Raw genomic sequence first — 115343 nt, forward strand, 5'->3', positions numbered from 1 at the left:
ATAAAAGAAAGAACTGAAAATAAAAAGCCCTTGCTGATAAACCAAGGCGGAACCCCCAGCTGGCGCGAGCGTCTCGCTCGTGAACTCAAAGCTTTTAAATTAAATAAGATAAAGGCTAAATATATACTGAGGAGTTGCACGAGCGAGACTCTCAGCTTGCAGAGAGATAACAAATATAAACCCTCGATTTTAAAATAAAATCGAGGGTTTATATTTGTTATATACTGAAAAGTATTTATTCAAAAGCTTATTTCTACTTTTTCATATACTTTAAGGCTATGTTTTTATTTTGTAAATAAAATATTACTTTATAAAAGATTAAAATAATTGTTTATTTAATATATTTGTACTTCCTAAATTACAGAAATTATGACATCTAAAAAACTTTTTCCCGTGTGGTATGGTGGCGGTATTGGAAACAACCGTAACACTTCTGTAAGTGTAGGACACCTGTAGCTTCACGGGTTTATATTTTCCTAAATTACAGAGTTATGATTACAAACACCCTTTCAAAAGAAGTTGAAACAAGGTTAGTAACCTTTTTTAACGACAGAATTGACGCCGAATATATGGCTAAAGCGTTAAGGCAAATAAATTTCACAATTGCTTTGGGAGTTATGACTAAAAATGAAATCCTTCAAGCTGAAACAACTCAATTGGGTGACAGTTTTTACTGGCTCAATGAATTAGCCGAAATTTTAGATCCTTATCTGGATGTAAAGTAGGTTTCTAACTTATTTTGAAAAACTAAAACCCTCAATCTTTGGAAGAAGATTGAGGGTTTTGTTTTACAATTCTGCTGTGCAAAAACCGTATAAATACGTGTTGTGTTGTTTTTGTAAATCGTTTACACTTGTTGAGAATATTTTTTATTGGATTATGGATTTCCGTAAAGTAGTTGATTTTCAAAGACTAATCTTTGCCAAGTAGAAAGTTTATATTAAAGTTATTTCTCAATCACTAATTAAATACCAAAATTATGTTTGATCCTACAGATGGTCGTTATCGTTTTAATAATATGAAAAGTAGTAACACGTATCGAAGATACAAGCAAGTAGATAAAAGCATTAATTTAGATACGTTAAAACCTGTTACAAAAGAAATACCTGCGCATGGAAGCTATGGTGCCTTATTGTTTACTGTTGAATGGAAAACCAAAAGAAACCAGATTCTAACACGAGATGGAAAATGCATAATTTGCTCCTCTACTGAAAATCTTCAAATTCATCATCGTCAATATCACTTTATAGTTCGTGAAAATAAATTTAAGTTACCTTGGGATTATGAAGATTACTTATTAATAACGCTTTGCGAAGTATGTCATCGCCGCGGTCATTCAAAATATAAAGTACCAACAATAAACATTTAATTTTTTAATATATGGGGCTATTTAATTTTTTTAATGGAAAACAAAATTCAAACGGTAATCGAGTAGATAACAGGCAAGATAATTTTGCAATTCCTCCTGTTGACATTCCAGAAAATATTTTTCTTGAAAAAGAAAAATCGACAACCGATGTAACTCAAATCGAACGACCAGTATCACAATCTGAAAATGGAATATCCGTTTTATTTGCTTTTATCGAAAAAAATTATGAAGGAAAGGGATATGATGATGCTTTAATAAATCCAGACAATATACATTTACAACAGAATGTTGAGGCATTAAAAAATGATTTAGAAAGAACAATTCGAAAAATTAAGACCTTTTACGAAGACTTTATCCGCGAAATAAACTTTCATATTGAAACCAGAAGCCGAAGCGGAATGGTTGATACAGTTGAAGAACTAACTGTAAAAAAAGATACAGCAGAAGAACACATAAACCAAATACTGACAATTGAAAACGAAGCAAAAGAAAATAAAGGCATCGGTTATGGAATTATTTTAAGCTATAAAAGAGGATTCAATAATGGATTAGCTGCTATTTCTCATCATTCAATAATGAAAAAGAACTTTTAATTATGAAAAATCCATGGATAAGAGTTGGTTGTTTTCTCACAGGATATAACTACTCAATAGTAAAAAATTGCAGTGAAATTTCGGTAAAAGCTGTCAAAAGATATTCATCAGCATTAGTAATAATATGTTTATTGTGGGCTTTTATTGGTTTTTCTTTTACCAATAGATATCTAACGGGTGGAATAATTGAATCAATCGTGGGTGCAATAATTTTCATAATCATAATTATCCAAATTGAAAGACAGATTATACTAACAGTCAATCCTAATAAATTTCTTTATGGCACTAGGGCAATTATTGCAATAGCAATGGCATTAATAGGATCTGTTATTATCGATCAAATTATTTTTCAACAAGATATCGAGCTTGAAAAAATTACATTTATCGAAGCACGTGTTAATAAAGCTCTTGATTCTAAAACTAAAGAACTTAGAACCCAAATTCAAGATTTGCAAGATGCTATTGTTAAAAAAGAAGATGAAAGACAAAAGTACATAAATGAAATAGCAAAAAATCCAACATCAAAAATATACTCTACATTTTCAACTATTAAAACTGAAAAAATTGTTACGACCGATCCAACTGGAAACAATATAATAAATGAAAAATCAGTACCGGTTAAAGTTATTAATAGTTCGAATGTTCCAAATCCGAAAATTTCCATGATTGCTCCATTACAGCAATCAATTAATGATTTAAATATCCAAAAATCTAAAAAAGAATCAGCATTGCTAAATATTCGACCTCAATTAGAAAAAGATATTTCAAGCAAAGTTGGATTTTTAGATGAGCTTGAGGTAATGTTTAGTTTAATTAGTAAATCTGGCGTTGCATTAACAATATGGTCAATATGGTTTATATTACTTTTTGGCATTGAAATACTAATTTTGGTCAGTAAGTCTTCAGAAAGTGAAAATGATTATGACAGAATTGTTAAACATCATATGACATTACAAATGAAAAAACTTGATTTGTTTGAACAAATGGCTAAAAATCAATAAAAATCCTGAAATTCATGTTTTCAAAAAACATTTAATCTATTACTTTACATTTGTTCGCATTAAATTACTTTTAAATACTTTTGCAATTAAGTCACAACAATAAATTTCGACTTAATTACAAAATTTCATTCCAATGCAAAGAAACCAAAAAGAAGAAGTCCAGGCCTTACAAGATACAATCTATGTTTTAGGCGGAAAATGGAAACTGCCTATTATCAATTCGATTTGTAATGGTAACCATCGGTTTAAGGAAATTCAGCAGAGTATTCCGGGGATTACTTCACGTATGCTTTCGAAGGAATTAAAAGATATGGAAATGAATAATCTCGTAAAAAGAACCGAAGACCGTGATGCGGAAATCGTTATTATTTATGAGTCAACCGATTATTGCCGTTCTTTCGGACCTATTATAAGTGAAATGATCAATTGGGGAAAATCACATCGGGAACACATCAAAAAACAGAAGGAAAAGGCATAATTGGTCTTCAAAAATTACGCTTTTCATAGCATTTTCCTAACCGTCAAAATACCTAAATTTAGTATCTTTACGATATGATCGAAATAGGAATAGACAGTTTTGCGTCGGCAATGTACGGCGATAACAACACGCTTAGCAGCGTAGAGGCCATGGAGCAACTGCTTCAGAGAATTGAGTTTGCCGATCAGGTCGGACTCGATGTTTTTGGAATTGGCGAACACCACAAAAAAGAATTTTTAGATTCGGCTACAGCAGTAATCCTGAGTGCAGCCGCAGCGCGTACCAATAAAATCAGGCTTACGAGCGCCGTAAGTGTGTTAAGCGCCGCAGATCCTGTGCGTGTCTATCAGAGTTTTGCCACTTTGGATTTGATTTCAAAAGGAAGGGCAGAAATTGTAGTAGGCCGCGGATCTTCGATTGAGGCTTACCCCCTTTTTGGATTTGACCTGAACGATTACGACAAACTTTTTAAGGAAAAACTGGAACTTTTATTACAGGTTCGCGATAACGAATTTGTAACCTGGTCGGGAAAATTCCGTGCTCCTTTGAATAACCTTCCGGTTTACCCGAGAGCTTCACAGGAAAAATTACCCGTATGGCTTGGCGTTGGCGGAAGCCCGGAATCTTTTGTGAGAGCCGGAACCTTGGGTTTACCCTTAATGGTGGCCGTGATTGGCGGACAAACACACCGTTTTCGTCCTTTGATAGATTTATACAGAGAGGCCGGACAGGCAAACGGTTTTAAACCGGAAGAACTGAAAGTCGGTTTACATTCGCCGGGTTATGTATCTGCAACCAACGAAAGTGCCGTTGCCGAGTACTATCCGGGTTATGCCGAACTTTGGACCAAATTAGGTCTGGAACGTGGCTGGCCACCGGTAACAAAAGATAAATTTGATTATCTGATAGATGAAAAAGGCGTTTTGGTTCTTGGAAATCCGGAACAGGTGGCAGAGAAAATTTTACGTCACAGCGATGCCCTGGGCGGAGTTTCAAGATTTACTTTCCAAATGGATAATGCAGGACTTACGCACAGTCAGTTGATGAACGCCATAGAACTTATAGGAACAAAAGTAAAACCTCTGATTCAGTAAATCAGAGGTTTTGTTTTATTGTTAGTTCTCATAAATCTCCATCCACAGACGGCTTTCTTCAAGATCGAGTTCTTTCTCTATTTTTCGGAAGATTTCTTCGTTTACAGAACCCTTTTTGTGCATCAATTCCAGTTTGGAGCGTTCTACATTCAATAAGTCGATTTGTAGTTTGGTAAAATCATTGAAAATTTCACCTCCGAGCATATTCCCTTTTCCGAAAAAATTGGCCGGTAATTCGGTTTTCTGCAAACGGTTGAATTTGACTTCGTATTTACTTTTTATATTATGAAGAAGATCGTCATTCAATAAAGAAAAATTATCTTCGATATGCGCAATAGTTTCAGAAACAATTACATTTCGGATATTATATTCCTCTGCCAGAATAGAATAAGGCTGCAGTTTTAATCTGCGAATTACCCAAGGAAGGGTCAATCCCTGAATCACCAAAGTCGAAAGGATGACACAAAAAACGAGATAGATAATCAGGTTACGTAACGGAAAAGCTTCCGTATCATTATTAATAGTTAAAGGCAAAGCCAGAGCCGCCGCCATAGACACCACACCACGCATTCCGGACCATCCGAAAACAATCATATTGCGGTAATCAAATTCTTCTTTCTGGCGAATCTTTTTACTCAAAAATCTTGGAACCAGTGTCGCCGGAATAACCCATAAAAAACGCACCACAATAACCACAATACTCACAGTGGCACCCCAGATAAACAAGGACATTCCCGAATAATCTCCAATTCCCTCCATAATCTGACGAAGCTGAAGCCCGATCAAAATAAAGATTAAACCGTTTAATATATTGGTAAGGACGCTCCATATTGTTCCGGTCATCATACGGCTTTCGTGCGTAAAAATCGTTCCCGATCTTGCCGATAGAAATAAACCGGTTGTTACCACGGCCAGAACTCCCGAACATTCGTAATGCTCTGCAATCAGGTAAGAGGCAAAAGGCGTTAACAAAGTAAGCGTGGCTTCGATTACTTCATCACAAACAAATTTTTTGTGTACAAAATTCATCACAAATCCTACTCCCAAACCAATTGCAATGCCAAGTGTCGACATGATAAAGAAGTTTAGTCCCGCCTGCCAGAGTACAAAATTACCCGCCGTAATGGCTGTTAACGCATATTTATACGCTACAAGACCACTGGCATCGTTAAGCAGACTTTCTCCTTCCAGAATAGCAATAAGCCTCGGATGCAGTCCCAAACCTTTTGTAATAGAAGTAGCCGAAACGGCATCGGGAGGAGACACAATAGCACCCAGCAAAAATGCTAACGGCCAGGAAATATCATCAATCAGCATGTGGGCTGCAATGGCAACGGCCACTGTTGTAAAAAGTACCAGACCAACAGCCGCAAGCGTGATCGGACGAACGGTTTGTTTAAAATCGGCCCAACTGGTGTACCAGGCTGCATGATACAAAAGCGGTGGCAAAAAGATAATAAAAACTACCTCAGGATTTAGTGCTATTACAGGAAGTCCCGGAACTATACTGATGACCACCCCGCAAAGTACGAGTACAATCGGAATGGGAAAATTATATTTTTTACTTAGGATACTGAGGAAAGCGACCCCGAACAGCAGCATAATAATTACGGTAATATTCTCCATTTCAGCTTGTTTTTGGCAGGTTTAAAGTTTGGTATTTATTGTCGGTTGACAGGTGCTAATATACTATTTTATGCTAATATCCTTCAAACATAAAAATAGCTGTTGTATCTATTTTATTGTAAATTTGGACTATCAGTATATGTTACTTTTTCAATATTAAAACAGTCCAGATGTTACGACCTTGGCAATTCGAAATTCAATTAGACAAAAAATCAGGCAAGGCACTTTACCTGCAAATTGCCGATGCGATTATAAATGCCGTAAAATCAGGGAAACTAATCAAAGGAAACGCATTGCCCGGAAGCCGACAGCTGGCTGGTTTGTTGCATGTAAACCGAAATACCGTAATTGAGGCTCTGGATGTTTTAATTGCAGAAGGCTGGCTGATTTCTATAGACCGAAAAGGAACGTTTGTCGCTGATATTTTGCCCGAAATTATTAAAAGCAAAAAGAACGAAGAAAAAACCCCTGAAATTACAACAGAAGTAAAACCTTATCTTGTTTTTGACGACGGACTTCCAGACAGCCGCCTCGCTCCTGCCAATGATCTGGCGCGCGCATACCGGGAAATCTTCAACAGAAAATCACGCTGGCAGATTATGGGCTACAGCAATGAACTGGGAGATATCGAATTCAGAAAAGCGATTGTGCAAATGCTGAATTTTAAGAGAGGAATGAATATAACTCCCGACCAGATCTGCATAACCCGCGGAAGCCAAATGGCGATGTATCTTGCTGCACATTGTTTACTTTCAAAAGAGGATTATATCATGATCGAAAATCCCGGTTACAAACCTGCCTGGGAAGCTTTTGAAAATGCAAATGCAAAACTTCTTCCCGTCAGTGTTCATTCAGACGGGCTCGATATTGATCAGGTTGAAGCTTATTTAAAAAAATACAATACCATAAAAGCGATTTATGTTACGCCTCATCATCAGTTTCCGACTACGGTAACGCTGAGCCTAAAGAAACGTTTACGGCTGATTGAGTTATCTAATCAATACAATTTTACGATAATTGAAGACGATTATGATAATGAATTTCATTTTGGCCAGCGTCCTGTTTTGCCTATTTCGAGTTACGGAAATACACAGAACTTTATCTACATTGGCACTTTGAGTAAAATTGTAGCACCTGCCCTTCGCATTGGTTATCTCGTAAGTTCTGCTGAAAATATCCTGAAAGTGGGCAATCACCGCAAAATAATTGATGTACAAGGAGATAATATAATGGAAGAAGCGGTTTTGCAACTTATTAATGATGGAAAAATAAAACGGCATCTCAAGAAAACCAGTCTTATTTATAAAGCAAAAAGGGATTATTTTGAAAATCTCTGCAATCTTCACCTGAAGGATAAAGTTACTTTCAGCAAACCCGAAGGCGGACTGGCTTTTTGGATTGTCCCTAATTCAGATGCTGATCCAATCGCTATTTCTGAAAAACTGCTTAGCAAAGGAATCAAAATTATGAGCCCGGAAAGGTTTAGTTTTGGCAGTCCTGTCTGTGGTTTCAGATTAGGTTATGCCTCACTTACCGAACAACAAATGGAAGAAGGGATTGTTGCACTTTCAAAACTGTTGTAATGGCTAAGACTGAAAGCCCCCAAACCTTCAGTCTTATATTGAAAAAATAATTAATAACAATTTTCCATTTCGATAATAGAAAAGCCATTTGCCCGGATCTGATTTTCAATTTCCTCAGGCGCTTTGTCGATATGGCAAAAATTACATTCTTTTGATGTTAACGGCTGTCCTTCCTGAGCCACTGATTTCAGGTATTGTCTCCCAAATTCAAAAACCTTGTTGGCATCATCGGTATCTTCATCAACCAAAATATCAAAATGCATAATTTTTCCGTCTTTTCGGGTTACGTAAGTATCCCATACTGCTACTTTCATGAGTTTAATTTTTAAGTTAAAAGGCTTTAGTGATTCGTTTTTCGATAAAAACAACTTCCTTTTTGTTAGGACAAATTTACTTTGGATATCCATTTTGTATATAATCCAGTTTTTGGTTTTCTGATAACTTACTGGTCCAGTCCTTTTTTAAAAAACCTTTGATTATCAGGGATTATATTTAAAACTGGATCCTTTTAAAAAGCAAAAACTGGATTAGTCGTACATGCCAGATATCACATAATTTTGTTCTTATGAAAGAGGATATTATTTTTAATTTGAAACAGGTTCATCAGCGTATCGAAAATGCCTGCGCCCTTTCGGGCAGAAATGTTTCTGATGTACAATTATTACTGGCTACGAAAACAGTTCCGGCCGATAGAATCCGCATGGCAATTGAAGCCGGGGAAACTTTATTGGGCGAAAATAAAATGCAGGAACTCCGCGATAAAGATTCGGGGTTGAAAGATTTAAATATCGAACGTCATTTTATTGGGCATTTACAAACCAATAAAATTAAAGATGTCCTGAAATATGTCAGTTGTATCCAATCTTTGGACCGATTGGAAGTTGCACAACAGCTGGACAAACAATTACAAAAAGAAGGCAGGAACCTGGATGTTTTCGTGCAGGTGAATACTTCCTTTGAAGAAAGCAATTTGGATTACCACCGGATGAAGTATTGTCTTTTTTTCAAAATATAAAAAAATACGATACCCTGAATATTAAAGGTTTAATGACAATTGGTTTACTGGATGTTGATAAGGAAAAAATGCAGCCATCGCTTCGTCTATTAAGAGAAACAAGGGATTTGATTTATGCCGAAGGAATAGACGGAATTACCGATCTAAAACTTTCTATGGGAATGTCACAGGATTTAGAACTCGCAATTGCCGAAGGTTCAAATATGGTACGGGTTGGAACTTCTGTTTTTGGAAACCGCTTTTTGGGAAAAGAGATCTGGAACGAAAATATGGATAGTATGGGTTGAGAATTCAATTTAGAAATCATAGCATAAAAAAAACGCCTCAAAAATTTGAGGCGTTTTTAACCAAATTAATTAACGGTGATTATCATGACCATGATTACCATCTTTATCTGAATGTCCATTTGATTTTTTAGGACCATTCTTTTGAGGTTTGTGCTTGCCCGGTTTGTCTTTTTTTTCCGGTTTATTCCCTCTGTTTTTTTGTGGCTGTCCTTTGTATCCTTTTGGATAAGAAGCCCTGTGTCTGCTGTGATAAGAATACGGTGTGTTTCCTTTATAATCCCTGATCACTACTTTGTATCCGTCGTAAAGATCATAGTTTCTGTATCGTGACGGTAATCTGTTTACACGAACCCAGGCGCCATTATTATCATAGATAAACTGACTCTGATTGACATCGTAATAGGTGTCAATATCCGGCAGGTAATAATATCTGCTGTCGTCATTTCCTTGAGGACCCCAGCTTGGAGGGCTACCAATATTTACGTTTATTGAAACTTGTGCGTGAGATAACATCCCCATTAAAAGCACTAAAGCCAGTCCTAATTTTTTCATCTTTTTTGTTGTTAAGTATTAAATACGATTTGGATATATCGAATTTAATACCAAATTAAGCATTTGAACTATACTTTAGACAGAATCCCGAAACTAATCGACCAAAAGTAGATTTTATCCGGTCTAACTTTTCTTTACTTTATTTCCAGCCGCCTCCTAAAGCTCTGTATAAATCAACTAAAGCCTGTAATTTTTGCAAATTATCATTAATACCACTCAATTGTGCTGACAACAAATTTTGCTCAGAAGTTAATACATCGGTATAATTGGTTGCAGAACTGTATTCTAACAATTGCTGTGTATAATCAACAGCTTTCTCCAGAGATTCTATTTGTTTTGCTCTCGAATCCTGTTTTGCCACAGCCATCTGATACGCATACAAAGAATTTGAAACTTCCTGTCCTGCCACTAAAAGGCTTTGCTGAAAATTATTATAAGCCTGTAATTGTTGTGATTGTGCGGTGGTCAGTCTTGCTTTATTCTGTCCGTGATTGAAAAGCGGCTGCGTTAATCCTCCGATGATCGAATAAAAAATCGAACGGTCGAAAAAATCTTTTAATTCCAGGTTCGAAAATCCGCCACTGGCTGTAAGCGTCAGGCTCGGGTAAAAATAGGTACGGGCCAGATTGGTACTTTCAAATGCAACCCTGAAATTAAATTCCGCCTGACGGACATCAGGACGGTTATGTAATAATTGGGAAGGTAAACCGATTGCAATACTCTCAGGAATTGGCTGATCGTCTAAAAGTCCTCTGTCAATTGGTCCCGGCGCCTGCCCCAATAGAATGTTCAGGGTGTTTTCGGTTTCGCGGATCCTTTGCTTTAAATCCGGAATCAGAACTTCTGCTGCATAACGGTTCGCCTCACTTTGTACCACCGCTGCTCCGGTTACGATTGCGCCTTCTTTTAACGCTTTTATGATTTCAACATTTTCGATACGGCTTTCTAATGTTTTCTGCGTAATTTCTAATTGTTTGTCATAAGACATCAACAAAAAGTAATTATTGGCAATATCCGAAATCAATTGTGTCTGAACAGCTTGCTTTGCCGCATCTGTTGCCAGATAAGAGGCAAAGGCAGATCTTTTGGAACTGCTTAGTTTTCCCCAGATATCCGCTTCCCAAGACGTACTTAAACCTAATTTGTAAGTTGTCGTTAAAGTATTGATATTAATTCCGGCCGGAAAGTTAAGTCCGGCTTCTGATTGTTTGGTACGTGTTACGCTCGCATCCAGGTTTAAGGTTGGATAATACGCTAGTTTGCTTTGACGCAAAGTAGCACGCGCCTGAACGATATTTTGAATCGCATTTTTAAGGTTCAGGTTCTGGTCAAGTCCTTTCTGGATTAATGCAGTAAGTTTCGGATCTTTAAAAACACTCTGCCACGGCATATCAGCTATAGTCGTAGAATCTGCCGAAACTTCATCACGAAACAGTTTATCTGTCGAGACCGTTGCGGGGCGTTCGTATTTTTTAACTGCACACGCACTCAAAAGTGCAGCGGCAATTACCAAAAGGATATATTTATTTGAACTGTGAGTCATCTTTTTTTAATTATAATTATTACTCTTTATGAGCTTCTAATAGTGGCGTTTCTTCTTCATCTTCTTCATCATAACCTTCTTTGGCTGGGCCACTTACTTTTTCCTGTAAAGTCTGGAAAACGATAAACAATACCGGAATAACAAATACTCCCAAAATAGTACCGATCAACATTCCTCCAACAGCTCCAGTACCGATTGACTTGTTACCAACCGCACCGGCTCCCGAAGCAAACATCAAAGGAACAAGTCCTAAAATAAAAGCGAAAGAAGTCATTAAAATTGGTCGCAAACGGGCTACCGCTCCTTCAATTGCTGCCTGAACGATTGGCAATCCTTTACGCCTTCTTTCAAGGGCAAATTCCACAATCAAAATACCATTCTTCGCCAGCAATCCGATCAGCATGATTAAGGAAATCTGCAGGTAAATATTACTGTTTAGTTTGAATATAATCGAGAACAGATAAGCTCCTGCCAGTCCAAACGGAATCGAGAATAATACGGCAAATGGTAATATATAACTTTCGTACTGGGCACTTAACAGGAAGTAAACAAACACCAGACATAATATGAAAATGAAAATAGTTTCACTTCCGGAAGCCAGTTCCTCACGCGTTAATCCTGAGAATTCATATCCATAACCAGCAGGAAGATGTTCTGAGGCAACTTCCTGAATGGCTTTAATGGCGTCTCCCGAACTATAACCCGGATTTGGAGCTCCGGTAATAGAAATAGAAGAGAAAAGGTTAAATCTCGAAATAGATTCCGGTCCAAAAACTCTGGTCATTTTTACAAACTCTGTAATCGGAGCCATTGTTCCTGAACTGTTTCTGACAAAGATTTTATTTAGTCCTTCCGGATTTGCACGAAATTCAGGAGCTGCCTGAATCATGACACGATATTGTTTTCCGAATTTATTGAAATTTGATGCGTACAATCCACCATAATACCCTTGCATGGTAGACAAAATTGAATTGATCGAAACGCCTGCATCTTTGGCTTTTGCCAGATTAACATCCATCATATATTGAGGGAAACCCGGATTAAAAGGAGTTGTCGCGTATTGTATTTCAGGGCGTTTAGCCAGCTGATCCAAAAATTCTGTATTGACTTTAAAAAATTCTGCTGTGGTGTGACCTCCTTTATCCTGTAACTGAAATTCAAATCCCCCACTTTGTCCAAATCCCTGAATGGTTGGAGGCGAAATGAAGAAAATATTTGCTTCACGAATACCGCTTGTTTTGGCAAAAAGCTGTCCGATTACATCATTTACACTCAACTCACGTTTATCCCATGTTTCCAGTTTTACGATAACCATACTGTAGGCACTACCCGCTCCGGCGGTAAAATTCTGCCCCACAATACGAAGCGTATTTTTAACTCCCGGAATAGTATTGGCAATACTGTCGACCTGTTTGGCTACTTTATCAGAACGTTCCATAGAAGCCGAAGGCGGCAAACTGATGTTGGCAAAAACAGTTCCCTGATCTTCCGCAGGAACAAAAGCTGACGGTGTAGTTTTCATCATGTAAAATAACCCTGCGCTGGCAATAAGAATAGCCGCCAGTACAATCCATTTTTTTACGGAAAGAAACTGAACCGAACGTTTGTATCGGCCTGTAACATTATCAAAAGCTACGTTGAACGCGGTATAAAATCGCTGAAGGTAACTTTGGTGTTTATGATCGTCTGCGTGAGGTTTTAATAACAAAGCACATAAAGCAGGACTCAAAGTCAATGCATTTACTGCCGAAAGAATAATCGCTACCGCTAATGTAATACCAAATTGTTTGTAGAAAACCCCTGTAGATCCTGTAATAAAGGTTACCGGAATAAATACGGCTGCCATTACCAATGTGATTGAAATAATCGCACCTGAAATTTCATCCATGGCATCAATCGTAGCTTTCTTAGCCGATTTGTACCCATGATCCAGTTTGGCATGGACGGCCTCGACGACGACAATAGCATCATCGACCACAATACCAATGGCCAGAACCATTGCAAAAAGCGTTAATAAGTTGATTGTAAACCCGAATAAATTCAGGAAGAAAAAGGTTCCTACAATCGCAACCGGAACCGCAATGGCCGGAATTAATGTAGACCTGAAATCCTGAAGGAAAATAAATACCACGATAAAAACCAAAATAAAAGCTTCAATCAGGGTATGGATTACTTTCTCGATAGAAGCATCCAGATTTTCGTTAACGTCTACCAAAAGTGTATATTTTACTCCTTTCGGGAAACTTTTTGCTGCTTCTTCAATCAGTTTTTTAGAATTGATAATTACATCTCGGGCGTTTGATCCGGGAGTCTGGCTGATCGCCATAGCCGCAGATTCAACACCATTTGTTCTAATAGTTGCCGAATAACTTAATGATCCTAACTCTACTTTAGCGACATCTTTTAGTCGCAGCATTTGTCCGTTTCCGACAGATTTTATGATGATATCACCAAATTCTGTGTCGCTTGTTAAACGTCCTTTGTATTTAATTACATATTGAAAAGCCTGATTTCCATTTTCACCAAATTTACCCGGTGCAGCTTCTATATTTTGTTCTGCCAGAGCAGCCGAAATATCACTTGGAATCAGTTTGTATTGTTGCATGACATCCGGCTTTAGCCAGATTCTCATAGAGTAATCTTTTGCACCAAAAACGGTTACGTCTCCTACTCCGACTACACGCTGAATTTGCGGCACAAGATTGATCTTGGCATAATTCTGAAGGAAAGTCTGATCGTAGGTTTTGTCATCACTGTATAAGGAGAAAATCAACAAGTTACTACTCTGGCTTTTGGTTACGGTTACACCCGCCTGAGTTACCTCTACCGGCAATAAACTTGTCGCTCTTGAAACCCTGTTCTGAACGTTTACCGCTGCTAAGTCAGGATTTGTTCCTACTTTAAAGAAAATTTTAATAGATGCGTTTCCGTCATTGGTTGCCGTAGAAGTCATGTACGTCATGTTTTCTACACCATTGATTTGCTCTTCTAACGGAATTACGATACTTTTTAAAACTACGTCAGCATTGGCTCCTGTGTAACTTGCTGAAACGTTTACTGTTGGCGGAGCGATATCGGGGTATTGGGAAATAGGAAGCTCAACCAAACCTAAAACTCCTAAGATCACAATAATAACAGATATTACTGTTGAAAGTACAGGTCGTTGTATAAATATTTTAAACATTTTTTTTTCTTATTTTAATTCTGCGTATACCGCTTCTGCACTCTGATTCTTAACTTTGATTTCAGAACCATCTTTTAATGTCGCTACTCCTTCCAAAACAATCTGGTCACCGGCATTTAAACCGCTTGTAACCACATAATAGTTTCCTGGCGTATTTTCCATGATGGTGATGCTTACGTTTTTGGTTTTACCGTCTTTTCCAACTGTAACAGCAAAAACTTTATCCTGAAGTTCGAATGTGGCACTTTGCGGAATAAGTAACCCGTCTTTGATTTCGTTTGGAATTCTTACTGTTGTGCTGCTTCCGCTTCTGATAATTCCTCTTGGATTTGGAAAACGGGCTCTGATATTTACAGTACCGGTTTCGGTATTAATCAGTCCGTTTACGGTTTCGATGCGTCCTTTTTCTGTATATTCAGATCCGTCAGAAAGTAATAAGGAAACGGCCGGTAATTGTTTGATTTTTTGCGCTAATGATCCTGAAGCCGTTTTGGTGAAGTTCAAAAGTACTTTTTCATTCATCGCAAAATAGGCATACACATTTCCAATACTTGAAACCGTAGTTAGCGGTTCAGCAGTATTAGATCCTACCAAACTTCCTAAACGAAACGGGATTGAACCTACAACTCCGTTTACCGGACTGGTAACCGTTGTATAACCCAGATTTACTTTTGCATTGACCAAAGCAGCATTGGCCTGCGCCAGTGTTGCCATTGCCGATTCGTAATTATACTGCGCAGATTCTAATTCGTATTTGCTTATAATTCCTTTCTCAACAAGAGGTTTTACTTTATTAACCGCCAGTTTTGCCGTACTTACCGATGCCTGTGCGCTTTTTATACTGGCACTAGCCGTACGTACCTGCTGCTCGTATTCCGGCGCATTGATTTTAAATAAAGGCTGTCCGGTTTTTACAACGGCACCTTCATCTACATATATTTTTTCGATATAACCCTCAACTCTTGGACGGATTTCTATATTTTCCTGACCTTGTATGCTTGCCGGATAATCTGTGTTTAATGTAGCAGACTGAGACTGTAAGACCAGTGTTTTATATTCTTTAACTTGAGGTGCGCCTCCGGCCTGAGCCGATTTATCCTCTTTTTTACCACATGATGCGATAATGACTGATGCTGCGAGAATGCTTAAAAATGATTGCTTATTCATTGTGAAAAAGGTATAATTATCGATTATATAGAACAAAAGAAATAAAATATAAGTTACGAAAAATTTCTAATAGACGAAGAGCAATATACAATCGATAGAGATTAGCTGACAGCCGACGGTTTTTACTAAAAATTTAAACAGCTGTTTAATTTTAAGCTCGTCGGCTCTAAAATGGTTTATAAAGAGTGTGGTTCTGTGTTGGGCGATTGGTTTAAAATAGTATTCAAATAAAATGTAATATTGCTTTTAAAATTCATAAATTACAATGGCACCAAATTTTTTCAGGCCTTATTTATTTGCCGGACTGCATATCCTGGGCTGGTTATTACTGGGGTTTATCATGTTGTTTTACATCCCGTTAACCTGGAATGTCGTACTTCCCCAAGTCTTTTGGCTTTGGCAGATGATTGTATTGGTTTTGCTGATTATGTTATTTTATTCTAATGCCAAAATTATTGTCCCGAAAACTATTATTAAAGACAATACTTCCCCGTTTTTGGTTTGGGCTTTCCTGACCATATTTACCATGCAGCTTATTGCCTATTTTTTTACATCACAGACGGACCTCCATACTAAAATAAGCATCGTTTTAGGTTTCAAAAAATACAGAAACCCTTATTTTGATAATTATGTTTTCATGCTTACTCTGCTGGTTTTAGGGATTAGCACCAGCTGGTCAATGCTGCAGTACTGGCAAAAAGCAGCACAGCACAAACAAAAACTGGAACAGGACAAAACGATGGCGGAACTTGCGATGCTGAAGGCACAGATCAACCCGCATTTTTTCTTTAATTCCTTAAATAGTATTTACTCGCTTACCTATTCAAATATAGAAGATTCCAGAAATGCACTGCATACTTTAAGCCGTATGATGCGTTATTTACTTTACAGTACGGAAGGCGAAAGAACTACATTGCTGAAGGAAGTTGAATTCCTAAAAGATTTCATCGCCTTAATGAAACTTCGTGCCAACAGCAAACTGAATATTATTACGGAAATACCCGAAAAACTCCACGATTATCCCATCGTACCGATGTTATTACTACCTTTAGTAGAAAATGCTTTTAAACATGGTGTGAATGCCACTGAAAAAAGCGAAATCATAATTGCCTTAAAACAAAATGATACCAGTCTTACATTCGAAGTTCTCAATACTTTTTTCGAAAAAACATCGAATACGGAACCGGGCGGGATTGGTTTAACGAATACAAAACGCAGGCTACAGCTTATTTATCCGCATAAACATTCGCTGATTTGCGGTGTTAACAAAGAAGGAAAATATGAAGTGGAACTGCAAATAACTTTAGAACAATGACCGTATTAAAATGCATAGCAGTAGATGATGAACCATTGGCGTTAAAGCTGGTCGAAACTTTTATAGAACAGACTCCTTTTTTACAATTGAGCTGCAGCTGCGATAATGCGGTGGAAGCCCTGAGTCTAATTCGCGAAAAGCAGCCTGATGTTGTTTTTCTGGACATCAACATGCCCAATCTGACAGGAATGGAACTGGCAAGACTTTTACAGGATCAGCCGGGACCGATTCCGAAAATCATTTTCACAACGGCGTATAATCATTATGCAATTGAAGGTTACAGGGTAAATGCAGTAGATTATCTTTTGAAACCCTTTAGTTACGAAGAATTTTTGCGTGCTGCAAACAAGGTCTTACAACTGACTGAAGAAGCTTCAAATCATATCCAGGCGGTTACGGCAGATGATGAATTTATCTTTTTAAAAGTAGAATACCAATGGGTCAGGATTTCGCTTAAAGAAATTTTATACATCGAAAGTTTAAAGGATTATGTAAAAGTACATCTGGATGATTCTCAAAAATCAATGCTGTCGCTGATTTCACTGAAAGCACTGGAAGAAAAACTTCCGCCGTCAAAATTTATGAGAGTACATCGTTCTTTTATTGTTTCGCTTGACAAAATAAATGCGATCACTAAAAATTCAATTATAATCGGAAAAACTGAAATCACGGTTGGAGAACAGTATAAAGAAACATTTAAAACCATAGTTGACAAATGGTTAAAGTAAAACAGATAAATTGCCATGGAAAAAAGATCAAACAAATATTATCTTACTCTTAGTCTGAAGGAATATGCAAACGGCGAAACGCAGCCTGCAAGAGAACTTGGAATTGAGTTTGATAATCACGACGAAATCTTTGGAATCATCCAAAAAATAAAAGATAAAAACCTATTTGATAATCCCGGTGAAGCCACTCAGTTTGCAATAGGTTTAAAATTATTTAGTGAAATAAAATTAAAATACCGCAAAAATCCTCTTTTTGATGAACTGAACGAAGTGTTTCCGGTTTTCATGAAAAAACTTAAAGATTTATAAAAAAATTTAAAATTCAATAAAAATGAAAATAAAAATGTCCGACACTCTGAAGGTATTGGAACATTTAGTATTTAAATTAGTAACTAAAAGTAATCTGATTTCGTTATCAGAAGCTTTTTAATTTTAGAATGAAGGGTATTTCCCGGAATATTTAAAACTTCGGCAGCACCGCCGGCTCCTGATATTTTTCCGTTGCACCTTTTTAACGCACTGATAATAAAAGTACGTTCCATTTCTTCAAGCGTTTTGCTGAAGATATTTTCTTCGGCATCGTTTCGGTCTGTTTTTTTAGGAAGATATACTTCGCGCAGGACATTGTCCGTTGCCATAATTACGCTTCTTTCTATAAGATGCTCCAGCTCCCTTACATTTCCCGGCCACAAATAACTTTGTAATTGCTGTATCGCTTTTGGAGCAATCCGGGTTATATTTTTACCGTTGTTTTTATTGTATTTCGTTACAAAAAAATTGGCCAGTGCTTCTACATCTTCCATTCTTTCGCGCAGTGAAGGCAGAAAAATAGGAAAAACATTCAATCGGTAAAAAAGATCCGAGCGAAAACGGTTCGCTTCGACTTCATCTTCTAAATTCCGGTTGGTAGCAGCAATAATCCTCACATCTACTTTGATGGTATCTTTTCCTCCCACCCGTTCCAGTTCACGCTCCTGTATAACACGCAGTAATTTAACCTGTGCTTCGAGCGGCATTTCTCCTATTTCATCCAGAAACAAGGTGCTGTTATTGGCCAGTTCAAACTTTCCGATTCGTCTTTCTGTTGCTCCGGTAAAAGCTCCTTTTTCGTGGCCAAATAATTCACTTTCAATAAGACTCGCAGGCATAGCGGCACAGTTAACTTTAATCATCAGTTTGTCTTTTCTGTTGGAAGCGTTATGAATGGCACGCGCGATAAGTTCTTTCCCTGTTCCGGTTTCTCCCAGAATCAAAACAGTCGAATTCGAGTCGGCCACCAGTGACATTAAATGGTAGACTTTCTGCATTTGCACGCCGCTTCCTATAATCTCAGAAAAATTATAAATGTTTTTTATCTGCTCTTTCAGGTATACATTTTCATGTTCCAGTTGCTGTTTGTAAAGCAGCAGTTTTTCATTTGCCTGATTATTGGCAATGGCAACCGATATCTGGGAACAAATTCCTTTCAATACCGAAGGGTCTAACTTATCTGCCAGCAGCCACATGGTGCCAATGTTTGTATTTCCTACTTTTAATAAAGCGCCGTAGGCATTCTCAAAACCCACTTTTTTCCAAAGCTGGGCAAAACCTGAATTCGTGAGTTTTAGCTCTTCTTCTACATTAAAAACAACTGCAGATTCGCTTTTTATGATCTGAGCGGTATAAGGTTCGTAGATATCCAGTTTAACCGCTTCCATTTTATCAAAATCAATTTCAGCCGTTTTAAACAAAGTCCTGTCAAACATATAGGAGCTTAAACCAATCCCGTCGTCATCAAAAATATTCAGCATGGCCAGTTTCGTATCCAGAAGATCCCGCAGTACATTAATAATGGCTGTTTCTAAATCTTCTTTGGTTCTGACACCTGCTATTTCATTACTAAACTGCAGTAAAACAGATTGCTCGTTGTTTTTGCTTAACAGTAATTCGTTTGCCATAATATTGGACAAAGCAATTGAGATTTGAGAACAAATTCCCTGCAATAACGAAATGTTTATTTCTTCAATAGCAAGCCATAAAATACCTAAAGAAACGTCACCATTGCGAAGGGCAATTCCGACCATTCTTTTAAAACCAAGTTTCTTCCAGAAGAACAGGTATTTTGAGGTTATCCCCCGTTCTATTTCTAAATCTACATTAAAGAGTAAAGGAATATAACTGTCCAGAACCCTGTTTTGTAAACCGTCATTTAAAGGGAATTTTAACTGGGCAACTTCGTGCAAAACTGGATCGTCGGGAGTCGTAGCGGTGGTGTCGTGTATGTACGAACTCATCGTTGTTCCGTCGATGTTTATTTTACGGATAACATAACCTCTGAGCGGATTTATTCCTTTTAATGCCTTGCTGACTGCAACAGCCAGATCGGCTTTGTTTCTGACTTCTGAAATATCATTACTAAAATCAAGCAAAAAGGACTTCTCCGCTTCTTTTTTTACTATTTCCTCGTTTTTAATAATATTGGAAACCGCTATCGAAAGCTGGGGTGCAATACCGTTTACAACCGTCCGAAATTCCTGCGTAAAGCTGTCTGTACGATCCGAATAAATATGCATGAAACCAAACGGCTTGTCTTCATTCCATAGTGTATTCATCAGGATTTCCCTCACACCACCATCGTAGTTTACATTTAAAAAATGAGGGCTTTTGGGCTGGTCTTTAACTTCTTCAACCAAAAAAGAAATACAGCCTTCTGATTCCAAAACCGATTGTATAAATGGTTCGTTTAAAGTAAAATGGGCTTTTTGCAGTTTGGAGTACGCTATTTTCTCTAAAATGGCATCTGCATTTGCATCTAATAAAAAACCTGCATAAGTTTTATCTTTCTGATCAATCAGCGTAATGGTGATGTGGGTAAAGTAGTAAAGACTCTTTAACCGTTTGGAGAAAAGAAAAATTAAGTCTTTTTTTTCTCTTACCCTGGTAATATCCTTTCCCAAATCCAATAAGATCGTATTTTCCTTTTCGCGGAAATCTTTTTCAGTATTACCTGAGCTCTCAGATGTTTTGGCTTTTTTCATTTAAGGAAGTTCTTTTCTTCAGGCTATAAGGGCTGATTTTAATGGTATAAATATAATCAATATCGGGCAGGCTATAAATTTATGTGCGTACAAACTATTCTTTTCCGTTTATTCTGTAAGTAAAAAGCGATGATGTAATACTTCATGAAATATTTTTTGTAGTCATGTTTTTTTGACTAATTGACTTGTGAATAAATACAAACGAACTTTGCCCGGTAAAGAAACAGTTTATGAAAACACTATCGCTATTATTAATACTGATCAGTTGTACAAACTGTTTGTCACAAAATAATCTAAAGATGAGCAAAAATAAAACCAATCCGTTATTGTGTGATCCTGTGAGTGGAACCTGCGAAATGCCAACTGGCGAAAAGTCAAATGAAACCGCAGTGATACCAACAGAAAATAAACCTGTAAAAATCATTTATTACACCGATCCGATATGTTCTTCCTGCTGGGGAATTGAACCTCAGTTGCGAAAATTAAAACTCGAATACGGCGCTTATATTGATATTGATTACCGAATGGGCGGTTTATTGCCAGACTGGAGCTATAACAGCGGCGGCATCAGCAAACCATCGGATGTAGCGCATCACTGGGATGAAGCCAGTTTACACTATGAAATGCCTATTGACGGAAATGTATGGATTGAAGATCCTCTTGATTCCTCTTATCCGTCCTGTATTGCTGTGAAGGCGGCACAAATTCAAAGCAAAGAAAAAGCAGTTGTGTTTATGAGGATCCTTCGTGAAAAATTATATTTAGACAAAAAGAATATTGCGAAATGGGAGAATTTAGCCGAAGCTGCCAAACTTGCCAATCTGGATGTTGAAAAACTAAAAAAGGATTTTGAAGGCGATGCCCGAAAACTTTTTCAGGAGGATTTAAATTATGCCAAAACATTGGGCGTAAGAGGTTTTCCAACTTTATTTTTCTCTGACGGAAATAATAACCAATTGACGGTTTACGGTTCTAAATCTTTCGCTTCTTACGAAAATGCTTTACTTGCCTTATATCCCGATGCCAAAAAGAAAAAAACAGTTAATGAAAATCCGTTATCTCTTTTTGAAATTTATCCGACACTTACTCCCAAAGAATACGCGGTTATTCTGGACAAATCTTATTTTGAAGCTAAAGATATTTTAGAACAATTATACTCTGAAGGAAAATTAGAAAAGAAGACTATCAAAAATGGTTCTCTTTATACAAAAAAGTGATTTCCCCAATATTTTGCCCCAAATAGGTCACTAAAAAAAGCGCATCAAAACTGATTTGATGCGCTCATTTTTTAAGTATAAAAGCTGTTTATTTCTGGAATAAAGTAAAACTTTTACTTTCTGCTTTTATTTTATTTCCGTCAAAACTGATATCAATAATTCCGGCTTTTCTTGGAGAAACTGCCGAATTGTTAAAATGCGTATGGAGAACATAATGCATTTTATTGTCTTTGTCCCAAAAAACATCACCATGGCCAATTCCGTTTTGGTTTGTTGTTTTTCTACTGATTATCGGACCATCAGCAGATTTTTCCCAGGGACCAAGCGGACTTTTGCTGGTTGCATAACCTACTGCATAATCCGGATTTCTGAAATCATTTGCAGAATATATCAGATAATACAAGCCATTGTGTTTTAAAACAGTCGGACCTTCTGTGACCGGCCAATTTGTATTTTCGGTATTTTCCCAGGGTAAAGTTCCTGAGATACATTCGGTCAGTGTTTCCGGTTTTATACTTTGAAGATCATCGTTGATTTCGGCAACAAAAATTCGGTTTCCATTTGTTAATCGTACGTGATACAAATATTTCTTTCCATCTTCATCAATAAAAATAAAAGGATCAATCTGATTTCCGGTTTCTATAATTACTTTTTTTGATTCATTTTTAAAAGGCCCAAGCGGACTATCGCTCACAGCAGTTGCAATATTTTCATTTGCCGTGTAAATCATATAGAATTTCTTATTGTATTCTAAAATCTGCGGTGCCCAAAAACCTTTATCGCCAAAAGCATCTCCTTTTTTTAAGGCCAGTCCGTTTTGTGCACCTGCAGGCCCGCTCCATTTTTTTAAATCAGAAGAAGTATATACCTGAAATCCTTCGCCGTTTGGAATATTTCCTGTTGTAGTTCCGTATAAATAATATGTTCCTTTGTTATAAAAAATCGTAGGATCGGCCAGTAAAATACTTTCCGATTTATTTTCCTGAGGTTTGTCTGTGCTTTTTTCCTGCGAACAGGCTGTAAAGACACAGAGTAAAGTTATTAAGGATAGGAATTTTTTCATTTTTATTGGGTTTATATTTTTTACTGCTCATTCTTGTCATCCTGACGAAGGAAGGGTCACACACTAGATTGTTATATACTTTATGGAGTTTCTTGCGAAGATCCTTCCTTCGTCAGGATGACAAACCAGGCGTTTAAAAAATTAGCATTCTTTGCGTAATTCTTTGCGCTCTTTGCGGTTAAATTAATTACTTAATTAGAAAACTGATAAACAGAAACTGTCTTATATTTTTGTCCCGGTTTCAAAACAATCGTAGCAAATTTCGGCTGGTTTGGAGCATCCGGAAAATGCTGCGTTTCTAAGGCAAAAGCGGTTCTGAAATCGTCTTTGGCTCCTGACTTGAACACATTTTTACTTTGCATAAAATTACCGCTGTAAAACTGTAATCCAGGCTCTTGCGTATAAATATCTAAAGTGATACCTGACTTATCTCCGGAGATTGTCGCAGCGTGATTTAATCCGTTCTTTTTAGTTCCGTTTAAGACATAATTGTGATCATATCCTTTTCCGAATTTCAACTGCTCATCTTTTGTTTCGATACGTTCTCCGATGGTATGTTTGGAAGTAAAATCAAAAACAGTATTTTTTACCGGTTTTAATTCTCCTGAAGGAATTAATCCTTCATCAACCGGAGTAAATTCGTTTGCATAAATCTGTAATTCGTGATTTAAAATACTGCCGCTTCCTTCTCCGTTCAGGTTAAAAAAAGCATGATTGGTTAAATTGACTACTGTTGTTTTATCAGTCGTTGCTTCATATTCCATTTTAACGGATTGATCTTCCGTAAGCGTATAGGTTACTTTTACAGTCAGATTTCCGGGGAAACCTTGTTCTCCGTCTGGTGAAACATAACTGAAAACCAACGTATTTTCGTTTGTTTTTGCCACATCCCAAACTACATCCTGAAAACCTTTTATACCGCCATGCAAAGCATTTTTCCCATTATTTAACGGAACCTGATATTGTTTTCCTTCCAAAGTAAATTTTCCTTTTGCAATACGGTTTCCAACTCGTCCGATGGTCGCACCAAAATAAGGTTCTGTTGAAGTTTTAAATCCTTTTGCAGAATTCATTCCGACTACAACATCGGTTTGTTTTCCGTTTTTATCAGCAACCCAAAGTCCGATTAGTCGTCCTCCGTAATTGGTAAAAGCGGCTTTTATCCCTTTGTTTTCAATCCAGTACAGATTAACTTTTTTACCGTCGATTATGGTGTCAAAGTTTTTAGCTTCCAAAACCGGTTTTACAGAATCTGTTGCGATTTCCTGTGCTGTTTCTTTAGAAACTGCATCTTCTTTTTTTGTGTCTTTACAATTAAACTGAAAAAGCGCCAGCAATACGACTCCGGCTATTTGTAGGTTTTTCATTTTTTATATTTTTAAGATGTTTTACTTTTTATTAGACGGAATGGCAAGTATAGTCTGCTCGCTTACAGGTTCTCCCAAAACCGGAAATCCGTTTGCATCCCAGTTGATTTTCTGCATTCTTGGTGATCTTTTGTTTCCGCAGCCTTCCCCGGGATTCGAATTGGCGTGGTATAAAATCCAGTCTTCTTTTCCGTCAGGAGATTTAAAAAACGAATTGTGTCCCGGCGCATAAACGCCATTTTTTGCTGTTTGCTGAAAAATAGGTTCTCCTGATTTTTTCCAGGCTGAAGGATCCAATAAATTATTTCCTCCATCAAAAGTCAGTAAACCTAATGCGTAAAAGTCTGTCCAGCATCCGCTTGCCGAAAAAACGATGAATATTTTATCTCCGTTTGATAAAAACTGCGGTCCTTCATTTACATTTACCTGAGCCGGGTTTACATCATCATGGAGCGCGCCGTGTGTTTCCCAGGCATGAGTTGGCGACGAAATCAAAACACGGTCACCTTCAATTTCAAGCGGGTTTTTCATTTTGGCAATATAAATATTCTGTTGTCCGTTGATATCGCCTTCCCAGCCTGCCCAAATCATATACAGCTGTTTTTTATATTCAAAAACATTTCCGTCAATTGCCCATTTATCAGTTTTGGCTGCGATTTTTCCTTTAAAATCCCATTTTCCTTTAAACGGATCACCGGATTTATTTTCAAGGACATACATTCTGTGATTCTTGTTATCACCATTATCTGCTGCAAAATAACAGTACCATTTTCCTTTAATGATATGAAACTCCGGTGCCCATATTCCGGCAGAATAGTCTGTTCCTTTTGGAGCTTCCCAAATCAATTTGCTTTCTGCATTTTTCAGGTCAGACAAATCTTTGGTTTTCCATAAGACGAGTCTGTTGCCAAGTGTATTGGTATAGTAATAATATCCTTTGTAATACGTAGAATAGGGATCTGCTCCCGAAGGTAAAATCGGGTTTGAAAATGTTTTCTGCTGTGAATATGCAGCTGAAACAATCATCAAAAGAAAGAGAATTAAGTATTTTTTCATTTTATTTTTTGTTATTGGTGTGTGTTTTTAGACACATAGAACAAAGTTCTGCTTTATATAAATTGCCATTCTTTTTAACATAGCCCAAAGTTTCAACTTTGGGTTCAGGGTTTAGAGTTAAAAGCAGCTGTATTTTTTCTGATCTTCATAAATTCCAAAGCTGAAACTTTGGGCTATGTCGCTTGGCTATGTGTCTCTGACCTGCATAAAACCCAAAGTTGAAACTTTGGGCTATGTTCATACAGCTAAAAAATCTATTATTTATGATTTAAAACATCAATAACCTCTCTATTGATTTTATTTATTTTTTTGAAATCCATTTTATCCACTTTTCTGTCATAGGTCATGAAACCATTTACTTCGCCTTCAACGTCTGTTGTTTGTGTGTAAACCGCTGCAGAAAATCCTGATTTTACTAAGGTTTTTAAAGTTTGGGCATATTTTATATACTCGTTGGTCACTTCACTTTCATTTTTGAATTTAACATACCCCCAGTTGTCATTTGTTTTCCATAAATGTCCTTCAAGAGGTAAACCAATTCCGCCATATTCACCCAGAACAGTAACTCTTCTGGCGTCATACAAATACAATTCCGGCCCCGGATATTTGTGTAAATCTAAAATGTCTCCGGTTTGGAAATGATTTCCTCCACTTGAAGAATTTGTTAAACGACCAGGGTCGTGATTTTTAGTCCACTCGGTAATTTCAACAGTTTTAAACTGTCCCCAGGCTTCGTTAAACGGAACCCAAACGACAATACTTGGATAGGAATATAAATGATCCATTATTTCTCTCCATTCTTTCCTGTAGATTTCCTCTGATTTTGCAGAACGTTGTAATTCTGTTCCGTCAAAATATTTTTTATCCTGCCAAATCGGCTGTCCGTCTCCGCTTGGCATATCCTGCCAAACCAAAATTCCCAGCTGATCGCAATGTGTGTACCAGCGTTCCGGCTCTACTTTTACGTGTTTACGAATCATATTAAAGCCTAATTCTTTGGTTTTAATGATATCATATTTCAAAGCTTCGTCTGTTGGTGCGGTATACAATCCGTCAGGCCACCAACCCTGATCCAGCGGGCCGTACTGAAAATAATCATTGTTGTTTAACTGCATTCTTACGATGCCGTTTTCATCCCTTTTTGATGAAATTTTTCGCATTGCAAAATAACTTTTCACTTCGTCTGCTACTTTATCTTTGCTGATCAGACTGATTTTTGTCTGATATAAAAAAGGATTTTCAGGAGACCATAATTTTGGGTTGTTCAAAACAATGTCTATACTTTCTCCCACAACTGCTTTTTCTTTGGCGATTTCTTTTTCTCCGTCCAAAACAGAAATTTCGATAATATCTCCGGTTTCTGCTCCGGCAACTTCCGCTTTTATACTGATACTGTTTTGGTCAATGTTTGGAGTTGTTTTTAAGGTTGTAATATTTTTGGCATTTACAGGCTCAATCCAAACCGTTTGCCAGATTCCGGTTACGGGAGTATACCAGATTCCTTCCGGATTTTTAACCTGTTTTCCTCTTGGCTGTGTGCCATCGTTAGACGGATCCCAGACTTTTAGAACTAATTTCTGAGTATTTCCATTTTTGATAAAAGGAGTAATATCAAACGAAAATGGCGTGTATCCGCCAGTATGTGAGCCTACTTTAATATCATTGATCCAAACTTCTGTTTTCCAGTCTACGGCACCAAAATGCAATAGAATATTCTGGCCGTTCCAATTTGAATCGATAGTAAAATTGGTTTCGTACCAAAGTTCTTTTTCCGCCCCTACTTGCTTCATAACGCCTGATAAACTCGATTCGGCCGCAAACGGAACCAGGATTTGCCCGTCATACTTTGAAGGTGCCGTTTTTCCAAATTCCTGAATGGCATAATTCCATAATCCATTCAGGTTTTTCCATTGGCTTCGCTCCATAATCGGACGGGGATATTCTGGTAATGTTTTGTTCGGATCTACCTGAGCTGCCCATTTAGTCTTGATTTTATCTCCCTGTGGTTTCCACTGTGCATTTAGAATACAGCTAAGAAATAACGCAAAAAGAACTGTCGTTTTTTTATTCATCATATATCGTTTTATGCCGTTTTAATTCAAAAAAATGGCAATTGTTATTTTCAACTTTAAAAAATTACCAGGCAAATCCACTACAATTACCTGGTAATCACAAACTAACTTAAATTAACCAAATTTTTCAGTTATAAGTTATGGGTTATGAGTTATTTGCTAAATAGGATTAACTGTTTCCGATACAGTAATCCATTTGTTTATTAACTCAAAAAACAAACTTTGAATGCCTCGTCATCACTCATAACCCATAGCTTATAACTTTTTCGTAATCCCGAATTTCTTTACAAGACTATTATATTCATTTTTTGAAATTGTAATCATACAGCCGTGGCGTACTTTTTCAGGAAAACTGTATTTGTCCCAGTCTGAGAAAAAAGTATATCCTGAAGCCTGAAACCAGGGCCCGTTTAGGTTATCGGCGATTGATAATCCGTAGGAAACTCCCGGATATTGTTCGTAATACATATACCAGATTTTGTCATCCGGCGATGGAATCAGCATTGGAGCTTCCCTAAAATTCGGGCTAATGGATTGTTGGGGCAAAGAATAAGGGCCTAACAGAGATTTTGATTTGGCAATACGGATGGTTTTTCCGGTTGTCCAGTACAAGGTTGGATAGGTTTCGTCTTTTATCACAGCGTAGTAGGAATCGCCGACTTTACGGATAAAGACATCTATGGTTCCCATATCCCAGTCGAACAAACGTTTTGGTGTTCCTTCAAAAGTTTTTAAATCTTTAGATAAGACGTACAGTGTTCTCTGACTTGCCCAATAGCGCTCCCCGTCTTCTTTTGTTCCTTCCAAATGTGGTGTGTGCCATGTCATGATGAACTTTTGTGAATCATTATCATAATACAGTTTTGGAGCACCGATTCGCTGTAAAGCATTGGAATAATCCGGTGTACTTTTTAAATCAGGCGTGTAATCTGAATGTTTTTTCCATGTAATTAAATCATCCGAAACCCAGATATTAATGATTTTTGCATCATCTCCTGTATTTCCTGCGATATAATATTTTCCATCAGGGCCTTTGCAGATATCGGGATGTCCTTTATATTCTTCAAAAACTCTTTTGCCGCTATTCAGGTTTTCCCAATGCAAACCATCCAGACTTACAGAGTAGTATAATCTGCCGTAATCGTTGTGCGTCATGTGCGCAAAAAGATAAGCTTCGTTTTTGGGTTTTTCATTTCCCTTTACCTGTCCGGGAGGATCAGGCTGTTGTGCATTCGCAGAAAACCCTACCAGAATTACCAGCAGAAAAAATAATTGCTTCATTGTTTTCATAAGCCTTTTTTTAATGTGTCAATTTGATAATGTGTCAATTTGATAATTAGATAATGAGAAAATGTGATAATTAGATAATTAACGCATTTCAGAAAATTATCTAATTCTTTTTATTCGCCTCAGTTGTCATTTTTTTAATCAAATCCGTTTCGGCTTTTATGTATGGTGTTCCGTCGTTTTTAAGTACTTCGTGAAACCACAATTTTGGTTCAGCATTATATGTTTTTGTCCAGCTGTCCCAGGCATATTTTGTTTGTGTTTTTCCGTCAACAAAACCCCAGTTTATCATACCAATATTGTATTTTCTGGCTACTGGTAAGAAACCTTCAAAAGTGCTTCCGTTTGGTCTTGCCATGTATTCTGTGCAAATCATTGGTTTTCCGTAACGCTGTAATTGTTTGATTACTTTTTCGAAATCCTGAGGGGTGTTGTAATTATGAAAAGTAATGATATCAGATTGTTCCAGCTGTAATTTGTGCATTGGCTGCAATTTGGCTTCGTCGCTCCAGTCTCCCACCCAAACTCCTGAAGTTACAGGCTGTGACGGATTGCTTTCTCTTGCCCATACAAAAACATCTGTCAGAAGAGGTAAAATCAGATCAACTTTATTTTTAATTTCTACTTTTTCGTAAGATGGTCCGGTCATATTATCCGGTTCGTTCCATACATCCCAACCTAAGATACGTTTGTCATCTTTGAATTTCGATACGGTTTCTTTTACATATTTCTCCAAACGAGGGTATTGTGTAGAATCCTGCAATACTTTCTGCCCCGGACTTTGTACCCAACCTGAATTGTGTGTGTGAGGTTTTGGAGCACGTTGTTTTCCTAATGCAGGAAACGGGTCCCAACAGGAATCAAATAATACAAATAATGTTTTTATATGATGCTTATCGGCAATTCCTAAATAAGTGTCCATTCTCTTGTACAGTCCTTCTGCATCTTGCTGGTGCAATAAATCGTGCAGGTAAACACGCATTACATTCATCCCTATTCCTTCTGCCCAGCCTAATTCCTGATCAATTCTTTTAGGATCAAAAGTATCTGCCTGCCACATTTCTAACTGATTGATAGCTGTACTTGGAGAGTAATTGGCTCCAACTAACCAGGGTTGTCCTTTGTACCAGTTATTGGCCTGTTCTTTGGTCCAGATTTCTCTTTTTTCAATTACGGCTGTTTCGCTTTTATTTTCTTCAGAATTACTTTTTTTGTTGTTACAGCTAAGCAATACGGTGCCTGCTAACACAAGTGTCAGATACAATTTTATTTTTCTCATTATAATTTTCTTAATTAGAACGTAGGTTCTTTGTTTGATTAAGGGAATCAGGTTGGGGGAACTGATTCCCTTAAAAAATTAATTTAATATTCTGGGTGTTGTTCTAAGAATGGGTTATTTTTTACCTCCGACTGCGGAATAGGTAATCTATGATTTTTACCCACCACAAAGTTTTTAAAATCAGGATCACGAAGTGCAATTTTATCAACAGAAGCCTGAGAATCTAAATCTCCCCAGCGTTTTAAATCTTCCCATCGAAGACTTTCTCCGGCTAATTCTAAAACTCTTTCCATTTTTAAACGCTCTAAGAATTTATCATGGTCGTTTCCAATTTCCGGATGTGCCACAGCAAGAGTGTTTAAATTTACACGCGCTCTTACCAAATCAACATATTGATAAGCATCTGCAGTGTTTCCTAATTCGTTTAAAACTTCTGCATAACGCAATAAGATATCAGCATAACGAACCAATCTGTAATTTACCTGACTGTAGTAATCTTCATTATTTCTGTAATAATCACGACTTCCCTTTCTAAACCAGGCTTCATCATTGTTCCATTCCCAATTTTTCCCGTATGTTTTGTCTCCAAAATCAGCTTCTAGTCCAGGATAAAACAAGGTGTATCTTAATCTTGTGTCAACATTTCCTGCTTTATTTTTTTCTTGTTTAAAAGCATCTACTAACCAGTAACGAGCTTGTCCATCTGACCATCCTATACTTCTTGGCGCAAAAAACTGAGCACGGTTACTAGAAACAGCAGCACTTTGACCTTCTCCTGTATCTCCTTTTCTCTGATCTCCAAACTGAATTTCAAAAACTGATTCGCTGTTGTTTTCATTAGCATCAGTAAAGTTGTCCCTGTAATTTGCAGTCAAACTATATTTAGCTCCGGAACCTGTAACAAGGTAATCTAAAGCGCCTTTTGCTTCTGTCCATTTGCGTTGCTGCATGTATAATTTTGCTAAAAATGCTTTTGCTGCACCTTTATCAGGTCTACCTAAATTATCACCTGTCCATGAAGCCGGTAAATCTGCAAAAGCCTCATTTAAGTCTTTTTCGATTTGTGCATAAACTTCTGTTACGTTTTGCTGAGCAGGAGTATCAGTTGGTTTTGAAGGCGCTAAAACAACCGGAATATTTTCCCAAAGAATCGCTGCATAATAATAATGTAACGCTCTTAAAAATTTAGCCTGTGCAATAACTTTCTTCTTATCATCTTCATTTTGAAAAGGAATTTCAGGAACGTAAGCTATAACCTGATTACATCTGAAAATTGCTTTGTATGTATCTCTCCATGTAACTACGTTTCCTTCCCAGAAATTATAATTGATATAATTGAATCTTGTCCAGTCTGCCAATTCTACCCACGGGCTGTTACTGTAACCTTCATCTGAAGTTAAATCGAGACGGAAATAAATCCACCTTGCCCATAATCCATCTTTATAAAACATGGCATAAATGGAGTTAACTCCTGCGTGTGCATCATTTTCAGACTTCCAATACTGCTCTGTGGTCAGTTTATTTGGATTATCCTGATCTAAATCATTTTCACATGATGCTGTGAAAAATAGACCCGTAAAAACTACTATTAATGCTATTATTTTTTTCATTGCAAGATTTTTTAAAATTAGAAGCTAAATTCAACACCAAATGAATATGTCCTTAAGTTTGGAAAAGAGCCATTATCAACACCTCTTTCAAAAATATTCGCATTAGTAAACTCAGGATCCAAACCTTTATATTTTGTAATCGTAATTACATTCTGTGCAGAAAGAGTTAATCTTGCTCTTGTAATTCCTGATTTTTCTAAAATACCTTTTGGAAGGTTATAACCAAACCCTATGTATTTCAAACGGATAAAATCGCCATTTTCTAAAAATCTGTCGCTGTCTCCTCTTGAATTCAAAGTTGTTCCTTTTACAATTCTTGGAAAATCAGTATTCGGATTTTCAGGAGTCCAAGGACGAATTCCTGTTCTGTAGTTACTATCGTCGTCAAAACGGTCCACTACACTTCTGAATCCGTTGTAAACTGTTGCACCGTGAGAAGCAATCCAGTTCATAGAGAAATCAAAGCCTTTGTATTCTGCTCCCGCATTGAATCCCATTTCGAATTCCGGCCAAGGGCTTCCAACAATATCTTTGTCTTCGTTTGTAATTTGTCCGTCGCCATTAACATCTTTAAAACGAATATCTCCCGGCTGTGCATAAGGCATAATTACTTTTCCTTCTGAGTTTTTGTAATTCTGAACTTCATCTACGCTCTGAAACAAACCATCTGTCTGTAAAACATACCACATTCCCACAGGATTTCCCTGACGTGTAACTGTATTTCCTGTAAAACTTTCGTTTTGTCCGTTTCCTAGCTCAACTAATTTATTACTGATTTTTGTGAAGTTAACAGAAGCATTAAATGAAAAATCATTGATTTTTTTGCTGTAAGCCAATTCTAACTCGAAACCTTTATTTTCAACTGTAGCAGCATTTGAAATTGGATTTCCTTCATCGCTTCCGGTTGTCATTAAAATTGGGAAACCAAACAATACATCTTCTGTGCGGGCAACAAAATAATCAGCTGTAAAACGCAAATCATTGTTGAGTACAGCAAGATCCAATCCTAAGTTTGTTTGTTTTAATTTCTCCCAACGCAAATCTGAATTAGCTAGTCTTACCTGAGTGGCAGAAGGATATAATGCTTGTCCAGGCCCCATAACAATAGCTCCAAATGTATTGATGAAACCCTGATATTCGTAGTTATTGATATTTCCACTTCCCAGTTCACCGTAACTTGCTCTTACTTTTAAATCTTTTACAAATTCTGATTTAAAGAAAGATTCATTACTGATTCTCCATGCTCCCGAAAGCGATGGGAAGTTACCCCATTTGTTTGCATCACTGAATTTTGATGAACCATCGCGTCTGATAACAGCATTAAATAAATAACGATTATCGTAGTTGTACTCTAACCTTCCTAAGTAAGATGCCAAAGCGGCCGTTTCTCTAAAACCTCCAACTTCTGCCTGATCTCCTAAGTCCAGAACATCAAAATACTGTCCTGTATTTGGATTAATCAAAAGGTTCCTTTTGGTACCGCTAATTTGGTTGTAATTGTTTTTCTGAAATGTTTGTCCAACTAAAGCAGTCACATTATGTTTTCCGAATTCTTTTTTGAAAGTAAGCGTGTTTTCATAAAGCAGCATTTCGGATCTTCCTTTATTCTGATTAATGAAAGATTGTTCGTAAGGCTGATTCAATGTCCAGTTTCCTAACTTTCTCATGAATTTATAAGTATCAAAACTAGTATCATATCCAAAATTGAAACGGTATTTCAACCAAGGTGTGAATTTTAATTCTGACCATACATTTCCTCTTAATCTGAAATTTTCATTTGTCCTGTTAGAAAAATCAGCCAATGCCAATGGGTTTGTTCCAAAAGTATTTGCAACACCCGATTTTCCATAACCATATCCTCCCGGATTTGTTTCATCATAAACAGGAATGGTAGGCAATAATCTGTAAACATCGATAATTGGCTCTCCAGACATTTCATCTGTTTTTGAGTTGCTTATCGCTATATTTTCTCCAATACTAAAAATTCCTTTTGAACCGCTTGAGTTTACCCTGAATGAAATTCTGTCAAAATCAGTTCCTATAACTGTACCTTCATTTCCAAAATAATTTCCAGACATAAAGAAAGTTGAGTTTTCGCCTCCTCCGGAAAAACTCGCATTATAATCCTGCATCATTCCGGTTCTAAAAACTACATCTTGCCAGTCTGTATTTACTGCCATATTTAAATTTTGTCTTGGAATTCCGGCATTATCATAGGCCTGATTATTTAATTTGGCAAACTCCTCAGTTCCCATTAAATCATATCTTGGCATTGTGGTAAAACTCGTTTTTGCCGAAACTTCTACCTGAAGCGGTCCTTTTTTACCTTTTTTGGTTGTAATGATAATTACACCATTTGCAGCTCTTGAACCATAAATTGCCGCTGCAGATGCATCTTTAAGAACCTGAATGCTTTCGATATCATTTGGATTAAAATCTCTGTTTGCTGTTGTAACAACTCCATCAATTACATATAATGGATTTGCACTCTGAAGATTCTTTAAACCACGGATTTCAATATTGGCTTCCTGTCCCGGACGTCCGCCGCCACGAACTTTTACTCCGGTTACAAGACCTTGTAACCCGTCTGCTACTGTCGTTACCTGACGTTTCTGGATTTCTTCGGCTTTTACTAACGAAATAGCTCCTGTTAAATCCTTTTTCTGTTGAGAACCGTAACCTACAACTACAATTTCTTCAAGTTTCATTGCATCTTCTGCTAATGAAGCATCTACTGTTGTCTGGTTGTTGATTGCGATTTCGATTGTTTTGTATCCCTGTGAACTAAATATCAGGGTCTGATTGGAAGCAGCTGAAATTTTATATCTTCCGTCGAAGTCGGTAACCGCTCCGTTTTTTGTTCCTTTAATGACAACGTTAGCAAACGGAATTGGCTCTCCTGTTACAGAAGCAACTTTTCCCGTTATGGTTATTTGCTGTTGTGCATACGTTTGTTGTAATAATAAACTAAAGAAAAACAAGAGGTAATATCTCTGCTTTAAAATTTGAGTGAACTTTGTTTTCATTGATTCTTCATTTTAGATAGTTTCATTTTTTCTGAGTTGGTTGGTCAAATACAATACTCTGTTAATCGTCCGGAATTCGAACAAAATAATTTATATTGCTCTTTAATAATAATCTGTTCATTTGGTTTAGTAAATTATTGATGAGATATTTTTTCAAACTTAATTTTATTGATAGTGTATTTTTTTTACTTAAAAATTATCAATATCATTTATTTGATTATCCAAAGTAGATGATTTTAATTCAAAATAAAATGATTCATTTGTGTCAATATCTATATCAAATGATTCAAATTGTATCAAATTATGACTATTAATGTCATTTTGCAACATTTGGAATAACATTGAGACGATTTGAAGAAACCCTTTTTTACATTAAATTTTTATAACAATGCGTAAATTCTTTCTTTTTTTATTTTTTCTGATTTTTTCGAAAAATTTTATTCACGCACAGGAATATTATTTCAAACATTTTCAGGTTGAAGAAGGACTGTCCAACAATACTGTCCTGACTTCCATGCAGGACGATGACGGTTTTATGTGGTTTGGTACAAAAGATGGTCTGAACAGGTTTGACGGCTACCGTTTTAAGACTTACAGAAGTCAAAACGATCCTATAAACAGTTTAGGCAGCAACTATATTCAGTCTTTGCATCAATATAATGGTACCATTTGGGTGGGAACAGATAAAGGTTTGTATCAATATGATAAAAAGGAAGACCATTTTTCAATTTTTAATGAAGCGATCAATGACAGGATCAACGATATTAATCATGATAAAAAAGGGAATATCTGGTTTATTTCGGGAAATATCCTTTATAAATATGCTCCGGTAAAAAAGGAAACCAAAACATTTAACCCAAGTAAATATTTTATAACAACTTCAATCACAAGGGATCAGAAAGGCGAAATCTGGGCTTCTTCTTTAAATAAAATATATCATTATTCCGAAGAAAATCTTTCGTTTGAAAGTATCACCTTAAATCCGCCATCCAATAAAACCAATTTCAGGATTACGGTTATTTATGCCTGGGACAAAGACACTATTCTGATAGGAACTCAGGATCATGGTGTTATGGTGTATAATATTAAAACCAAAATAACTTCTTCTTTAGAATTCACCGGAAAAGATCCTGTATTTGTACGACAATTTAAAAAGAAAGGAAACGAAGAGCTCTGGATTGCCAGCGAATCAGGCGTATATGTTTATAATCTTAAAACAAAAAGAAATCTGAATATCCGCAAGAATTATAATGATCCTTATGCAATATCGGACAATGCGGCCTATTCTATTACTATTGATAAAGAAAACGGAATCTGGATCGGAACTTATTTTGGCGGTGTCAATTACCATCAGAAACAATATACACAGTTTAAAAAATATTTTCCGCAAAACAATCAGAATTCCATTAACGGAAGCGCTGTCCGCGAAATCCATAAAGATGATTCGGGCGACTTATGGATTGGAACCGAAGATGCGGGTCTGAACAGATTTAATCCAAAAACACAAAAATTCACCTCCTATTCCCCAAACGGAAATGGTGGCTCGGTTTCTTATTATAACATTCATGCCTTGCTGCCCCGAAAAGACAAAATCTGGGTCGGAACTTTTGAGCATGGCCTGGATATTCTCGACAGAAAATCGGGTGCTGTAATAAGGCATTACAGTGCCAATGATCCTTCGAGCGGGCTGCACAGTAATTTCATATTTTCATTTCATGAGAATAAAAAGAAACAGCTTTTTGTGGTTACCACATTGGGAATTTACACCTATAATGAATCGAATGATAACTTTGACATCCTGAAAATATTTCCGGAAACAACACATTATACTAATTTTAAAGAAGACAGCGACGGTAATTACTGGGCAGGAAGCTACAGGGATGGTTTGTTTTTTTATAATACTAAAACCAGAAAAAAAGAAATTTTCATTTATGATTATAAAAACCCAAACGGCATCAGTAATAACTCTATCAATTCTATTTTTGAGGACAGCCATAAAAACTTATGGTTTGCTACCGAAAATGGCCTGAATCTGTTTGATAAAAAAACAAGGACTTTTAAGAAGTTCAATACCAAAAATGGTTTTCCGAGTAACGTTTTTTATTCCATTTTAGAAGATGAATCTAAAAATTTATGGCTTACGACTTCTAAAGGTCTGGTGAAATTTGGTCCCGATCATAAAAGTATTAAAATTTATACCACGGCAAATGGTTTACTGAGCGATCAGTTCAATTACAGTTCGGCTTTTAGGGATACAAACGGCGATATGTATTTTGGAAATTTAAACGGAATGATCAGTTTCAACCCGAAGAATTTTACCAAAAACAAGTACACGCCTTCCATTTTTATTACCAATCTTCAAATTAATAATAAGGATATTGATACCAATGAAAATGATTCGCCTATAAAGCAATCTATTTCACATATTGACGAACTCGAACTTCATAATAATCAGTCGTCTTTTAATCTTGAATTTGCTTCTTTAAATTATACCGCACCGGAACTTACCGAATATTGGTATCAGCTTGAAAATGTAAACAATGACTGGGTATATCTGGAAAGAAACAACAAAGTGTTTTTTACCGAACTGGCACCCGGAGATTATGTTTTTAAAGTAAAATCATTAAATAGTTTTGGAATCTGGAGCAAAGAAATTAAGCTTAAGATCAAAATATTACCGCCGTTTTACGCTAGTATTTATGCTTACATCCTGTATTTTTTACTGATGTGCGCCGGGTTTTATTATATCATTCGTTATTCTCAAAACTTAACCCAGATAAAAAACAACCGAAAAATAAAACACCTGAACGATGAAAAAGAAAAAGAAATCTATCAGGCCAAAATTGACTTTTTTACCAACGTCGCACATGAGATCAGGACACCGCTGACACTTATAAAAGGTCCGCTGGAGAAATTGCTGATTATGGAACATCAGTCTGCAGAAGTACCGCAGAATCTTTCCATTATGAAGAAAAACACGTCACGATTACTCAAATTAGTGAATGAGTTACTGGATTTCAGGAAATCTGAAATTGGCGGTTTGAAGCTCACTTTCGTGGAAGCGAATATTTCATCTATGGTTCGTAATTTACATTTGAGATTCAGTCAGTTGATTGAGGAAAGGCAAATTGAGTTCGAACTGGAACTCGGAGAAAAAGATATTTTTGCTTTTGTGGATAAGGAAGCGTTCAAGAAAATACTGAGTAATTTAATTAATAATGCGATAAAATATTCAAAAGAAAAGGTTTCGATTACGCTTTTCAGGGATGAAAAAAAACTAACCCTGACGGTTAAAAATGACGGTGAACTGATTCCGTTTCAACTGAAGGATAAAATTTTTGAGCCCTTTTTCAGGGTTGACAATACAGATGCTGCTTCAGGAACGGGAATAGGGCTTTCGCTGGCGCATTCGCTGACACAATTACATAACGGAAGCCTTCAGCTGATTGCAGACCAGAAACTGAATGTTTTTGAACTGACTGTTCCTCTGCACCAGGAAGAAGAGTTTATGTTTTATACGGATTCTGAGAAAGAAACAAATGAGAAGGAAACAGAAAAAGTAGAAACTGAAAAAAGGGACGAAAGAACACAGATTTTAGTTGTAGAGGACAATGAAGACCTTCTGAGCTTTATTACTTCAGAATTGGGTTCCGCTTACACCGTCCTGAAAGCTGACAATGGAGAAAATGCACTTAAAATCATTCATAACGAAAATGTTCAACTGGTTATCAGCGATATACAAATGCCGATTATGGACGGAATTACGCTTTGCAAAAAAATCAAGACCAATTTAGAAACCAGTCATATTCCGGTAATTTTACTAACTGCCAAAAATTCGCTGAAATCGCAAATTGACGGACTTGAAGTTGGTGCCGATGCCTATATAGCAAAACCTTTTTCTATGGATTATTTAAAAGTTCAGGCTAATAATCTTATCGAAAACAGAAAGCAAATTATGAAATATTATGCGAGTTCACCACTTTCGCATATCAAAAGTATTGCGCACAATAAAACCGATGAAAAATTCCTGAAAAAACTTGATGAAGAAATCCTGAAAAACATAACCGATTCGGATTTAAGCGTAGAATCACTGGCAGAAATCATGAATATGAGCCGTTCTACTTTATACCGAAAAATCAAGGATATTTCGAATCTTAGTCCGAACGAACTAATTAATATTGTACGTTTAAAAAGAGCGGCAGAACTGCTTTTAAATGAAAATTACAAAATGTATGAAATTGCCGAAATGGTTGGTTATAAGTCACAAACCAGTTTTGGAAGAAGTTTTCTGAAACATTTTGAGATGTCACCTTCAGATTACATTGCCATGAATAAATAAAAATACAGAGAGGATGGATTTGTTGTTATTTGACAACAAATCCGTTTTCTTTTAAGGTGCTCAGGACTTCTGTAATTATTTTTGAACGATTTTCTGAATTATTTGATTTTGCTTCTGTAGTAATTACCCAGTAACGAATGTTGAGCTGGGCAACTCCGCCGGTAATATCCGCAATGTAAGCAGAATCGTTGTGATCTTTATCCAGTACATCGTCGTTATTGACCAGAACTTGTTTTACCAGTTCGATCGCGTGGTTAAAATCAGAGCCATATTCCAGACCAACCGTAAAAGTTTGTAACAGAAAACCACTGCTGTTGTAGTTGATAAGTGTATTTTTTATCAAAAGTGCATTTGGGATGTAAATAATTTTACTGTCACTTTTGATTTCAGTATCACGAAGGTTTAATGTGAGAACCTCACCTTTTACGCCATTGCTTTCAATGATATCACCAATAGAAAAAGGCCTTTTGAAAGCCAGAAGAATTCCGGCAAGGAAATTTTCTCCAATATCTTTCAGGGCAAAACCTACTATGAAAGCAGAGATTCCGGCACCTGCCAGCAGACTTTGTGCCACTCCGCTCAATCCGATAATTCGGAACATTACAAGCATTCCAATTATAATCAGAACAGATTTAATCAATCGCGCGATAAAACTGGCAAGTAAAGGATCGTGCATTCTGACTTTTAGTCTTTTATCGGCTAATATCCCGATTCTCGTTGCGATAAACCAGGAAACCAGAATTACGGCTACAGCCAGTATAAATTTGGGCGTCAGATCAACCAGACTATAATAATATCCTTCTAAATGCTTGTAAACGTCGTTAAAAAAATCTTCCATGCTACATCCTAATTATTAATAATTGATTTTAAAATTAAAAAATCAGCCAGTAAGCCAATTATAGAATATCAATATTATATTATAAAAACTTAATGTACTAGCAGGGTTTAATAAGGAAAAATATGTTAAATTTGAGATACCAAATCACAACCTACTAAATAGTTATGAAAGAAAAATTACGTTTTAAATCGGTTTTATCATCATTAAGGACAACATTTCTTTATGTTTCCTTTTTACTTATTTCATGGCAGGCCAATTGCCAGTACATCACAGAAAACCTTGCTCCTACTGCGATTATTAAAGAGGGACTTTCTTTGGAACAATCCTCCGACGGGAGAATATTTATTGCCGAGAGAGGCGGGATTGTAAAAGTGTACCAAAATAATACCGTAACCAATGTTTTTACAGTTACAACAGTTACCGACAACGAACAAGGATTGCTCGGACTTACGCTACATCCTGATTTTGCCACAAACGGATATATTTATGTATTCTACAGTATAAATGACGGAACAGTCATCAGGCACCGAATAGAAAGGGTCAAAATTGACAATGCCAATCAGGTCGTAAGCAGACAGGAAATTCTTCTTCTAGAGCCTATTGGCGGTGGATTTCATAATGGAGGCGATTTAAAATTCTTTAACGGATTTTTGTATGTAACTGTTGGAGACAGTCAGCAAAATACGAATTCACAGGATTTAGATACTTATAAAGGAAAGATTTTGCGTCTGACCGAAGATGGTCAGCCTGCTCCCGGAAATCCATATTACGGAAGCGGATCTGTGCAAAGACAAAGTATTTGGGTTTATGGATTTAGAAATCCGTGGAGACTGGTTGCCAATCCTAAAGCCAATAAACTATTTGTTCTGGATGTTGGTACTTCATGGGAAGAAGTTAATGAAATCAGCAATCCGACAATACGCAATTACGCTTGGGGGCATCCTCAGGGTGGCGACGGGAAAAAAAATGCCGGCTTATTTACAAATCCAATATTTACCTATGCAACCGGAAGTATTGGTAATGCTTTGACAAATGGTGTTTTATACAATCCGGCAACACCACGTTATCCAAATCTTGAAGGAAAATTTATTATTAAAGATTATGTCAGAACAGAAATAAGATCTTTTGATCCAAATGTTGCAGATCCTGTTTCTGATATATTTTATACAGCTCCACAACAATATGTTTTGGGTATGATGTTAGGAAATGACGGCTACCTTTATTATTGTTCTTACCAAAATAATGGTTCTTTAGTAAGACTTAATTATATAGAAACTGAAGCTCCGACGATTGTAAATCATCCGGTAACGCAAACGATAATGGAAACGTATCCGGTTACTTTTAATGTAACGGCAAGCGGCGTTGGACTAAGTTACCAATGGCAATTTAATAATGTAAATATTCCGGGAGCAACAGCGGCAAGTTATACGATTCCAAATGTTACCAATGCAGATGCGGGAGCGTACAAAGTTGTAGTGACCAATACGGCAGGAAATGTGACCAGTAATCCGGCAACTCTTACGATAACTCCTTTTAGCAATGCACCGGCAGTTACTTTGGTTTCTCCTCTCCCAACATTAAAATGGAATGCAGATGATATCATTAATTTTTCTGCGACTGCAACAGATACAGAAGACGGAACATTACCTGCAAGCGCTTTCTCATGGAGTATGGATTTATTTCATGAAGATGTTCCCGGAGCAGGACATTCTCATCCGGGGGCAAGCCCTCAGGGAGTAAGTTCAGGAACTTTTGTAGCTTCTAACCAGGGAGAAAAAACGCCAAATGTCTGGTACAGATTTACGGTTAAAGTTACAGATAGTGATGGATTGACAGCTTCTGCTTTTGTAGACGTTCATCCGAATCTGGTTGATGTTACTGCTACAAGTTCTCCTGCTTTATTAAATTTAGAATTTAACCAAAAAGCGGTTACAGCTCCTTCTACCAAAAAAGTGGTAGCGAATGCTAAATTACAGACACTAAATGCACCAACACCTCAATATGTTGGAAACAAACGATATGATTTTGATCACTGGAGCCAGGGCGGCGCTGTAAACCAGACTTTTCAGGCACCTGCAACCGGAACAATTACCTATACGGCATTTTATACTGAAACGACACTTACCAGTGCCCCTTATGAGGGAATAATTGCCCAGATTCCGGGCATCATAGAAGCAGAAAATTATGATATTGGACCAAGTGCCTATTTTGACAGTAATGGTGGCGGAGATAACGCTTACAGACCTGGCGATGGCGTAGGAACTGAAGCCTGTAATGAAGGCGGATTTAATATTTCGTATGTAGCCAAAAACGAATGGCTGAAATATACCGCAAAAGTAAATTCGACTGGAAATTATGATATTAAGCTCCGAATTTCAACACCTTATAACAACAAAACTGTTCATCTCGAAGTAGATGATGTAAATGTGACAGGTTCTGTCAATATTCCAAACACGACCGGATTTCAGAACTGGCAGACTCTAACCATTCCGAATATTCCTCTAACTCAGGGGGTTCATGTTATTACCTTATTTTTTGAGGAAGCAGATGTTAATGTCAATAAACTTGAGTTTACATTATCAGGAAATGCCGTAACACCGGTTGCTGATTTTGAAGTCAATACACAAATGGGTTGTTTGAATACAGCTGTAACTTTTACGTCAGTGTCTGTAGGAACTGTAGATACTTATAACTGGAGTTTTGGCGAAGGCGCAACACCTGCTACCACAACAGGAATTGGGCCTCATTCTGTAATTTACGGTACCGAAGGCGACAAAACAGTTTCTTTAACGGTAACCAATACAGCAGGAAACAATAAAAAAGAGATTACCTATATGGTTCATAATTGCAATCTTGGTGTAGAAAATCCGGATGAAGAATCAAAAAAGATTACCGTTTATCCAAATCCGTCAAAAGGTATTTTTAATTTATCAAAAGAGCTGGAATGGACAATTTATTCTTCTCTTGGAACAAAAATAAAACACGGTTCCGGAAATGTAATTAATATTTCTGATCAGGCAACAGGGATTTATTTCCTTAAAAATAACCTGAGCAGTAAATCGATATCCATTATAAAACAATAATAATTAAAAATTTACTTTTAAATTTAAAGCACAAAAAAAGGCATACGTAACGTATGCCTTTTTTATGAAAATTAATTAATTGGCTTATAAAAGAATATTTTTGTTTAGAATTTGTAAGTAACACCCACTCTAAAGTTTCTTGGCTGTTCTGTCTGCCAGTAGTACGTATTAATGTTTAATGACGCATAATAAGAACCACTGTAAAGGTATTTATCCAGAATATTGAAAACGTTTGCTGTGAATTTCATTTTTCCTGTTTCATACGACAGGCCTCCGTCAAGTTTGAAATAATCCGGAAGTTTTTGCAATCCTACTGCCCATGAATCAGTTTGTCTGCCTACAAGGTAAGTTCCTCCAAGAGACGCCCCCAAACCTTTTAGTTTACCAGATGAAACGGTATAATTTAGCCATGCATTTGCCGTATGTTTTGAAAAACCAAATAGACTGCTTCCATCTGGAATACCAGTTATTCTTGAATCGGTAACAATTGATTCTGTAAAGGCATAATTTGCAATCAGGTTAAGACCGTCAAGTATTTTTCCTCTCACATCAAACTCAGCTCCTTGTGCTCTTTTCTCTCCTAAAATCACTTTAAAAACTTCATTTGGCCCATTACTAGGATCAGATGTAAGTTCATTATTCTTAATGATTCTGTAAGCAGAAAGTGTCGTACTCCACGATCCGTCAAACCAGTCTCTCTTAATACCAAATTCTATATTATTACCTGTTAGCGGTTTTACTTCATCTCCATTTTTAGTAATACCCGACTGAGGCGTAAAAGCCTGATCATATAATCCGTAAACCGAAGTATTAGGCGTGATAGAATAACTAAGACCTACACGTGGTGTAATATGACTGTCTTCCTGTATATCTCCCCAATTGTTCTGGCTGATCCAGGTATATCTGGCCGCAACTGTAAGTCTCAGTCTGTTCTCAAGAAATCCTAATTCATCCTGAATATATCCTGCAGAATATTTGGTAATCATACCTCCAAAAGATCTTTGTTTCAAAGGTGTCTCACGGTCAAAACTTGGAAATCCGTTTGACGGAGTTCCGTAATTTGGATTATTAACATCAAATGGATTGTCGTATGTATCTAAGTCATGTGATTGGTAAAAATCAGCATAATATTCTTTATTCCCTAAATCAACACCACCCAATACTTTATGGGATACAGAACTCGTATTGAATTTTCCGTTAAGGAAAATCTGCCCTAAAAACATATCGCTTTCAGCATCCCAAATACCAACATTGCGAATAATCTGACCTGGGGCAAGTGTACCTAATATCTCACTTGGAATTTTATTTTCATCTTTGTAAATCGGTCCCGGACCAACCGCTGATGGCCATGAACTGTATCCTTCCTGTAAATATTTAAAATAAGCGGTCTGGGCTGTAAGTTTCCAGTTATCATCAAACTTATGTTCAAATGTTAAATATCCACTGTGATCGTTCATTTTTGTATCCGGAATCCCAGGCTGAGTCATTGTAAAGTTTCTTGGCATGGTTGCGTACCCGCCGCCATCGGCGCCAAATATATAGAAAGAACCCACTTCAGTCATATTAGCATGCTGCAAATTGTATTCTAAAGTTACTTTTGTTTTATCATCAATCTGATATGAAAGAACCGGAGCAATTACGTAACGGTCATTGTGCTCAAACGGTCTGTGTGACCCTTTGTTCTGAAAAGAACCATTAAAACGGTATAAGAATTTCCCCTTTTTATCAAACTTTCCATCAAGGTCAACACTTGCTCTGTAAAAATCATAGCTTCCTGCCATAACTGTAGCTTCGCCTTTTGTAATTCCCGTTGGCTTTTTCGTAACCACATTATAAAGTCCGCTTGGATCACCGCTCGAAAGCATAAATCCTGCCGGACCTTTTACAAATTCAATATGGTCAACAAAACTCATATCTTCTGTAAGCGGTCCCCAAAAAGAAGTAACTACATTAAAACCATTACGAAAGGCCTGAATCTGAGATCCACGCATAGTAATGTTAGTGTACATGTCTCCCCAGTGCTCTAAACGTACAGCACCACTCACGTTACGGATTACGCCGTCACTCATACTGATGATTTGCTGATCTTTTAAAGTCTGACCACTCACAATCTGAATGTTTTGCGGAATTTCCAATACCGGAGTCTGAAGACGCAAAGACAAAGAAGGCTTGTCTTGCTTATACTTGTTTTTTGTAATCACAACTTCATCAAGATCTTCCTGATTTTCAGAAAGTGCAAAGTTTTTTGTGGTTGTCTGATTAGCAGCAACAACAATTGTTTCTTCCACTACTTTTACACCTACCGCTCTTACTCGTATTGTATAAGAAGCCGGTTTAACATTCTTGATTTCATACTGCCCGCTCTCATTAGTAACAGCCGTATATTTTGTTCCTTTAAGACTTACAGAAATATTATCTGCCGGTACATTTCCGCTTAAAGTGACTTTTCCAACTATTTTACCTGCATCCTGACCCAGCATTTGCAATGAGCTCAGAAACAACAAGCTAAAGATAAATTTTTGAATGGTTACTGTATTCATTTTTTGAATGGTTATTTAAATTCAGGGCAAAAGTAAACTCAAATATCTTTTAAACCAAATTATTTTTAATCATTCTAAATAAAAATACTAAACTAACCTGCTCAATTGAATCTTAACGAAATTTTTAAAACAAAAAACGAATCAAATGTTATGCATTTAACTCGTTTGTATCAATAAAACTTAAGTTTTACAATTCTAAAACCGGATATTTCATATCGTGATATAAAAGTATTTTCCATTTTTCTTCTTTCGCCATAACTTCCCATTTCTTTCTGGATTCCATTGCTTTCTTTCCGTTAAAATCTGTTTTGTAAGCTACATGAAGTTTTAGATAAGATCTTTGTGGCAAATCGTCTGCGCCATAGAATATTGTTTCATCGGCATTTTTGATTCGGAAAATCTGATGGTATGGTGTATGACCACCCGAAACTTCATAAAAAATTTCGTCTGTAATTTGTCCTTCATCGTCATTCATAAATACAATATTTGAAAGATGTTTTAACTGATTCAAAACTGCTAAATTGTATGAAGGACTTTTCTCATGTGTCAAAGCAAAATCAAGTTCCCTTTCCTGTATATAAATCTCAGCATTTGGAAAGTTTTCGATAAAATCAGGCCCATCAAAATAACCGATACCGTCAATGTGATCTTTATGCAAATGAGAAACCAATACTTTCGTAATCTGTTCAGGATGAACAGCATTGCTTTCTAATATTTTATGAATTAACGGAATTCCATCTTCATTAAAACCTAAGCCTAAATCCAATAAAATATAATCGTTTTGGGTAATAATCAAAAAGGGCTGAATCGCCATTTTTAATCCGGGAAGTGTAGTTGTCTCTTCAAATCTTGTAAATTCCTTTTCCGGATTTACAACATAATTCCCCTCTTTTAAAGTTATTATTTTCATACTCTTAAGGTAGCCATTTTAGGATTTCTGCACAATGGCAGTTTATTTTGTGCTTTTGGTAATGCTGCAAAGGTCTTAATAATTTACAGTAAAAGAAAATGGGATGTTTTGGAACTGGTATTCATCAAATAGCTTATTCATAAAATATAAATCACGAAAAAATAATATCAAACCTAAAGAGTTTGCCATTTAGATTTATATATTTGCAACAAAGTTGCGTTTTTACAGATAAAAATTGTGCTCCTGTAATATGTAACTGATTTAAAATCAGAAATGAAGAAAAGAATTCTACTTATTAATCTTTTAATGTCTTTTACAGTATTGTTTGCCATGCTGTTTCAGACTGTAGATTCTTACGGCCATATTTATAAGCAGATAACAGAGAAACATTGCGATCATAAATATGATGCAAATCAAAAACAGATTACGCACAGCCACAATGCAGAAAACAATTGTCACGTTTGTCATTTTGCATTCAGCACGTTTATACCGCTTAATTTTAAGCCCTTATTTTTTCATGAAATAAGCACTGAAACTTCGTTTGTATTCTTTTATACAAAAACGGATTCCACTTTTTTTAAAGGCAGCCTTTTTGCTCTTCGTGCACCTCCTGTTTTAGTATAGTTTTCTACATTTTTTTTAGCTTAAATGATCTTTACCTTTTTTAAATCAGGTAAGGGATAATCCTGTTTTGTTGGTTTATCTGAACCCTTTTTAATTTCAAAATAAGGTACAAAAAAACTTTTCTTGATTGAAACTGAAATAATTATTTCAGAAAAAAAACAGTAGACGACTATCCTCACTTTTCCATTAAAATAAAAAATCAGAGCCCGTTGCATTATGCTCCGGGAAAGATTTTCTATCGCAATTTCTTAAAATTCAAATAAATCCAAATCAATATACTTATGCTTATAGCAGAAAACCTGACCAAAAAATATGGCGATCATATCGCTTTGAATGCCTTAAATCTTACCATAAAAAAAGGGGAAATCTTTGCTCTTTTAGGCCAGAACGGAGCAGGAAAAACCACAACGATAAATCTTTTTTTAGGCTTTATTCAGCCTAGTGGCGGAACTTTAAAAATAAATGATATTTCGGTTACCGAAAACGCGCAGGAAACCAAAAAGCATGTTGCTTATATTCCGGAAACCGTAATGTTATATCCAAACCTTACCGGAATCGAAAACCTGAAATTCTTTTCGTCACTGGCCGGTTTTAAATATTCTGACGGCGAATTAACCTATTTCCTGACCAAGGCAGGTTTGCAGGTTACAGCACACGATCAGAATCTTGGGGGCTATTCAAAAGGAATGCGCCAAAAAGTGGGAATTGCCATTGCAATTGCCAAACAGGCCAAAGTTTTATTATTAGACGAGCCTACAAGTGGTCTTGATCCGAAAGCTTCCAACGAATTTTCTCAAATCCTGAAAGAATTATCGGCAGACGGAACAGCTATTTTGATGGCGACGCACGATATTTTCAGGGCACGGGAAGTTGCCACTCATATCGGAATCATGAAACAGGGTAACCTGGTAACGATTATCGAAGCCGACAAAATCTCTGCAAACGAACTGGAAAACCTGTATTTACAAACTGTATAAAGGAAATAATGATTTCCATCATCATAAAAATGAAACACTTATTTTCATTATTCTTTTTAATAATTAGCGTAAACTATGTGCAATCTCAAACCATAAACGGGAAAATCACAGATCAGAATACGAAGGAAGTTATTGCCGGAGCCAATGTAAAAGTAGTCAGCTCTGGTAAAGTGACAACCACCGACCGCGAAGGAAATTTCAGCATTGAAGGCGACGGATTGCTTGAAATAAGTTTTACGGGATATAAAACACAGCAAGTTAAGGCGGGTTCTGAGTTTCTTACGATACAAATGGAAACCAATCTGAATGAATTGCAAACCGTTGAAATTGTCGGCCGTTCTACGAAGAAATACAATAGTGATTATTCTTTTGCCGCAACAAAAACAGCTTCATTGAACAAAGATATTCCACAATCTATTTCAACAGTAACCAAAGAATTAATTGCCGACAAAGGCGCATTTTATCTGGCCGATGCCGTAAAAATGTCCAGCGGGGTTATTCCTGCCAGTTATTACAACCAATACACCATTCGTGGAATCAGTCAGAATGAAGAGGGTCAGATTATTAACGGAATGCGAACCCGTCAGTACTATTTTCTTCAGCCTTTAACCACTAATATCGAACGGGTTGAAGTTATCAAAGGCCCGTCGAGTGCTACTTTTTCGTCTGTCGATCCGGGCGGAAGTATCAATCTGGTTACCAAAAAACCTTTAGCTGTTGATCGGAAAGAAGTAAGTTTAAGTGTCGGGAGTTTTAGTACTTTGCGTGGTGCTTTGGACTTTACGGGACCGGTAAACGAATCTAAAACACTTCTTTACCGTATAAATGCAGCGTATCAGGATGCAAAATCATTCCGTGACCTGGTGGGAAATAAATCTTTTCTGATTTCTCCTTCCTTCAGTTATATTCCGAATGAAAAAACTGCGATCAATACCGAATTAATCCTGAGCGACATGACGGGAGTTCTGGATCGTGGACAGCCTATTTTTGGAGCGGTCGCGGGAGTCACCAATTTACACCAGACGCCGATTAGTTTAAATCTGGGTGCGTCGGGAGATTATTTCAAATCAAAAGAAATGATCCTGACGACCAATTTTGCACATAAATTCAATTCAAAAATTGGATTTAATGCGACTTATATGAAACAAACCTGGACAGAAGACCTTCAGGAACACAGAACGACAAATGGTTTTGCCGTAGATATGAATAATCAGTCGGTAACCAGCCTGGCGATGATGCAGTTTGTACAGCGTAAGCAATATTGGGATATTGATAATCTGAGCGCTTATTTCAATTTTGATTTCAAAACGGGTAAACTCAATCATAAATTACTGACAGGATACGATTTAAGCAGTTGGAATAAAAACAAAAGCGGAGGACAAAATGCCGCGAGAGGGTATCTCTTAAAAGACGGAACTGTAGCGAATTCGTTTGTTTTGGCTAATGCCGAAAATTACCAGACGATAACCGTTGACGGAGTGGTTTTACCAAAACCAAATGTTAGTTTCTTTGATCTGAACAATCCGTCTTATGCTATGAGAACGCCGGAAGATTATGTTCTGAATGTGAGAAATGCATTGCCATCTGCTTTGACGACTACAAATGCAATTTATATTCAGGATCAGATTCAGTGGGAAAAATTTACCTTTTTATTGGGATTAAGAAACGAATGGTTTGAAGACATTACCAATTATAAAACCAACAATGAACTGACCGTTAAGAAATCAGCGTTGCTGCCCCGTGCCGGTGTGACTTATGCAGTAAATACTGCCATAAATGTTTATACCACTTATCTTGAAGGTTATCAGCCACAATCAAATACAGTGACTTTAATGCCTCAGACGGGAACTTTGCCTGCCGGAAGTTTGTTTGATCCCCTTGAAAGTAATTTGAAAGAATTTGGCCTTAAAGCTACTTTTCTGGACAACTCGATGAGTTTTAATGCGGCGGTTTACGAAATCAATCAGCGCAATATTCTGATGAATGCCAATGATCCCGAAAATCCTGACTTATTGGTAACCAGAGGCGCAGAACGCAGTCGTGGTTTTGAATGTGATCTGGCGGGTTATATTACTCCGGACTGGCAAATCAATGCTTCTTACAGTTATATCGATGCCAAAATTACCAACGATCAGAATGCTTCTTTAATTGGTGCAAGAAAACAGAATACGCCAAAAAACAGCGCCAATCTGTGGACACGCTACAACTTTGCAGCCGATTCTGCACTCAAAGATCTTGGAATTGGATTGGGAATGCAATACCAAAGCAGTAAAGTGCCGTGGTTTACAAGAGATTTTACACTTCCTGATTTTACCATTTTTGATGCCGCTGTTTATTACAAACCAAACAACAGCAATATGCAAATTGCTTTGAATGGGGGTAATTTATTAAACAAAACGTATTGGCTGGGCGCTCAGAATTATTTGAGGTTATTTCCGGGAGCACCGAGAAATTTTACGCTAACCATAACTTATAAATTTTAATTTATATGAAATTTTTACATACAGAATTCCTTATAGCCAGACATTTTAAAAAATCTGTTTTTAAAAATCCGGCCGTATTTATTATTACAATATTCATTGGCATTTTATTGCTTTATGCTGCATTTTCGGGTTGGGAAAATTATACTAATCAAAACGAAACCAGCGAAAAATACCAGCACGAATCCCGAAAAGACTGGCTGAACAATCCGGATAAAAACCCGCACCGAATGGCGCATTACGGAAACTTTGCTTTTCGCAAAAGCACATCGCTAAGTGTTTTTGAATTCGGAATGGAACCTTTCTTTGGAAATGCTATTTTCCTTGAAGCCCACAAACAAAATACCGCTAATTTTTCTGAAGCAGGTTTTTCCAACAGTATGCTTCGTTTTGGGGAAATCAGTATTGCTATGGTATTACAGGTTTTACTTCCTCTGTTAATCTTTTTCTTAGGGTTTAATTCGATTGCTTACGAACGTGAGAACGGAACTTTAAAATTGCTTTTGAGCCAGGGAATTAGCTGGAAACAGCTTTTGACCGGAAAAATTATGGGCATTGCTTCTGTCATAATGCTGCTTTTTATCCCTACCGTTATTATTCTGGTTTTGGTTTGGTTAGCATTGCAAAACTTCAATATTTCAGTTGATGAAACGCTGAAGATGTTGTTGTTTATTGTATTTCATTTTATCTATTTGATATTCTTTTGCATCATTGCCGTTTTGATTTCGGCGTCAGCCAAAACTTCCAAGAAAGCGCTGATTTCCTTAATCGGAATCTGGTTGGTTTTTACCATCATTTTACCACGAACGACACAGGCAATCGGGGCGTATTTGTATGAAGCTCCTTCTAAAATTCAGTTCAACAGCGATATTGAAAAAGATATTTTAAAACAGGGCGACAGCCATAATCCAAATGATCCGCATTATAAGGCAATTAAAGATTCGTTACTAACGGTTTACAAAGTTGATTCGGTTCAGAAACTTCCTTTTAATTATTCTGGTTTTATCATGACCGAAGGCGAAAAAATCAGCTCTAATATTTATAAAAAACATTTGGAAGAGCTGTTGAAGATTTATGAAGAACAGAACAGTTTTTCAAAAGCCGTATCTTTTTTAAATCCGTATATCGCCATGAAAAATCTTTCGATGGGATTGTCCAATACCGATTATGATTCGTATATCGATTTTCAGAAACAAGCGGAAGATTATCGTTATGATATGGCTCAGAAAATGAATGGTTTGCAAATCAAATACATCAGCAATAAAAAGCCCGGAGCGACAGATAAACCGCTCACAATAGACAAGGAACACTGGGCAGATGTAGACGAATTTCATTATGAACCAAAAGGAATCTGGGATGTTTTAAAAAGCGAAATCATTTCAATTATCTCCATTATCCTATGGATTAGCCTGCTGTTTGCCTTAATCAGAATTGCAGCCAAAAACCTTAAAGCCATTTAATATGTTAGCATTATTATTTAAAAATTTCATACGATCAAAAGGAACCAAAATTGGTTTGATTTTCCTGCTGTTAATTGGTTTTATAAGCCTGTTAATAGGTCAGCAGTTTCAGGAAAAACAAAGCCGGAACATAACTGAAGCCGCTGTTTACCAAAAGGAACATATTGCAAGAAATGCAGCGTTCCATAAAGATGAAATCGGGCTTCTGCTCTATTACATAAAGTTTTCTTTGGTCAATAAAACCTTCCCGATCAACAGCCTGGCAATTGGTCAGCGTGATGTAAATCCGTCGATTCAGAGTGTAAACATTCGTGGACTCGAAGCACAGAAATACGATGCGGAACTGAACAATCCGAATAATCTTTTGTCGGGAAATATTGATTTCAGTTTTGTGCTGGTGTATCTTTTTCCGCTTTTAATTATTGCTTTTACCTATAATATTATTTCGGAGGAAAAAGAAAGCGGAACATGGAAAATTGTGGCTACGCAAAGTGACAATACTTTTTTGTACATCCTCAAGTTATTCTATATCCGTATTTTAAGTTTAACCGGACTTTTATCGGTTATCCTTTTTATAGCCGTTTTGTTTTTGAATATTCCGTTGGATAAAGCTTTTTTTGCCTTTTACGGATTGGGAATTTTATATATTCTTTTTTGGTTTGCAGTTTGTTTCTTTATCGTTTCCCTGCAGAAGAATTCAAATTTCAATGCGGTTATTTTATTGACGGTCTGGTTGTTTCTGATCATCATTTTACCGGCAACCATCAATACTTATATTGTCAATAAATACCCGGTTCCCGAAGCTTTGGAATTAACACTGAAGCAAAGAAATGCCTATCACGAAAAATGGGATATGGACAAAAAGATAACGATGGATAAGTTCTATGCTCATTATCCGCAGTTTAAAAGCTATCCTTTGCCGGAAGGCGAATTTAGCTGGCTTTGGTATTATGCGATGCAGCAGGCCGGCGACGATGATTCGGCGAAACAATCCAATGAACTGGCGGCAAAACTGGAACAACGAAATAAGGTAAGTCAGTTTATCGCATTGTTTATTCCGACTCTGCATACACAGATTCAGCTGAATGAAATTGTCAAATCCGACTTAGGAAACCAGCTTTCGTTTTTAAAAGAAACAAAAGATTTCCATGAAAAATTACGTTTACATTTTTATCCAAAAATATTTGATAATGCGGCTGTCAATCAGCAAAAATGGGATCAGTTTAAAGTAGAGACTTTTGAGGATTCATCGGAATTGAATCTTTCTAAAACACTTTTGCCTTTAATATTTTTTAATTTACTTTTGATTGCTTTTGGTTATAGAAATTTTAGAAATAAAAATTTGCAGAGTTTTTAAACTTATAGTTTTGTCATTCTGAGGAACGAAGGATCTTCACAAGTAACTCCACAATCAAAAGTCATTCTTTGTCGATTTAGCAACGAAGATTCTTCGTTCCTCAGAATGACAAGATTGGGTTTGCTTTGTCTGGTTACTTATTTTTACCGCAAAGGCGCAAAGTTATACGCAAAGTTCACAAAGCTTTTAAACGTATAGTTGTCATTTCGACGATAGAGAATCTTCGTAAGCAAGTCCACAATTTAAGTCCCAAACTTGTCATTCTGAGGAACTAAGAATCTTCCAAGTAGCTCCGCAATCAAAAGTCATTCTTTGTCGATTTAACGACGAAGATTCTTCCTCAGAATGACAAGATTGGGTTTGCTTTGTCTGGTTACTTCTTTTTTACCGCAAGGACGCAAAGTTATACGCAAAGTTCGCAAAGCTTTTAAACGTATAGTTGTCATTTCGACGAAAGAGAAATCTCCGTAAGCAGCTCCGCAATTTAATCCTCAAACTTGTCATTCTGAGGAACGAAGAATCTTCACAAGCAGCTCCGCAATCAAAAGTCATTCTTTGTCGATTTAGGAACGGAGATTCTTCGTTCCTCAGAATGACAAGATTGGGTTTGCTTTGTCTGATTATTTCTTTTTTACCGCAAAGACACAAAGTTATACGCAAAGTTCACAAAGCTTTTAAACGTATAGTTGTCATTTCGACGATAGAGAATCTTCGTAAGCAACTCCACAATTTAAGTCCCAAACTTGTCATTCTGAGGAACGAAGAATCTTCACAAGTAGCTCCGCAATCGCAATCAAAAGTCATTCTTTGTCGATTTAGCAACGAAGATTCTTCGTTCCTCAGAATGACAAGATTAGGTTTTCTTTGTCTGGTTATTTCTTTTTTACCGCAAAGACGCAAAGTTATACGCAAAGTTCACAAAGCTTTTAAACGTATAGTTGTCATTTCGACGGAGGAGAAATCTCCGCAAGCAACTCCTTAATCTAAATACATTCTTTGTCCATTTAGCAACGAAGATTCTTCGTTCCTCAGAATGACAAGATTGGGTTTGCTTTATTGAGCTAATTAAGGAGATTTCTCCTCCGTCGAAATGACAAGATTGGGGGTAATTAATAGTTAGTAAAAACAAAAAAGGCTGCCAGTTACGGCAGCCTTTCTACTATTCAAAAAAAACCTATTTCTTGATAAAACGTTTAACGGTACGTTTTCCGTCTTTATCAAAAACAATAAAATAAATTCCCTGTCTTAATGCCGAAACATTTAGACTATTGTCATTTATTTTTTGTGCAGCAACCAAACTTCCGGTTTGAGAATCAATTACGCTAACATTTCCGCCCGTTACATCCGTTGTAAAAAACAATACGTCTGAAGTCGGGTTTGGATAAACGTTTAAGGCAACAGCAGCTGTTTCTTCTTCAGTAACTGTAGTGGCAGGAGCTCCGGCACCTACTTTGGTAATTCGGATCCAGTTAATATTCATTCCGGTATTCTGAATGTAAATACCAAAATTATATGTGCCCGCATTTACACTTACTGTTTGTGTTACAGTCTGCCAGTTTTGCCAGCCTCCTGTATTAGGTATATCAACATTTCCTAAAATGATTGTTCCACCATTCAGGTCAGACGATAACCTTCCTCCTGCTACTTCGCTTGCAACACGATACTCAATTAGATAAGAACCCGTCGTTGGGAAATTGATATTATTATACGCCAGCCAGTCACCGGTTTCAGTGTAACCCACATTAGAACCTCCTCCGGTGTCTGTAGTGGCTTCAACCTGAATTCCACTCATTGCTGAGTAATCTTCAGCCTGTATTAAAGTTGATGTTTGTGAAGTCGTTGTGGCAATTAGTTTCCATTGTCCGCAAGTCTGACCATTGTCGTCCCATTGTTGTACATTGCCTCCATTGGCTAAGCTTGCTCCGGCTACCTCAACAATTCTTCCGCTGTGACGGGCCACAATTTTATAAAAACCATCGCCAGCCGATACCAAAATAAACTGTTGGTTTGTAGTTCCGTTATACGGATATTGCTCTACATTGGCACCATTTGCTTTATTGAAATTATTAACATCCAGAGATTGTCCGCTATGGTTGGCAATAATTTTGTACAATCCGTCTCCCAAATGTGTAAAAGTAAACTTCTGGTTATTTCCCGTATTGACAGTTCCCTGTGCTATATTGGCTCCGTTAGACAAACTGGCATTCCAAACATCCATGTTCAAACCACTGTTTCTGTTTTGTAAAAAGAAAGTCTGGTTTCCTAAAGTAGTCACTCCGTTTGCAATAATACGAATAGAGCTTACTTTATCATTCCATGTCGTGTTTAAACAGGAATTATCAGAATTAATCACAGTTGAAGTACCTCCAAAGTTATCATCCTGATACAAAATCGCCTGAAACCCCTGAGTAACTCTTAATGAAGAAATATCATCATTTAAAACTCCTAAAGAATTCAGCCTTGCCAAATTATAATCTCCAATTGTCAAACCACCTGAAAATCCGGTATAATTACAGTCTTTATAAACCGTAATAACGTCTGTTGAAGGACTGATATTTCCTCCCGGCGGAATTGTTCCTGTAATGGAATAACTTCCGATAGAACCATAAGCCGAATAACCTCCGGAACCTGCATTTCCTGCCCCGTTTCCGTCAACACCTATAAAATATTTTCCAGCCGGTAAGTTTACATTCATAGAAGCATTCAAAGCAAACGGATCAGAATTCCAATACGTTCCCATTTCTGCGCCTGCCGAATTATACAATCTTATCAAAAGATGCAGATTTCCGTCTCTTGATACGGTGTTGGCATTAATAGAAACATTACCGCCTCCGGTTGTAAATGTAAAAAAGTCATAATCAGCCTCGCTTGAAATGATTCCGTTTTTCTGGTTAATCGCTCCGCTTCCATTATAATCCAAAGTAGCGGCAGAACCGGTAGTATTTCCGTAATCATCTCCACGGTACCCTACTCCAAATTTTGTACTGGCAATAATAGCCACATCATCCTGTTTGTTGTTGGCATTATTGTATTCACCTTTACTCCATTGTACAACAGGTCTGTAATATCCTGCACCCATGATTGGCGCCCATGAAGTTCCGTCTAAACCAACAAAATAATCTTCTGCAGGACTGGTACGTCCGTCATGACCTAAGTCAAAAGTGTGTCCGATTTCGTGTGATGAAGCATCACCGCCTGATTTTCCGGAAGTAATAAATACCCAGCAAGGAACATCATTATCCCAGTTGAAAGAACCGATGTAAGCAACACCTCCTGCGCCCGGGGCAGCAGTATTGGTTGGCGTTACCACCACACGCATTCTTCTGTTTCTTGGATACGAATTAAAAACAGCCTCGCTTGTCGTAATATTTACATTAAAAGGCCTGTAATCTTCAGAAACTACTTCCCAGTGTTGTTGTACAGCTGCATCGCTCATTCCGGATGCTGCTGCATTGATTGCGTTTCCGTTATTCCAAAGATTTCCTGCCGGCATATTATAGCCGTCAAAATCTAACATAACACAACCTGCTGCGCCCGGTAAACTTTGCAGGTTCAATAAAGCCGGAGCAATTTGAGCTGCAACAACTGCCGTTTTGTTTGTTGTGTTTGAAGGAAGGTTTTTGTAATCAATACAAACCAATGTATTAATGTCCACTTTCTCTACAAAAGCATTTCCTGAAGCATCCGAATAATACTTGTAGGCTTCTCTTGTTTTCTTTAAAAGAATATGCCCTTCCAGCGATTTGTCTTTTACTTTGATGAAAAAAGAAGATTCTGCTATATTTTTAATTTCTCCGATTAAAAATTCACTTGAAGCATTTGATTCTTTAAAATTAATTTTTCCATTGAATTTTTTGGAATTGGAAACCTCAAGAAGAACTGTTTTTTCTGCACTTTTTGAAGTCGCAGAAACGGAAAGTTCTTTCTTTAAACTGTTCATAAAAGTCTTACTCGAACCTAAAGAAGTCTGTGCAATCGCAAAACTGCTGAAAGCAAAAAACACGAATAAACTTAATCGTAATCTGTAATTGTTTTTCATAATTTATGTAAGGTTTGGGGTTACTTTTTATTCTTATTTTTCAACAGATTAAAATCCGTTGCTACAATACAAATCGTTCCTCCGGAACTTTTATCAAGATCGTTTGGTTCGATTTATATTGTAGATATGGATTTCAATTCATTTTATTTTTTAATAAAACGTCTTACTGTTTTGATTCCGTCTTTTTCTACCAAAATCAAATAGATTCCGCTTTTTAAGCCAGAAACATCAATACTGTTGTTATTGGCTGTTTGCTGAGAAACCGCTGCACCGCTTTGAGAATCAATAATACTCACATTTGCTCCTGAAACTTCTGCAGAAAAGAAAAGTGTCTGTTCTGTCGGGTTTGGATAAATAGTGAGACTTTCAATTCTGTCTGTTGAAGCTGATTTTGCCCCCAAAGCTGAAGCCGATTTCGTAATTTTAAACCAGTTTAGATTGACACCTGTATTCTGAATATAGATTCCGAAATTATAAGTTCCTGCAGTGACATTTACGGTTTGTGATACTGTTTGCCAGTTTTGCCATCCTCCGGTATTCGGTATGTTTACAGAACCAAGCTGAATGGTTCCTGCACTTAAATCGGAAGAAATAACTGCTCCGTTAACACCACTGGCGACTCTGTACTCAATCAGATAAGAACCAGATGTTGGAAAATTAATATTGTTATAAGACATCCAGTCACCTGTATCTGCATAACCTACATTTAATCCGCCACCTGTATCTGTGGTTGCTTCGGTTTGAATTCCGCTCATGTTGGCATAACTCTCTGCTTCAATCAATACTGAAGAAGAATTTGTTACCGCCCTGACTCTTAAAGAAGTAGCAAGGTCATTAAAACTGTTGTCTACCAAGCAGGTATCATCTGCAGTAATAGTTACAGAAGAACCGGAAAAATTATCATTTGCATAAAGCACTACTTCATAACCACTTTGTACTTTAAGCGAAGAAATATCATTATCTAAAATTCCTTTTGCCTGCAAATCACCTAAAGTATAGTTACCAGCCGGCAAACTAACAGCAGCTCCTCCATAATTGCAATCTTTATAAACGGTAGCAACACCGGTTTGAGGTGCATCATAAAATGTTTGCCCTGCCAGATTTCTCCTTTTCAAACCTTGTGCTTTATAATTTGCAACCAAAGTATTAATCTGGGTCAGATCTAATGCCGTATTTTTATAATACAACACCCAGTCTGTCATGAAAGTATTCTCTCTATTGTTATTACCGGCACCTAATACATTATTCCAAATCCAGTTTGCGAATGCCACCTGCATAGTGCTTCGGGGATACACCGAAAGACCTGCCTGAGTTTCATTATCGGTAACCGAATGAGTTGCAATGAGGGTGTTATCCATATAATATCTGATATTCACACCATCTGTACAGGTAGCAATAAAAGTATGCCACCCGGCTAATGATTTTTGTTGGGTGGAATAGGTTTTCCAGGGCGTCCATGGATTTGCAATATATTTGTGATAGGAAGTCGTATAGCCAACTCTGTTATCCGGAGAAACACCCCATTTATCAGCAGCCATGTATTCGATAATATCCATTTCACTATATTTTGAACCATCCTGCGCAAGACTTGAACTTACAATGGTAAAAAAGGTCTGTATATTGGCATCTTTACTTATAAAAGCTTCATCTGACAAATATACTCTTGACGCATACGTTCCTTCGAAATATTCATAAGAACTTTCTATTCTGGCATGTGTTATCGCTTTTGACTGACCATTAACGGTTGTTTTCAGTGTCATTAACTTATTAGCTGAATTATCCGGGTCTGTAATAAAAGCTACATTATTTCTGCTGTACGTAGCTCCTTCCGGCGGCCCGCTCACTCCATTAATAATCTGCCATTTGTTAAACGATGCCAATTGTGGATCATTATTGCCTGAATAATTAAAATCATCAAACATTATAACCTGTGCATGACAGCTTAAGCCAAAGAGAATAAATGCCAATAAGAGCAGTTTTGAATTAATTAAAACTATTAGATATTTCTTCATCTTAGCTTATTTCTTAACAAAACGTCTTACTGTTTTGATTCCGTCTTTTTCTACCAAAATCAAATAGATTCCGCTTTTTAAGCCCGCAACATCAATACTGTTATTATTGGCTGTTTGTTGAGAAACTGCTGCACCGCTTTGAGAATCAATAACGCTCACATTTGCTCCCGAAACTTCTGCAGAAAAGAAAAGTGTCTGTTCTGTAGGGTTTGGATAGATGGTCAGGCTTTCGATTTTATCTGTAGTAGCTACAGCTGATTTTGCTGCCAGAGCTGAACCCGATTTTGTGATACGGAACCAGTTTAAATTAAAACCTGTATTTTGAACATATATTCCGAAGTTATACGTTCCGGCATTTACGTTTACGGTTTGAGTAATCGTCTGCCAGTTTTGCCATCCGCCTGTATTGGGTACATTTATAGCACCAAGCTGGATTGTGCCAGCAGTTAAGTCAGATGATAATCTTCCTCCCGTAACAGCACTTGCTACTCTGTATTCAATTACATAAGAACCTGATGTTGGGAAATTAATATTAAAATAAGCCATCCAGTCGCCTGTATCACAATATCCAACATTTAATCCACCGCCTGTATCTGTTGTACCTTCGGTCTGAACACCACTCATAGAAGAATAATTTTCTGCCTGAATCAAAGTTCCTGTTGCCGGAGGGTTACTTCCTTTAACCACCTGATCAACAGCTGTAAGTAATGATTTTGAACCTGTTGCATCCTGAGATAATTCCCAGATCATAACTCCGCCCGCATTTTGAATTGCAAAAGTAGTTTTTGCCTTAATGGTTGGGATTCCGTTATAATAAATAGTATTTCCAACCTGATCCTGATTTTCTGAACCTGGGTATTGGGCTACGATATTGGCAAATGAAATTCCCTGATTAGCTGATGCTCCAAAACCATATCCGTAAAACGGAAGTCCAATAATAGCTTTACTTGCCGGTAAACCTCTTCCTGTCCAGTAATTAAACTGGTTCACAGCCATACTGTATGGAGAGTGTTGTCCAGGATTTCCCGGAGCCCAAGGGCCTGTTGCATCATACGCCATGATATTGATCCAGTCATAAGCCGCAAAAGTAGATGAAGGTACATTGGCACCACCATATCCTTCTGAAAGCGCTGCTGTAATCAATTTTCCGTTAGCGTGAAGTTTATTGGCCAAAGCGATTACGAAACCTCCGTAATCTCCATTGATTGCCGGACCTTCTAAGTCAACATCTACTCCGTCAAAGTTATGAGCCACTACATAATCATAGATTTTCTGAACAAAAGCTGTTCTGTTGGCTGGTGTAATAAGGTTAAAATAATTGTCACGAATGGCGCCTCCTTCTGAAATAGCACCTCCTCCAAGTGAAACAAACACTTTTACATTCTGGGCATGGGCTGCATTGATAATGGTATTACTTCCTGAATTAAAACTCAGATAACCATTTGCATCGGGATTCTCAAACGCAATATTAATGTGCGTTAATTTACTGTACTGGATACTGCTGGAAAAAGAGTTTAAATCGATCCAGTTGGGGATGTAAGCGATTACTTTTTTCTGTGCAAAAGACAGGTTGAAAACTCCAAATACTAAAATGATCATCCATTTTAGCGGCATTCTTTTGTAATTGTTTTTCATAATGTTCAATTTTCAATAGTTAATAGTAGGGTTAATTATTGGTTTTGAAGTAGAGCCCTGAACACTCAGTTGAATGCTCAGGACTCGTATTTATTCTGAATTATTTTTTAATGAAACGTTTTACTGTTTTTGAACCGTCTTTTTCGAAAACCACAAAATAGATTCCCGTTCTAAGACGTGAAACATCGATACTGTTATTGTTGATTTTCTGCTCAGAAACAACAGTTCCTGTCTGGTCAACAATGCTTACTTTTTCTCCGCTTACAGAAGTAGTCACAAAAAGAGTATTTTCTGCCGGACTTGGATAAATGCTTAGTTCAGTCGCTGCTGGTTCTTCTTCTACAGTTTTTACCGAAGCTGTTTTTGCCGTACCCACTTTTGTAATTTTAATCCAGTTGATGTTCATTCCGGTATTCTGAATGTAAATTCCGAAATTATAAGTTCCTGTATTTACATTTACCGTTTGAGAAACTGTTTGCCAGTTTTGCCATCCTCCGGTATTTGGTACATCTACATTTCCTAAAAGAATAGTTCCTCCATTTAGGTCAGAAGATAATTTACCTCCCGTAACGGCACTTGCTACACGGTATTCTATTAAATAAGAGCCTGTAGTAGGGAAATTAATGCTGTTATACGCCATCCAGTCACCTGTTTCTGTATACCCCACATTTGAACCTCCTCCGGTATCTGTAGTCGCTTCAACCTGAATTCCGCTCATGGCTGTGTAATCTTCTGCCTGAATTAAAACTGAAGTCTGAGAACTTGTTGCCGGAACCAGTTTCCATTGTCCGCAAGTCTGATTGTTATTATCCCATTGTTGTACAATAGCACCAGAAGCTGTACTTGCTCCTGCCACTTCTACAATTCTTCCGCTGTGACGGGCAACAATTTTATAAAAGCCATCGCCTGTAGAAACCAAAACAAATTGCTGGTTAGTAGTAGCATTGTACGGATATTGTTCTACACGCGCACCGTTAGCCTTATTGAAATTATTTACATCTAAAGACTGGCCACTATGGTTGGCAATGATTTTATACAATCCGTCTCCTAAGTGTGTAAAAGTAAATTTCTGGTTGTTTCCTGAATTAAGAGCACCCTGATTGATTCCTGCGCCATTGCTTACGCTGGAGTTCCAGACATCCATATAAAGGTTACTGTTTCTGTTTTGTAAAAAGAAAATCTGGTTTCCTAAAGTGGTGGTTCCATTTGCAATAATTCTGATTGAAGTTACTTTATCATTCCATGTCGTGTTCAGACACGAATTATCAGAATTGATTACAGTTGAGGCTCCCGTGAAATTATCATCCTGGTATAAAATAGCCTGGAATCCTTGTGTAACTTTAAGTGAAGAAATATCATCATTCAGTACTCCAAGTGTATTTAAACGTGCTAAATTATAATCTCCGATTGTTAATCCGCCTGAAAATCCTGTGTAGTTACAATCTTTATAAACGGTAATCACATCTGTAGTCGCCGGTACTGAAGGAACAGTTCCTGCATATCCTCCAAAAGCAGCAATAACTTTGGTTGGTTGTGGTGAATGAAGTGATGGCGACTGATCTGCAACGTCATCATAAGCAAATCCGTATGCCAGATTATCAATATTGATTCCCGGTAAATGCCAGAATTTAGAATAATGGTTCGTTGGGTTTACCTGATAATATTTTGATGCATCGTACCAGTTTTGCTGACCCGGATTTGGAGTTGTCACATTCACAACATGTCTGTTGATGGCTGCCGTTAATTGCGCCTGAATCACAAGGTCTAAATCTCCGTCAACTAATCTTCTGTCCAGAACACCTTTTCCTTCCAGTGCTTCCTGTGTGCTTGGTCTGTATTGTACGCGTCCTGTACGGCCTGTAAAACCGCCTGACTGTCCAACCATTTCCAATTGTTCTCCAATAACTCTTCCTTTAAAAACTCCGGCATCTCCGGCATAAAAGATTAAATCTTCATTTTTGTATTTATTCCAGATCGCATCTATGTACGATTTTAAGTAGTTTGCGTATGGTCCTGATCCTTCAGCGAAAGCCGGTGTTTTAGACGGAGCTGTAATTTCGCCCGTTGCGTCATTCACGCAGCCTTGAAATTCTGCCGGAACATTTGCTTTAAAAGCCGCAACGATATCAGCATGTTTTTTTAGATCTCCCACTTTCTTTTGGTAACCGTTTGCTCCAAATAATTCAAGTCCCATTGGATATTTATACGAATCCACTCTTGTTGGATTTCCAAAGAAACCGTACTGATTATTGGTCAATTCGATCATTTCATACAAAATGCCCTGATTTGGATCTGTAGAATTTTGCGGATTTGGCGATGCATATCCTGAAGGCGCTCCATTGGCACCAAAAAAGTAAAAATACAATTGTGAGCCTTTGGAAATAAAAACTCTGCAGCCCGCGATTAAAGGCAGTGTAAAGGTTTTGTTCGGAATCTCACTCAGCTTTGTAAAACAAGCAGCGTATTTTGAATTTTGCCCAGGTCCTGTATTTCCTCCGTAAGTAGGTCCCGTAACGGTATTATAAGAGGCGCTCATTGGCAATATCTGGCTCGTTTTGGCATTTACCCAAACGTGGTTTCCGGTTGTATAATCTATACCAACGATGGCGACATAAAGCTCGCTGTCATTAAATGTGGAGTTATTACTGATGGTAAAAGGAACAGGTCCCTGACCATGAATCAGATTTGAAAACACCAGTAACAGTGTTGTCAAAAAAGAAATTTGTGTAAGTCTAATTTGTTTCATATTTAAAGTTTTTTGGGGTTACAAATTAATTTTCAAACCAAAAAAATCATTTTTTTGATGAAATGCCTTTAATTATCCGTCAGGTGTAATTATGTGGTGCTATCCTTAAATTTAATCTCCGGACTATTAAAACCGGTGTATTATTTTTAATTTCAATCACACCCAACGGATTTATACTTATTTCTTAATCAGCTTTTTGCTAACGTTCTTTGTATCTGATTTAAAATTCAGAATATAGATTCCTTTTGGAAGTCGGCTAACATCCAGAATGCTTTCGTTTGCCGAAGTATTGATTTTACTTTTCAATACCGGATTACCCGATAAATCATAAATCGTTACTTCTTTATTGGCCAGTTCGCCTGACACTGAAAGCTGGATATAGTCAGTTGTCGGATTTGGATAAATTGTTACATCCGTCAATTCTTCCTCCTGAGTTACTTCTTTGGCTGCTAATGCTGTTTTAGCTGATGATGCCGATCCGTAAGCTTCGATTTCATATAATGAATAACCGTACGGAGCCAGTGCTTTTGTCGTACATAAAATTCTCAGGTATCTTCCTGATCCGCTAACCGCTAAATCATCTGTCCCTCCATCGCTGGCTGTTTGTGTATTTATCGTTTCGTTTTCTGTGAAAACATTATCCGTAGAAAGCTGTACTTTGTATTGTGTTGCAAAAGCAGCTTCCCATTTCAAAACCACACGGTTCAGGTTATAGTTACTTCCCAAATCCACATAAATCCATTCGGTTGCATTGGCGAACGAACTTGCCCATCTGCTTACCGTTCCGTCACCATCTGTCGCTTTTGAAGCAGAAAGTGTTGGATTTTCTTCGGTAGAAGCTGCGGCTGTTTTTGATAAAGCCAGATTAACATTCGGATTTGCTGTAATATTTCGAACAAGCACATCACTGAAAACTCCTGTTGTCAAAGTCCCGTTATTATGAGATGTTACTGCCATCCCTACATAAATAGTATTGGCCATAGAAATTGTTCTTGCCGTACCCACCTGAGTCCATGTTGTTCCGTTATCTGAAGTATAAGATGTGAATACATTTCCTGATCTTACAGTACGAAGCCATTTCGGAGAAGTTCCTGTTGCTCCCTGTTGGATTGTTGGTACTGAAACAGCATCTCTTGATAAAAACTCTACTCCTGCCGCAGCAGTAACAGTAGTCATTGCGTGTTTTGAAGTTGGTGTAAGGGTCTCACGGAACATTACTCCTGCTTTTGCATAAGTGTTTGTATTCGTAAGTGAATTTACTTTTGCAATAATTTCAGCATCACCCGTTATTGGCTGATAAACATACTGAAACTGATCACTGGATTCCCAAATATCCGTTCCTGATCCTTTTACTGTGAATGTTCCTCCAGAATAAGTGGCTTCTCCTACCGGAGTTACAGCACCTAAATCTGTGCTTACCCACGGAGATGGTAAAGTATTTGTCGGATTTTCTGTAGAAACTAAATTGACACTTCTGATATTATCAAAATAGTAGGTGTTTCCGGAATTTGTTCCCGGTTCTAATAAGAAAACAAAACGATTTACTTCGCTGTCCAATGTTGAGGCGTCCGGTGCGCTTGCGTATGTAAACACAAGCGTATGCCATGCATTGCTTTGTTTTACTACTGCCTGATAAATACTATGTCTTCCTGCAGGATAGTTTGACGGAATCGAAGCACTGCTTTCTGCCTGCCATGAAATCACAGATCCTACCGGAGCAGAAGTATAGACATCCATTGCGAATTTTTTAGTGCCGCTTTTGAAATCGCCAATATTGTTTATCGTCGAATTAAAAGAGAAATTATCATATAATTCTGTTGATTTTCTAACGTATTTACCAACATTTGATGAAGTATTGATTCCGCTTGCGTTCGGGTTTGCAGCATTTGCCGTGTAAGTCCCGTTAGCATCCCTAAACGTAATATTATGAATAGTCTGATAATCTTCATACACTACACCAGGCGTGTAAGTGTCCGGTAATTTGGTAGTTCCAATTCTGATGTTGTCAAAATAATAGGTATCACTTGTATAAGATCCTGAATTAAATAACAATACCATTTGATTGATTGCCAGATTTGAAGTTCCTAAATCCGGGCTTGAATTATAATAGAAAGTCAGCGTTTCCCATTGATTTTGCTTGGTTGTGATCGCTACATAATTACTATTTCTTCCTGTTGGAAAATTAGCCGGAAGCGAAGTCGCACTATTTTCTAAATTCATACTCACCACCGTCCCAATCGGTGCCGAAGTATAAACGTCGATCATAATTTTATTGGTTTGATTTTTCAATAAACCGGCGTCTTCAATCGTGCTTTGTGTGTTAAAGAATAATACATCATATTGTTCTGTCACATTTCTAACGTACTTCGCCACATTCGCGGAAGCGTTAACCGAATTAGAACCCGGATTTGCTACAACAGAGTAAACTCCGGTAGTCGTTCCTTTGATGATTTTATTGATTCCGTCATAATTTTGCAGTACATCTGTTGCAATAATTGGTTTTTCAGGAGCGGCTTTGGTCAGTAAATTATCAAAATAATACGTAGCTCCCGAATTTGAATTTGATTCAAAAAGAACCACTACATTATTGATAGACAAAGCACTTGTATTTGGATCGATAATTTTTTCGAACTCAAATTCTATTGTTTCCCATTTGTTCTGAACGGTTGTAGCTGCTTTAAAACCACTATGCCTTCCTGAAGGATAATTGGTAGCCGTTGTCACTAAACTATTCTCCAGTTGCATTGATATTTTTGTTCCCACCGGAGCAGAAGTATAAATATCAAAAGAAAGTTTTTTTCTTCCGTATACAAAATCATTGGCGTTGGTAATGGTTACGTTTTTAATGTTCAGTACATCATATAATTCAGATGAATTACGAACATATTTTCCAACCGATGCCGAAGTGTTGATTCCGGTTGCTGAAGGATTGGCAACAGCTTCTGTTAAAACTCCCGTTTTTAACGGATACAAAACATTTCTGTTACTTTGAAAATCGTCATGGATTTTTTCAACCGGGAGCGGAACTTCTGTTGTTACAGCCAGTTTATAGGTTGTGGTAGTGCAACCCGAAACTGTTGCCACAGCAGAAACATCTCCGCCTGTACTTCCCCAGTTTACTGTAATAGTATTAGTCCCTTGTCCCGAAGTTATAGTCGCTCCGGACGGAACTGTCCAATTATAACTTGCACCTGCAATTGCATTTAATGTATAGGTTTTGCCTGTTTCGTTGTTGTAAACTTTTGCATCTCCGGTTACGCCATGTGTAAAACTTCCGTCATAAACACGAACATAATCGACCTGCAGTTTTGCCGGAAAGTCACCCGGAACCGGAGCAACCCCTGCGCCATTTACACTTGTGTATGGTGTTCCTGCGCTTCCTACTGCCAGATTCAGAATGATGTAAAACTGATTATCGTTAAAAGGCCATCCGCCATTTACGGTAGTATTTGGTGTTGCGGTATGAAATAAATTTCCGTCAATGAACCATTTAATGATGTTTGGTCCCCATTCTACAGCATATACGTGAAATTCTGTGGATAAATCTGTTGGTGAAGTGTAACTTCTTCCTGTATAGTGGTAACCTCCGCCATCATAGTGAATGGTCCCGTCTATATATTTAGGATTTCTGTGTTTGGCTTCCATGATGTCGATCTCACCTGTGTAAGGCCAGTTTCCGACACCGTTTGCCGGAAGCATCCAGAATGCCGGCCAGGCGCCCTGCCCGTTAGAAAGTTTCATTCGGGCTTCTACTCTTCCATACTTTAAAGAATATTTTCCGTCCGTAGTTAACTTTGCAGAGCTATAAGGCTGATCCGGGAATTGTGCGTTTGGCTGATATTTAGCCTCAATATTTAAGTAACTGTTAGTTCCTTCTTTGACGATTGTTGCCTGATTCGGATCGTAACGCTGTGCTTCTGCATTTCCAAATCCGCAAAGTGAAGGGCAACCGTTTCCGGAAATACTTTGCCATTTTGAAGCATCAATTGTAGTACCGTTAAATTCGTCTGCCCAAACAAGTGTATTACATTGCGAGTGCATTTTTAAGATCGGTGAAAGTGCTATCACGATAAGCATTATACACCTCTTCAAATAACGATAATTGCCTTCCGGTGGTCGGCCGGAAAAAAAGTCTTTTTGTTTCATTTTTTTAGTTTTTTGTTAGTAAAGCTTATTAGTTAAAAAACAGCTGATTTGTAAAAATCAGACTATTATTTTTTGCTAATAATGGACAATATTAAGAAATAAACTACGCAAAAAGCCAATTTAGGGATACGGTTTGACTACGGTACAGGCAAAAAAAATGTAGTAAATAGGCGTCAAAGCCCGTAAATACACCTAAGATTATACTTAATAATAAACTTAGAAATTCAGGATGAATTCGGTAATATTTGCATCAGAAGGCAGCTGCAGTTTTTTTCGGATACGGTATCGGGTATCTTCAACGCCTCTTACAGAAATTCCCAAAAGCGGGGCAATTTCTTTTGTATTGAAATTCATTCGCAGATACGCACATAAACGCATATCGCGCGGAGTCAATTCCGGGAATCTGTTTTTTAATCGTTGCATGAAATTATCATGAAGCTGATTGAAAATTTCCTCAAACTCATTCCAATGCTGATCACCTTGCAGTTCGTGATCAATAATCCGGTTTATTTTGGTCAGCAGACTCAAATCGTTGTCCTTTTTAATCTGAGTAATTAATTCTTTTATAGAAAGCAGAATTTCATTTAAATGAATCAGATTGACCGTATTCGAAGCTACTTTAGCATTTTTAAGATTAATCGTTGCTTCTAGATTTTCTTTTTCCAGCAGCAATTTCTGTTCATTAAATTCTGCACGTGTAAATAAAAGTTGCTTTTCCTGATTGATAATAAGCTGTGCACGTTTGCGCTCAGCGAGATTTTTTTGATATCGGATAATGGTATAAATCAAAATGCCAAAAAGTACAAAATACAATATATAAGCCCAGCTTGTTCTGTACCAGGGCGGTAAAATCTCAAATTTAAAAACGGCTTCTTCACTTACAACATCGTAAATGTTTTTTGCCCTTACGTGAAAAATATATTCGTTTTCAGGAAGGTTGGTGTATTCTTTTTCCGTCTGAAGGCTCAAATCTGACCATTTTGGTTCAAATCCTTCAAGCCAGTATTCATATTTAGTGGCATCCCCTTCATCATAAAATAATGAGGCAAATGAAAAATGCAAAGCATTGTGCGAATAAGGCAAAACCTGACAAGGGTTTTCTGCTGATGAATCTGACGGCAGTACATCATATCTGCTGGAAAATAATAAACTATCTTTTGGAAAGATTGATTTTACCTCAGAAATAACCGCTTTATATTTGGAGTTATACGTTTTCCCTTTTGTGCTGTTGTAATGAATTAACCCGTCTTGGGTTCCAAAAAGCACATCTCCGTCAGCCGTTGTCTGAATGTTTTCAAAACCCGGAACATATAAATACATTAATTTTCTAAAAGGCAATTCTACTTTATCAAAACCTTTTCCTTTTCGGCTTAGTTTACCCGTATTTTCTCCGGATACATACCAAATATTGTTCTGATTATCAGCTTTCAGCAAACGAATATGATTGTTTATCCCGAGCGCTTTTTTGAAAACAGCATTCGGAGCCATTTTCTTTGAAATTTTATCCTGTTCATAAACACCTTTTGTTGTCCCAAAAAGTATCTGATTGTTTATTTTGAAAGTATTTAAAAACAAACTGGAAGGAAAACCATCTTTCTGATTGAAAAACTGAACATTAGAAACGGCATCAAATGTTTTGTTGAACTTTATTTTATAAATTCCTTTGTAACCGTGTGCAATCCAAATGTCGTCATTATTGGTTACAATAATTCTGCTGCTTTCCTCAAAGCCTTTTATTTTGTTCTGATAAACCCACGAACCATTGATTTTCTTTAGTAAATACAATCCTGTATAACCTCCAACGAGTAATAAATCGGGATGATTCGGAATAATAACGCCTTGCCAGGCACCATCAGTTTTTGCAATTAATTTAGCCGAAGTGCCATTTATTTCAAAAATTCCGTTTTTTTCAAAAGCTAAAATCGAATTTCCAAAAACACCAATATTCCAGACATTTTCAGACATTCCGTTGATATATTTGAAATGTGCATTTTCTCTTTTTCCATTTTTATACGCTTCCCAATCCATCCAGAATAAACCATTATCGGTTGCGATATACAATTTGTTCTGGTAAATCTGACTGCAGTATATTTTGGTTTCAGAATTTGAAGTATCCAAAATTCTCGACAAAGGCGAAGAAATCTGAATTAACGAAATACCTTCTTTCATGGTTACCCATAAATTGCCTTCTTTATCTGTTTTCAGGTTCGTGACATAGTCGTTTTGCAATCCCATTTGTTTGTCAATATGCTGAATTAGTTTCCCGGCACTATCCAGAACTACCAATCCGCTCTGACGCGTTCCAATTCCAAAATAGCCATCAGAAAGTAAAATCCCTGTTGAGATCTGATTTTGCTTCAGTATATAATCGGCTTCGGTAATCAATGGTTTTAACTGATTATCCTTATAAATGAAAAGTCCGTTTTTTTGAGTAAGTAACAGCAGACCTTTTTTGGTTGCTAAAATTTTTCTGATTTTCAATCCAATAAATTCTTCGCTATTGGGTAATGGAACTAAAACATTGCCTTTCAGTTTCAGCAAACCTTTAACATTATCACAAACATAAACACCATCAGCAACTTCAAAGAAATCATCAAATTTACCGTGAGATTGTATTATCTTGATTTTGTTATTTTTATAAATAAATATTCCGCCATAAGAGAGATAAATCACCTCATCACCCCGAATAACAGTATGGAAAACATCTCCAAAATTCCTGGCAGATTCCGGAAGTAACTTGACTAAAGAAGTATATTTATACTGCCCGTTTGGCAACTGCACAACATAACCAAAATCACCCTGTGCGCCAACATACATTTTGTCTTTTTTATCGATCGCGAGAGAACGAACCATGCTTTTGTTATCGGGCTGTGTAACGATATGCCATCGAACGCCGTCAAACTGCATGATTCCGAAATGATTGGCAAAAAACATCATGCCTTTTGAATCCTGCAGAACATCCCAATTTTCTGAAGCAGCTTTGTAATTTTTAGGGCTGTAATTGGTGATGAAAGGAACTCCAATTTTTTTAATCTGAGCATTAAAAAGTTGAGGCAAATAAAATATCGATAAAACTAAAAGTCTGCTTATATATTTCGTCATGTCATTTCGGTCTGTAGGTTATTTCATCGTGAATTTTTAAAAATCACAATCTTAAAAATGCTTCTTTGGGAAAAGCTATTCTTAAGTAAAAGACCTTTTTTAGTCACGTGTCATTAACAATTCAGCATTAATACACGAGTAAAAAAAAGAATGTCCTATTTCAAATATATAAAAATTTATTTTAATGCAACAAATTACATTAAACAATAAATATTTTGCAATGAGATTTTTGTAAAGGGTAAAAGGTTAAGTGTTAGAGGTTATGCGTTAGAACCTGAAACTTGAAACCTGAAACTTGAAACCTGAAACTTGAAACCTGAAACTTGAAACCTGAAACTTGAAACCTGAAACCTGAAACCTGAAACTTGAAACCTGAAACCTGAAAACCTGAAACTCTAAAAAAGCAAACCACTCAACTCCTTATAAGTATTAAAAAGTATTGCTCCTTCTTTTTCTAAATCTTCAGCATTATAATCATTGGCAAAACCATACACCTTAAAACCTCCTTTTGTTCCTGCCATTACTCCGGCGCGGCTATCTTCTACCACAATACAATCTTTTACTTCAAAATCCATTTCTTTGGCGGCATGCAGAAAAAGTTCCGGATCGGGTTTCCAGCTGTTAATTTCATAAGAGCTAAATATTCTGCCTTCAAATTTATCGAGTAAACCCACCGCTTCAAGATTTAAACGGATTTTATCAACCGGTCCGCTGGAAACCACACAATACGGGATTTCTAATTTTTCTATAAATTCAAAAACGCCTTCAATTGGGGTTACTTTTGTTTTAAAAGCTTCAAAACTTCTGCTGCGATATTCATTTTCAAAATCCTCCGGAAGTTTTTTGGCAATTGTTTCTTCTATATGTCTAAAACAGTCTTTTAAATTCCTGCCGTTAAAATTGCGATAAGCAGCTTCTATATTCATTTCAAAACCATGCTCAGCAGCCATTTCAAGCAATATGCCGTTTCCAATTTTCTCTGTATCTACTAAAACTCCGTCACAATCGAAAATAATACATTTCGTATTCATACTTATTCTTTTACTTTTTTATAAAATGAGAATTAAATCCCGGGGAATGTAAATTACGAAAAATATTCTGTTTAGCTCAAATTTCTTATCCTGCAAGGTTTTGAAAAACTTATAGATTTAAAAGAAGTTAAAATAAAATACCTACAAGGTTTTGAAAACCTTGCAGGTAGTGAACAGAAGTTTTATTTTATCATAACAATTTCACTACTAACAAGTTGTACATATTTACACCTATTATGTACTCTTAATTAGCTTTTGATTTGTACTTTTATGTGAAGTCAAAGCATAATTAATGAAAATTAAAACATCCGAATTTTGAAAAAACATCTTTTATTAACCGTAATTCTGGCTGGTAATTTTGCCATATACTCTCAGAACAAAATTGTTACCATTACCAATTCACTCTCTGTAGAGCGGGAATTTGAAACAATTGAACTTACTAAAAAAATACTCGGTTTGCCCTCTTCTGCAAAATTGGAAAATTATGCTGTTAAGGAAACGGCTTCGGGTTTCGTTTTAGAAAGCCAGGCTGTTGATAATGACGGGGACGGTGTAATGGATGTTTTATTATTTCAGCCCAAAATAAATGCAGCCTCTCAAAAAGAATTTTCAATTATTCCTTCTGATGCTTCATCGGAGTCAAAAAATATAAATTGCTATTCCAGATTTGTTCCGGAGCGCACCGACGATTATGCCTGGGAAAATAATAAGGTAGCGTTTAGGACTTACGGTCCTGTTGCCCAAAAAATGGTAGAAGATAATATTCCGGGCGGAACTCTGACAAGCGGAATTGATGCCTGGCTCAAAAGAGTTGATTATCCGATTATCAATAAATGGTATGAAAAAGCCACTAACGGAACCGGAACGTATCATAAGGATACTGGCGAAGGTCTGGATAATTTTCACGTAGGTGACAGCCGCGGAATTGGCGGAATTGCAGTAAACGTTGACGGAAAATACTATTTTTCAAAAAACTTTATCAGCTGGAAAACCATTACCACAGGGCCTATCAGAACAAGTTTTATCCTGACGTATGCAGATTGGGATGCCAAAGGCAATAAAATTACAGAATCTAAACTCATCAGTCTTGATTACGGAAGTTACCTTTCGCGCTTTGAAATTGCAATTACGGGTACTAAAAATATTGCAGCCGGAATAACGCTTCATGACAAAAAAGGGACGATTGGAACAAATCTTAAAGAAGGCTGGTTAAGCCATTGGGAACCTATTGATGATTCTGAAATCGGAACCGGTTTGGTTGCCCCGAAAGGAACTCTAACTAGTTTTGATAATCATGTTACGGATGAAAAAGATTTAAGTAACCTCTATGGAAATTTAAAAGTAAAACATAATAAAGCGATTTATTATGTTGGTTTTGGATGGAAAAAAGGAAGTCCGTTCCAAACCCAAAAAGAATGGGAAGTTTATTTAAGTTCTTTTGCCCAAAAAATAAATAATCCGTTGATTGTTAAGGTAAAGAAATAATTCTGAGGAATCACATATTTTCATATTCACAGTTCGTATTTTGTTAGTGAGATTACTTCTTTCCTTGCCATATTTCAGCATAGCCCAAGGTTTCAACCTTGGAAGACGTTGTGGCAATATATCGTTAATTTCATATGTACCAAAGGTTGAAACCTTGGGCTATGGTAAATATTGAAGATTATTTTTACGAAATCTCTAGTGAGATGCTTCTTTGCTTACAATAACTTATTTTCCTGCCGGAAAATAATTTTCCTTCAAAATAATTTCCAAAGGAATATAATGCGTGCTTTCTACCGTTTCCTGTAACACCAGTTTTTTATATAAATAATTGATTCCCATATACCCCTGCTCTTCGGGTCTTTGGTTGATTAAGAAATCGATGATTCCTTTATTGAGGTATTCTATATTTTCTTTTAACAAATCGTAGCCAATAATTCTAACGCCTTTTATATTGTTTTTTTCTAAAAATCCCGCCACGATATAGGCTCTGGAATTAGGAACAAAAATGCTGTTTATTCCCGAAAACGTATCCATATGTAGCTGATCAATTCCCGAATCTTTTATGGTTACTTCAGAAAACTTAAAGTTGGTCAGCTCATCGTGATCTTTAAAAAAAGAATAAAATCCGTCGATTCGTTGCAGATAGACAGAAGTACTTTCTATTTCCCTTGCTATTTTAAAAATCAAAACCTGTCTTTCATTTTTAACCGCAAAACTAATCAGCCTTCCGGCCAGATAACCACTCTGAAAAGCATCCTGTCCAACATAAGCATGTTCCTGACTGATTTTGATATTGGAGTCTATCATCACTACCGGAATATTTTTTTTTTCATATTCATTTAAGAACCGGACCGATTCTTCATAAAATATTGGGGCAAATAGCAAACCGTCGCATTCATAATCCAAAACTTTTTCGACTGATTCTTTAAAAGACGTTGTATTAAAATCGTAGAAAAAATAATCCAGTACAACTCCAAATTTTCCAAACTCCAAAGCAGCTCTTTCAATTCCGGTGATCTGGCTTTTCCAGTATTCCAGATTTTCATACTTAGGCAAAAAGACAGCAAAACGAAACTTTTTGTTTAGCGCCAGATTGCTTGCCAGAATATTTCGTTTGTAACCGTATTTTTCAATGATGGCATTTACTTTATCTACATTTTCCTGCGCAACCTGTCCCCGATTATGAATTATCCGGTCAACAGTTCCAGGTGAAACATTGGCTAATTCTGCTATTTTTTTTATCGTTATGATATACTTTGTCTTTAAGTTAAAATGATTCCGTAAACGTGTAAAATTAATTTTTTTTGTCAAAGATAAATTGTTTTAGTTAACTTTTTCTATACATTTGTAAAAATCCGTGTGCGTACACGAAAAAAAACACAAAAGCTGTTTTGAGGAGATAAAAACACTTAAACACAACATAATCAACACACTGTAAAATGATAATTGATTCATTACAAAATGCCGCAAAATATTATGCTTTGCATCCTAATTTCAAAAAAGCTTTTGATTATGTCAGTCAAAATGACATCTCAAAATTGGAAGAAGGTGCTTTTGAAATCACAGAAGGTTTAAAAATAATTGTGATTGCCGGCCAGGGAACAACCAGAGAAGAAAGTATAAAAGGTTTTGAATGCCACGATAAAAACATTGACATTCAGATTTCGATACAAGGGCCCGAAACTTTTGCGTGGAAACCAAGAGAGAAATGCGTAAGTCCGAACGGAGATTATAATGATGAGAGAGATGTACGTTTCTTTCATGATGCACCGGATATGTTTTTTCAATTACAGGAAAACCAGTTTGCAATCTTATTTCCCGATGATGTACACGCTGCGATGATTGGAGATGGTCTATTAAAAAAAGTCGTTTTTAAAGTAAAAATATAAGTTATGAGTACCATTCAGAATTCAATAGATGTTATTGTAAAACAAGGAATTCTTCCTTTGTATTTCAATGCCAGTGAAGAGAAAAGTATAGCAATACTAAAAGTGTTGTATAAAGCCGGAATCAAAGCGGTTGAGTATACAAGCCGTGGGCCTGAAGCCCTGTCTAATTTCAGGAAAATGGTTGAAGTACGAAATGCCGAATTGCCGGGAATGCTTTTGGGAATTGGTACCATCAAAAATATTGAACAGGCACAGGAATTTTACAATATTGGCGCCGATTTTTTTATAAGCCCGGGTTTTGTTGCCGAAGTTTCAGATTTCTTACGAAGCAAAGAGGTTTTGTATGCTCCGGGATGTATGACGCCTACCGAAATTATTACAGCAGAAAATGCGGGAGTTAAATTTATCAAGCTGTTTCCGGGAAATATATTAGGCCCGGATTTCCTGAGCGGTATAAAAGATATTTTTCCAAACCTGATTTTTATGCCTACCGGTGGTGTAGATACTACTTTGCAAAGTATTGAAAGCTGGTATTCAGCAGGAGTTTCGGCAGTTGGAATGGGAAGCAAACTCATCAGCAAAAAACTAATGGATTACGATGCTTACGATACCATAGAAAAAGAAACTTTACGGGTTTTGGATTTAATTGAAACCGTAAGAAATAAGTAAAAAAAATAAAAATCATATTATAAAAATGGATTCAATATTTAATCTTAAAGGAAAAATTGCCCTTATTACAGGTGGTGCCGGAGTATTGGGAAGCAACTTTGCAAACGTTTTGGCCAAACAGGGCGTAATTACCGGAATCGTTTCCCAGTCAATCGAAAAAGCAAATAATACGGTTGCAGCCATACAAAAAAATGGAGGACAGGCATTTGCGATACAAGCCAATGTATTAAACAAAGAAGAATTAGAAAAGGCAAAAGATTTTATTGTTGAAAAATACGGCCGGCTGGATATTTTGATTAACGCAGCCGGAGGAAATATGCCGGGCGCAACAATCAGACCTGATCAGGCGATTTATGACTTACAAACAGAAGATTTACAGAAGGTTGTCGATTTGAATATCATCGGAACGATGCTTCCTTCGCAGGTTTTTTCAGAACTTTTTGCAAAACAAAAACAGGGCATTATTATTAATATTTCATCAGCGTCAGCGCAAAGACCGTTAACGAGAGTCGTAGGCTATTCCGCTTCAAAGGCAGCGATAGATAATTTCACACAATGGATGTCTGTTGAGCTGGCCTCAAAATATGGTGAAGGAATTCGTGTAAATGCTATTTCTCCAGGCTTTTTTATCGGAGAACAAAACCGTGCTTTATTACTGGAACCGGATGGAAAATTAACACCAAGAGGCGAAAAAATCATAGAGCATACCCCAATGGGAAGATTCGGAACACCGGAAGATATTGACGGAGCGCTTTTATTCTTATGTAGTGATATGTCAAAATTCGTAACCGGAACAATCCTGAAAGTTGACGGCGGATTTGCTGCCACAAGTATTTAAAAATAACCCCCAAATATAATATAATGGAACAAACGTTAAGATGGTTCGGCCCAAACGACCCGGTTTCTTTACAAGATATTTTACAAACCGGCGCCACCGGAATTGTAACTGCATTACACCATATTCCAAATGGACAAGTATGGGAAATTGATGAAATAATAAAAAGAAAAGTTGAAATCGAACATAAGGATGGTGATCCTAAAAACGGAGCTTCAGGCCTGATATGGTCCGTTGTAGAAAGTATTCCGGTTCACGAAGATATTAAAAAACAAACGGGGCATTATCTTCAATACATTGAAAACTATAAAGAAAGCATTAGAAATCTGGCTTTGTGCGGCATAAAATGCATCTGCTATAATTTCATGCCGGTTTTGGACTGGTCAAGAACCGATTTATCATATGAAGTGGCAGACGGATCGAAGGCTTTGCGGTTTGACATCAATGCTTTTGCTGCTTTTGAATTGTTTATTCTGAAAAGACCGGGCGCAGAAAAAGAATATTCTTTGGAGCGAATTCAAAAAGCCAGAAACCATTTTGACGCAATGTCTGATGATCATAAAGTAAAACTACAGCAAAACATTCTTGCCGGACTTCCGGGTGCAGAAGAAGCCTATACTGTCGAAGATTTTCTGATTACGCTAAGCGGTTACAACCATATTGACAGACAAAAATTAAAAGATAATCTTTTCTACTTTTTAAGAGAAATTATTCCTGTAGCAGAAAAAGCAGGCGTTCTGATGGCCATACATCCTGACGATCCTCCCTACCCGATTTTAGGATTACCAAGAGTCGTAAGTACCGAAGAGGATTTGATTGAACTTATGGGGGCGATTGATTCCAAATCAAACGGATTTACAATGTGTACCGGTTCTTATGGTGTGAGGGCTGATAATGATTTACCGGGAATCGTAAGACGTCATGGTGATAAGATGAATTTTATTCACTTAAGAAGTACGGAGCGCGATAAAGAAGGCAGTTTCTACGAAGCCAATCACTTAGAAGGAGATGTTGATATGTACGAAGTCGTAAAAGCGATTGTAGAAGTAGAAAAAAGAAACGGCAGTAATTTGCCAATGCGTCCTGACCACGGGCATCAGATGCTGGATGATTTAAAGAAAAAAACAAATCCGGGATATTCAGGAATTGGCCGATTAAGAGGTTTAGCCGAATTACGCGGACTTGAAATGGGGATTAAAAGATCTATGTAACATTATAAATTTTATAAGTAATGTTAAAAAAATCTCGCAAAGCCGCAAAGTCGCAGAGAACGCAAAAACTTTGCGCTTTTGCGACTTTGCGAGATTAAAATAAACTAGTTTGAGAATTGACCACTCTCAACTTATCACAAAAAAAATGCTTCAAACAACTAACTATCATGACTTTCAAAAACCAACACATCGGAAAATACCGGAATATCTACGGTATTTTTACTCTTTTTTTATTTATTCCTTTACCTTCAATTAGTCAGGAATTACCAAAAATCCTGAACCAACAAAAATCATCAGCTAATTACCTTCCTGATTTTAGCTATGCCGGATATCATTTTAGCGAAAAAAAACTTCCTGATTTTCAGGGTAAAATTGTAAATGCAACCGATTATGGCGTAAAGGCAAATGACGATTTAGACGATTCTAAAGCACTTTTAAAAGCGATAAAAGCAGCCAATTCCGTAGAAGGAAATGTTATCCTGCAATTACCTGCCGGAAGGATTATCCTAAGTGATATATTGTATATCGAAAGAAGCAATTTTGTGCTTCGCGGTGCCGGTTCAGGAGAAAACGGAACAGAAATTTACTGTCCCAGGCCAATGATGTATCTCAAAGATCCTGAGGCTTTGGCAGAATTAAGAGAATATCTTACCACTTTTGATAAAAGACAAAGAGAAAAGGAAAATAATATCGATTTGCCTTTTTCACAATATGCCTGGTCGGGAGGCTTTATCTGGACACAAATTCCGAATGAACGGGTCAAATCCTATCTGGACAAATACGAGCCGACTCCAACTGTCTTAGCCAAAGTCAGCCATGGAACTATGGGCGAACACACTATAACGGTTTCTGATGTAAACGGACTGAAAGCGGGAGATGTAGTAGAGTTGGAATTGTTTAATAAAGACGGTGAAAATGGCGAAATCATCAAAGATTTGTACAAAGGCGCCAATGTGAAACCGGGATCTCACCACTGGCAATTTCCAAAATTACCAATTGTAAGACAACAGGTAGAAATCACTAAAATTTCAGGTTCTAAAGTAACATTAAAAACACCGCTTACTATTTCAATAAAACCAGCTTATCAGGCACAATTAGCAGAATGGAAACATCTGAACGAAGTCGGAATTGAGAATCTTCGTTTTACATTTCCTGACATTCCGAGAGTGGCACATCATGTTGAACCGGGAAATAATGGTATTTTCCTGACACGTGTTTTTAACAGCTGGGTAAAAAATGTCGTCATAACCAATGCTGACAGCGGAATTCTGGCGGAAGAAATAGCCAACGTTACTATTCAGGATATCGTTACCGACGGAAACCATATGGCGCATTATACCGTAACTTTAGGCGGAGTTCATAATGTTTTGGTTCAGAATCTAAAGGTTTACAACAAAGCTGTTCATCCCTTGAGTTTCAATACATTTGCGACCAAAAATGTATATAAGGATTGTGAAGTTTTTGCAGATCCTGTTCTAGATCAGCATTCGGGTGCTAATCATCAAAATTTGTTTGATCATATTACGGTGCATTTTAGTCCGGATCAAAAGAACAGTTATGCTTTATTTGGCGGCGGCGGTGCTGATTACTGGAAACCTTCACACGGGCCATACAGTACTTTTTGGAATCTGAATGTTCAGGTTTCAAATCCGGAAGAAATAACAAAACCTGTATTGCTTTACGGAATGAAAGACGGCCCATTCGCCAGAATTATTGGTGTGAACGGAAATGCTAAATTCGAAGTAAAATACGAACCGGATCCTTATATCGAGTTTCTGAATCAGTCAATGGAGAAAGTTCCTTCGTTGTATGATTATCAGCTGCAAAAAAGATTAAAGTAAGTTTTTGCGTAAAGTTATAATCTCGCAAAGTCGCAGAGTCGCAAAGTTTTTTATACTAAACTTTGTTTTTAAAGTCTAGTTTATCATCCTGACGAAGGAAGGATCTTCGCGAGTAGCTCCGCAATCTAATCGACAATCATTGTAGAGTTACTAACGAAGATCCTTCCTTCGTCAGGACGACAAAAATGAGGATAAATGTATAAGAACGAGAAGAATACTTAACTTAAAAACCTTAGCGCCTTAGCGCCTTTGCACCTAAAAAATAAATGCTATGAAAAGAATAATAGCTCTTCTAGTCCTCACCCTTATTAGTGGAAATATATTTTCCCAGAATAAATACCGCCTTAAAAATATCTCTACCACCGACGGGCTTTCTCAGAGTTCTGTTATTGCCATACATCAGGATAAATTTGGGCAGATGTGGTTTGGAACCCGCGACGGTCTGAATAAATATGATGGAAGCAAATTTACCATTTTCCGAAATGATGCCTTTGACAAAACGACTATCAGCAACAATGATATTCTGGCAATCGAAGAAGATAATTCGGGAAAATTATGGGTCGGAACGTACAATGGACTTAATTGTTATGATCCTGTTTCTAATGTATTCAAAAGATATTTGCATAACAATACGAATCATACCATTAGCAGCAACGCCGTTTGGTGCATAAAGGAAATTGGTAACGAACTGTGGTTTGGTACTTCAAAAGGACTGAGTATCCTGAATAAAAAAACAAATCTTTTTTCCTCTGTTTTTCATTCCGATACAGATATTTCTACTTTACCCAGCAATAATATTTTAAACATTATAAAAAATAAAAAAGGAGAAATCTGGATTGGAACCACAAAAGGTTTATGCAAACTTGTAAGCCGAAAAAACGGCAAACTGACTTTCAGAAATTATCCTTTAAATCCTGCTGTTCTCCTTAATGTGCAGGCAATTGCAGAAGATTCGAAGGGAAATTTATGGATTGGTACAAAAAACAAAGGACTATTGAAACTTGACGGATCTACAAACAAGTTTGTCCCTTTTTTACCAGCTGACAAATACGCAGAAATAAATCCGGACATTCGTTCTTTGGTTTTTGACAAAGAAGGTTCTTTATGGATTGGTGCTTACGACGGAATTTACATATACGGCAAAAATAAAAGCCTCGAAAAAATCAATAACAGCAATAACAATAACGGAATTGATAAGGTAAAATCAGTGTTTGTTGATAAAAAAGGTTCTGTCTGGATTGGCTGTTATTACAAAGGTGTCAATATCTGGGATGTTTCTAATGTCAATTTCTCGAATTACAATCAGAATTCAAAAAAGATTCCGATGAGTTTTGATGTAGTGAGTTCGATCATTGCAGACAAAAACAAAAATATTTATTTTGGTACAGAAGGCGGCGGAATAACCATTTATAATCCAACTACTTCTGCTACGACTTATATCAATAGCAAAACCGGGCAAACAAATAAAAACGACATCAAGTCAATGTGTCTGTCTGAGGACAATGTGTTGTGGATTGGAACTTTCTCTAAAGGAATTTCGGCTTATAATACGATTTCAAAAAGAATTGAAGACAACCGGATTTCTCCTGAACTAAGTGAAATTTTAAAAGAAACCGGCGTTTATTCGATTAAAACAGCACCAAACGGAATTGTCTGGATTGGAACTTTTGGTAAAGGTCTGGTCCGCTACAATTCAATTAATAAAACTTTTGAAATAATCGGAAACGATAACACAAAACCTTATTTCCTGACCAATAATATAATACGAACTATTTTGGCTGACAAAAAAAATAATCTTTGGGTTGGCAGTCAAAACGGGCTTAATCGTATTTCACTGAATAATTCCAAACCAAACCATTATTCGATTCAGCATTACTTTTACGACAGTTCTTCTTTATCCGGAGATGATATTCTGACTTTGTTTGAGGATAGCGGTAATAAAATCTGGGTCGGGACAAAAGCAAAAGGCCTTTATTATTTTGATGGGAAAAAATTCAATAAAATCAATTTAAGAATCGGCAATACGGTTATAACTTCTATACATTCGATTTTAGAAGATGACGACAAAAATCTTTGGATCAGCAGTAATCAGGGAATTATAAAATATAGTACTACTCAAAAAACAGTTGTTCTGTACGATCAGAAAGACGGTTTGGCAAGTAACGAATTCAACGATAATTCTTCATTAAAACTGGATTCAGATAAATTTTATTTCGGAAGCCCTTCCGGTGCCACTTATTTTGATGCCAAAAAAATATCGATCAATAATTATGCGCCTCAGGTTTTAATTACCAACCTGAAAATTAAAAATGAAACAATTAACCCAAATGATACAGCCGAAATTTTAGAGAAAAGCATTGGTTATACCCAAAACATCACCCTGGATTATGACAAAGCCAATTTCTCAATCAGTTTTGCAATTCCGAATTACATCCGGTCCAAAAATAACCAGTACAGTTACCGCCTGATTGGTCTGGAAAATAACTGGACCACAACCAAAAACAGCGAAGCAATTTTTGCCATCCAGAATCCCGGAACTTATATTTTTGAAGTAAAGGGTGCCAATAACGACAGCGTATGGAACAGTGCTCCTACTACACTCACGGTCACTGTAAATCCCGCACCGTGGCGAAGCATCTGGGCTTTTTTATTGTACGGAATCCTAATCGGCCTGGCATTATATGGTTTGATGTGGATTATAAAATCGAAAGCCCGATTAAAACAAAAATTAGAACTGGAATACCTCGAAACCAAACGCATCGAAGAAAACAACCGGGCAAAACTGGATTTCTTTACAAATATTTCACACGAGTTCAGAACGCCCCTGACATTGATTCTCGGGCCGTTACAGCAAATATTGGCCGATTATAACGGCACCAACGAAATGTACAAAAAGCTGCTGGTAATAGAAGGAAGTGCCAATCATCTTTTAAGCCTGATCAACAGACTGATGGATTTCAGGAAACTCGAAAATCATCAGGTCACACTGGAATCTGCCAACGGAAATATTGTGAAATTTGCCCGTGAAATTTTTCTTTCTTTTATTGAATATGCCAAAGACGGTGGTTATAACTATACTTTCGAATCTTCAGAAGAAGAAATCCTGGTTTATTTTGACCGTTACAAACTGGAGCGCGTTTTCTATAATTTGATTTCGAATGCTTTTCGGTACACTCCAAAAGGCGGAAACATACATATCAAAATCAGTCATGATGATGCCAGCTTATTTATCGCTGTAGAAGATTCAGGCGTTGGAATTGCAGAACAGCATATTGACAAAATTTTTGATTTGTTTTTTGAAATTCCGATGCACAACAATGTTCAGAAAAACTATAATAAAGGAACAGGAATTGGCTTGTCAATTGTAAAAAACATTGTAAAACTTCATAAAGGAAACATCGATGTTGTCAATAAAAAATCATCCGAAGGGGTAATCTTTACGGTGACACTTCCGCTGGGCAGCGCACATCTTCAGGAAAGTGAAATCATTAAAGATTTTAAAATCAGTGATGATATCGAACAGTATACATCTCAGCTTGAAACCGCTGAAATAACGGAACATGAAGACATTGACGATTTTATCGTGAATGGAGAAAAACAAACTATTCTGCTTGTTGAAGATCATAAGGTCTTGCGAAACTTTATGAAAAACCTGCTTAAAAAAGAATATAATATTATTGTAGCAGACAACGGAAAAACTGCTTTGGAAAAAGCACTTCAATATGCTCCGAATCTGATTATCAGCGATGTTATTATGCCCGAAATGGTGGGCACAGAGCTTTGTTCTAAAATAAAGGAAAACCTGAAAACCAGCCATATTCCGGTAATATTGCTGACTTCGAGATCTTCTTTGGTGTATAAATTTGAAGGACTGGAAAGCGGTGCTGACGATTATATCAGTAAACCTTTTAATTTAACCGAATTTAAACTGCGAGTAAAAAACCTGCTGAATTCAACAGAAAGGCTGAAAGCTAAATTTTCCAGTGAAGACCATTTTGTGCCTTCTGAAATAACGGTTTCTTCGCTTGACGAGGAATTATTAAAAAAGGCATTCAAAATTGTGGAAGATAATATTTCGAACGAGCAATTTGATATTCCGTTTTTCTGCTCAGAACTGGGAGTAAGCCGTACGATGTTATTTTTAAAAATAAAAGCATGGACGAATTTTACGCCAAATGAATTTATTCATGAAGTACGATTAAAACGTGCCGCCCAATTATTAGAATTAAACAAATTAAACGTTTCTGAAGTCAGTTATAAAGTCGGTTTTAACAATCCGAAATACTTTAGCAAATGCTTCCAGAAAAGATATGGAGAAACTCCGTCACAATTTGCTGACAAATTTTCCAAACCAATGTCTGTATTTTAAAAAATCCAGTGTTTTCAAGGCTTTAAAAAAGGGTATCTGTATTTTTAGATACCCTTTTTTGTATTTCTATATCGTTTTCGGCTTATACATTTGTCATATGAAATTCAAAAAAACAAAATTCATATTACTACAAATTCTATTCATGATGTTAATAATAGGAATGAGTTTATTGCTTTTTTATTTTATCTAACATTAACCTTAAACCAAAAATGAATGTTTACAAACCAAAAAATTAAGCCGCTTAAATGGTGCTTTCTGGTAGTCTTATTACTTGGAAACATTGTTATGAATGCACAGGAGAAAAAAGTCACCGGAAAAGTTACTTCCAGTGAAGACTTACTCGGACTTCCTGGTGCCAATGTGTATGTCAAAGGATCTTCTGTGGGAGGATCTACAGATATGGACGGAAATTATTCTGTTTTCGTTTCAGAAAAAAATGCTGTTTTGGTCTTCAACTTTGTAGGATATCAGACAGTTGAAATTCCGGTGGGCAACAAAACTGTGGTAAACGTGAGTTTAAAACCAGATACCAAAAATCTTGAAGAAGTAATTGTTGTGGGTTACGGTACCCGTAAAAAAAGCGACATTACAGGTTCAGTTTCTTCGGTAACGGCAAAAGAACTTACGGCTTATCCTTTGCTAAATGCAGAACAGGCTTTACAGGGGCGCGCCGCGGGTGTTGCTGTACAGTCTAACAATGGTGGTGAACCGGGAGCTCCTGTAAAAATCAGGGTTCGTGGAGGAACGTCTATCAATGCGAGTGGAGATGCTCTTATTGTGGTAGATGGTTTTGCAGGTGTTTCAATGCCGGCGCCTCAGGATATTGCGTCTATAGAGGTTCTGAAAGATGCTTCTGCAACTGCAATCTACGGATCCAGAGGTTCCAACGGGGTTATTATGGTAACCACCAAAAAAGGAAAACCAGGAAAACCGGTAATCGAAATCAGTAACTCAACTTCTATACAAACTGTTAACAACAAACTGCATTTATTAAACGCAGATCAGTTTGTAGCGTACAGAAAAAGTTTTACCACACACACTGCAGCCGGCGAAAACACAGACTGGCAGGATGTTATCTATCGTGACGGAATGGTTTCGAATACACAATTGTCTTTCTCGGGTGGTTCTGATAAAGTAAGATATTATGTTTCCGGAACTTATTTTAATCAGGACGGGGTTGTAATCAATTCAGGAATTGACAAATACACTATTGTAAGCAATCTTGAAGCTGATCTTACTGATAAGTTTAAAGTGGGTTTAAACACTTTTCAAAGCAAACAAAACAAAGAAGGAATTATCAGCCAGACTGGTGCGGGCGGTACGGGTGCTGCGGGTGTAATTGCTTCAGCATACCGATTTATGCCGGATAAAGGAATTTATAATGCTGATGGCACATATACTTCTACAGCGCCAATCGGAGACGATATTGATAATCCGTACGCTACTGCGATGGAGAATATTTTAGAAACTGTTTCTATTGTAAACAGAAATAATTTCTTTGCTTCTTATCAAATTACAAAAGATCTGAATTTCAAAACTACTTTAGGTTTAACCGATAATAATTCACAAACCGGAAGATTTACACCTTCTACTTTGATTGCAGGGAAAAACATTAAGGGAGAAGCTTCTGTAAACAACACCAGATTTTCTTCTTTCCTGACAGAGAATTATTTGACTTTCAAACGTGAAATTATCGAAAAAGGAGTTCTGACCGTATTGGGAGGTTATTCATACCAAAAGAATAAAAACGAAAGTTCGTATGCCGCTTCAAGAGGATTTTTGACGAATACAAACTCATACCGCAATTTAGGGGCAGGAACTGTATTCTTAAAACCGGATTCTAATTTATCAGAAACAGAATTGATTTCTGCTTTCGGAAGGTTGAATTTCGATTATGATGATAAATATTTACTAACGTTTACTGCCAGACGAGATGGTTCTTCAAGCTTTAGTAAAAACTACAAATACGGAACTTTCCCATCCGGAGCTATTGGATGGAATGTTAGTAAAGAAAATTTCTTAAAAGACAGCAAAACAGTTTCAAACCTTAAATTAAGAGCAAGTTACGGAGCAACTGGTAACCCGTCTATCGGTGCCTATTCTACGCTTTCAAGATTCTCTGAAATTTATGATGTGAGCGGTGACGTAATTGTAAATGCAGTTCAGCTGACTTCATTGGACAATCCTAACTTAAAATGGGAAACTTCATACCAACAGGATTACGGAATTGATTTAGGTTTATTTGATAACAGAATCAGCCTTACAGCAGATTATTATAAAACGATTACCAAAGATTTATTATTCAACAGACCGCTTCCGGGAGTTTCAGGAATTGCTTCACAGCTTCAGAACGTGGGTGAATTAGAAAACAAAGGATGGGAACTTGGAATTAATACTAAAAACTTTATTGGGGCAGATTTTACGTGGTCAACAAGTTTTAATATTTCTTCAAACAAAAACAAAGTACTGAAACTAGCTGATAACAAAGACCTTTTGATTAACTCTGCTCCGGGTCACTTCCTGGCAACAGAATCACAGATTTTAAGAGTCGGACAGCCGGTTGGATCTTTCTTTGGGTTTGTTTATGACGGTGTAATCCAACAGGGAGAAACTGTTTTACCAGGTAACTTTGAAACTGCTCCGGGTGGCGAAAAATTCAGGGATGTAAACGGTGACGGAAAATTAGATTCACAGGACAAAACGATTATCGGGAATCCAAATCCGGATTTCATCTTCGGTTTGAACAATGATTTCACTTATAAAAACCTGGATTTAAATATCTTCTTTCAGGGATCACAGGGTAATCAGATTTTGAACTATACTTTGATGGAACTGGCATCAGGAAACAACAATGCTACAACTGAAGTACTGGATGCATGGACTCCAACCAATACCGATACAAATGTTCCTGCCAACGCTGCAAGAACAAAAAGAATTACATCAAGATTTGTTTACGATGCAAGTTACATCCGTTTAAAAAACATCTCTATAGGATATAGCTTAAGCGAAAAAATTGTTTCGAAAATAGGATTAAGCAAAGTTCGTTTTTACATCAGTGCACAAAACCTTTGGACGATTACAGATTATCCGGGTTCAGATCCTGAAACCAATTACTTAAATGACACCAATTCAAGAAGTAATACCAATTTAGGATTGGATTACGGAGGTTATCCAAACGTAAAAACGTTTACAGCAGGATTTAATGTAAAATTTTAGTCTAATAAAAAATATTATGAAATCGCCAGGATTCAAAATCAAATAGCACAACTCAGAATGGCGATTCCATATTCCGTTAAAAAACAAATATTATCCACATATGAAAAAATATATAGCTTTTCTTTTCTTCGGAACACTCGCTTTCTTTAGCTGTTCTGATCTGGAAGAACATCCGGTAGGAATTATTCGTCCAGAAAACTTTTTCAACAATACAGACGATTTGCAGGCAGCTGTAAACGGAAGTTTTGCCAATATTGCTCACAATAATTATTGGGGAAGAGAATTTACAATTGCATTAATGCTTAGAGATGACATGGCCGATATTGGCGACAGAACTACTCAGGCAGCACGTATTGATGTAAATGACATGAATATGAACGATACCAATGCACTTGTGGCCAACTTCTGGCCTCAGTCGTATGTAATCATTACAGCAGCAAATCAGGCTATTGAAGGTGCTAAAAAAACACCCGGAGATCCTGCAAAAGTAAACGCGATTGTGGCACAGGCTTATTTTGCAAGAGCTTTTACTTATTACCATTTAGTACGCCTTTTTGGAGACATTCCATACATTGATTTTGTTGTAAACGATGTTTCTCAGGTAAACTCTTTAAGCAGAACCAAAGAAGCTGATGTTTATCCAAAAATTATTGCCGATTTAGAATTTGCAAAACAATGGCTGGATGACAAGCCAAAAGTAAAAGCGGTTCCGGGTAAAGCTACTGCAGCAGGATATCTGGCTTCTGTATATTTAACCCTTAAAAATTATCAAAAAGCATATGATGAAGCCAAATTTGTAATTACAAATGAAGCCAAGTTTGGTTTAGGATTAGATGCCGATTTTCAGGATTTGTTCAATGCTACAAAGGCGGCATCATTAAAAGAACCTTTGTTTACAATTGATTTTAACAACCTGACATCAGGTAATTATGGTCAGGATTATACGGCATTTTTTACCGGTTCTTTAAAAGACGATAGCTACAGCTACGGTCAGGGGTTTTCTGTGGCTGTGCCATCTCTGAAAGTTTTCAACACCTGGGATCAGAGAGATTACAGAAGAGCGGTAAGTTTTGATACTATCATCAGAAAGAAAACCGGACCTGGGGGTTCATTACAAATTTACCCTTCCAGTGATAACGAAAAAGCACCTCGCCCCCATATTGCCAAATATTATCGTTTTCCAGGAAAAGCAGGTGCCAACGGAAGAACTTCTCAGCACAACTACATCACCATGCGTTACGCCGAGGTATTATTGACTGCTGCTGAAGCTTTAAATGAAATTACTCCGGGAACTACAGAAGCTGACGGTTATGTTAACAGAGTTCGTGCAAGAGCCAGAAATAAAGCCGGTAAGCAGGTTTCTTTTCCTGCAAATGTAACTCCGGGTTTATCTCAGGCTGATTTCAGGAAAATGGTTATTGACGAAAGAAGATTAGAACTGGCTTTTGAATATATCAGATGGTATGACATCAAAAGGCTTCAGAATGGTCCAGAAGTATTTGGTCCGAACGGTTTAGAACCGCATGCTAATTTTGATCCTGCAAAAGATTATTTATGGCCTTTGCCGGGAACTGAGTTGGCAATAAATCCTAATCTGGCTCCTAATAACCACGGTTATTAAAGCCTTATATCTTAAATTTACTTATGAATAAAGTTAATCACATATTATTTATTCTTGGGTTTGCACTGCTGTTTTCAGCGTGCAAATCCAAAAATAATGTTCAAACCAATTCAGCTTCAGATTCCAATAATCTTCTTGAAACCCGTTACAGAATGATGATGGAATATCCTGTAGATTCTATGTCAATGCCACGCAGCATGACCATAAAATCCAATCTCATAAAGAAAGTACCTTCGCGAGATTGGACAAGTGGTTTTTTTGCCGGAAACTTATGGCAATTGTACCGATTAACAGGAAATTCAGATTATAAAAAACAGGCCGAAAAGTGGACTCCTTTTAGTAAAAAAGAAAGTGTAAACAGAGGTTCGCACGATGTTGGTTTTAAAGTTTTCTGCGCTTTTGGCGAAGGCCTGAAAGTCGAAAAAAACAGCGATTACGAGCAAACAATCATCAAGGGAGCCGAAACTTTATGCACGCGTTTTGACGAAAAAGTGGGTGCAATCCGTTCCTGGGATTTCAATAAAGAAATCTGGGATTATCCGGTTATCATTGATAATATGATGAATCTGGAATTACTTTTTGAAGCATCCAAATTATCAGGCAACAAAAAATACCATGATATTGCTGTACAGCATGCCAATACCACGCTAAAAAATCAGTTTAGAAAAGACAACAGTTGTTATCACGTTATTGATTATAATCCGGCTACGGGTGCTGTCAGAAAAAAAACAACTTTGCAAGGGTATAATGATGATTCTGTGTGGGCACGCGGTCAGGCCTGGGCAGTTTACGGATTTACTATGTCGTACCGATATACTAAAGACAAAGCCTATATCGATCAGGCAGAAGCCACTGCAGCCTTTTTTATGACAAATAAAAACCTGCCCGAAGACGGGATTCCGTATTGGGATTTTAAAGATCCGGCAATTCCAGATTCAGCACGCGATGTTTCTGCCGCAACTATAATGGCGTCTGCTTTATATGAACTTTATGGTTATACCAAAAATGAACGTTATCTCGCTTTCGCGGATAAAATAATCAGGACTTTACATTCGGAAAAATACATTTTAAACAAAGAAATCAATGCACCTTTTATTCTCGATCACAGTACCGGCAACTGGCCAAAACATGATGAAATCGATGAACCTATAGTCTATGCCGATTATTATTTTCTGGAAGCATTATTAAGAAAAAAAGACTTATAACATATGAGAAAACAACCTTACCACTATAAGTCTTTTTTTGCGTTAGTTTTTGTTTTTCAGTTTTGTCTGGGCAGCGTTTTTGCCCAGACAAAAACTATAATGCGGACAAAAATGAATATTAATGATAATTGGCTTTATTTAGAAAACAACACTCCAAACCTAAATGATGCTCAAAAAGCAGTCAACTGGACCGGAATAAATTTACCTCACAGCTGGAACAGCGAAGATGCCACAGACTTAAATCCGGGCTACAGACGTGATGCTAGCTGGTATCAGAAAAAATTAAACGTTCGTCAAATTGATAAGGACCAACGCTATTTTTTATATTTTGAAGGATCTAATGTAACCACCAGAGTATATGTAAACGGAACAGAGGCCGGTGGACATATCGGCGGTTATATCGGATTCACAATTGACGTTACCCAATATATCAAAGCCGGAAACAATGAGATTTTTGTTCGCGTTGATAATAGTTATGATATCGAAATTATCCCGTCCCAAAAAAGTGACTTTTTTATTTATGGAGGAATTACACGTGATGTCTGGTTTTTATCCAAATACAAAACCAACATTGATAACCTGAAAATTTCAACTCCCGAAGTATCGGCTAAAAAATCTTCCTTAAACGTTATTGCATCCACTATCAATCCTGATAATGCCAAAGAACTTTCATTAACGGTAGTTTTGAAAAATCCGAAAGGGAAAAAGGTCGCGAGTAAAACAGTTCCGGTTACGGATAAAAAATCTACTATAACTTTTGAAAACATCAAAAATCCTGAATTATGGGATACGCAAAAACCTAATTTATATACGGTAACTGCTGTTTTATCCGAAAAAAATCAGGTTAAAGACAGTGTTAATGAGAAAGTGGGTTTCAGATGGTTTGAGTTTAAAGATCATGGCCCATTTTACCTTAACGGAAAAAGACTTCTGATTCGTGGTACACACCGACACGAAGAACAAGCCGGAGTTGGCGCTGCCATGAGCAATGCACAACATCGTGCCGATATGGAATCGATAAAAAAAATGGGGGCTAATTTTGTTCGTCTCGCACATTATCCGCAAGATCCTGAAATTTACAAAGCCTGCGATGAACTTGGTCTTTTGGTTTGGGACGAATTGCCTTGGTGTCGTGGCGGAATTGGTGATGAGCTCTGGAAAACGAATACCAAAAATATGCTGGCAGAAATCATCAGTCAAAATTATAACCATCCAAGTATTATTATCTGGTCTTTAGGAAATGAAATGAACTGGCTTCCGGATTTTCCCGACGGGGATAATACAGAAAAAACAAATGCTTTCTTAACCGAAATAAATGATATTGCGCATAAATTAGATCCAAACAGAAAAACAGCTATCAGAAAATACTATGAAGGCTCGCATATTGTTGATGTCTTCTCCCCTTCTATCTGGTCTGGGTGGTATTCAGGAAGTTATAAGAGTTATCAAAAAGCGATAGACGTTTACAAAAAAGAATACAACCATTTTATTCATGCAGAATATGGCGGAGACAGTCATGTCGGACGCCACAGCGAAAATCCGATAACCGGTGAAGGCATTATAAAGGCCGAAGGCTGGGAAGAAGCAATTGTGCAGACCAAAGTGGCTAATGTGGCACAAATTGGGGATTGGAGCGAAAATTATATCGTCGACTTATTCGACTGGCACTTGCATATATCCGAGAATGATCCAACGTTTGTGGGTAATATTCAGTGGGCATTCAAGGATTTTGCAACGCCGTTACGTCCCGAAGATGATATTCCCTACATGAACCAAAAAGGATTGGTGGACAGAAACGGGATTCCGAAAGATGCCTATTATGTCTTTAAAAGTTACTGGGGCGACGAACCATTCGCCTATATCGAATCCCATACCTGGACAGAGCGTCAGGGACCTGAAAACACACCAAGAACAATTAATGTTTTTAGCAATTGCGAAAAAGTAACCTTATATCACGACGGAAAAAATCTTGGTGAAAAACAAAGAAATATTGCCAGTTATCCTGCTTGTGGCCTGACGTGGGATATTAATTTCAAAAAGGGAGAAAATGTTTTAGTTGCGATTGGAAAAAATAAAGAAGGTAAAACAGTATCAGATACGCTAAAAGTAAATTATCGTTTTAACAAAAATGAATCGGCTGTATCGCTGCAATTATCTTCAGAAAAACTAAAAAACGGAAACTATCTTGTGACGGCTATTGCGGTAGATAATAACAATTTACGTTGTTTAGATTATGAAGAAAGCGTATATTTCCAATGTCTTAAAGGTGGGAAAACCTTAAAAAACCAGGGAACTCCTACGGGAAGTGAATCTATTAAAATGGCAAACGGAAAAGCTGCTATTGAAGTTATTCCCGATGGATTGAATATCCCGATTGAAATGACGGTTCTGAACCAGAATTTTAAAGGAGAATATTTGAAGATTCCTGTTCAATAAAAAAGCTTTTTTTGCCATAAAGGCGCTAAGGAGCAAAGTTTTAAAAGTTTGTTTGTCATTCTGACGAAGGAAGAATCTTCGTAAGTAGCTCTACAAAAATTGGCGATTTAGCTTGCGGAGTTACTCGTGAAGATTCTTCCTTCGTCAGAATGACAAAAATGAGAAAAAACTTTGTGCCTTACCGCTTTAGTGATAAAAAACACACCAAATAAAAAACAAAATAAAAAATGAAAAAACTATTAATCACATTATTCCTGACAGCTTTTGCAATTGGACAATCGCAAGGTCTAATCTCGAATGTCCCAAACCGAAACACCACTTCATTAAACGGCGTTTGGAATTATATCGTAGATCCTTATGAAACGGGATATTACAGCTTTCACCATGATGTTTATGATCAGCAGAAAAAACCAAGTAATGCGGCTTATTTTAATAATTATCATGCTGTAAACAAACAGGAACTGGTTGAATATGATTTTGATAAATCTCCAAAAATAAACATTCCCGGCGATTGGACTTCCCAGGTTCCGGAACTTAAATATTATGAAGGAACAGTCTGGTTAAAAAAATCTTTTGATTATGATTTAAAAGAAAAAAAACGACTTTTTGAATATATCGGAGCCATTAACTACAAAGCCGATGTGTATTTAAACGGAAAAAAACTGGGAACACACGAAGGAGGTTTTACACCATTTAATTATGAAGTAACTTCAATCGTAAAACCAAAAGATAATTATCTGGTTATAAAAGTAGATAATACCCGCCATAAGGAAGATGTCCCGACACTTAATACCGATTGGTGGAATTACGGCGGAATCACCCGTGATGTTACTTTGATAGAAGAATCAGAATCTTTTATAGAAGACTACACTATTCAGTTAAACAAAAATGATAAAAACAAAATTTCAGGTTTTATTAAAATCAATAATTTAAACCCAACTCAAAATCAGGCTTCTGTTACTATTCCCGAATTAAAGATTAATTACAAAGGAAAAGTAGGTGCTGACGGAATTTTGAAATTTGAAATTCCGGTGAAAAACGTTTCATACTGGTCTCCTGAAAATCCTAAATTATATGAGGTAACAGTAGATTTTAATGGACAAAAATTAAAAGACAATATTGGTTTCAGAACTATTGAAACGCAGGGTGACAAAATTTTATTAAACGGAAAACAAATCTTTTTGCGTGGAATTTCAATCCATGAAGAAAATGCAAAAGGCGGCCGTGCAAACTCTGAAGAAGATGCTCTGCGTTTATTAAACTGGGCGCAGGAACTGGGCTGCAATTATGTACGTCTGGCACATTATCCTCATAACGAAAACATCATCCGAATGGCCGATAAACTGGGTTTAATGGTTTGGGAAGAAATTCCGGTTTACTGGACTGTTGAGTTTACCAGAAAAGAGACGTATCAAAACGCTGAAAATCAACTAACATCGGCAATAACAAGAGATAAAAACAGAGCGTGTATTATTATTTGGTCAATGGCCAATGAAACTCCAATTTCTGATGCCAGAAATGAATTCATAAAAAATCTGGGAAGCCATACAAAATCATTGGATAATACCAGATTAATCAGTGCTGCCTTATTAACGCAAAGTGGTGCAGACGGCTTTGGAACCATAAATGATGCTATTGGTGAATTTCTGGATATTATTGCCTTCAACCAGTATTTAGGCTGGTACGGTGGTAATCTGGAAGACGCAGAGAAAATTTTATGGAAAACCAAATACAACAAACCTGTAATTGTATCTGAATTTGGAGGCGATGCCAAAGCCGGATTACATGGAGAAAAAAACGAACGCTGGACAGAAGAATATCAGGAATATCTCTACATTCAGAACCTGAAAATGATTGAAAAAATTCCGCATTTAAGTGGTTTAAGTCCGTGGATTCTGGTAGATTTCAGATCACCAAGAAGACTGCTTCCGGGCATTCAGGATGAATACAACAGAAAAGGTCTGATTTCAAATGACGGTCAGAAAAAGAAAGCTTTTTATATCATGCACGACTGGTATGCAAAGAAGAAAAAAGAACAATAAAAAAATTTTTCTTCATTAGCAATTCATTAACAAAAAACAAACTGTAATTATATGATTTTTCTTCATTATTAATTTACTTTGTAATCATTCTAAAAATTGTAATCCTATGAAAAAAATTTATTTACTGGCAGTTACATTGTTTGCTGCTTTTACAGTTCAGGCACAAGATGTAGTAAAATTTGCTCCGCTTGATGCTAGTCCGGTTGATATTTCTTATTTCCCAAACAAAGCCGTTAAATTCAAAAAAACAGATAATCCTAATCCGGTTGTCAAAGTTATTTACGCAAGACCTTCTGCAAAAGGAAGAACTATTTTTGGGGATGTTGTGAAGTTTGGCGAAATCTGGAGAGTAGGTGCTAACGAAAATACAGAAATCAAATTCTACAAACCAGTAACTATCGGTGGTAAAAATGTTCCGGCAGGATATTACAGTTTATTTGCTATTCCTGAAAAAGACAAATGGACAATCATCATCAATAAAGAATTGGATTTATGGGGTGGTTACGCTTATGACGAAAGTAAAGATGTTGTAAGAGTTTCAGTTCCTGTAAAATCAGTTTCTGAAGTTATTGAAGCTTTATCTATTGCATTTACTACTCAGGGTAATGTAGCCAATTTAGTTATCGGATGGGATAAAACAACAGTTGAATTGCCTATTACGATCAAATAAGTTTTCTAAAAAAATACATCTGAAAAGAGACACTAAATTTTTTAATTAAGTGTCTCTTTTTTTTATAACTTTCATCAATTAACTAACCAACAACCTTTTAAAGCCAAAAGATGAAAAGAAACCCTATACTGCTTTTATTTCTATTGACCATTTATACCAGTTATTCGCAACAATTTAAGGCGACTTATGAACAATTAAAAGAATACGAAGGTATTTATGAATCTGTAAATAAAACTACTCTCAAAATAGCTGCTTCTCCAAAAGATACGACACTCTATGCTATTATAAATGAAAGCAAATACAAATTAAAAACAATAGATAAGGACATTTTTGAAAATATGTCTGGTGAACAAGTTACTTTTAATAGAAAAGCCAATATTGTTAGCGGTTACTCTACTGAGGGAAACACTTATAATCTGATTAATAAAAAAGTAGTTTTTCCTAAAGAAATGTGGTATCCAAGATTGAATGCTCCAAAGGATTTCAAATATGTGTATGTACAGCCAAAACAAGAACTTGATGGGATAATCACAGCAAACCTTGATAAATCGGGCCTAGATAAAACATTACTGAATGAAATGATGTCAAAGATTGTAGACGGTACACTTCCTAACGTTCATAGTGTTTTGATTATAAAAGACGGCAAATTGGTATTTGAAGAATATTTTTATGAATACAACAAAACCAAACTTCACGAATTGCGATCGGCAACAAAAAGTTTTGTTTCGGCCCTGACGGGAATTGCCATAGATAAAGGTTTTATTAAAAGTAAAGATGAAACTGTCCTGTCTTATTTTCCCGAATACACCTTTAAAAACCTTAACGAAGATAAAAGGGTGATTTCTATCAAAAATCTTCTAACCAATCAAAGTGGCCTTGATTGTGATGTGAGCAATCCAAAATCAGAAGGAAACGAAACAACAATGAATAGTTCTCCTGACTGGATACAATATACGCTTGATTTACCAATGATTGATGTTCCTGGAGGAAAAGGAATGTATTGTTCGGGAAACCCGATAATATTGGGTCGCATTATTGAGAAAACAACGAAAATGCCTTTACCTGAATTTGCAAAACAAACTCTTTTTAAAGATATCGGAATTAAAAATTTCGTTTGGAATTTTAAACCCGATGTTTCCAGTGCCGAAACTTTCTGTCAGCTTTATTTAAGTCCGAGAGATATGGGAAAACTGGGTTTACTTTATCTGAATCAGGGTGCATGGAACGGAAAACAGGTGATTTCTAAAGATTGGGTTAAAGAATCCCTCACAAAACAAACCGTTGTTCAGGGCGTGAATTATGGCTATTTGTGGTGGCTTAAATATCTGGATGTAAATGGCACACGTTTTAACGGAAAAGCTGCACAAGGAAACGGGGGCCAGAAAATTTATATTTGGGAAGAACAAAATATGGTCACCATTATTACCGGAGGGAATTATAATTCACAATCTCCTAGTGATCAGATTATTCAGAAATATATTCTGCCTGCGTTTAATAAAAAGTAAACTTTAATACGTTTTTAATATAACGACGTGAAATAATCTCTTTTTATATAAAATTCCCTTTAAGAAATAAAATCTTAAAGGGAATTTTTTATGTTTATTTAAATTAATCCACCTTTATTTTTGTTTTATATACATATCCTTTTTTACCTTCCTTCGTTTGCACTAACCACCAATCTCCCGAATTGTCTAAAACTTCAACTTGCGAACCTGTAATTATTTTTTGTAAAATTTCTGATGATGTAGTTTTGTCTTTTCTAAGATTAGTAAAGCCATCTTTGTCTATTATTTTTCCAAAAAATAAAGATTCTTCATCTGACATTGATAAATATGTTTGAGTGTAATTATTAACTAAAGAGTAGTTATAATAACCATTGGCTTTAAATTTATTTAATAGGTCAGGATTTTGAACATAAAAATTATTTAATAAACTATATCCCTTATTGTCACTTAAATCTTTATCTTCATAATTTTTCAATTCAACTTCAATTAAATAAGCCAAAGTTTGTTCTAATAATTTTGATTCAACTTTTTCTTTAACTTTTGTCGCATTACTATGCAAAAAATAAGCTAGATCAAAAATAAATTCAGGATTTTTAGTTGTAATATCCGAAATCATTTTTTTTCTGATTATTTCTGATTTACTTCTGTTATTATACCATAATAGGTGCCATTTAAAATCATCATTATACTCATCTATTTTCTTTAAGTTCTTAATAAATGAGCTGTAGAGAAAATTATTTTTTTCATAATTTAAGTACACTACAATATCTTCTGTTTTACCAGCATCTTTACTTATTTTCGATATTGCCATTAATTCGTCATTGAACAATATCTTATTATAATTTACAAAATCAACGTTATAGTTATTATTCATATCTTCTTTTAATATTTCTGCAAAAGCGTCGCCTGCTCCATTAATAATTCCTCGATCCACTTGATAAGTATCAATAAATCCCTCATTACCCATTGCAGTAAATCCAAGTCCTCTCTCCAGAAACACATCGTTAAATTTTGCTTCATATATATCTACACCAAAGTATTCGTTAATTTTATTTTTGAAATCCTGATGTTCTAAAAATTTATAGCCATTAGTTCTTAATAATTTTTCCATTAATGGTAAATATTCTATATACAATTTATCTTCATTCTTCTTTATTGAACCTTTAATTTCCATTTTTTTTTCTTTTGTTTGTGAGTTACAACTAACTACTAAAGTTGTTAGCATAAATAAAATCATTGCTTTTTTCATTGCTTTATTGTTTTGCATTTTTACTGTAATTTCTTTTTTTATCCTTTGGGTCGGCAACTAAATTGTATTTTTTATATACATCACTCATTGAATCTACCTCTTCAACATATACGTTGATTATTTTTCCTTTAAGTTTAAGTGCATTATAATGTTCTACCAGATTCTTCATATCCGTATTATATATTCTAATACATCCGTAAGTAACCATTAAAGGACCATTATCATTTATTCCAAGTTTAGTGGTATGACCAGAATGAATAGCTATACCGTCTCTTTTTCCTGGAGCAGTTGCTTTTTTAGCATCTCCAGTCATTCCGTTTATATGAATTAAGCCATGATTGCCATAACTGGCTTCACCAATATGTGTTCTAGAATAATAAGAAGACCAGAGTCCTGTTGGAGTACTACCTTTTCCATTACGCTCAAAAAAGTTATTATTGACAGTACCCATTGCTAATGCATACCCTTTCAATATAATTTCAGAATCATCAAAAAAAACAAATAATCCTTCCGTAGTTCTGTCTTTAGGAACTATGACATTAATATAAGCTGTTTTTGAATCTGCTGTATATTCCTCATCATAAGTAGAAAATTTACCTTTTGTTTTAGGAGTTTCAACCTTTTCTCCCCATTTGCAATTATCAATTTTAAAAGTTTTTGATGTTACATCATTAAAAGCTCTTTGTTTCTCTCTATGATTAGAAGAAGAATTACCTTTTTCGTCTTTTACTGGCGCATCATTACCCACTTTAGGACAAATCTTATTGACTACATCTTGAGTTTTATTAGCTATATTATTAATATTCTTCCATTTAAAAAATATCATTGAACTTAAAACCGATAATTCAATTTTTTCTCCTATTAAATCAGGGTTTTCTACAACATCAATAGCATCTTTTTTTGTAAATAAGTTGCAGTATTTATAAAATGCTTTCCCAGTGACTTGAATTAATCCTCTTCCTCTATATTTCCAACCATCACTTTTAGCTGTATTACCTAATTCTGTAGCTTTTGCAGCAGGAGGGGAATAAGCCCAATTTGCTATTTTCTGTTGATTTTCTAAAGAAACTCCTGGTTTTTTTGGCTTGATAGATGATCTTCCCCATAATTTTGCCTTTTCTTTACCGTCTTTTGTTTGAAATGCTTTGAAAATTGACAAACTTTCATAATAATAATTAAAATTTTCACCTTCTTTCAAACTTAGACTTAAACCTGATTCAACTCTTGCTTGCGCAAACAAATGAGCTTTATTCCAGCATGTATCCATTCCTAAATCTTTCATATATTTCGTATAAGTTTCAGCTACTATAGCTAATTTCGCTGGACTTGCATTTGGAAATATCTGATTCAACTCAGCAGGAACTACTGGCTTACAGCAATTTGGACACAATCCTTCTTTTTCCTTTTTTTCAACTTTAGATATACCAACCTTCAAAACTTTATTAGTAACCTCTACAGGATCCTGCTTAAAAACCGTAGCATCAACATCAACTACTGCACTTTTTATAAAATCATGTGTCTGCAAAACTTCGATTTCAGCAAAAAGTTCCTGCTCATCTCCTTCTGCCCAATTGTTTCCGCCCAGGCTTCTGGGTATTGTATCTAATGATACTGGTAAGGTATGAAGGTCTGATTTTATCTTGAAGTTTTGAGTAAACAAAAGGTCATTGCTAACCACATCTTCTTCATACAATTTAAGGCAGACTTCTTTCCCTGCTAATCCTGTCGAATTTATTAAAACCCTGATCTGTTTTTCTTTAAACACGCCTTTTATCTGGTGGCCTGCTGTATCTGTAATATGTACAGAATTAATTTTTCCCTTTACTGCTTTGGGTGCAGTTGGAACATTAGGTTTTTGCGCTGCAGGTTTGTTTTTAACAGGTTGTTGCGGAGTTGTTTTACCTTTGAATGGGGCAGTTGGTGCTTCAGAAGCATCGACGTTTACATTATTGCTTGGTATTTTTTCCTGATCTAACTGAGCTGTTACATAATATTCGTGAACCTTGTCGTTTTCCTGGCCGTTTTTTGTTGCAATTTTTGCAAAGCTTGGTTTTAAAAGAAAATCAATATCCGCAATTCCATCCCTGACAATTCCGGATTTTGTTTCGATAAAGTTTGTCTCATTGGCCTTATCATGACCTGCTCCTTTTACATCATCTTCCCAAAGCGTAACAAACACTCTTCTTTTCTCCATATGCAGGCAATGCACCCGGGCTTTAACCGTTTGTCCATAAGATAAGCGTCCTTCTATTTTTTTTCCGCTTTTATCAAGTAATCTTACATCATCAATTTTTGGCTGGCCCGGAAGCGGTTTTATATCAAGCCGGGCTGTTTCATCTCCTTTTATTGCTACAATTCGAATACCGGCTCTTGTTAAGCTTCCATGACGAAATTTATAGGTTACCAGATTTCCCGTTTTATCATTTTCTTTTGTTTTGCGCCATTTGCCAAGCTCCAACACATAAACCTCCCATTTAATTTGATGCACAACAGGAGCATTCCCGGCAATGCTGAAATTTTGGTCTGCAGAAATTTTCGGAAACAAATTGTTTACCGTATAATGTTCTACAATTCCTACGACTGGATTAGCATTTCCAATTATTTTAAAATCTGACATAATGTTCTGTTTTATTCACAAATTGAGTCTTCTTCCTCTAAACTTTTTTTCAATTCAACTATATCAACCAATGGATTGATCTGGTTACTCAAAAGTTCCTTTGCATTTTTCACATTCTGCTTGCTTGGCTCTGCCTCTTGTCCATGCTTAACGACTGAAATGCAGTCTGCCCCACTAATGGGACAGGTTCCCTTACTGTCTTCTACTAATATTTTGCCCTGATTGCTCAGGGTTATTTTTTCATAAAAGCAACTCCATTGATTGATTATAGCCTGACAAGATTTATAACTGCTTCCTGTGGGCTGTAATTTACAATTGCCAAAGGTGTTTTTTCTAAAGTCTGTCCTAGTTCCTTCGTAGTTGCAATCAGTTTTTTTTCTACATCCTTATCATTGGCAAAATGTTTACTTTGCGATTTTACTTTTAAGGTATCGGTTTGTGGCGTTTCACTAAACTTGCATTTTAACGTTGCGCCCTGAACTACTGCATATTTTCCGCTCATGATTTTTCAAATAAAAAATAGAATTATTCTTTCAAAAATAAAAAATAAATATACTATTTTTCTTTCAATTTTAATATTACAAGTCAAAAAAAACGCCTGATAAATATCAGACGTTTTTTATATTGATAGAATTAAAACTTTAAACTTTCGGAATTTCTATAATTTTATCCAATGTAATCGGCAAATCTCTTACACGTTTTCCTGTTGCATTAAAAACTGCATTGGCAATTGCCGGTGCCATACCTACCAAAGCTGTTTCACCAAGCCCTTTAGTTCCCATAGGATTACTGATTGGATCTTTTTTATTTACAAAAAATACTTCCTGCTTTTCAATATCGGCATTTACAGGAACATGATAATCGGCAAAATTATTATTGATCGGACGTCCAAACCGATGATCGATTTCCAGCGCTTCCATCAATCCCATTCCGATTCCGCCAACCGCTCCTCCGTACATTTGTCCGGCAGAAGTTTTTTGGCTGATTACTGTTCCGATATCAGCGCATGAAACCACATGGGCAAGTCTGATTTTTCCAATATTTGGGTTTACCAATACTTTTACAAAATGTACTGAATAGGAATAGATAGAGTATTTCTTTGCTTCCTCGCTTCCCTTTGATTCTTTTTCTGCTGTTAATTCTTCTAATTTATTAGCTCCAAGCAATGAAACTACAGAAATTGTTTTGGAACTGTCTTTTTTAGAAGTTACAAAACCATTTGCTAAGGCAAGATCATCAGCTGTTGTATTTTTAAATGCAGGATTTTCAGCCGCAAGTCCAAGTGCTTTACTTACCAATAAGTTACAGGCATCATGAACAGCAGAACCTACTGATGAAGTCGTTGCCGATCCGCCTTGGGTTGGTCCTTTTGGGAGTCCGCTTTTACCCATTTCAATTACTACATTTTCTACAGGCAAACCAGTAATTTCAGCTCCAATTGCGGTCATCATAGTAGCCGTTCCCGGTCCCATATCGTTGACACTGCACTGAAGAACCAAATTTCCGTCAGCTAAAAATTTTGCTTTTACTGAAGTTGTGTTTCTATACGATCCGAAAGTTCCGGTTCCCATTCCGTAACCCACAAGCCATTCGCCTTCACGGACGCTTCCCGGTGTATTTTTACGGTTTTTCCAGCCGATTTTTTCCATTCCGGCTTCATAACAATCGACAAGGAATTTACTACTCCAGGGCTTGTTTTGTTCCAGATCTTTATCGGCGTGATTTAGTTTTCGAAACTCAATCGGATCCATATTTAATTTATAGGCCAATTCATCCATTGCACTTTCTAGTGCAAAAGAACCTGTAGCTTCTCCTGGTCCGCGCATCCAGATAGGTGTACAGGTATCAACGGGAACAATACGATATCGGGTAGTCACATTTTCGCAATTGTATAGGAAACGCGACATGTTAACTGTGCCTTCCATAAAATCTTCATACGAAGAAGTCTGCGCTACGGCTTCATGCGTTAATCCCAGCATTTTTCCATCTTTTGTAGCTCCCATCCCAATCTTCTGAATGGTAAAAGGGCGATGTCCTACGTTGGTAAACATTTGCTCACGATGCAGCACTAGTTTTACAGGTTTTCCGAGTTTTTTTGCTCCAATAAGCGCTGCAATTTCATACGGCCAGGTATGCAATCCCATACCAAAAGCGCCTCCAAGATATTCTGAATTTACAGAAACATCCGTTGGCGGGATTCCAAATACAATTCCAACACTTTTTCTTGTTCCTTCCACACCCTGACTTTTGGTGTAAAGCGTCGGTTTATCTCCATCCCATTTAGCAATGATATTAGCGAGTTCCATCGGATTATGAACTTCTGTCGGAATGGTATATTCTTCTTCTAAAACTACTGCTGCATTTTTATACCCGTCCTCAGTACCTCTGTTATAATCATCACCTTTACCGGTTTCGACTTTTCTTTCTTTGTCTTTTGCTTTATTAAGATCTGTTATATGTTCTTCTTTGATGTAATCTGCCTTTATTAAACTTGCTGCATATTGCATACGCTCAAACGTATCTGCAATTACAAGCGCAATAGGCTGATCATAATAAAGTATTGTATCGTCTTTAAAAATCTGCAGCGGCTGTCCAAAATTATGCGGATTTTTGGCTTCTTTATAGCCAGCCGGTTTATCTACATTTAAGTGTGTAATTACGCTTAGAACTCCCGGAGCCCATTCTGCTTTCTTGGTATCGATGCTTTTAATTCTTCCTTTGGCAATCGTACTTCCTACCAGACACGCATACACAACACCTGGAGTTTTATATTCTGCAGAATATGTTGCAGTTCCGGTTACTTTTGCAAATCCATCTACTCTGTTTATGTTACTTGTTTTACTCATAATTCAAATTATTTAGAGGCTGCTATAGTAAGTGCTTCGGTAATTGCGTTTGGCCCTAATGTTAGTTTAAAATCATTTTCACCATAACTTTTTGCTCCTTTCATGGCTAAATCTGCTGCATGTCTGAAAGTTTCTGCAGAAACTGTTTTGCCTTTAAGGTATTCTTCTGTTTCTGTAAGCCTCCATGGTTTGTGGGCTACGCCACCCATGGCTAATCTTGCGTCATTTATAACATTATTTTTTATATCAAGACCAACGGCTACAGATATTAAGGCAAATGCATAACTGCTGCGGTCGCGTACTTTTAAATAATGAACGTATTTTTTGAAGTTATTATCCGGAATTTCGACAGAAGTTATAATTTCTTTGTTGTCTAAATTGTTGTCTTTTTCTGGTGTATTTCCGGGAAGTCGATGAAAATCAGCAAATTTTATTTCTCTTTTCCCTTTTGGCCCCTCAACCAATACTTTCGCATCAAGTGCTGCAAGTGCTATGCACATATCGCTGGGATGAACCGCAATACAACTGTCTGAAGCTCCAAAAATAGCATGCATTCTGTTTGCTCCTCCAATTGCACCGCAACCGCTTTTAGGTTTTCTTTTGTTACAGGGCATATCGGTGTTGTAAAAATAAGAACAACGGGTTCGCTGTAGCATATTTCCACCAACGGTAGCCATATGCCTGATTTGTTGTGATGCCCCGGCAGCTAATGCCAAAGCCAGTAAAGGATAATTCTCTTTAATTGATTTATCTTCTGCAACCTGACTGTTTTTTGCCAATGCCCCAATAGAAACTTTTCCGCTTAGAAATTCTATTTTCTTTAAGTCCAGTCCGTTGATATCGATAAGTTTGTCGGGTTCAGTTACTCCTTTTTTCATTAAATCGACAAGGTTTGTACCTCCCGCTATAAACATCGCTGAACTTTCTTTAGCAATACTCGAAACGGCTGAACCTGATGATAATGCTTTTATTATTTGAAAATTTTTCATGACAGTATCCCTCCTTTCTTAACTTCTGTAATGGCATCTACTATATTATGATAAGCTCCACATCTGCAGATATTTCCGCTCATGTATTCGCTGATTTCTTCTCTGCTGTTGGCGTGACCTTCTTTGATGCAGGCTATTCCGGACATGATTTGTCCCGGCGTACAATATCCGCACTGAAAACCATCATTTTTGATGAAAGCTTCCTGCATAGGGTGAAGTTTTTTTCCTTTTGAAAGCCCTTCGATTGTAGTCACCTGGGCATTTTGCTGCATGGAAGCAAGTGATAAGCAAGACAATATCCGGGTGCCGTTTACATGAACCGTACATGCTCCGCACTGACCGTGATCACATCCTTTTTTGGTTCCTGTTAATTGTAACTGCTCTCTTAATAAGTCTAAAAGTGTTGTTCTTGGCTCTACATTCAGATTGTGTTTTTTGCCGTTAACTTCTATGGCAAGCGGAACTGTTTCCAGATATTCTGCTATTTTTTCATCCCATTTATTTTCAGAAGCCATCACAAGGGAAGGCGGAGACAATGCTAGAGCGGTAAGCAATCCTGACTTTTTTATAAAGTCTCGTCGCGACGTATTTGACTGATTGTCAACTTCGTTTGTATTGTTTTTTTTAGAAGCCATGAATACAGTTTTTAGGAATTATCAATATTGTCAATGGTAATCCTAACAAATTTAACAATACTATACGACAAATTGTTACAAAACTTACACAGAATCAATTTAAATAAGGGCTTCAATTTCAGGTGTCAATGCAAAATTTATTAAAACTGATTATCCTTTTTTGATTTATCATTTTTGATATTGCTATAGTTATTGTCATTTTTTAAAATTGTATTTTTACATATTAAGCTTAAAAGATGCCTGATCAAAAAATAATTTATCTTGATAATAACGCTACTACCCGTCCTGATGAGCGTGTAATAAATGCAATGCTGCCTTATTTTACTGATTATTATGCCAATGCCAATAGTGCACATCTCGCGGGACTTTCTGTAAATGAAGCGGTGGAACTTGCAGCATGGCATACAGCCGGTTTAATTGGTGCAGAAGAAAAAGAAATTATCTTTACTTCCGGAGCAAGCGAATCTATAAACCTGGCAATCAAAGGACATGCCAGTCAGAACCGCAAACATATTGTTACTGTTGCTACAGAACATAAAGCTGTTTTGGATACGTGTTTGTATATGGAGAGCATTGGCTTTGAAGTTTCGTATCTTCCTGTAAATTCAGAGGGATTATTAAATCTGGATTTATTAAATAAAACAATCACGGATGAAACCCTTATGGTCATTGTGATGATGGTCAATAATGAAACGGGAGTAATTCAGGATTGTAAAGAAATCGGCAATATCGCACATTCAAAAAATGTTCTTTTTATGTGTGATGCTACTCAGGCAGCGGGGAAAATCCCTGTAGATGTAAAAGATTTAAATATTGATTTGCTGGCTTTTTCGGCACATAAATTTTATGGACCTAAAGGTATTGGCGCCTTGTATATTTCATCAAAAGCAAAAATAAAACTGACTCCGCAAATACACGGTGGCGGACAGCAACGAAAATTACGCAGCGGAACTTTGAATGTTCCCGGAATTATTGGTTTTGGAAAAGCATGCGAAATCGCCCTTATAGAGATGAAAACCGACGAGGAAAGAATTAAGAGATTACGAAATCATCTTGAGGAAAACTTATTGAAAATAGAAGGGTCATTTGTAAATGGGAATTCTCAAAAAAGAATTTACAATACTTCGAATATTTGTTTTCCCGGAGTAAATGCCCAAAGATTAATTATCGCTTTACAGAATATTTCTGTTTCTGACGGTTCTGCCTGTTCATCTGTAACTACCGAACCTTCACATGTTCTAAAAGCTTTAGGGTTATCAAATGAAAATGCATTGAGTTCTGTTCGGTTCAGTTTAGGAAGATTTACCACTTTTGAAGAAATTGAAGATACAATTTTAAGAGTAACTACACTTATAAATGAATTACGATTTTAATTAATCAGATTATTGTAATCTTCGACTGTATCAATGTCTATAGCTCCGTTGTCAAATAAAACTGAAGTAGTATCTTCTGCAAATTGAGTTATTATTTTTTTAGCTCCCTCCTGTCCTTTTAACTCAAATAATCCATCAAAATATTTTTTATCAAATAATACCGGCGTACCCAGTGTTTGTGAATACGATGAAGCAATTATTCCTTTTTTGGTTTTAAAATATTCTTTTAGTAAATCTTCAAATACAGCACCTGAAAGATAAGGCTGATCGCAAACTGTAAAAATACATTTTTGTATATCCGGATGCAAAGTCAAAAGTTTTTTGAGACCTGCATTAATCGAAGTTGACATTCCATTTTCCCAATCCGGATTATAACAAATAATTACTGATTCGGTATAAAGTTCTTTCTGAATTAATTCGTGGTTCGCTCCCGTTACAACAATGATAATTGAATTTGGCACAGCAGAAGCTGCTGCAATTGTATTTTCTAAAAGAGTTTTGTTTTTATAACGCAATAATTGTTTGGGTTCTCCTAATCTGGAAGAATTCCCGGCCGCTAAAATAATTATTGCTGTCAATTCACTCATCTTTCAGTACTTAAAGTATGTATTTTTTCTTTTTTGTATTTTAAGGAATTTCCATTTGCTGCACTCATTACAGCTTTAATTTCGGCAACAATTGCTAATGCGATTTCCTCCGATGTTTCTGAACCGATATCAAGTCCAACCGGACCATGAATACTTTTTAGCTGTTCTCCATTCGGAATAACACCTTCATGGCTAAGTTCGTCCAGCATTCTGTTTAATTTGGTTTTTGGTCCCAATATTCCGATGTAATTACAGTTTCGTTGCAAAAGTTGTTTTAATACCTCTAAATCATATTTGTAATTATGCGTCATTAGCGTAAAATAGGTTTGCGAATCGATAGCGATTTTTTCTGCTAATTGTTCCGGATTTACAACCAGTATTTCTTTGGCTTCCGGAAAACGTTTTTTTGTAGCATGAGTGGCACGCCCTTCTGCAACGATAATTTCCCAGCCCAGAATGGATGCCATTTTTGCAAGTGGCTGGACATCATTTCCTGCTCCAACAATTACAAGCAAAACAGGCGGACTTATATATTCCATAAGTACCTCGTTCTCAGAATCGTCTTTTAGTTTTGTTATAATTGTAGCGGTATTATGCAGCGTTTTTTCTACTTCATTTAAAATTTCCAATGCAAGAGGATTACTGTACAGAGGTTCAGCGTTTTCCCGGTAAAATAAAATAGTCCCAATTTGTGGTGCCATTTTTTTTAAGGAAAAAACGGTTGTAACAACTGCTTCTTTACGTTCTGTCTTTAATTCTTTTAAAAGACAAATCGGATTATTTGGTTCATCATCATTGATGTATTCAAACAGTATATGTACAATTCCATTACAGCCTAATTGCAGTCCAATCTCAGAATCATCTTCGTTGCTGGTATTGTAGGTTATAAGTTTATTTTGCTTCTGATTTATAGAAAGAAGTGCTTTCTTCAGTGCATCACCTTCAAGGCAGCCTCCGCTGATTGCACCCGTCAGCATACCATCTTCTGTAACAAGCATCCTGGCACCGGGCTGGCGATAAGAAGATCCTTCCACTTTAACAACAGTTGCCAAAGCTGTTTTCTTTCCTTCTGTTTTTGCTTCTGAATAAGCTTGTAGAATTTCGTTTATTTCCTTCATTGTAATTATGTACTCTAACAAAAATAAACGATTTTTTACTCAAATTCTATTTCCTGAGCACTAAAGAATAATTCAATTGTGATTTAATAATTTGCCTTTTATTATTCAGCAAATAAATTTTATCGGGATTTGTGCTGTAGTAACCGTAATAGATTTGCTCTGTTTCCGGTTTATTCCAATTCAAAATATAAATGGTTCCGTCGGGATCATCCTCTAAACCTCTTTCGAGATTATAAGTTCCTTTTTCAACCACTTTCGCTTTAGGCCCTTTCCCTTTATAGATACTGACCAATTCAAAAATATGGCTTTCCATTGTACCATCTCCCTGATGTATTTTCAGTGTAGTTTTAATTCCTGAACAATCTGCACAGGGCAATGTGCCTTCAAATACAGAAACCTGATGCAAACTGTTACTATCTTCCAGAATGTCAGACTCAGTACTTCTTAACGGAGAGAGTAATTCATTATCATTTTTTGCAGAATTGCAGGATAATAAATGTACCATAACTAACAGTAAAAGTATTTTTTTCATAACATCTTTTTTTAAACAAATATAAAGAATATTCTTATTTTATTAAATTATACTATTATCAAATTCAAACAGTAAATAGTATTCTGACCATTGTAGAACAAATCAAACTTAATGCCAATACTATATTATGTTTTTATGATGCAGCTGTTTTATTTTGACCGGAATATAAATTGTATGACTAAGTTTTGTATTTTTATTTCTGCGAACTAAACAGCAACCTTAAACCAAAATTATATGGGAAAATTTGTAATTAATCAAAGAACTAATGGTGAATTTCAATTCAATTTAAAAGCCGGAAATGGTCAGACCATCTTAAGCAGCGAAGGTTATTCTTCAAAATCTGCCTGTAACAACGGTATTGAATCTGTAAAAACCAATTCACAGGATGACAGCAGATATGAAAAAAAGGAATCAAAAAACGGAAAATATCATTTTAACCTAAAAGCAGGCAACGGTCAGATTATTGGCTCAAGCGAGATGTACGAAAGCGCAGCCGGAAGGGACAATGGTATTGAATCAGTAAAAACAAATGCTCCTGACGCTACAATTGACGATCAGACAGCATAATTTATAAAATAAATGAAACTAAAAAACGAGGCTGTAAACCTCGTTTTTTTGCTTTCAAATCGGACCAAATTTCTTTTTATACCTGTTTAGTTCTTCTTCTGTTTTGTTTAATAGTTTTTCAAGGAGCATAATTTTATCCTCATAAAGTTCCTTTAAAGCGGCACTGTTGTCTGAATTAATCATTATACTGCCGTTATTATTTCCTTTTACTTTATTAAAACTATTAAAATATCGCTGACTGTCAAAACTAAGAATGTCTTCTACGCTGACTTCTAAAATGCGGGCAATTTCAACTAATTTTACAAACGAAAGAACCGTTTTTCCTTTTTCAATTTTACTATAACCCGCCTGGGTTACTCCTAGTTGATCTGCCATATATTCCTGAGTATAATTTTTTAACTCTCTAATGCTTTTAATTTTGTTTTTTATTGAAGTGGGCATAAGCTTGATTTGGGGAGTATTGTACAGCTAAAACAGTTCGCTGAATTTGCTTACTGCACTGTACCTTTAATACATGATTATGATACCACTTGTAGTAGGGGTTTGGTGAAGTGGTATTTTTTTATTTTTTTTTTGTGGTAATAATAAAACCGTATACTATAGCAACGACAATAAAAGCTACGTCGTAACCAAAAATTTCGTTTGATAACATGGCTATTTTTAAGTATTAGAGTTTTGTAGTTGTAAATTCCGGTCAAATTCTAAGTCCAGATACCGGTCAATTTGTTTGCCTATGGCAGGCCGGTCAAGGGTTTTAATTTTGATCCGTATTTCATTTTGGTAGACATCTTTTACGATCACATAATATTCAGAATCGATATTTCCGTGAAATCTGTAGATGATAATAAAGGTATAACATAACAAAGTGGGGACGATATAATACAATTCCATTACATCGGAGAAAACCATACAATAATAAGCAATGGCAGTAATGGTTATAAATAAACCATTTTCAATAAGATAAGACTTCTTCTTTTTGAGTAATCCCAGCTCGACAATTTCATTAAAACTGTATTGCCAGCGTTTTGATCCATAGTGAAACTGCACCTGATCATGAGTAATAGTAAAGAACATAATAATTTAGTAGTTATATAATTGAGTGTTTATCCGGGGGCGTTTGACAAAGTGTGAAATCAAAACGGTTAACATTCTTACAAAAGGCATCCAATTACGTTGGTTTTGACCAAAACTTTGTATTCGCAATATTACGCATAATCCTGTTTTTTTTCTTACAAAGCATCTTATAGAATATAACTACGAGTTGTAATTAAATCCAAAACATCAATTTTTACTTATTCTTTTAATACCGATATAGCGATTTTCCTTATATATCTTTTTCATGGCAAAAAATCATTTTTTATGGATATTGAGAGGCGAAAGCTAATCAAAAAAACAGATATAATCATAATTAAAGACAGTTTAAAGAAAAACTTAACATACAAAAAAGCGGCTGATTCCGTAACAGAATCAGCCGCTTTAAACTTTTGGCAATTTATTATTATTCTTCTAAAATTTCACACGCAAAACCCAAATTCATAATTTCGTTTTGGATTGTTACAATCTGCATAATTTCTACATCATCAGCACGCAGGATCTTATCACAGTCTTCGAGATCAAAAATAAAAGAAGCATTAGGGAATATCTTTTTAAGTATTTTTAAAATCCTGTCGGATTGTCTTTTTGAATTAACATTGGTTTTGAAAATCTCAATCATGACTTTACAAATTAATAAGTTTATTAAATCCGGTTAGGTGTTCTCAGTTTTTATTTTACTCAAAATTTTATGATCGATGTAAAAAGTTCCAAACGGGATAATACAAGCTAAAAGAACTTTCCATGTGGTGGTTTTAAATTTCCAGTTTTGCTCTACTCCTACACTCAAAGCATTGAATATAAAAAGCAAAAACAGTGCGCCGTGAACAGGACCGAGTATCTTGGTTCCTGATGGATTGTCAAAAATATATTTTAGCGGAACTGCTATAAAAATCAAAATCAATAGTGAAATACCTTCCAGAAGTCCAAGAATTCTTAATCGTCCGATGTTTGTTTGAAAAAAATGTATCATAATTATCTAAAATAAGGTCTGTTAGCAAGAGGTGAAAATGGCCACGGAATGGCAATAAAAATAATTAGTAAAGCAATAGAAAACCAGATAAGCATGGTTTTGAACTTATCTTCATCAACCGTTTTTCGTTTGGCAGCAGCCGAACCAATTGTAATCACAATAATGGCAATAAGCATTAAAACAAAATGAATCAGCCCAAAGAAAAGTGTGTTTATATCTTTTGATGCCTGCGCGAAATTATTCCAGAAATATTTAATTATGGGACTTTGAGAATACAGCACAATTCCGACCATCAGCTGAATGTGGGCAATTGTGGCTGTCCAGTGACGAACAGAATTATCTGTTTTGGAAAAAGGAAGTTTTCTGAAATGGCCTTTATAAGCTCTTACAAGGGAATAGAATAAACTCAGAAGGACAAGCCATCTTACGATAGAATGCAAAAATAGTAGTGTTGAATACATTGTTATTTGTTTTAGAAATAATAATGCAAATATAAATAAAACATACTAAGTAGTATGTTTTTAAATTAGTTTTTCTTAAGATTATTCAAATACAAATTAAGCTCTTGTAAATAAACAACATAGAAATCATTATTTTCAGAAAGTTTACCAAAATTCCGTATTCCCCAATAGCCCGATAACACAAAAAGGGCCACTTGCTCTTCGTTTATTTCAGGTTTTATAACTCCTGACTGTTTGCCATTTTTTAGTGAAGTCTGCATAGCGTCTTTTAGTTCTGCCGTAAGTTTAGAAAGTGCTTCACTAAAATGCAGATTTACAGGCGACATTTCCTGAGTAAGGTTTCCGGCAGGGCAGCCGTATTTTTTAAGAAGAAATTCATTTTCTAACAATAAATAATGCATCATTTTATAAATGTCATTTACAGGATCTTTAGAAGCCAATAAAGGTTTTACAAAATCGTCATGCATTAGAGGATACATAATTTCGTTAATCACGGCAAGTCCCATTTCTTCCTTATTTTTAAAATGATAGAAAAAGGCACCTTTTGTCACATTTGTTGTAGCAATTATAGTGTCAATACTTGTTGCCTTATAGCCATGTGTATAGATTAATTCAAATGATTTCTGAAGGATTGAAAGTCGTGTAGAAAGTGATTTTTTCATAAAAAGATACCAGTTAGTATTCTTTGCAAAGGAATACATTTCTTTATAAAAAACAAAACGGCGCAGTAAACCACTGTGCCGTATATGATTAGAAAATAAAGTCTTATATTTTCTGAAGCTTATTTTTATTCTTGTAATTCCATAAAATATACAATAGAAATAAGATTAGCCAGACTATAAAGATTACTGCAAAATAAATTTCAATAATCGACGGATGCAGATAATTAGGTTTGTAAAACAGATTATCCAGTGTTTTTACCTTTTCTGTCAATGCTTTCCTGTCAAAAGTATTTCTTATTCTGTTTAAGATTTCATCATTATGTTCCCTGAAATAAAAAGCATCCTGGGTTAATTCTTTTGGTTTAATCTGGGTTTCGATATTATATTTTTTTAATAAAGTATCGAGTTTCTGAAACGAATAAAGCAATGAATCCTGCTTGTATTTATAAAGCAGCTGATGCCTTTTTACAGCATATTCGAATCTCTGTTGATCAACAGGAACATCATTTACAGGCACAAATAAGTTTTTATTCTGAAGAAAAATACAAATATCAGCATCATGGTACGGATCTGCTTCCCTCCCTTTGTATATGATTTCTGTACTGTCTTTTATTGTTTTTTTAGAAATGATTCTTTTAAGTAATTCCTCTTTGTCAAATGGCAAAATATCGTAAAATTCTTCTCCTTTTGATTTTAGTTTCTCAAAATAAGATGTCAAGATTTTTATAGTATCAATACTGTAATAATGATCCTCCTGTATCGAAAATTTCTCTCCGTGTATGTCGTAATTAAGAGAATCTGTTTCTCTGACAACAGGATATGGTTCCGGATATAAAATGTTTTCAGGATTAAATAATTTCTGTGAACTGTAAGAGGTATAATTATACAGGAAAGGATTTAAGACATTAAGCAAAACCTTGTCTTTATTAAAATCGGCTTCAGGCAGCTCGCTTCTAAGTTTAGCATTTAACCCGAAGCTGTAACTAATAAAAAAAGAGAAAGACAAAAATGAAATTAATAAGATAACAGCACCAACTTTAAAGAGATTGAATCCTGAATACGCCTGTTTGGAATGATTTCGAAGTAAAAAAATCAGAAAAAGAAATAAAAACATACCACTAACAAAGAAATGAGAAATGGAAACATCGTCATAAAATTTGAATCGGTAAAACTCGGTATAAATATTTATATTTTTAATGCCCTTAAACTGAAAATACCCATATACAAAATAAGATAAATGAATAAGTAAAAGAATGATAATCGATTTGACGAAGAATTGCTGTAGTTTTTTGCTCATATAAATTGTTTTAAAACGATTTTATGAAAATACGCAATTTCTTTGGTTTGGGAAAGATAACACAAAGAATAAATATTTCAGTTTTGAAAGGTCATACTGATAATTTAAGGTTTTTTCTTTTTTCTATTACAACTGTTTTTTACTCATGAAAGCTGCAATCGCAGAATCAGAAATCTGCGGGTTTGCTCCTGGCGATCCGGCTACTAATGCGCCAACCGCACAAGCATAATCAATTGATTCCTGAGGTTCTTTTCCTGTAAGCAGTGAAGTGATCAAAGCTGCTAAAAAAGAATCTCCTGCCCCTACTGTATCCGCAACTTTGACAGGGTAACCGTGATTTTCATATAATTTTCCTTTCCAGTATAATAAAGCGCCGTCTTTTCCTCTGGTTACGCAAATGGCATTTGTTTGGGTTTTTGAAGCAATAAATTCGACATTTTCCTGAATACCGGAGTGAGGTGATTTTAAAACCGAAGCAATTTCTACTATTTCTTCGTCATTAAATTTTATAAAATCAGCCGATTTCATTAATTTTTCGAGAAGCTCATAAGTATAATGAGGTTTTCTCAGATTGACATCAAAAACCTTATAAATGGTAGTTTTTAGTACTTCTTCCAGCGTTTCTCCCGACACCTTATCTCTGCAAACCAAACTTCCGTAAATAAGTACATCAGCCTCTTTAATCAATGATTTTGCGTGGTCATTCAATATAATTTTGTCCCATGCCGCCGGGTATTGTATTTCATAACTTGCAAATCCGCTTTGGTCTAAAGTTACCTGCACTACTCCCGTTTTATATTCTTCCGAAATTGTAATAGCAGAAGTATCAAGACCCATGTTTTTAATGGCATTAATAATTGCTTTTCCATCTTCATCATTCCCCACACAGCTTATCATCCCTGCATCACAGCCCAGGCTTTTCATACGAAGTGCCACGTTTAAAGGGGCACCTCCAATTTTTTTTTCCTTACCAAAAACATCCCACAGTACTTCTCCGTAAGCAATTGCCTTAAGATCTTTTCCGTTTTTCATCCTTATTTTTTTATTATCCAGAAACATAAAAATAAACTTTTAATTTCTGCATACCTAAAAATTGGGATTTATATAACAAAAAAAAAGAGGCCTGTTAGGTCCTCTTTTCCTTTATAAAAAGTTTATTTATTTAGTCCATTAAAAAAACAATCAAACCTCTCGCTCCATGTGCTCCTAAAACCAAAGATTGTTCTATATCTGCCGTTTTGGATGGGCCGGCAATAAAAGTTCCGAAACCATATTCCTGATTTCCAATTTTGTCATACGCCTGATGCATCGTAGCTACAATATCTTTTTTATGAACAACAATAGCCAGATATTGAGCAATAAACGGTGCTACGCGTTGTCCTAAAAGATCATCTGTAACCCAAAGTGCACTGTTTTCTGCAACTCCAAAATGGGCTTTTACGATTGTCAATTCCACATCTTCAAGTGAATGCGGATCATCATTTTCCCAATTCAAACCGGCTA

General features: G+C 36.4%; 80 protein-coding genes and 1 pseudogene (1 of these 81 running past the window's edge). 36 read left to right on the forward strand and 45 right to left on the reverse strand.

The features are described 5' to 3' along the window. The 7 genes from DCO46_RS23035 to DCO46_RS01460 all read left to right on the forward strand — a co-directional run. The coding region (locus tag DCO46_RS23035; protein ID WP_207784938.1) for a hypothetical protein at positions 1-198 on the forward strand (198 nt) is incomplete at its 5' end. A gap of 293 nt (positions 199-491) precedes the next feature. Beyond that, the gene (locus DCO46_RS01435) at positions 492-725 is read left to right on the forward strand and encodes a hypothetical protein (protein ID WP_116750823.1); all 234 of its coding nucleotides are present in this window, start codon (positions 492-494) and stop codon (positions 723-725) included. Positions 726-979: 254 nt separating this feature from the next. Further along, a complete protein-coding gene (locus DCO46_RS01440) occupies positions 980-1369 on the forward strand; it encodes an HNH endonuclease signature motif containing protein (RefSeq protein WP_116750824.1) in 390 nt (129 codons plus the stop codon). 11 nt (positions 1370-1380) lie between these two features. Further along, entirely contained in the window at positions 1381-1962 is a 582-nt protein-coding gene (locus tag DCO46_RS01445; protein WP_116750825.1) for a hypothetical protein, read from the forward strand. Between the two features lie 2 nt (positions 1963-1964). Next, a complete protein-coding gene (locus DCO46_RS01450; RefSeq protein WP_116750826.1) occupies positions 1965-2963 on the forward strand; it encodes a DUF4407 domain-containing protein in 999 nt (332 codons plus the stop codon). 133 nt (positions 2964-3096) lie between these two features. Next, entirely contained in the window at positions 3097-3441 is a 345-nt protein-coding gene (locus tag DCO46_RS01455; RefSeq protein WP_116750827.1) for a winged helix-turn-helix transcriptional regulator, read from the forward strand. A 77-nt stretch (positions 3442-3518) separates the two neighbouring features. Next, positions 3519-4535, forward strand: coding sequence for an LLM class flavin-dependent oxidoreductase (locus tag DCO46_RS01460; RefSeq protein WP_116750899.1), 1017 nt, complete (start codon positions 3519-3521; stop codon positions 4533-4535). 21 nt (positions 4536-4556) lie between these two features. Here DCO46_RS01460 and DCO46_RS01465 read toward each other — a convergent pair whose 3' ends face one another. After that, positions 4557-6161 carry a Na+/H+ antiporter gene (locus DCO46_RS01465; protein WP_116750828.1) on the reverse strand — a complete coding sequence of 535 codons (1605 nt, stop codon included), beginning with the start codon at positions 6159-6161 and terminating at the stop codon, positions 4557-4559. A 170-nt stretch (positions 6162-6331) separates the two neighbouring features. On the opposite strand from DCO46_RS01465, the gene DCO46_RS01470 reads away from it, so the two are divergent. Next, a complete protein-coding gene (locus DCO46_RS01470; protein WP_116750829.1) occupies positions 6332-7744 on the forward strand; it encodes a PLP-dependent aminotransferase family protein in 1413 nt (470 codons plus the stop codon). Between the two features lie 50 nt (positions 7745-7794). On the opposite strand, the gene DCO46_RS01475 is transcribed toward DCO46_RS01470, so the two are convergent. Next, the gene (locus DCO46_RS01475; protein ID WP_116750830.1) at positions 7795-8058 is read right to left on the reverse strand and encodes a DUF2024 family protein; all 264 of its coding nucleotides are present in this window, start codon (positions 8056-8058) and stop codon (positions 7795-7797) included. A gap of 251 nt (positions 8059-8309) precedes the next feature. Between DCO46_RS01475 and DCO46_RS01480 the strand changes: the two are divergent. Next, positions 8310-9046 (forward strand): annotated as a pseudogene (locus tag DCO46_RS01480) (YggS family pyridoxal phosphate-dependent enzyme). A 69-nt stretch (positions 9047-9115) separates the two neighbouring features. Here DCO46_RS01480 and DCO46_RS01485 read toward each other — a convergent pair. The 4 genes from DCO46_RS01485 to DCO46_RS01500 form a co-directional block, all read right to left on the reverse strand. Beyond that, positions 9116-9598 (reverse strand): hypothetical protein, encoded by a 483-nt coding sequence (locus DCO46_RS01485; RefSeq protein WP_116750831.1) that lies wholly within the window; start codon positions 9596-9598, stop codon positions 9116-9118. A 139-nt stretch (positions 9599-9737) separates the two neighbouring features. Further along, on the reverse strand, positions 9738-11141 hold the full coding sequence (locus tag DCO46_RS01490; protein ID WP_116750832.1) for an efflux transporter outer membrane subunit: 1404 nt from the start codon (positions 11139-11141) through the stop codon (positions 9738-9740). Positions 11142-11160: 19 nt separating this feature from the next. Then, positions 11161-14325, reverse strand: a complete 3165-nt coding sequence (locus tag DCO46_RS01495) for an efflux RND transporter permease subunit (RefSeq protein WP_116750833.1) — start codon at positions 14323-14325, stop codon at positions 11161-11163. A 9-nt stretch (positions 14326-14334) separates the two neighbouring features. Beyond that, positions 14335-15492 (reverse strand): efflux RND transporter periplasmic adaptor subunit, encoded by a 1158-nt coding sequence (locus DCO46_RS01500; protein ID WP_116750834.1) that lies wholly within the window; start codon positions 15490-15492, stop codon positions 14335-14337. 265 nt (positions 15493-15757) lie between these two features. Between DCO46_RS01500 and DCO46_RS01505 the strand changes: the two genes are divergently transcribed. The 3 genes from DCO46_RS01505 to DCO46_RS01515 are packed head-to-tail and all read left to right on the forward strand — an operon-like array spanning position 15758 to position 17844. Continuing rightward, complete coding sequence (locus DCO46_RS01505; RefSeq protein ID WP_116750835.1) at positions 15758-16807, forward strand: sensor histidine kinase; 1050 nt, start codon at positions 15758-15760, stop codon at positions 16805-16807. Beyond that, complete coding sequence (locus tag DCO46_RS01510; RefSeq protein ID WP_116750836.1) at positions 16804-17535, forward strand: LytR/AlgR family response regulator transcription factor; 732 nt, start codon at positions 16804-16806, stop codon at positions 17533-17535. Before DCO46_RS01505 ends, DCO46_RS01510 begins: the two co-directional genes overlap by 4 nt. A 15-nt stretch (positions 17536-17550) precedes the next feature. After that, positions 17551-17844 (forward strand): DUF3861 domain-containing protein, encoded by a 294-nt coding sequence (locus tag DCO46_RS01515; RefSeq protein WP_116750837.1) that lies wholly within the window; start codon positions 17551-17553, stop codon positions 17842-17844. Between the two features lie 83 nt (positions 17845-17927). Here DCO46_RS01515 and DCO46_RS23165 read toward each other — a convergent pair whose 3' ends face one another. Beyond that, positions 17928-20552, reverse strand: coding sequence for a sigma 54-interacting transcriptional regulator (locus DCO46_RS23165; protein WP_243416228.1), 2625 nt, complete (start codon positions 20550-20552; stop codon positions 17928-17930). A 299-nt stretch (positions 20553-20851) separates the two neighbouring features. Between DCO46_RS23165 and DCO46_RS01525 the strand changes: the two genes are divergently transcribed. Next, positions 20852-21769, forward strand: coding sequence for a DsbA family protein (locus tag DCO46_RS01525; protein ID WP_116750838.1), 918 nt, complete (start codon positions 20852-20854; stop codon positions 21767-21769). Positions 21770-21857: 88 nt separating this feature from the next. On the opposite strand, the gene DCO46_RS01530 is transcribed toward DCO46_RS01525, so the two are convergent. From DCO46_RS01530 to DCO46_RS01565, 8 genes are all read right to left on the reverse strand, one after another. Then, entirely contained in the window at positions 21858-22832 is a 975-nt protein-coding gene (locus DCO46_RS01530) for a glycoside hydrolase family 43 protein (RefSeq protein WP_116750839.1), read from the reverse strand. A gap of 191 nt (positions 22833-23023) precedes the next feature. Next, positions 23024-24199, reverse strand: a complete 1176-nt coding sequence (locus tag DCO46_RS01535) for an aldose epimerase family protein (RefSeq protein ID WP_116750840.1) — start codon at positions 24197-24199, stop codon at positions 23024-23026. A gap of 21 nt (positions 24200-24220) precedes the next feature. Further along, entirely contained in the window at positions 24221-25255 is a 1035-nt protein-coding gene (locus DCO46_RS01540) for a family 43 glycosylhydrolase (protein ID WP_116750841.1), read from the reverse strand. A 257-nt stretch (positions 25256-25512) separates the two neighbouring features. Continuing rightward, positions 25513-27330: a glycoside hydrolase family 2 protein gene (locus DCO46_RS01545; protein ID WP_243416229.1), complete on the reverse strand. Its 1818-nt coding sequence runs from the start codon at positions 27328-27330 to the stop codon at positions 25513-25515. A gap of 252 nt (positions 27331-27582) precedes the next feature. Then, the gene (locus tag DCO46_RS01550) at positions 27583-28617 is read right to left on the reverse strand and encodes a glycoside hydrolase family 43 protein (RefSeq protein WP_116750843.1); all 1035 of its coding nucleotides are present in this window, start codon (positions 28615-28617) and stop codon (positions 27583-27585) included. A 100-nt stretch (positions 28618-28717) separates the two neighbouring features. Next, positions 28718-29893, reverse strand: coding sequence for a cellulase family glycosylhydrolase (locus DCO46_RS01555; protein ID WP_116750844.1), 1176 nt, complete (start codon positions 29891-29893; stop codon positions 28718-28720). An 83-nt stretch (positions 29894-29976) separates the two neighbouring features. Then, positions 29977-31503 carry a RagB/SusD family nutrient uptake outer membrane protein gene (locus tag DCO46_RS01560; protein WP_116750845.1) on the reverse strand — a complete coding sequence of 509 codons (1527 nt, stop codon included), beginning with the start codon at positions 31501-31503 and terminating at the stop codon, positions 29977-29979. 17 nt (positions 31504-31520) lie between these two features. After that, a complete protein-coding gene (locus DCO46_RS01565; RefSeq protein WP_116750846.1) occupies positions 31521-34529 on the reverse strand; it encodes a SusC/RagA family TonB-linked outer membrane protein in 3009 nt (1002 codons plus the stop codon). Between the two features lie 388 nt (positions 34530-34917). Between DCO46_RS01565 and DCO46_RS01570 the strand changes: the two genes are divergently transcribed. Further along, complete coding sequence (locus DCO46_RS01570; RefSeq protein ID WP_116750847.1) at positions 34918-38868, forward strand: two-component regulator propeller domain-containing protein; 3951 nt, start codon at positions 34918-34920, stop codon at positions 38866-38868. A gap of 25 nt (positions 38869-38893) precedes the next feature. On the opposite strand, the gene DCO46_RS01575 is transcribed toward DCO46_RS01570, so the two are convergent. Continuing rightward, positions 38894-39706 carry a mechanosensitive ion channel family protein gene (locus DCO46_RS01575; protein ID WP_116750848.1) on the reverse strand — a complete coding sequence of 271 codons (813 nt, stop codon included), beginning with the start codon at positions 39704-39706 and terminating at the stop codon, positions 38894-38896. A gap of 164 nt (positions 39707-39870) precedes the next feature. Between DCO46_RS01575 and DCO46_RS01580 the strand changes: the two genes are divergently transcribed. Next, the gene (locus DCO46_RS01580; RefSeq protein ID WP_116750849.1) at positions 39871-42789 is read left to right on the forward strand and encodes a PQQ-dependent sugar dehydrogenase; all 2919 of its coding nucleotides are present in this window, start codon (positions 39871-39873) and stop codon (positions 42787-42789) included. 104 nt (positions 42790-42893) lie between these two features. On the opposite strand, the gene DCO46_RS01585 is transcribed toward DCO46_RS01580, so the two are convergent. Both DCO46_RS01585 and DCO46_RS01590 read right to left on the reverse strand, forming a co-directional pair. Beyond that, the gene (locus tag DCO46_RS01585) at positions 42894-45329 is read right to left on the reverse strand and encodes a TonB-dependent receptor (RefSeq protein WP_116750850.1); all 2436 of its coding nucleotides are present in this window, start codon (positions 45327-45329) and stop codon (positions 42894-42896) included. Positions 45330-45516: 187 nt separating this feature from the next. Then, positions 45517-46239, reverse strand: coding sequence for an MBL fold metallo-hydrolase (locus DCO46_RS01590; protein ID WP_116750851.1), 723 nt, complete (start codon positions 46237-46239; stop codon positions 45517-45519). A gap of 273 nt (positions 46240-46512) precedes the next feature. On the opposite strand from DCO46_RS01590, the gene DCO46_RS01595 reads away from it, so the two are divergent. The 5 genes from DCO46_RS01595 to DCO46_RS01620 all read left to right on the forward strand — a co-directional run bounded on the left by DCO46_RS01595 (position 46513) and on the right by DCO46_RS01620 (position 53137). Beyond that, a complete protein-coding gene (locus DCO46_RS01595; protein WP_243416230.1) occupies positions 46513-46863 on the forward strand; it encodes a hypothetical protein in 351 nt (116 codons plus the stop codon). A gap of 281 nt (positions 46864-47144) precedes the next feature. Next, positions 47145-47840, forward strand: coding sequence for an ABC transporter ATP-binding protein (locus DCO46_RS01605; protein ID WP_116750854.1), 696 nt, complete (start codon positions 47145-47147; stop codon positions 47838-47840). A gap of 29 nt (positions 47841-47869) precedes the next feature. Beyond that, complete coding sequence (locus tag DCO46_RS01610; RefSeq protein WP_116750901.1) at positions 47870-50323, forward strand: TonB-dependent receptor domain-containing protein; 2454 nt, start codon at positions 47870-47872, stop codon at positions 50321-50323. A gap of 5 nt (positions 50324-50328) precedes the next feature. Continuing rightward, complete coding sequence (locus tag DCO46_RS01615; RefSeq protein ID WP_116750855.1) at positions 50329-51780, forward strand: ABC transporter permease; 1452 nt, start codon at positions 50329-50331, stop codon at positions 51778-51780. A gap of 1 nt (position 51781) precedes the next feature. Continuing rightward, positions 51782-53137 (forward strand): DUF3526 domain-containing protein, encoded by a 1356-nt coding sequence (locus tag DCO46_RS01620; protein ID WP_116750856.1) that lies wholly within the window; start codon positions 51782-51784, stop codon positions 53135-53137. 1174 nt (positions 53138-54311) lie between these two features. On the opposite strand, the gene DCO46_RS23170 is transcribed toward DCO46_RS01620, so the two are convergent. From DCO46_RS23170 to DCO46_RS01660, 7 genes are all read right to left on the reverse strand, one after another. After that, positions 54312-57176 carry an RICIN domain-containing protein gene (locus tag DCO46_RS23170; RefSeq protein WP_243416231.1) on the reverse strand — a complete coding sequence of 955 codons (2865 nt, stop codon included), beginning with the start codon at positions 57174-57176 and terminating at the stop codon, positions 54312-54314. Positions 57177-57319: 143 nt separating this feature from the next. Then, positions 57320-59188 (reverse strand): carbohydrate-binding protein, encoded by a 1869-nt coding sequence (locus DCO46_RS23175; RefSeq protein WP_243416232.1) that lies wholly within the window; start codon positions 59186-59188, stop codon positions 57320-57322. A gap of 6 nt (positions 59189-59194) precedes the next feature. Continuing rightward, positions 59195-60823 carry a glycosyl hydrolase family 18 protein gene (locus DCO46_RS01640; protein WP_116750858.1) on the reverse strand — a complete coding sequence of 543 codons (1629 nt, stop codon included), beginning with the start codon at positions 60821-60823 and terminating at the stop codon, positions 59195-59197. A gap of 100 nt (positions 60824-60923) precedes the next feature. Beyond that, complete coding sequence (locus tag DCO46_RS01645) at positions 60924-63569, reverse strand: beta-1,3-glucanase family protein (protein WP_116750859.1); 2646 nt, start codon at positions 63567-63569, stop codon at positions 60924-60926. 177 nt (positions 63570-63746) lie between these two features. Beyond that, on the reverse strand, positions 63747-67715 hold the full coding sequence (locus DCO46_RS01650) for a family 16 glycosylhydrolase (RefSeq protein ID WP_116750860.1): 3969 nt from the start codon (positions 67713-67715) through the stop codon (positions 63747-63749). Between the two features lie 216 nt (positions 67716-67931). Continuing rightward, positions 67932-70817: a triple tyrosine motif-containing protein gene (locus DCO46_RS01655; protein WP_116750861.1), complete on the reverse strand. Its 2886-nt coding sequence runs from the start codon at positions 70815-70817 to the stop codon at positions 67932-67934. A gap of 395 nt (positions 70818-71212) precedes the next feature. Then, entirely contained in the window at positions 71213-71848 is a 636-nt protein-coding gene (locus DCO46_RS01660; RefSeq protein ID WP_116750862.1) for an HAD family hydrolase, read from the reverse strand. Between the two features lie 315 nt (positions 71849-72163). On the opposite strand from DCO46_RS01660, the gene DCO46_RS01665 reads away from it, so the two are divergent. Beyond that, complete coding sequence (locus DCO46_RS01665; RefSeq protein WP_116750863.1) at positions 72164-73333, forward strand: DUF4861 family protein; 1170 nt, start codon at positions 72164-72166, stop codon at positions 73331-73333. A gap of 225 nt (positions 73334-73558) precedes the next feature. On the opposite strand, the gene DCO46_RS01670 is transcribed toward DCO46_RS01665, so the two are convergent. Further along, the gene (locus DCO46_RS01670) at positions 73559-74644 is read right to left on the reverse strand and encodes a substrate-binding domain-containing protein (protein ID WP_243416233.1); all 1086 of its coding nucleotides are present in this window, start codon (positions 74642-74644) and stop codon (positions 73559-73561) included. Positions 74645-74772: 128 nt separating this feature from the next. On the opposite strand from DCO46_RS01670, the gene DCO46_RS01675 reads away from it, so the two are divergent. From DCO46_RS01675 to DCO46_RS01735, 13 genes are all read left to right on the forward strand, one after another. Beyond that, the gene (locus DCO46_RS01675) at positions 74773-75222 is read left to right on the forward strand and encodes a YhcH/YjgK/YiaL family protein (protein WP_116750864.1); all 450 of its coding nucleotides are present in this window, start codon (positions 74773-74775) and stop codon (positions 75220-75222) included. A 3-nt stretch (positions 75223-75225) separates the two neighbouring features. Next, positions 75226-75891, forward strand: a complete 666-nt coding sequence (locus DCO46_RS01680; RefSeq protein WP_116750865.1) for a bifunctional 4-hydroxy-2-oxoglutarate aldolase/2-dehydro-3-deoxy-phosphogluconate aldolase — start codon at positions 75226-75228, stop codon at positions 75889-75891. A gap of 25 nt (positions 75892-75916) precedes the next feature. After that, complete coding sequence (locus DCO46_RS01685) at positions 75917-76729, forward strand: SDR family oxidoreductase (RefSeq protein WP_116750866.1); 813 nt, start codon at positions 75917-75919, stop codon at positions 76727-76729. Positions 76730-76752: 23 nt separating this feature from the next. Next, a complete protein-coding gene (gene uxuA / locus DCO46_RS01690) occupies positions 76753-77937 on the forward strand; it encodes a mannonate dehydratase (RefSeq protein ID WP_116750867.1) in 1185 nt (394 codons plus the stop codon). Between the two features lie 167 nt (positions 77938-78104). After that, positions 78105-79778, forward strand: a complete 1674-nt coding sequence (locus DCO46_RS01695) for a glycosyl hydrolase family 28-related protein (RefSeq protein ID WP_116750868.1) — start codon at positions 78105-78107, stop codon at positions 79776-79778. Positions 79779-80049: 271 nt separating this feature from the next. Beyond that, a complete protein-coding gene (locus DCO46_RS01700) occupies positions 80050-84147 on the forward strand; it encodes a two-component regulator propeller domain-containing protein (protein ID WP_116750869.1) in 4098 nt (1365 codons plus the stop codon). Positions 84148-84360: 213 nt separating this feature from the next. Beyond that, positions 84361-87363, forward strand: a complete 3003-nt coding sequence (locus tag DCO46_RS01705; protein ID WP_116750870.1) for a SusC/RagA family TonB-linked outer membrane protein — start codon at positions 84361-84363, stop codon at positions 87361-87363. A gap of 100 nt (positions 87364-87463) precedes the next feature. After that, entirely contained in the window at positions 87464-88984 is a 1521-nt protein-coding gene (locus DCO46_RS01710) for a RagB/SusD family nutrient uptake outer membrane protein (protein WP_116750871.1), read from the forward strand. Between the two features lie 23 nt (positions 88985-89007). Then, a complete protein-coding gene (locus tag DCO46_RS01715; RefSeq protein ID WP_116750872.1) occupies positions 89008-90189 on the forward strand; it encodes a glycoside hydrolase family 88 protein in 1182 nt (393 codons plus the stop codon). Positions 90190-90192: 3 nt separating this feature from the next. After that, positions 90193-92625: a glycoside hydrolase family 2 protein gene (locus DCO46_RS01720; protein ID WP_116750873.1), complete on the forward strand. Its 2433-nt coding sequence runs from the start codon at positions 90193-90195 to the stop codon at positions 92623-92625. Positions 92626-92852: 227 nt separating this feature from the next. After that, positions 92853-94667, forward strand: coding sequence for a glycoside hydrolase family 2 protein (locus tag DCO46_RS01725; RefSeq protein ID WP_116750874.1), 1815 nt, complete (start codon positions 92853-92855; stop codon positions 94665-94667). Positions 94668-94773: 106 nt separating this feature from the next. After that, positions 94774-95337 (forward strand): DUF2911 domain-containing protein, encoded by a 564-nt coding sequence (locus DCO46_RS01730; RefSeq protein WP_116750875.1) that lies wholly within the window; start codon positions 94774-94776, stop codon positions 95335-95337. Positions 95338-95447: 110 nt separating this feature from the next. Continuing rightward, on the forward strand, positions 95448-96842 hold the full coding sequence (locus tag DCO46_RS01735; protein WP_116750876.1) for a serine hydrolase domain-containing protein: 1395 nt from the start codon (positions 95448-95450) through the stop codon (positions 96840-96842). Positions 96843-96945: 103 nt separating this feature from the next. Here the strand turns inward: DCO46_RS01735 and DCO46_RS01740 are convergent, their stop codons facing one another. From DCO46_RS01740 to DCO46_RS01765, 7 genes are all read right to left on the reverse strand, one after another. After that, positions 96946-98091, reverse strand: a complete 1146-nt coding sequence (locus DCO46_RS01740) for an SH3 domain-containing protein (protein ID WP_165828778.1) — start codon at positions 98089-98091, stop codon at positions 96946-96948. Positions 98092-98095: 4 nt separating this feature from the next. Next, the gene (locus tag DCO46_RS01745) at positions 98096-100708 is read right to left on the reverse strand and encodes a L,D-transpeptidase family protein (protein ID WP_116750878.1); all 2613 of its coding nucleotides are present in this window, start codon (positions 100706-100708) and stop codon (positions 98096-98098) included. 11 nt (positions 100709-100719) lie between these two features. Further along, a complete protein-coding gene (locus tag DCO46_RS23365) occupies positions 100720-100977 on the reverse strand; it encodes a PAAR-like protein (protein WP_317048028.1) in 258 nt (85 codons plus the stop codon). Next, positions 100974-101210 carry a hypothetical protein gene (locus DCO46_RS23370; RefSeq protein WP_317048027.1) on the reverse strand — a complete coding sequence of 79 codons (237 nt, stop codon included), beginning with the start codon at positions 101208-101210 and terminating at the stop codon, positions 100974-100976. Before DCO46_RS23370 ends, DCO46_RS23365 begins: the two co-directional genes overlap by 4 nt. A 139-nt stretch (positions 101211-101349) precedes the next feature. Then, positions 101350-103554: a xanthine dehydrogenase family protein molybdopterin-binding subunit gene (locus DCO46_RS01755; protein ID WP_116750879.1), complete on the reverse strand. Its 2205-nt coding sequence runs from the start codon at positions 103552-103554 to the stop codon at positions 101350-101352. Positions 103555-103562: 8 nt separating this feature from the next. Then, positions 103563-104543 (reverse strand): FAD binding domain-containing protein, encoded by a 981-nt coding sequence (locus tag DCO46_RS01760; RefSeq protein WP_116750880.1) that lies wholly within the window; start codon positions 104541-104543, stop codon positions 103563-103565. Continuing rightward, on the reverse strand, positions 104540-105178 hold the full coding sequence (locus DCO46_RS01765; protein ID WP_116750881.1) for a (2Fe-2S)-binding protein: 639 nt from the start codon (positions 105176-105178) through the stop codon (positions 104540-104542). The genes DCO46_RS01760 and DCO46_RS01765 overlap by 4 nt, the downstream gene beginning before the upstream one ends. A 236-nt stretch (positions 105179-105414) precedes the next feature. Between DCO46_RS01765 and DCO46_RS01770 the strand changes: the two genes are divergently transcribed. After that, positions 105415-106551 carry a cysteine desulfurase family protein gene (locus DCO46_RS01770; protein WP_116750882.1) on the forward strand — a complete coding sequence of 379 codons (1137 nt, stop codon included), beginning with the start codon at positions 105415-105417 and terminating at the stop codon, positions 106549-106551. On the opposite strand, the gene DCO46_RS01775 is transcribed toward DCO46_RS01770, so the two are convergent. Genes DCO46_RS01775 through DCO46_RS01785 form a run of 3 tightly spaced genes read right to left on the reverse strand, consistent with a single transcriptional unit; the run spans position 106548 to position 108788 of the window. Continuing rightward, positions 106548-107138, reverse strand: coding sequence for an NTP transferase domain-containing protein (locus DCO46_RS01775; protein WP_116750883.1), 591 nt, complete (start codon positions 107136-107138; stop codon positions 106548-106550). The genes DCO46_RS01770 and DCO46_RS01775 overlap by 4 nt on opposite strands. Continuing rightward, positions 107135-108256, reverse strand: coding sequence for an XdhC family protein (locus DCO46_RS01780; RefSeq protein WP_116750884.1), 1122 nt, complete (start codon positions 108254-108256; stop codon positions 107135-107137). The genes DCO46_RS01775 and DCO46_RS01780 overlap by 4 nt, the downstream gene beginning before the upstream one ends. 46 nt (positions 108257-108302) lie before the next feature. Next, the gene (locus DCO46_RS01785; protein ID WP_116750885.1) at positions 108303-108788 is read right to left on the reverse strand and encodes a copper resistance protein NlpE N-terminal domain-containing protein; all 486 of its coding nucleotides are present in this window, start codon (positions 108786-108788) and stop codon (positions 108303-108305) included. A gap of 234 nt (positions 108789-109022) precedes the next feature. On the opposite strand from DCO46_RS01785, the gene DCO46_RS01790 reads away from it, so the two are divergent. After that, the gene (locus tag DCO46_RS01790) at positions 109023-109355 is read left to right on the forward strand and encodes a YegP family protein (RefSeq protein WP_116750886.1); all 333 of its coding nucleotides are present in this window, start codon (positions 109023-109025) and stop codon (positions 109353-109355) included. Between the two features lie 54 nt (positions 109356-109409). Here the strand turns inward: DCO46_RS01790 and DCO46_RS01795 are convergent, their stop codons facing one another. The 9 genes from DCO46_RS01795 to DCO46_RS01835 all read right to left on the reverse strand — a co-directional run. Further along, complete coding sequence (locus tag DCO46_RS01795) at positions 109410-109796, reverse strand: helix-turn-helix transcriptional regulator (protein WP_116750887.1); 387 nt, start codon at positions 109794-109796, stop codon at positions 109410-109412. Between the two features lie 219 nt (positions 109797-110015). After that, complete coding sequence (locus DCO46_RS01800; protein ID WP_116750888.1) at positions 110016-110429, reverse strand: hypothetical protein; 414 nt, start codon at positions 110427-110429, stop codon at positions 110016-110018. Between the two features lie 424 nt (positions 110430-110853). Continuing rightward, the gene (locus DCO46_RS01805) at positions 110854-111069 is read right to left on the reverse strand and encodes a hypothetical protein (protein WP_116750889.1); all 216 of its coding nucleotides are present in this window, start codon (positions 111067-111069) and stop codon (positions 110854-110856) included. Positions 111070-111102: 33 nt separating this feature from the next. After that, entirely contained in the window at positions 111103-111420 is a 318-nt protein-coding gene (locus DCO46_RS01810) for a DUF3817 domain-containing protein (protein ID WP_116750890.1), read from the reverse strand. A gap of 2 nt (positions 111421-111422) precedes the next feature. Further along, positions 111423-111881: a hypothetical protein gene (locus DCO46_RS01815; RefSeq protein WP_116750891.1), complete on the reverse strand. Its 459-nt coding sequence runs from the start codon at positions 111879-111881 to the stop codon at positions 111423-111425. 65 nt (positions 111882-111946) lie between these two features. Continuing rightward, positions 111947-112543, reverse strand: a complete 597-nt coding sequence (locus DCO46_RS01820; protein ID WP_116750892.1) for a TetR/AcrR family transcriptional regulator — start codon at positions 112541-112543, stop codon at positions 111947-111949. Positions 112544-112646: 103 nt separating this feature from the next. Next, positions 112647-113840: a hypothetical protein gene (locus DCO46_RS01825; RefSeq protein ID WP_116750893.1), complete on the reverse strand. Its 1194-nt coding sequence runs from the start codon at positions 113838-113840 to the stop codon at positions 112647-112649. A gap of 126 nt (positions 113841-113966) precedes the next feature. Further along, the gene (locus DCO46_RS01830) at positions 113967-114872 is read right to left on the reverse strand and encodes a carbohydrate kinase family protein (RefSeq protein WP_116750903.1); all 906 of its coding nucleotides are present in this window, start codon (positions 114870-114872) and stop codon (positions 113967-113969) included. Between the two features lie 130 nt (positions 114873-115002). Then, positions 115003-115343: the 3' portion of a lactate utilization protein C gene (locus DCO46_RS01835; RefSeq protein WP_116750894.1), read on the reverse strand. It continues 247 nt past the right edge of the window; only the last 341 of its 588 coding nucleotides appear in the window; its start codon lies beyond the right edge, outside the window; it ends in the stop codon at positions 115003-115005.

The sequence above is a fragment of the Flavobacterium sp. HTF genome (assembly GCF_003105115.1).
In the GTDB taxonomy this organism is placed as follows: Bacteria; Bacteroidota; Bacteroidia; order Flavobacteriales; family Flavobacteriaceae; genus Flavobacterium.

Excerpts from the sequence above, each read along its gene's own strand:
- DCO46_RS01435 (WP_116750823.1), top strand. The coding sequence starts at position 492 with ATGATTACAAACACCCTTTCAAAAGAAGTTGAAACAAGGTTAGTAACC.
- DCO46_RS01440 (WP_116750824.1), top strand. The coding sequence starts at position 980 with ATGTTTGATCCTACAGATGGTCGTTATCGTTTTAATAATATGAAAAGT.
- DCO46_RS01445 (WP_116750825.1), top strand. The coding sequence starts at position 1,381 with ATGGGGCTATTTAATTTTTTTAATGGAAAACAAAATTCAAACGGTAAT.
- DCO46_RS01450 (WP_116750826.1), top strand. The coding sequence starts at position 1,965 with ATGAAAAATCCATGGATAAGAGTTGGTTGTTTTCTCACAGGATATAAC.
- DCO46_RS01455 (WP_116750827.1), top strand. The coding sequence starts at position 3,097 with ATGCAAAGAAACCAAAAAGAAGAAGTCCAGGCCTTACAAGATACAATC.
- DCO46_RS01465 (WP_116750828.1), bottom strand. The coding sequence starts at position 6,161 with ATGGAGAATATTACCGTAATTATTATGCTGCTGTTCGGGGTCGCTTTC.
- DCO46_RS01470 (WP_116750829.1), top strand. The coding sequence starts at position 6,332 with ATGTTACGACCTTGGCAATTCGAAATTCAATTAGACAAAAAATCAGGC.
- DCO46_RS01475 (WP_116750830.1), bottom strand. The coding sequence starts at position 8,058 with ATGAAAGTAGCAGTATGGGATACTTACGTAACCCGAAAAGACGGAAAA.
- DCO46_RS01485 (WP_116750831.1), bottom strand. The coding sequence starts at position 9,598 with ATGAAAAAATTAGGACTGGCTTTAGTGCTTTTAATGGGGATGTTATCT.
- DCO46_RS01490 (WP_116750832.1), bottom strand. The coding sequence starts at position 11,141 with ATGACTCACAGTTCAAATAAATATATCCTTTTGGTAATTGCCGCTGCA.
- DCO46_RS01495 (WP_116750833.1), bottom strand. The coding sequence starts at position 14,325 with ATGTTTAAAATATTTATACAACGACCTGTACTTTCAACAGTAATATCT.
- DCO46_RS01500 (WP_116750834.1), bottom strand. The coding sequence starts at position 15,492 with ATGAATAAGCAATCATTTTTAAGCATTCTCGCAGCATCAGTCATTATC.
- DCO46_RS01505 (WP_116750835.1), top strand. The coding sequence starts at position 15,758 with ATGGCACCAAATTTTTTCAGGCCTTATTTATTTGCCGGACTGCATATC.
- DCO46_RS01510 (WP_116750836.1), top strand. The coding sequence starts at position 16,804 with ATGACCGTATTAAAATGCATAGCAGTAGATGATGAACCATTGGCGTTA.
- DCO46_RS01515 (WP_116750837.1), top strand. The coding sequence starts at position 17,551 with ATGGAAAAAAGATCAAACAAATATTATCTTACTCTTAGTCTGAAGGAA.
- DCO46_RS23165 (WP_243416228.1), bottom strand. The coding sequence starts at position 20,552 with ATGAAAAAAGCCAAAACATCTGAGAGCTCAGGTAATACTGAAAAAGAT.
- DCO46_RS01525 (WP_116750838.1), top strand. The coding sequence starts at position 20,852 with ATGAGCAAAAATAAAACCAATCCGTTATTGTGTGATCCTGTGAGTGGA.
- DCO46_RS01530 (WP_116750839.1), bottom strand. The coding sequence starts at position 22,832 with ATGAAAAAATTCCTATCCTTAATAACTTTACTCTGTGTCTTTACAGCC.
- DCO46_RS01535 (WP_116750840.1), bottom strand. The coding sequence starts at position 24,199 with ATGAAAAACCTACAAATAGCCGGAGTCGTATTGCTGGCGCTTTTTCAG.
- DCO46_RS01540 (WP_116750841.1), bottom strand. The coding sequence starts at position 25,255 with ATGAAAAAATACTTAATTCTCTTTCTTTTGATGATTGTTTCAGCTGCA.
- DCO46_RS01545 (WP_243416229.1), bottom strand. The coding sequence starts at position 27,330 with ATGATGAATAAAAAAACGACAGTTCTTTTTGCGTTATTTCTTAGCTGT.
- DCO46_RS01550 (WP_116750843.1), bottom strand. The coding sequence starts at position 28,617 with ATGAAAACAATGAAGCAATTATTTTTTCTGCTGGTAATTCTGGTAGGG.
- DCO46_RS01555 (WP_116750844.1), bottom strand. The coding sequence starts at position 29,893 with ATGAGAAAAATAAAATTGTATCTGACACTTGTGTTAGCAGGCACCGTA.
- DCO46_RS01560 (WP_116750845.1), bottom strand. The coding sequence starts at position 31,503 with ATGAAAAAAATAATAGCATTAATAGTAGTTTTTACGGGTCTATTTTTC.
- DCO46_RS01565 (WP_116750846.1), bottom strand. The coding sequence starts at position 34,529 with ATGAAAACAAAGTTCACTCAAATTTTAAAGCAGAGATATTACCTCTTG.
- DCO46_RS01570 (WP_116750847.1), top strand. The coding sequence starts at position 34,918 with ATGCGTAAATTCTTTCTTTTTTTATTTTTTCTGATTTTTTCGAAAAAT.
- DCO46_RS01575 (WP_116750848.1), bottom strand. The coding sequence starts at position 39,706 with ATGGAAGATTTTTTTAACGACGTTTACAAGCATTTAGAAGGATATTAT.
- DCO46_RS01580 (WP_116750849.1), top strand. The coding sequence starts at position 39,871 with ATGAAAGAAAAATTACGTTTTAAATCGGTTTTATCATCATTAAGGACA.
- DCO46_RS01585 (WP_116750850.1), bottom strand. The coding sequence starts at position 45,329 with ATGAATACAGTAACCATTCAAAAATTTATCTTTAGCTTGTTGTTTCTG.
- DCO46_RS01590 (WP_116750851.1), bottom strand. The coding sequence starts at position 46,239 with ATGAAAATAATAACTTTAAAAGAGGGGAATTATGTTGTAAATCCGGAA.
- DCO46_RS01595 (WP_243416230.1), top strand. The coding sequence starts at position 46,513 with ATGAAGAAAAGAATTCTACTTATTAATCTTTTAATGTCTTTTACAGTA.
- DCO46_RS01605 (WP_116750854.1), top strand. The coding sequence starts at position 47,145 with ATGCTTATAGCAGAAAACCTGACCAAAAAATATGGCGATCATATCGCT.
- DCO46_RS01610 (WP_116750901.1), top strand. The coding sequence starts at position 47,870 with ATGAAACACTTATTTTCATTATTCTTTTTAATAATTAGCGTAAACTAT.
- DCO46_RS01615 (WP_116750855.1), top strand. The coding sequence starts at position 50,329 with ATGAAATTTTTACATACAGAATTCCTTATAGCCAGACATTTTAAAAAA.
- DCO46_RS01620 (WP_116750856.1), top strand. The coding sequence starts at position 51,782 with ATGTTAGCATTATTATTTAAAAATTTCATACGATCAAAAGGAACCAAA.
- DCO46_RS23170 (WP_243416231.1), bottom strand. The coding sequence starts at position 57,176 with ATGAAAAACAATTACAGATTACGATTAAGTTTATTCGTGTTTTTTGCT.
- DCO46_RS23175 (WP_243416232.1), bottom strand. The coding sequence starts at position 59,188 with ATGAAGAAATATCTAATAGTTTTAATTAATTCAAAACTGCTCTTATTG.
- DCO46_RS01640 (WP_116750858.1), bottom strand. The coding sequence starts at position 60,823 with ATGAAAAACAATTACAAAAGAATGCCGCTAAAATGGATGATCATTTTA.
- DCO46_RS01645 (WP_116750859.1), bottom strand. The coding sequence starts at position 63,569 with ATGAAACAAATTAGACTTACACAAATTTCTTTTTTGACAACACTGTTA.
- DCO46_RS01650 (WP_116750860.1), bottom strand. The coding sequence starts at position 67,715 with ATGAAACAAAAAGACTTTTTTTCCGGCCGACCACCGGAAGGCAATTAT.
- DCO46_RS01655 (WP_116750861.1), bottom strand. The coding sequence starts at position 70,817 with ATGACGAAATATATAAGCAGACTTTTAGTTTTATCGATATTTTATTTG.
- DCO46_RS01660 (WP_116750862.1), bottom strand. The coding sequence starts at position 71,848 with ATGAATACGAAATGTATTATTTTCGATTGTGACGGAGTTTTAGTAGAT.
- DCO46_RS01675 (WP_116750864.1), top strand. The coding sequence starts at position 74,773 with ATGATAATTGATTCATTACAAAATGCCGCAAAATATTATGCTTTGCAT.
- DCO46_RS01680 (WP_116750865.1), top strand. The coding sequence starts at position 75,226 with ATGAGTACCATTCAGAATTCAATAGATGTTATTGTAAAACAAGGAATT.
- DCO46_RS01685 (WP_116750866.1), top strand. The coding sequence starts at position 75,917 with ATGGATTCAATATTTAATCTTAAAGGAAAAATTGCCCTTATTACAGGT.
- uxuA (WP_116750867.1), top strand. The coding sequence starts at position 76,753 with ATGGAACAAACGTTAAGATGGTTCGGCCCAAACGACCCGGTTTCTTTA.
- DCO46_RS01695 (WP_116750868.1), top strand. The coding sequence starts at position 78,105 with ATGACTTTCAAAAACCAACACATCGGAAAATACCGGAATATCTACGGT.
- DCO46_RS01700 (WP_116750869.1), top strand. The coding sequence starts at position 80,050 with ATGAAAAGAATAATAGCTCTTCTAGTCCTCACCCTTATTAGTGGAAAT.
- DCO46_RS01705 (WP_116750870.1), top strand. The coding sequence starts at position 84,361 with ATGTTTACAAACCAAAAAATTAAGCCGCTTAAATGGTGCTTTCTGGTA.
- DCO46_RS01710 (WP_116750871.1), top strand. The coding sequence starts at position 87,464 with ATGAAAAAATATATAGCTTTTCTTTTCTTCGGAACACTCGCTTTCTTT.
- DCO46_RS01715 (WP_116750872.1), top strand. The coding sequence starts at position 89,008 with ATGAATAAAGTTAATCACATATTATTTATTCTTGGGTTTGCACTGCTG.
- DCO46_RS01720 (WP_116750873.1), top strand. The coding sequence starts at position 90,193 with ATGAGAAAACAACCTTACCACTATAAGTCTTTTTTTGCGTTAGTTTTT.
- DCO46_RS01725 (WP_116750874.1), top strand. The coding sequence starts at position 92,853 with ATGAAAAAACTATTAATCACATTATTCCTGACAGCTTTTGCAATTGGA.
- DCO46_RS01730 (WP_116750875.1), top strand. The coding sequence starts at position 94,774 with ATGAAAAAAATTTATTTACTGGCAGTTACATTGTTTGCTGCTTTTACA.
- DCO46_RS01735 (WP_116750876.1), top strand. The coding sequence starts at position 95,448 with ATGAAAAGAAACCCTATACTGCTTTTATTTCTATTGACCATTTATACC.
- DCO46_RS01740 (WP_165828778.1), bottom strand. The coding sequence starts at position 98,091 with ATGAAAAAAGCAATGATTTTATTTATGCTAACAACTTTAGTAGTTAGT.
- DCO46_RS01745 (WP_116750878.1), bottom strand. The coding sequence starts at position 100,708 with ATGTCAGATTTTAAAATAATTGGAAATGCTAATCCAGTCGTAGGAATT.
- DCO46_RS23370 (WP_317048027.1), bottom strand. The coding sequence starts at position 101,210 with ATGAGCGGAAAATATGCAGTAGTTCAGGGCGCAACGTTAAAATGCAAG.
- DCO46_RS01755 (WP_116750879.1), bottom strand. The coding sequence starts at position 103,554 with ATGAGTAAAACAAGTAACATAAACAGAGTAGATGGATTTGCAAAAGTA.
- DCO46_RS01760 (WP_116750880.1), bottom strand. The coding sequence starts at position 104,543 with ATGAAAAATTTTCAAATAATAAAAGCATTATCATCAGGTTCAGCCGTT.
- DCO46_RS01765 (WP_116750881.1), bottom strand. The coding sequence starts at position 105,178 with ATGGCTTCTAAAAAAAACAATACAAACGAAGTTGACAATCAGTCAAAT.
- DCO46_RS01770 (WP_116750882.1), top strand. The coding sequence starts at position 105,415 with ATGCCTGATCAAAAAATAATTTATCTTGATAATAACGCTACTACCCGT.
- DCO46_RS01775 (WP_116750883.1), bottom strand. The coding sequence starts at position 107,138 with ATGAGTGAATTGACAGCAATAATTATTTTAGCGGCCGGGAATTCTTCC.
- DCO46_RS01780 (WP_116750884.1), bottom strand. The coding sequence starts at position 108,256 with ATGAAGGAAATAAACGAAATTCTACAAGCTTATTCAGAAGCAAAAACA.
- DCO46_RS01785 (WP_116750885.1), bottom strand. The coding sequence starts at position 108,788 with ATGAAAAAAATACTTTTACTGTTAGTTATGGTACATTTATTATCCTGC.
- DCO46_RS01790 (WP_116750886.1), top strand. The coding sequence starts at position 109,023 with ATGGGAAAATTTGTAATTAATCAAAGAACTAATGGTGAATTTCAATTC.
- DCO46_RS01795 (WP_116750887.1), bottom strand. The coding sequence starts at position 109,796 with ATGCCCACTTCAATAAAAAACAAAATTAAAAGCATTAGAGAGTTAAAA.
- DCO46_RS01800 (WP_116750888.1), bottom strand. The coding sequence starts at position 110,429 with ATGTTCTTTACTATTACTCATGATCAGGTGCAGTTTCACTATGGATCA.
- DCO46_RS01805 (WP_116750889.1), bottom strand. The coding sequence starts at position 111,069 with ATGATTGAGATTTTCAAAACCAATGTTAATTCAAAAAGACAATCCGAC.
- DCO46_RS01810 (WP_116750890.1), bottom strand. The coding sequence starts at position 111,420 with ATGATACATTTTTTTCAAACAAACATCGGACGATTAAGAATTCTTGGA.
- DCO46_RS01815 (WP_116750891.1), bottom strand. The coding sequence starts at position 111,881 with ATGTATTCAACACTACTATTTTTGCATTCTATCGTAAGATGGCTTGTC.
- DCO46_RS01820 (WP_116750892.1), bottom strand. The coding sequence starts at position 112,543 with ATGAAAAAATCACTTTCTACACGACTTTCAATCCTTCAGAAATCATTT.
- DCO46_RS01825 (WP_116750893.1), bottom strand. The coding sequence starts at position 113,840 with ATGAGCAAAAAACTACAGCAATTCTTCGTCAAATCGATTATCATTCTT.
- DCO46_RS01830 (WP_116750903.1), bottom strand. The coding sequence starts at position 114,872 with ATGAAAAACGGAAAAGATCTTAAGGCAATTGCTTACGGAGAAGTACTG.